This window comes from Spartobacteria bacterium UBA695, from assembly GCA_002298145.1.
Taxonomy (GTDB): Bacteria; Verrucomicrobiota; Verrucomicrobiia; order Chthoniobacterales; family Chthoniobacteraceae; genus UBA695.
Window position 1 is genome coordinate 288,357 of record DBMP01000015.1, and the last position, 82,150, is coordinate 370,506.

Consider the following 82,150-nt stretch of genomic DNA (forward strand, 5'->3'; position numbering starts at 1 on the left):
GTTCATGCGGAGGGACTGGCGTTTACGTTGATCGAGATCATGGTGTCGGTCAGCATCCTGATCCTGATCGTCCTACTAGTGAACCAACTGGTCAACAGCGCCTCCATGACCACCCTCACCGCGAGCAAACGGATCGACTCCGACAACCAGGCGCGCCTGATTTTCGCCAAGATGGCGGAAGACTTTGACGCCATGTATCGACGCGGCGACCTTCATTACTATTTCCTGAGCCAAAGCGGGAACGACGCCTTTTACTTTTACTGCCAGGCCCCCGGCCACATTGCCCCTCAAGACGTTTCCGGCACGAGCGACGCCTCCCTCAACCATTCCTCCCTGGTCGGCTACCGCGTCAGCGACAGGATCAGCGGCGGCAGCCGGGTGGAACTCGAACGGCTCGGACGCGGCTTGCACTGGGCTGATGGCGCGGGCCAGACCGGCACGGACGGCCACGCCACCTCGGTACTTCATCTGCCGTGGCTGATCAAAAACGCCTTCTCCGAAGCCCTGGCCGACGCCCATAACAACTCCTCCAATCCCTACGGCAACACCTCCACCAGCGCGCCGCAGTGGGATGTTATTGGGGACCAAGTCTTCCGGATGAAGTTTTGCTTTTTGCTTACCGACGGAAGCTTCAGCCTCACGCCCATACTGAGCAATACCGCCACCCTCAATAACCTGACGGCCACCGCCGCGCCCGGCACCGGCAACGACTCCGCGGCGGGATACTCCGTGGGCTCCCGTTGGTACGACACCTCCGCCAGCGTCGCCTACACCTGCATCAACGCCGCGCCAAACACCGCACTGTGGGCGCCCTCGGGGCTTCAGGACGTCAAGGCCGTGGTCGTCACCCTTGCGCTCATGGACTCCAAGAGCCGCACCACCACCACGGTCAGCGCCATCCAAAAGGCCATATCCAGTATGCGCGACGCCACCCCGGGCCCCCAGGCAGCCACCTGGATGCCCCAGACCGACGATGCCGCAGCCATCGCCCGGAACTCCGGCTTGAGCCGCGCGGCAGCCTCTTCCATTCGCGTTTACGAACGCTTCTTTTACCTGCAATAGCCCCGCCCATGCTCCCCCCCATCCATAACCGCCCCCAAGGCCGCGCCCCCCAGGGAGCCGCGCTGGTGCTGGTTCTCTGCTTTGCCGTATTGGTCGCGGGGCTTGCGGTGGCCTTTTTTTCCCGGGCCAGCACGGAGCGCCAGGCCTCCAACGCCAGCGCCAATGGGACCAAGGTGGAGCTGCTAGCCGACGCCGCCCTGAACGTCATCGTCGATGACCTCAAAGAAGAGATCATCAATAACTCCACCACCAGCGGCACCGGCTCCAACGTCCTCTACATCCCCAAGGCGGGCGCCAACGCCGTGCCCCAGCGTCAGGCGGCCATCGCATCGGGCCCCCTCGCCAACCTGCTCCGCATCAGCAGTCACACCGATGCGGGCACCCGCGCCGCCGCCCTCCTTTCCACGGGCACCTCCTATAACGGCCGCTCCGTAAGCCTCCCTCGCTGGAACCTGCACTACCTGCTCCCCCTCAAAACCAGCGGCACCTCCAGCAGCACCTTGGGCGACTCCACCCCGGCCTCCGCATTCACCGCCCCGGACTGGGTCATCCTCACTCGTAACGGCCCCACCGCATCAGCCTCTGTCCGGACGCTCTCCAGCGCCACCAACGCCAACTACGCCATCGGGCGCTATGCCTATGCGATCTACGACGAAGGGGGCCTTTTGGACATCAACTCGGCGGGCTACCCCTCTTCCTCCACCGGAACCCAATCCGGCCCCAAAGGCGGCCTCGCCTACGCCGACCTCACACAACTAACCGACGGCTCCGGCACCCCGCTGCTCACCCAAACGCAGATCGACCAGATCGTGGGCTGGCGCAACTACGCCACCGCCCAACCCTCGGGAACCTTCCCGAACTACACCTTCGACACCGCCGGAGCAGCCCGCTACCAGACCCTGGCCATCTCCAGCAGCTCCAACCCGCTCTACGTCTCCGGCTCCAGCTACAACGGCAACACCGACCACACCATCCTGAACCGCCAGCAGCTCATCAAACTACTGCAAAGCATCGGCTCCACCCCGGCGGAGAAAATCAATCTCCAAAACGCCCTGCAATACCTCGGCACCTTCTCGCGCGAAGTCAACGGCCCCACCTTCTCCGGCACCGGAGCCGACACCAGCGACTACAACCCGCCCCACATTTTCGACGTCAAAGTATCCGGAACATTCACGCGCAACGACGGCAGCATCGCCACCAAGGGAGAGCCGCTGGTGAAAAACCGCTTCCCGCTTGAGAAACTGGCCCTTCTGGAAAAAATGCGGGGCATCCCGTTGGGCACCAGCACCCTTAGCGCCAGCGATATCGACGACATCGCCCGGTATTTCGGCCTCGACCCGGTGAGCGACTCCAACGGCTGCTACCGCCACTGGAGCTACCCCACCACCAGCCCCAAATATAAACACCCGGACCCGAACGGCATCATGTCGCTTGCCAGCGTGGCTGCCCAAAATCGCGAACCCGATTTCTTCGAAATGCTCCAGGCCGCCCTTGCCCAGGGCTCGCTGGGGAAAGGAAACGTCCGGGGCGATTTACTCAACGGCTCCTACTCCCTCACCAGCTCCCCGGCCTTTGTGGACCCGGATGCCCGAGTCACTTTGCAAACCCTCCGCATCGGGGCCAACCTCATTGATCAGTGGGACACAGACAATTACCCCACCACCATCACGGCAACCTCCACGGGCGATAGCGTCTACGGCATCGAAGACCTCCCCTACCTCAACGAATTCCTCTTCCGTTTCATCGGCAACGGCAGCACCGCAACCAGCTCCACCTACGCCGCCTGCATCGCCTTCGAGTTGTGGAATCCCCATCAACTCCTCGCCTCCAACACCGGCACCTATCCCGCCGAGCTTCAAATATCGCCCCTCAACATCCCAAGCAGCGCCGCCCTCTCAGACTACTACCGCATCGGCGTCATCGCCACGGATTCCAATAATACCAAGAGCTATTGGTACTACAACGGCACCACCCAGCAATGGGTCACCTCCTACCCGATGAACCGCTTTTCCAATGCCCTGAACCAAGGCATCATCGGCCCCTTCACGACCACGCAGACCGACTTCCGCGAACCGGCCCTCAGCTCCACGCTCGTGCTCAACACCCCCATCAGTCTTCCCGCCGATTCCGTAACCAGTGGAACGTCGATCTGGTCGCAAGCCGTATCCCGAGGCACCGGAAGTTTAACCCTCTACGTTTCCCTCGTTTATCGCCTCCAATATCGAGACGCGAACGGCACCTTCCGGACCTATGGCACCTTCGTCGGGCAAGACAACGCCGCCGCCACCCTTCCCGGCACCGGCTATCAACAGTTCTCCTGGATCGGATTCAATACCGCAGCCCAATCCTCCGGATGGTATTCCTGCCCCAAGGCGGACCCCCGCACCTACCGTTTTGGCACGGGGTATAACGACAACTTCTCCGCTAGCTTCGCGGGCAAAAGCCTGACGCCCAGCGCCTCCGACATCCAGGGCCCCATCCGCGAGATATTGCCCTTCAGCGGCGGCAACTCCCTCCCAAAGCCCTATCGGGTTGACCTCTGGGCCGTCAACGACCCCGCCGATCCCAATGGCGGCCCCCCCGCCACCAACATAGCGAAACCCTACTACCCCGATAAAGATAACCAAACAAGACCCGGCGACGCCCTCTACTCCTACACCGCCATCCCATCCATCAGCCCCCTCTATGATGCCAGCCACGGAGGACCAGCGGCGCGGCCGGTCATCCTCAACCGCCCTTTCCGCTCCATCGGCGAACTCGGCTACGTCTTCCGCGACATGCCGTGGAAAACCCTCGACCTTTTTTCCAAATACAGTGCCGACGCAGCATTACTCGATCTGTTCTCCCTCCACGGCAGCCAGCCCCTCCTGGCCGGTCGCCTGAACCCCAATACCCGCCAGAAAAACGTCCTCGCCGCCCTCCTCACCGGCGCCACCCAGGCCAGCGGCACCGCGAGCAACGTCACCGCCGCAAACGCCACCAGCGTCGCCAACGCCATCATCGCCCTCAGCTCTGACACCGCGTTTGCAAACCGCACGGAACTAGTCACCCGGCTGATGGCCGACTCCGCCATTGGAAACATCTCAACCATCAAAACAGAGCGGGAATCCGTCGTACGCGCCCTGGCCGACTGCGCCAACACCCGCACCTGGAATTTGCTGATCGATCTCGTCACCCAAGTTGGGAAATACCCGCCCACGGCAACCTCCCTGGATCAATTCATCGTTGAGGGAGAGCGCCATTATTGGCTCCACGTAGCCATCGACCGCTACACCGGCCGCGTCGTCGATAAACAACTAGAAGTCGTCCGCGAATGAAAGCGCTCCGTATCCTCACCCCGTTTCTGACGCTCCTTCTGTTTGCAGGGATCCCGCCCATCCGCGCACAAGATCGCGAACTACCAGCGCCAAAGCCCCCCTACATTGCCCCCCTTCCTCACGACGGGCACTGGCTGATCACCCTAAAGCGAGCCGAGCCAGACCCCGCACAAAGCATTTCAGACAAGCGAGCCCGAACCGTCACCCCCGAGCCGATTCCCACAGCGATCGACACCCTCAAAACCGGCGACACCAAACGCATCACCCTCACCTTCAGGGACGGCACAGCACAGCAGATCCATCAAGTCCGGGGATACATCCTGACAACAGCCGCCGAAGGCCCCCAGATCTCAACCGCCACGCCAGGCGCTCCGCCCTATCCGTTTTACACCACGGCCTTCCTTTTCGTCGAAAACATCGGGCCCTCAACCTTCAAAGGCGTAGCATCCATCCAGGGAAAAGAGTGTTTCTATTACCGGACTGGAACCACCGAAGCATGGATCGACATCGACTCCATGCTCCCCATCGCAAGCAAAGCCGAGGGAATCATCGCCCATTTCCAATTCCTCCCGCCGCCCACCACCCCCATTGCCCTGCCGCCAGAGGAAGCATCGATTCTCAACCAGCAGGAAAGAGCCCACACCGCCGCCAGCTTAATGCGATAAATCATCGGCGCTCTCAGGAGCGTTATTGTACCAGTCCAGCCGCCGGGTAAAGAACATCACCGAGGCGACCGCCACAAACAACATCGCTGTACCAAATACCATCGCGTAATCCTGCATTTGCGTCATCACATAAAAGGACGCCTGGAGAATGGCGAGGATCGCCGAAATGATAAGCGTCTTCCGGCCGCTCTTAAGCACCGAGAGCGAATACAGCGAAATCATCGCCCAGGCCGCAAACGAAGACACCGCATACGCCCTGCTGAAAGAGTAGAACTCCGATAGCGCGAGGATGCCGAGATAAAAGACGCAAATCGCCGCGCCAACCAGGATATATTGGAAGGGATGGATTCTGATTTTCGCTATCACCTCGAATAAAAAATAGGCCGTGAACATCAGTAGGATAAAGAGCACCGCATACTTAACCGTCCGCTCGGTCTGACGATAGTTATCGACCGGCGCCTTTAATTTAACGCCAAACGTACTGGCAGAAAGGGACTCGATGGGCTGGTTCTGCGTCCATTGCTGCGGGTAATTGCGGCCGTAATAGGAGAGATTCCATGACGCCGTAAAGCCCCCCGGCCGCACATCCCGCGACGAGGGCAGGAACTTCCCCTCAAAAGAGGGATCGGGCCAAAGCGAAGAGAGTCGCACCCTGGTTTCCGTGCCAAGGGGCGCAAAAGCCAGCGTTTCGCTACCGTTAAGCGAAAGCGGAAACGAAAATGGATAAGGCGCTGAAGACTGGCTCGTAGCGGCCAACCCTTTCACCGGCGCGTGGATACCGCTTGGAGCCCCCGGAATATCGCTACCGGGCAGGAACGTCGAGGTCCCGCTGCCAAATTGCAGAGGGATTTTCTCGCTCGCCCCGCGCAAATCGCTCACCCGCATGCATAATTGCGCCTCCTCCCAACGGACATCTTTCGGGTCGATCTTCAGCTCCGCGAGGCCGGAAAAATCGAACGTCCCGGAGATATCGAAACGCGCCTGATACACGACCGCCTCATAGATTCCGCGGTGCAGCTTCTGGGGTTCCACCTTTCCAACAATCTCAAGATTACGCGGCAGCAGGAATGCATCGTCGATACTCGTCTTTTCCACCTCCACCGTCTGCATTTTGCCGTCGATTTCCTTTTGCTGAGACACCTTTGTCCGCAGCACATACGGCACCTTAAGAATCGGGCCGATCAACTCCTGCGAAGTCCCCCACGTACCGTTGATCTCCCGAATCGCATCATTATGACGGGTCAACCGGTCATTCAACTGAGACTCGACCATCGAGAGCGGAATACACATCAGGAGCAACAAGAACCCGATGACAGCAAGCTTAAATAGAATCGAAAAGCGGCTTAAAAAGCGCTTCAAAACAGGGAGAAAGCCAGGGTCCGGCATGCCCGGCAGTTTCCCCCGGAAGCAAAGCCAAGGCAAGCCGCAAGATAACCCAACCCGAAGCCCCCGGGAACCGGAAGCCTCGCAGCCCACCCCAAAATTTCTGTTGCTTATTTCCCGAAAAGCCTCATGCTAGGGGGAATTGGATTTGATATTTGGATAGTTCGTTGCTCGGTAAATTGTCAGGTGGGTTCGCCCGGTGGTGATTTTGAGACCCGATTCTCGGGAACGGCTTTGCAGCTTGTCGATTGAGACTCCACCACCATTACTATGAAACTTTACGTCGGAAATCTTTCCTTCGATACCACCGAAAACGACCTTCAGGATCTTTTCGCCCAATACGGCACCGTCTCTGAAGCCGCCCTGATGCAAGACCGCATGACCGGCCGCTCGCGCGGATTCGCGTTCGTGACGATGGGCAGCGCCTCGGAAGGCGAAGCCGCCATCAGCGCCCTTCACGGCAAACAAGTCCAAGGCCGCGCCCTTACGGTCAACGAAGCCCGCCCCCGCGAAGAACGTGGTGGGAACGGCGGCCGTTCGTTCTCCGGCGGCGGATCCCGCGGTGGTTCGCGCCGTTAATTCAACGGATTTCAGTCGACCGGCCAGTCCTCGAAAGGGGGCTGGCCGGTCGTTGTTTCAAAGCACTAATCTCATGGCTGTAAACGATACCATACAAACTGAAGGCAAAATCAAAGCTGTACTGGCAGGCACGATGTTCCGGGTCGAACTGGCCAACGAACACCTCGTGCTCGCCCATATTTCCGGCAAAATGCGCAAGCGCTTCATCCGACTGACGCTGGGCGACCGGGTCAAACTCGAAATGTCGCCCTACGACCTCAACAAGGCGCGCATTGTTTATCGGTTACAGGGGTAATCGCCCCCTGTTTTTTCATTGATCGCAAGTAGGTAGCATCTTCCTCCGTCTGTAAACGCGGGAAGAACTCCGGCGGATGGGTGCCGACGGATGGCTTTTTGTGGACAGCGTCCACAAAACAAAAACACCCAAATCAGAAAACCAGGGCCCGCAAGGGCCAACCCGCCAACGCCGAGGCGGGTCACGGCGTATCCTCTCGCAAAAAAAAACCAAGGCAACGGCAAAGACAGCCTGGTTTTTTAGGCCAATAACCGCGCCGCCCATCCTCCGGGCGCCCCCCCGCCGCCGCCGCATTCGCGTCGTGCGTATGCCCGCCGAACACATCGGCCTTTCCAAAGAATGCCCCGGATGCCTCAAGCGTTGGCATCTGCGATCCTCCTTCGGCAACAACTTGGAACCGGCCCAGAGCAAGGACATCAAAAAGCAGAGCCTCTTTTCCGTCATCTGCTGCACCCAAAAAATGGAAAGCCTCGCATATAATGTTCCAGACCATTGAGCACGGATGGAAGCCCGGATTAGGGCCGAACGATATGCCCTACTGGATGTGCTGCAATGGGAGATGGAGTTTAATAGATTGGAGCGGAATGCACCGTTTTGAGCAACAACGTTTCCGCAGTTGACTTTCCACCTTCAACATGAATCACATTAAAACATGCTAACACTTGTTATTAACGCTCCACGCTATCAGATCTCAAGGCGTTCGTTTTCAGAGACGATGGAAATAGGCATCGGAAATAACTACGCTCTTAATAGGAATATACTCGTACAGGCAAAGAAGGCTCACAATGTAATCTTGCTCGACAAAACCGCCAGAAAAAAGGCCACAGGCGTGATTGACAAGATAGTGGCGACAGGAAACATGACTCGAAGCGGGATTCCCAGATTTGATATTTACATGAAAAACCTAACCGCATGCGAGTATGCCTCCGAAAAACTTAACCGGAATGGAGTTAATATTATTGCGGAGGAATGACGCAGAACCCGTAATGCTTGAAAATCATCGTGGGGGCGGTGCCCATTTGGAGGGCGAGAGGAGTCGACGCTATGGCGTAGGGCGTTGGTGGGCCAGTTTTCTAGGAGTTAGCGGGAGGCCCACTTTTCAGAATAGAAAAAATGGTGCGCGATACAGGGTTCGAACCTGTGACCCCTACCGTGTCAAGTTCGTACTCAATCGCATTTTACAGAGGAGTTTTTCGCCTGTGCTAAAAAGTGCTGTGCTAAATAAACGTTCTTTCCCTGCGGTTTCCCCCTCCTCAATTCGCACGGGTCGAAAAAGAAACGGTTGACGGTAACTGCTGCCCTTCTCAGAATTCCCGCCCATGTCAAAAACGAAAGTTGTGGTATGAGTCGCAGACAACGACAATTCTTCGTTGGGTTGCTGTTTTTATTTGTTTCCGCCGCTTTCGGCTTCCATGAGTTGACCAAGCAGAAAGTGAAAGATTCTAGCGGTCTTTCTGTGGTCAGCGGCCAGATGAGTTCATATTCCTTCAAGGCCGGTTCGAGGGGGCATGTTTATTATTATATTCACCTCGTTGGGTATAAGGCCACATTTCAGATTCCCGCTGATTTTTTGGATTCTTTTTCACAAGATCGTTTTCAGTCGGATTTGAAGATTGGCGATTCCATTTCGATCTCAATTCCGAAGGGCAACGAAAACAGTCTGAGCGCAGATAAGCGGTTATTTATCTTTTCCGTTCAAACAAAAGAGGCGACTTACCTCGATGAGCACGATGCCCTCAGGATATACAACAGCAATTTTCCAACGTGGGCGTCTATTGCGTTTTTCCTGTCTGGATCGGGTTTGATATTTTTGAGACCTACGCATACGCCATAAAAATGGTGCTGCAGGCCAGCCGATGATCTGCGCTTAATTCGCTGTGCTAAACTCATCGGCTTCCCAGAGTAAATGGGTGTGCTAAATAGGGAAACGGAGCTTTACGCAATGCGGCCTCCCGCTCACGCAAGGCCCTCGGAATCAACAAGAAATGGTGCGCGATACAGGGTTCGAACCTGTGACCCCTACCGTGTCAAGGTAGTGCTCTACCGCTGAGCTAACCGCGCGTTCCTTTTGCCGCAAAGCGTTGCGGGGCGATAAAGCTCTTTGAAATGCCTCCGCTTTGCAAGCCGAAAAATCGGCTTTTTTCCCGAAATTTTCAAACCCCTGCGCCAACAGGTACGCCCCTCCGCTCTTTCTTCACCCGGGCGATGGCTTCCCCGGCCAGGACGTCGCAGCGCTCGTTGTAGTGGTTGCCCGCGTGGCCTTTGACCCACCGCCAGACGATGCTGTGCCCCTGGACGGCGTCGTCGAGCGCCCGCCAGAGGTCGTCGTTCTTCACCGGCGTCTTCTGCCGGGTCTGCCAGCCGCGCGCTTTCCACCCCTTGATCCACTCTGTGATGCCCTTGCGCAGGTACTCGGAGTCGGTGAAAAACTCGATTTCGCACGGCTCCCGTAGCGCGCCCAGGCCCGCGATGGCCGCCTGGAGTTCCATTCGGTTGTTGGTCGTGGCAGGGTCGCCGCCGTTGAGTTCCTTGGTGCGGCCGTTCCATAACAGCACCGCGGCCCAACCGCCCGGGCCGGGGTTCCCGTGGCATCCGCCGTCGGTGTAGATGGTGACTTTTTTCAATGGGGAAATGGCGGGTTCGCTTTGGAGGTTTAGGGGAGGTGCAAGGATGGGGAGATGAGGGCGAAAGGGTGCCGCGCGGGGGGCGTTTTGTCCAGTTTGGAGCGTTTTTTCAGGGGAACCGGGCGATCTCTCACTTGCGATTTGGCCCACAGCAGCGAAGTTGCCGGGCTTTTTTCCATTATGCCCCCATCCAGACTGCCCACCCTGCCCATGCTATCCCAATCTTCTGCGGACGTTTTTCTCTCGCCCTGCCAAAGACGCGCCTCTCTCGCGCACCGGCTACTCCCGGCCCTTGCGCTTTTGGCGGCGCTTTTTTTCTCAATGATCGCCAGGGGGGCCGACTGGAATGAACGGGTGCTGGCGGGGGTGGCTTCGATGCCCCGGGGCGGTGCCTATGCGGCGAACCGCGGGGCGCTGGATCACCTCTCGCGCGCGGTGGAGGTCCGCGGGGGTGTGCTGACGGTAGAGCCCTCGGGGGCGACCCCGAGTTTCTGCTCGGAGGCGACGTACCTGGTTTTCCTAAAGGCCGTCGCGCCGCTGCGGCTCGACCCGGCGACGCTGGAGGCGCTGCGGGTAAGGGGGCAACTCGACGGCGACGGGATCTGGGGCCGGTGGAATGCCAATGGCCCGGGGACGGCGCGGCTTTTCCAGGAACTGGGCCTGGGGCGGAATTTCGAACGTTTCGAGGAGGCGCGGCCGGGGGATTTTATGAAGATTTTCTGGTCGCAGGAGGTGGGCCGCCATGAGCGCGGGCATTCGGTGATTTTCCTCGGTCTGGAGAAGCGCGAGGGGGTGGAGATGGTGCGCTTCTGGTCAAGCAACGTGCCCGGCGGTTACGGGGAGAAGGCCGTTCCGCGCGCCCGGATCGCCTATGCCATTTTCTCACGCCTGGAGCACCCCGAGGCGCTGGAGAAGGCCTCGGCGCTGGCCCCGGTGTGCCCTTATCTTTCGCGGCTGGGCGGGACGCGCTCCTCCATCCGCGAGGCGCGCTCGATGGCGGGGCTCTAGGTGTTGCGCCGCGGCGACAGGCCCCGGGAAAGCTTCCCTAAGTTAACTGTCAGACAACAAGCGGATGGATTTGGCTCCGCGAGAGTGGGACCTTGTGGGTTGATCAACCCTTCCACCCTCTCCGCTTAAACTCCCTATGCCTCTTATCATCCATGGTGACTCTGTCCCCAACCTCCCCTGGCAGCCCAAACCGGCGGGTTGCCCCGACGTCATTTGGCGCTACGATGCCAACCCGATCATCGACCGCCGCCCCCTGCCGCAGGCCACCGGGATCTACAACAGCGCCGTGGTCGCCTTCGAGGGGAAGTTCGTCGGCGTCTTTCGCACGGAATACAAAGACCGGATGCCGCACCTGCACGTGGGCTGGAGCGAGGACGGCCTGAGCTGGAGCTTCAGCCCCACGGAGATCGAGTTCATCTGCGCCGATGCCGAGATCGCCCAACGGGAATACGGCTACGATCCGCGCCTGACCCGCATCGGGGAGGACTACTACGTCACCTGGTGCAACGGCTACCATGGGCCGACGATCGGCATCGCCCGCACGCGTGATTTCAAGACCTTCGAGCAACTCGAAAACGCCGTCCTGCCCTACAACCGCAACGGCGTCCTTTTTCCCCGCCAGATCAACGGCAAATACGCCATGCTCAGCCGCCCGAGCGACACGGGCCACACGCCCTTTGGCGATATTTTCTACAGCGAAAGCCCGGACCTGACGTACTGGGGCAAGCACCGCCACGTCATGGCCAAGGGGCTCGCCTGGTGGCAGGACAAGAAGATCGGCGCGGGCCCCTCGCCCATCGAGACCAGCGAGGGCTGGCTGCTCTTTTACCACGGAGTGGCCGAAACCTGTAACGGCTTTGTCTACAGCACGGGGGCGGCGCTGCTCGATCTGGACCAGCCCTGGAAGGTGCTCTACCGCACCAACCAGGCGATCCTGATGCCGGAGGCTCCCTACGAGCTGACGGGCTTCGTGCCGAACGTCGTTTTCCCGGTGACGTCGCTTGTCGATGCCGCCACGGGGCGCGTGGCGCTTTATTGCGGCGCGGCTGACACAGTCACTTCGCTGGCGTTCTGCCAAGTGGAGGAACTGGTCGCTTTCATCAAGGCACACTCGCGCGTCTAGGCCGCCGCCGCTGCAAGTTTGGCCGCCGCTGCGGCGTTGGGAGGGGGGCCCATCCATCCCGGAATGCGCCCCCGAAACCTGCGTGTGCGCGCATGGTGGGCATTGTTGGTAGTGACAGGGTTGACGGCGTGCGGGCCGGACGGGCGCAAGTCAGCGCAGTCGGCGCCCCCGCCTCCCGCCCCCGAGACGCTTCATTTTGAAACGCAGTACATCCGGCGCGAAGTGGACCGTTATAAAGACGCCCCCTCGCCCACGGCCCGGCGAAAGATGGACCAAGCCTTTGCCTCGCTCGACGCCCAGCTTTCCGAAATGGAACGCCACGCCGCCACGCTGACGGGAGACGCCCAGGCCAGTCTACAGCGCCAGATCGCCAACCTAAAGCTCCGGAGGGATCTCCACTGGAGCCGCGCCCAGGAGGCCGTGGTACAGCTGGAGCCGGTGGAAAAGGCCCAGCCGGTGGTGGGCGAGCGCACGACGAAGGCCGCAAAGGCGCGGCCCGATCCCACGGCACAGGCCGCGGCGGCACGAGCGCGGGCCCGCCGCGTTTACCGGCAGACGCCCATGGTGCCGCAGGAGAATTTCATCCAGCGCCTGGGGCGGATGTTCCAACGCTAGCGGCGGCCTCCGCTCCCCGGGGCTAGTGCGTGATCTTCACGGCATTGCGCAGAAGAGTCACGCCGGTCTGGCGGTCGTATTCGGAAAGGGCTTTGCGGTAGTCGGCTTGGGCGTTGATGAGAGAGGCTTCCGACTCGGTCATCGACTTCTGGAGTTGCAGCACTTCGTAGGTCGTCGCCTTTCCGGCATCGTGGCGTTTACGTCCGGCATCGAGGCTCTCCTGGGCAAGCCGGAGGGCCTCCTGGGTTGAGTCAATCCGCTTGTGCGCGGTATTGACCTCGCCTGCGGCATACGCCACGTCGACCATGATGCTCTGCTCCAGTTTTTTGAGGTTCACCAGCGCCTGCGCTTTGAGCAGCTTGGCCTCCTTGTAGCTTCCCTTGGCGGCGCGGTTGCCCAGCGGCACGCTAAAGACCGCGCCGATGCTCCAGTCCTCGGGGTTGCGCACGCCATTGCCCCAGTAGCGCATGCTGCCCGCCAGGTCGCGAGCATTGACGCCGAGCAGGTCGAGGCTGGCCACGAGGTCGAGGCGCGGCAGGGTGCTGTTGCGCGCGGTGACGATGTTGATGTTGCGGGTCTTGAGCGCGACGAGCGCCTGCTGATAGTCGGGGCGCTCCTTGAGGGCATCGCACACGCCCGCGTCCACATCCAGGTCGCCCGTGACCGATTCCGGCGGCGGCTCGATATCAACAGGGGTAAAGAGGAGCGTCCGGGTGTCGCAGGTGATGAGCTGTTTGAGGTAGCGCTCGTTATTCTCGATGTCGTTCTTGGCCAGGATGACAGCTTCCTCGCGCGAGGCGGCCTCGGCCTGGGCGGTGATGACGTCCAGGGCTACCTTGACGCCGATCTCAGCCCGCGCCTCCTCCTCCTTGCAAAGCTCCAGGGCCAAGTCGCGCGAACGTTTCTTAGCCTCGTAGTTGCGCTGGGCGGAGTAGAGCTGGTTGTAGAAGTAGACCGTCTCGGTAACGACGTTGATGACCTCTTGCTTAAAGTCCCACTCGCTGATCTCCCGGTTATTGCGGGCGATGTGCAGAGAGGCGAGGTTGACGGCGGTGCCGAAGCCGCGCAGCAGCGGCTGGGAGAGCGAAAGGCCGCTCTGCGACCAGTAGTCGCTGTAGCGGGCGGTCGTTCCGGTAATGCCCACGCTGTACTGCGTGCCCCAGATGGATTTACCGGCGATATTGGCATAGTAGTTCCCGGCCTGGGTCTCATCGATGGAGGAGTTCGTCACGTTATGGCCACCTCCGAGGTTTAAGGTCGGGTCAAAGGTCCCCTCGGCGGCAGTGATGCGGGCATCGGCGATGTCCGGCTCGAACTCGGCCACCTTGATGGCGAGGTTATTTTCGATCGCGAGCGCAATGGCCTTGCGCAAGGTCAGTTTGAGAACCTGCGGCTGGGCTTGCCCCCGGTTTTGCTGCCCGGCGACGGCGGGCGAGGGCGTAGGCGTGGTCCTCGGTTTTGCAGAAACCGGAAGCGCAGACACAATCAGGGCCAGGGAAAGGACCGCGGCGAGGCTTTTGGAAAGCTGGGGAGACATTTGGGGCTATCCCCCTAGTCTAATCCAGCTAAGGAATCAAGCACTGTGCTTCGTTGACATCGGGTTTTTGCCTGCCTACCTTTGCGAGTTCCCCTCCTGTATGATTCCTAAAATGCCCATGCCCAGACGCGCTTTGAGCCGGACTTTCCTGCTTGCGGCCATTCTACTGGGCCTCACCGGCGCCGTGGAAACCGTCACCGTGGCATGGCATTTCCTCACCCAGCCGAAAGCCGCCTCCACCCTCGCCACGGCCACCCCACAGCCGCCCCAGCCAGGCCCAGCGCCCAGCGCCGCTGCGGTAAAGAGCCAGGAGGAACAGCTGGTAGCCGCCGCGAAGGAGAAATCCCTCGTCACCGGCCTGGCCACCCCCACGCCAACTCCGGCTCCGGCGGCCCCCGCCCCGGCGACGCCCCAGATGCAGGTCGCAGGCTTGATCGCCCAGGCGCGCGAACTGCGCGAAGCGGGTGACACCGGCACCGCCATGTCGCGCCTCCGCCAGGCCCAGACAATTTACTCCAACTACGCCCCGATCGTTTCGGAAATGGCCGTGACCTACGAGAAAATGGGCCTCACCGACAAAGCCATCGAGCAATGGCGGCGCATCTACCAGATGGGCACCCGGGCCGGGATCTACTACGAAGCCGCCGAAGCCAAGCTGCGCTCGCTCCAGCTGCCCGACCTCTCACCCGAGGAAGCCGCCGCCTCCGCCGCCGCGAAGGCCCAGCGCGAGGCGCTCGCCGGGAACCCCTCCAACGGCTCCCTCCTGCCGGACCGCAACGGCAACGGCAACGGCAACGGCAACGGCGGCGGCAAGGAGCCCCCGGTAATCCTCTCGCTTGGCAAAGTCGGCACCACCGACGACACCGGCACCAGCCAACCCGCCCGACGCCTGACCCTCGCCGTCCCGATCCAGGCCCAGGGAGGCGGTAAAGTCGACCCGCGCGATGTGGTCATCCAAGTCTTCTTCTACGAAGCGCTCCGCGACGGCTCGATTGTCGAGACCAACGCCAACGTCACCACCTCCTGGAACCGCCGCGTCAACAAAGAGGGCGAAGTGCAGGCCGTGGACTGGTCCACACCCGACCCGGAGACCCTGGAAGTCACCTACGCCCAGCCAGAGTACGACCCCAAGGACCCGCGCACAAAGGAACGGCGGAATTATTTTGGCTACAGCGTGCGCGTCTATTATAAAGGCGTCCTGAACGCAAAGTTTGCCGATCCTCCCAAACTCCTCGGCCAATTTATTCCCCCCGCCGCACTCCCCTCCTCCAACGATCTCCCCCGATGAAAATTCTTTGTGTAGACGACGACCCTTCTTTCCTCCAAGGCCTGGTTGACCTGCTCAAAAGCCAGCCCGGCTACCCCACCGTAGCCTCCGCCAACAGCGCCGGAGCCCTGGCCACGGCCGGAACGCTGCAAGGCGTCGACCTCCTCGTCACCGAGGTAGTGATGGACCCCGTGGACGGGTTCACCCTTCGGGGGCAATTGCAGGAGACCTTCCCGGAAATGAAGACCATCTTCATCTCCGGCTACGACCTGAGCGACTACAGCCCCTACACCGCCGGTTGCCATGTTTTCACCAAGCCTGCGGACCCGAATCTTCTCGGCGAAGCCGTGGCGGGCATCGCCGTCCTGCTGAATTTCCGCGAAGCCCCCTCCCAGCCTCGCCCATCTGCGATCGCCGCGCCCAAAGCCACCCCCGCAGCAACTCCCGTCACCACACCCAAAGCTACCCCTGCGGCAACACCCGTTGCCACGCCAAAGGCCACCCCGGCGGCAACACCCGTTGCCACGCCCAAAGCCACCCCTGCGGCAACACCCGTTGCCACGCCGAAGGCCACCCCCGCAGCAACTCCCGTCGCCGCTCCCAAAGCCACCCCAGTTGCAACACCCGTTGCCACGCCCGCAGCCGCTCCCAAAGCAGCCCCCGTGGCCGTTCCCGTGGCCCAGAACCAGCTTAAAATCGGCCACTACCGCGTCATCAGCAAACTTGGGCAAGACGAGTGGGGCGACCTCTACCTGGCCAACCAGACCTCCATGTCGCGCCCCGTGGCACTTTCCGTCCTCTCTCAGAGCCTGCTCCAGGGCGACGCCAAGGCCAAAGAGCGCTACCAGGCCGTCGTCCGGGCCCGCGCCGCCGTCAAGCACCCCGCCATTATCTCCGTCTTCGAGGCGGGCGAAGCCGACGGCTACGTCTACCACACCAGCGAATACGTCGACGGCAACCACCTCGCCCACTTGAAAAAAGAGGGCGTCAACATCGACGACAAAATCGCCCTGCGGCTCATCAAAACCGTCGCCGAGGGCCTCCTCTACCTCCAGCAGAACAAAATCCCCCGCGCCCCGCTGACCGCCCGGGCCGTTTTCCTCGACAAAAACAGCGACCCGCACCTCGCCAACCTCGCCGTACTCCAAGGCGCGGGATGCGAAGCCACGGGCAGCGAAATCTCCGCCCTGGGCCAGGCCGTCTCCGCCCTGCTGCCGGGGGGCATAGCCGCCAACCAAGGCTTCCAGGCGCTCCTCACCCGCATGGCCATGGCCGAAGCCAACGGCCTTTCCGACTGGAACGAAGTCCTCAAAGCCGTCAACGAACTGGCCCCGAAAGTCATCCCCGCCGACGCCAGCAAAATCACCGCCCGCGACCAAGTGGCCATCCGCGCCGTGGAAAAAATGAAGAAAGAGCGAAAGCGCTCCATCGTCCTCGCCATCGTCCTCGCCATTGTCGCCCTCGGGGCCACGTGCGGGTTCGTTTACTGGAAATTCTTCACCACCAACGCGCGCAACCTAAGCCAGATGGTCTACGTCCCGGCAGGCGAATTCATCTTCCAGGACGGCCAGAAAGCCACAACCGGCGAATTCTGGATCGACAAATACGAAGTCACCATCGCCGACTACGCCAAGTTCCTTAAAGCCGTAAACAACGGCGAAAACCCCACGCGCTTCGACGCCCCCAACCAGCCCAAAGGCAAAACCAACCACATCCCCGACCGCAACTCGGTCTCGTGGAACATCTGGTACTCCCGGGCCCTCGCGGGCAAACCGGCCAAGTCCGTGCCCATCGACCTGAACTGCCCCATCTTCAACGTCGACTACTGGGACGCCTGCGCCTACGCCAACTGGGCTGGCAAGCGCCTCCCGACCGAGCAGGAATGGGAGAAAGCCGCGCGCGGAACCGACGGCCGCCCCTACCCGTGGGGAACGGCCTTCCAGGCAGGCGCGGCCAACCTGGGCAAGGACTTCATCGAGATCCCCAACCCCGAGTCAAAGGGAACCGTGGACGGCTACTTCTGGTGGAACCCGGTCGACCTCAAGCCCAAAGACCTGAGCCCCTATGGCGCCCAGGGAATGCTCGGCAACGTCGCCGAGTGGACCAGCACGCTGGACACGATCGAAAAGACCACCGCCAAGGGGCCCGTCGTGCGCGGCGGCTCCTTCCACCTCGCCGAGGCCACGCTGCTCAAGCGCCGCGCCGTGGAGCCCACCACCGAGCTGGAGTACGTCGGCTTCCGGTGCGTTTCCGACACCGCGCCGAAGAAATAAGCCCGGTTTCGCACGCCAGTTTTTACCCCATGCGGAAAAAAAGGACTGGCGCAGCGCCAATTTGAGCGTATTTACGAGGATTCCCATGCGCCCCCGCCTCCTCCTGTTCGCCCTCCTCCTCGCCGTCGCCTTTGTGCAGTCAGCCCAGGCCCAGTTCCAGGTCTCGCTCGACATCAAGCGCCGCTTCCTCATGGTCTACGAGCCGATCGTCGCCACCGTCACCGTAGCCAACCTCAGCGGCCGCGACATCACGCTCACCGACTCGCCCACGCAAAGCTGGTTCGGCTTCCAGGTCAACTACGGCGAGACCTCCCGCATCATCCCGCCCAACGACCCCTTCTACCGCCAGCCCCCGCTGACCCTCGCCATGGGCCAGACCATCAAGCGCAGCGTCGTGCTCAACAACCTCTTCCCCATGGGCGAACTCGGGCTCTACCGGATACGCGCCACTATCTTCGATTCCGCCCGCGAGAAATATTACCAGTCGCCCGTCATCGGCCTGGAGCTCAGCGAAGGCAAGCTCGTCTGGCAGCAGAACGCAGGCGTTCCCTCCGGCTACAACGGCGCGGGCGGCACGCGCAAAGTCTCGCTACTGACCTTCCGCAGGTCTGAGTCCACCTACCTCTACGTCCGCGTCGAGGACCCCGACAACGCCGTCGTCTACAGCACACTGGGGCTCGGGCGGATCATCTCGGGCATCGACCCCGAAGTCCAGTTTGACGGCCAGAACGTCGTCAACGTCCTCCAGCTCATCGGCCAAAAGGCCTACCTCTTCACCCGCGTCAGCCTGGACGGCGAAATCATTTCCCAGGAGACCTACACCACCACCAAGTACCGCCCCACCCTGCGGCGCAACGCCTCCGGCTCCATCTCCGTCTACGGCGGCACCGCCTCCCGCACCGGAGCCCCGGGCGATCCCGGCGAAAAGGTCCCCAACAAACTTTCCGACCGGCCCGTGCCAGTACCCGCACAGTAGCCCATCCCCTAGGCTCCCCTCCCGCACCTCTTTCAACGCCGCGTGGCTTCAATCGCCCACGCGGCGTTTCCATTTTTTGGCCTATATCAACCTTGTTTAAACATTCGATTAATTACCGCTTGCGCCTCCCGCCGGATTCGATTGATTGCCGGACATGAAACGCATCCTCCTGCTGCTTCTCCCGCTTTTCTCCCTTGCGGCCAGCGGCCACGCCTTCAACACCGTCATCATCGACGCCGGCCACGGTGGCAAAGACCCCGGCGGCATCCCCCTTAACCTGGCCTGCGAAAAAACCCTCGCCCTCGACGTCGCCGGGCGGCTTGGGGAAATCATGCGCGAGGAAGGCATCCGCACGATCATGACCCGCACCAACGACACCTTCGTTCCGCTGCCCGCGCGCGTCGCCATCGCCAATGCCCATCCCGGCGCGCTCTTCGTCAGTATCCATTTCAACTCCGGCATGCGGCGCGGTGCCAACGGCTTCGAGACCTTCTACTACAACCCGAAGTCAGCCCCCATCGCCACGCGCGTCTACAGCGAGCTGGAGCGGATGCACCCGGGCGAGCAGCGCGGCGTCAAGCGGCGCGCCCTCTACGTCCTGCGCAAAACGCGCGGCGCCGCCGTACTGGTGGAATGCGGCTTCCTCACCAACCCGCAGGAAACAGCGCTCTGCCTCACCCCGGCCTACCGGGAGAAGCTCGCCCAGGCCATCGCCAAGGCCATCACCGACGGCCAGGTAGCCTCAACCAAGACCCCGGAGCCCGCGAAGAAAAAGGACGCCAAAGACCATTCCGGCTAAAGCGGATTACATCATATCGAACCAGAGGGCGGCAGCGGATGCCGCCCTTTTTCTTTTCGGCAACCGGTGGAGGAGACACTGGTAATTCCCCACCGGCAATGATCTAATCCGCCCCATGAGCGTGACTTGCCAGGAGATGAAACGCATCGAGGAAGCCGCCTTTGCGGCAGGCGCCTCCGCCGAGGCGCTGATGGAACAGGCGGGCGAAGAGATGGCCCGTGCAATAATGCAATTTTTCCCCATCCCCGGCGAGTGCCGCGTCTTCTTCGGCAAAGGCCACAACGGTGGCGATGCCCTGGTAGCGGCCCGCCACCTGCTCCACCAAGGCTGGATGGTAAAGGTGCAAAAAACCTTCCCCGAGGGCGAGCTGGCCCCGCTCACGCGCAAAAAGCTCGGCGAATTCATCGCCACCAGCCGGGAAACCTGTTTCGCCGCGCCCAGCTCCTCCTACGGCCCCCGGATTCTCCTCGACGGCCTGCTCGGCATCGGCGCCATCCATCGGCGCGGCGAGCCCGAAGGCTCCGGGCTGCGCGAACCGATTTTAAGCGCCGCGCGGGAACTCAACCGCCAACGCCGCGAGGAAGGCGCGCTCGTCTTCGCCCTTGATGTCCCCACCGGCCTCGACGCCGACACGGGCGAAGCCGATCCCGACACCGTGCAGGCGCATTTCACCCTCTGCGTGGCCTTTGCCAAGCGGGGCCTGCTGGCCGACAGCGCCCTCCCCTCGGTGGGCCGCCTGGCCGTCCTGCCGCTGCCCGCGCTCGAAGCGCACGCTCGCTTTGTTTCCCCGCTGGAAACCGTCGCCACTCCCGAGACGCTGCGTTCGCTCTTGCCCGTACGCCCTTACGACGCGCACAAGGGGATGTTCGGCCGCGTCGGCATCGTGGCCGGTTCGCGCGGATTCGCCGGAGCCGCCATCATGGCCGCCAACGCAGCAGTGCGCGGCGGCGCGGGCTTGGTGACACTTTTTGTCACACCAGATATTTACGCCCCCGTAGCCGCCGCGGCGATGCCGGAGGTGATGGTCACGCCGGTAGACTGTTACCTGGCCGTGCTCGAACGCCCCTTTGACGCCCTGGCCATCGGGCCGGGCCTGGGCCGCGAAGACGCGGAGGACGTCTTGGCCGTCTGCGAATATTTCACCGGGCCGATGGTGATCGACGCCGACGCGCTCAACGATCTGGCAGGCCACATGGAAACGCTCCACCGGGCCCGGGGGCCGCGCCTGCTCACGCCGCATCCCGGCGAAATGGCCCGGCTATTCCCGGAAGGGGCCGGGCTCACGCGGCGCGAAACCGCCGAGCGTTTCCTGGAAACCCACGCGGGGGGCGAGGCGGATGTCACACTACTCCTAAAGGGCTCGCGCACGCTGGTCGCCCGGCGCACCCCGGAAGGCCTGCGCACATCCTATAATACCACCGGCAACCCCGGCATGGCCACCGGCGGCATGGGCGACGTCCTCACCGGCCTCTGCGCCGCCCTGCTCGGCCAGCGACTCGCCCCGTTCGACACCGCCCGGCTCGGGGCATGGCTCTGCGGCCGCGCGGCGGAAATGGCCCTCACCGCGGGCGACCACAGCCAGGAGACGCTCGCCGCCACGGATCTCCTGGGCTTCCTGGGCCGCGCCTTCCGCGAGGCGCGCTACCGCGGTTCATACTAATAACTACTCGATATTACTCATACACCGGCTCGATCTGCCGGTCAACCACCTTGCCCGTGAGGCGATCGATGGCGAGATGCAGCCAGTAGCGGCGCTCGCTCTGCACGACGAAGCGGTCGAGCGAACCGGCATTGGGCGGGAAAACGCCCGACTGCGCCACGACGTCGATGAGCAGGTTCCACGTGCGCGCGTTGGTGACGCTGGAGAGGGCCAGGAGCGCCCCATTCCTGTTACTAGACGACGCTAGCATCCCCGGCAGCCCGGAAGGGTCGGCAATGGGCGCGGCGGCAAATTTCGCGGGCAGGGTATAGGCGATGGTCAGCGCCGTGGAACTGGTCGTTCGACTGGAGCCGGTGTCGTTGAGCGCAGCCAAGGAGAGCTGCGCGTAGAGCCCCATGTTGTGCGCCGAGTTCGGGTTGAGCTTCCCGGCGGAGACGGGCGGTTCATCAATGGCGGAAAAGAGATCCAGCAGCGGGGAATAGTCGATATCCGTCGCCCAGAAATCGACGCCATCGACATACCCGAGCCCGCCTACCGACTGGAAGACCTGCTTGTTGCCGAGATACTTGTTGATAATGGCCGAGCCGGTTTTGAGAACCTTCGCATCGGTCACCGTCCCGGTCTTGGCGATCATCCCCGCCTTCAGCAGCTCAAAGAAATTCGGCTCACGCAGGAAGGGGCCCTGCTGGCTCGGATCGGTTGCCGCCGCGACCTCCCCGAGGGTCTTGATATCAGCGGACACGCTCCCCTCCGGGCCGATATAGGTAAAGTCCACCGTCCCCGACGTCACAGAGTTGCACGAAATGCCAAAGCAGGCCCGGAGCGCGGGTTCGTTAGTCCCCGATACGTTAACCAACGCCAGCCGCTTGAGGGAAAAGCGAGAGTGCAGCAGCGGCTCGCCCTCGCCGGATGAAACCAATCTGAGGTTGCCGTCGTCATTGTAGTGCTGGAACTGCCCGGGACGCGATATCCGGATTTCGTGGAAACGCGAGGGGGCCGTGACCGCACGCGTGAACGTACCGAGGTGTTGCAGCGTATCCTCGTCCCACCGAAGTTCGCGCCGCAGCTCCAGCAGCTCCAGCCGGGTGAGGAAAGCCTGGTCGGTGCGCCCGCCGTTGCCGGACGCGCCGCCAACTTTCATAAACCCGTCGCCATTGGCAAGCATCAAGCGGCAGTAGTCCGCCGCGCCGGCGGCGTCTATGGAAAGCGCGCGAATGGTCGATCCGCTGCCACTGGCCGAGGCGTAGTTGCGCCAGCCGACGATATTATTGGTCATGGAGCCCGAGAGGCCCAGGCGGGTCAGGTCAGCAAAGGCCAAGACGCCTTTTCCCGCAATCGTGGCCGGGGCCGAAGCGGTGGGGTACCCGGCCACGTTCATGTCAAGAAGGCCGCTCTGGTCGTAGATGGCGTAGGCGTACCTGCCGATGGCCCGGGTACTCGGCACGGACAGCGTCTCCGGGCCCAGGTCGGTTACGTAAACCCAGCTCGGCGCGGGGAACGCAGTAATCGGCGTGGGGATGGAGGAGCCGCTGGTCGTCAGCCGGGGCACGAGGTAGTGGCGGTTCCAGCGCGTCGGGGAGATCGAGCGCCCGTTGGCCGACGTGGCCGTGGTGGAGGCGGCAGAGGCCGGGAAAAGGTCCACTCCCGGCGAGAGCACCGCCGAGGTGGAGCTGATCCGCAGGAGGCTGGGGATGGTCCCGCTGGTAGTCACATTGCGCTGCGGCACGAGGTTCCCGGGAGACGTGGCAACGTAGAGCGTGCAGCGGCCGCTGGTTTCCAGGCTTGAGCCGTTAACAATCTCCTGTCGCAGTTCGCTGACCAGGATATCCAGCGCGCTGCGGGCCAGCTCACACGCCTGCGCCTGCTGGCAACTGCTAAAGGAGACCCGCCGCATGGCCGTTGTCCGGCTGTAGGTGGCAATGACCACCGTTGTGATCAGCACCGTAAAGGCCAGCACCACGATGAGCGCCATGCCCCGGGTTGACCGAGTTAATTTAAAAGAGAGCAGCTTCATGGCATATCCCCAGGAGCGTGCAGGGGCGAGAGGTAAAACCAGCGCCGGTAAATCCGGATCGACGAAAGGACGGTCGGGGGCAAGCCGCTCGTCTGGAGCGCCTCTTGCCACCGCGCCTCAAGATCGCCCGGATGGGTAGTCGTCGCGGAAAAATTCTCCAGGGACCCGGCCAGGTCCTCCAGCGCCTTCTGCGAAAGCAGCGCTCGCCCCCGGGCGTCGATAATCGCGATGACGACCCCCAGTGCCGCCACATCGCGCAGACCATTCACCGGACCGCCCGAAATCCACGGCAACGTACTCAGCACCGGCGGCTGGTCGCCGTCCGAGCGAAGCACATAGTAATACTCCATCCGAAACACCCCGGCCCCAGCGGGCTCGCTGCCGTCATCGCCCGTGGGTGTAATGGCCCCTGGCCAGTTGTGCAGCAGCGTATTGCTCTCCGATCCGCTCGAGGAGCGCGAGACCCCGGCGAAAATCATCTGCGGGTCCGGTCGGTCCATCCCATTCCAAAGCAGCCCGCAGCTATAGCGCTGGAGCCCCTCCACCGGGTCCACCCAGTAGCCGACCACCGAGATGGGGCTATTCCACGAATCGTCCGGGTAGTACCCCGGCACGGAGCTGAAAAAAGCGATCTTGTCATTGCCCGTGCCGTCCACCCAGCGGTTCACGTCGTCCTTAAGCCAGTAATCGACGTCCGGCCGCCGGATCATCTGGGCGAAGTCCATCGACATCCGGTCGAACACCGAGCGGGCTTCCTCATCGGCGTCCAGGCGGCGGTTGCCGGTGCACTGGATCCAGCGCGCCCCGTTGCACACCTGCGCCGCCAGCACAATGAGCAGCGCCAGGATCGTCATCGTCACGAGCCATTCCACGAGCGTAAATCCGCTCACCGGGGTGGCCGTGAAAATCCTCTTCATCGTCAATTTCGGTCCACCGCGATAAACGTCCGGACCCGCCCGGCCGCCTCCGCCGGGGCAGCCTGCGCAGGCCAGCTCACCAGGACATTGGCCAGCGTGGCCAGCTTCGTATACGCCGCGCTCCGGCTGGGCAGGAACGAAACCGCCACCCGGTAGCGCGAATCCGCAACCGGCGCATCCGAGCTGCGCCCCGCCTCGCTAAAATAGCGCACCACCGTCGCCCCCGAGCCCGGAGGGATGGGAATGCCAAAAAAACTCGAAATTCCACTAGTCCGCGGCGTCTCCCGGAGGTCCACCGCCACCAACGTCAGCAGATTCGCCGCCGCCGTCTCCTCCGAGGCCACCTGGCTATTCTTAAACCCCGCCGGGAGCAGACCATAGACCGCCAATAGGCAAAAAGCACAGATTCCCAAGGCAAACGTCACCTCGACAAGGGAAAAAGCGGCAGATAGGCTACTGTGCGGTGTTTTCATCAGGACTCGCCCGAGAGAGTACTCAGGGCAGGCCCCCGATGGCAACCCGTATCGACACATGCGCCCTACGCATAATGCCGGTTGTTTAACGCCCTGGGAAAGTTTTCCCGGGGGGCTAGGCATAGAATCGGTTGACATCGGCCGGGGACCCGATAGAGTTTCCGCTCTTTTTCCAAACAGTTTTTCAGGCTTATGAAACGCACCTACCAACCTTCCAAGCGCACGCGCAAACAGCAGTTCGGGTTCCGCGCCCGTATGAAAACCAAGAGCGGCCGCGCGATCCTTTCCCGCCGCCGTCAGCGTGGGCGCAAGCGCCTGCTGCCCAAGGGCGTGGAGATCCATTTCGCCCGCCACACCGAGGCGTAATTCCCCAAGTTTGCCAGTCTGCGAACTGGCCCCATTGCGCCCTGATCCGCTGATGTGCCGCTGACGTTCCCAAAGTCGATCCGCCTGCACTATAGCTCGGAGTTTCTCCGCGTGAAAACGGAGGGGCGCGCCTTTGGGGGACGATATTTCACCCTCGGGGTGCTTAAAGACCGCGAGGCCACCCGCACCGGGCTGATCACCTCCAAGCGAGTCGGAATCGCCGTGGAACGCAACCGGGTCCGTCGCCGGTTGCGGGAACTGATGCGGCTCTCCCTGCCCGAGTGGACCCCGGGCGTCTGGGTCGTCGCCATTGCCCGCAGGGCGGCCGTGAAGGCCAGCTTCACCCAGTTGCAAGGCGAGTGGACCCACCTCGCCCGGCGCGCCGGAATCTTGCAGAAAACCGGTGGCGAAACCTCCCAGGACCGTCCATCGTGATTGACCGTCATGCTGAAGTGGGTTGTATTGAAATTAATCCGGTTTTACCAACTGGGTCTGTCGCCTCTATTGAGCGCGATCACCGGGCCCGGAGGAGGGTGCCGGTACGAGCCTTCGTGTTCGCGCTATTTCGCGGAGGCCGTGGAACGCTTTGGAGTCAGGCGCGGCGGTTGGCTGGGGCTGAAGCGAATCGCCCGCTGCCATCCGTGGGGAGGGCAGGGCTATGACCCCGTGCCGCCCGAAGATTCGCACCCAGGGGGCCACCGGCCCTGAAACCGCACGTTAATTTTCAGTTTTTTTATGGATCGTAAAAGCATCGTTGGGATCGGGCTCGCCATTCTGGTCTTCGTCTTCGCCCAGCACCAGCAGTTGAAGCACCAGCGCCTCAACCCCGCCCCGGCCACTCCCTCCACCTCCTCCGAGGCCCAAGCCTCCACCACCCCTTCCGCGGCCCCGACAACGGCCCCCGAGACCGCCGCCGCCATCCCCGCGGCCCCGGCAGCCCCGCTTGAAGCCGCCCCCACGGCCACCGTTCCCGAGGAAACCCAGGTCGTCGGCAACGGCGCGGTGGACTACACCTTCACCAACCTCGGCGGCGGCATCGCCTCCCTCAAGCTCCTCAACCACCAGGGCGCCCAACCCGGAGAGCGGATGGTCCTCAACAACGGCGCTTCGCACCCGATCGGCGCACTCGTCCTCCACCCCGAGAAAGCCCCTAACACCCCCTACACCGTCACGGTAGACGGCGACCGCGTCATCTGCGAGACCACGGTGCCCCCGGGCATCTCCGTCAAAAAGACCTACACCCTCAACCGCGACCCGAAAGCGGCCTACCGCCTCGGCCTGGAAGTCGTCTTCCAGAACAAGAGCGCCGGAGCCGTCGACTACCCCGCCTACTACGTCTTTACCGGCCTGGCCCACCTGCTCCACGGCAGCGACGTCCCGATGTACATCGGCTTCGACTACTTCGCCGGGCACTCCAACTCCTTTATCACCCCGAACTGGTTCGACGCGGGCCGCATCCCGCTCATCGGCATCGAGACCTCCGCCGCCAAGCCCTTCTACGCCCAATCTCCCGGCAACGTCCTCTGGGCAGGCGTGCGCAACCAGTACTTCACCACCATGCTCCTGCCCGAGGGGACCACGGGCCAGGGCGTCTGGGCCCGGCAGGTCCCCGGCAAGCTCGATGAGCACGACGTCAAAGGCATCGAAGGCTTCCTCGAAATGCCCGGCTTCAAGCTCGTCCCGGGCGAGACCGTTCGCAAAAACTTCACCGTCTACTCCGGCCCCGCCGAACTCGAAGCGCTCGCAGCCCTTGGCAGCAACGCCACGGCCATGACCTACCTCGACCGCTGGTGGATCACCCGCACCGTCGGCACCGTCCTCCTGCGCTCCATGAACACCCTGCAAGGCTTCCTCCACAGCTACGCCTGGGCGATCATCGTACTGACCTTCATCGTCCGGGGCCTGCTCTGGCCGATCCAGGGCCGCGCCAACCGCTCCATGAAGCGCATGCAGCTCCTCATGCCCAAGCAGACCGAGCTGCGCGACAAATACAAAGACGACCCGGCCCGGATGAACCAGGAGGTCATGAAGCTCTACAAACAGTACGGCGTCAACCCCCTCTCGGGCTGTCTGCCGATGCTCATCCAAATCCCCATCTTCATCGGCTTCTACTCGATGCTCGGCACCGCGGTGGAACTGCGCAACTCCAGCTTCCTCTGGGTTCACGACCTCTCCCGGCCCGACACCATCTTCTTCCTGGCCGGCTTCCCGGTGAACATCCTGCCCATCGCCATGGCCCTCACAATGGTCTGGCAGATGCAGCTCACCCCGAAGGCGGGCGACCCCTCCCAGCAGAAGATCATGATGCTCATGCCGCTCATCTTCGTGGTCTTCACCTACAACTTCGCCTCGGCCCTGGCCCTCTACTACACCGTCCAGAACCTCCTCTCAATCCTCCAGCTCTACGTCACGCGCAACCAACCGATGCCCGCGCTGGAAAAAACCAAGAAATAAGAGGCCAAGGATTGATCGGAAATCAGAAATAATTTTAATTTCTTTCCCTGAGTTCGTGAGTTCCTAATGTAATAGCCCGAACGAACACATCACCCCTCGTCATGAAACAGACGCCAAAGGAAATCCTCGACACCCTGCTGGGCTGCCTCGGGTTTGCGTTTGAGATCGAGGAAGTCGAGACAGAACACGGCCTGACCCTCCAGGTCTACTCCAACGAAGGCGAAGCGCTCACCGGCCCCTCGGGCCAGCGCATTGAGGACTTGCAGTACCTCGTCAACCGCGTCCTGCAAGCGCAAGACCCGACCAGCCCCAAAGTACAGGTCGACGTCGAGCATTACCGCGACATGCGCAACGACGCCCTCCTGGCCCGGGTGCGCAAAATCGCCGATAACGTCCGGGAGACGGGCCTCCCGTTTCACCTTGAGCCGATGAACTCCTACGATCGCAGGCTCATCCACAACGCGTTCAAAGACGATCCGCAAATCGCCACTTGGAGCCCGAACGATGACGCCCGGTTGAAGCGGATCACGCTAAAAATCCGCTCTCATGATCACCCCTGAACTACTCTGGAGCCACGTCGAAACAGTCCGCGCCAAAGCCCCCCTTGTCCATAGCATCACCAACCTCGTGGTGATGAACCTCAACGCCAACGCGCTCCTGGCCCTAGGCGCCTCGCCCATCATGGCGCACGAACCCGAGGAACTCCCCGACTTAATGGCCATCGCCTCCGCGCTGGTGCTCAACATCGGCACACTCGACAAAGCCTGGATCGGCAGCATGAAAGTCGCCGCCCGCGAAGCCTACAAACGGGCCGTCCCGCTCGTCATCGACCCCGTCGGAGCCGGAGCCTCGCGCCTGCGCACCGAGACAGCCCTGGCCCTCATCGCCGAGGGGCAGCCCGCCGTCATCCGCGCCAACGCCTCCGAGTTACTGGCGCTGGCCGGGGGAGCCGTTAACACCAAGGGCGTGGACAGCACCCACACCGCCACCCAAGCGCGCGACGCCGCCCGCAGCCTCGCCCTGGAGTTCCGCTGCACGGTCGTCGCCAGCGGCGAGACCGACCTCGTCACCAATGGCCGCGAGACCTGGCACCTGGGCGGCGGCTCAGCCCTCATGCCGCGCATCACCGGCATGGGCTGCACGTGCAGCGCCATTGTCGGAGCCTTCGCCGCGGTGGCCGACCCGCTGGATGCCGCAGCCGCTGGCATGGCCATCATGAAAGTCGCCGCCGAGCTAGCCGCCGGAAAAGCCTCGGGCCCCGGCTCCATGCAAGTCCATTTCCTCGATGCCCTTTATTCGCTAAGCCGCGCCGATTTCCTGGGCCACGTCAAACTGACTCGCGCATGAGCCGCGACCTATCGGTTTACCTCGTCATCGGGCGCGATTTCACCGCCGGACGCGACCTGCTGGAGGTCGTCGCCGAGGCGGTGGCGGGCGGCGTAACGCTCGTGCAGCTTCGCGAAAAGGAGGCGAATTTGCGCGAATTCACCGAGCTGGCCCGGGCATTAAAGACCCTCCTGGCCCCGACGCGCACCCCCCTTTTCATCAACGACGACGTCACCGTGGCGCGGAGCGTCGGCGCAGAGGGCATTCACCTGGGCCAGAGCGATCTCCCCGTGGCCGAGGCGCGCCGCCTGCTGGGCCCGGCGATCCGCATCGGCCTTTCCGTGGAGAACCGCCAGCAAGCGCTCGCGGCGGAAGCGCTGGAGGTCGATTACCTCGGCATCAGCCCCGTCTTCCCCTCGGCCAGCAAAACGGACACCGCCCCCCCCTGGGGCCTGGAGGGCCTCGCCTGGGCGCGCGCCCATAGCCGCCACCGGCTGGTCGGCATCGGCGGCATCCACCAGGCCAACGCCGCCGGGGTCATCCGCGCCGGAGCCGACGGCGTGGCAGTCATCTCGGCCATCGCCTCGGCCCCCTCCCCGCGCCAGGCGGCGGAGGAGTTGAGCAAAACCGTGCTGGCAGCAAAGGGCCAATGCCATTAGGATAGACCCTTCCATGCAATCCGAGATTTCCAGGCGGCGCACCTTCGCCATCATTTCCCACCCCGACGCGGGCAAGACCACGCTGACCGAAAAGCTCCTCCTCTACGGCGGCGCAGTCCAGCTCGCCGGGTCCGTCACGGCCCGCAAGAGCCAGCGCGCGGCCACCTCGGACTGGATGGAACTCGAACGCAAACGCGGCATCTCGGTCAGTTCCACTGTTCTGCAATTCGACTACGACGGCTATCGCGTCAACCTCCTGGACACCCCCGGCCACAAAGACTTCTCCGAGGACACCTACCGCGTGCTGACCGCCGTGGACGCCGTCGTCATGGTCATCGACGCGGGCAAAGGCATCGAGAGCCAGACGCGCAAACTCTTCGAAGTCTGCCGCCGCCGGGGCGTGCCGATCTTCACCTTCATGAACAAAGTCGACCGCCCCACGCGCGACCCCATCGAGCTGGTCGACGAGCTGGAGAGCGTGCTCGGCATCGGCGCGTTCCCGGTCAACTGGCCGCTCGGAACCGGCTTCGGCTTCAAGGGCGTCTACGACCGCCAGGCCAAGGAGCTGCACCTCTTCGAACGGACCAAAATGGGGGCCTACCGCGCCCCGGTAACGGTCACAAGCCTGGACGAACCGCTCGTGCGCGAGCAGGTGGACCCGGCGGATTACTCGCGCTTTGTCGAGGAGCTGGAAATGCTCGAACTGGCAGGCCGCGAATACTCGGAGGAGGCAGTGCTCTCCGGCACACTCACCCCCGTCTTTTTCGGCAGCGCCATGAACAACTTCGGCGTACAGCTGCTGCTCGACTCTTTTTTGGCGAAATCCGCCCCCCCCGCCCCACGCCGCTCGGCCGCCGGAATGGTCAACCCGACCGATCCCGCCTTCTCCGGCTTTGTCTTCAAAATTCAGGCCAACATGGACCCGAAGCACCGCGACCGCATCGCCTTTGTGCGCGTTTGCTCCGGCAAGTTCGAGCGCGACATGACGGTGACCCACGCGCAATCGGGCAAAAAAGTGCGCCTCTCCAGCTCGCACAAGCTCTTTGGCCAGGAACGCGAAACCGTGGACGAAGCCTGGCCCGGCGACATCGTGGGCCTGGTGGGCCATAGCGAATTTGGCATCGGCGACACCCTCACCGAAGACGCCGCCATCGCGTTTAACGAAATCCCGCGCTTCGCCCCCGAGTGCTTCGCCTATTTGCAGAACCCCAACCCGGGCAAGTTCAAGCAATTCCGCCAAGGGCTCGACCAGCTCTTGCAGGAAGGCGTCATTCAGGTCTTTTACCTGCGCGATTCCGACCAGCGCATCCCGCTCTTGGCGGCAGTCGGCCCGCTGCAATTCGAGGTCGTGCAGTACCGCCTGGAGAGCGAATACGGCGCGGCCTCGCGGCTCGAATCCGTGCCGTGGGAGATCGTCAAATGGCTCAAAGCCGGGACCGCCCCCTCCGAAATCGCTGAGATGAAGCTCCCGACCGGCTGCCGCATCGCCTACGACGCCGAAGACCAGCCCGTGGTCCTCTTCCCCAGCCAGTGGACGATGGATTATTTCATCAAGCAGAACCCGGAAGCTAAGCTGTTTAACTTGTCGGCGGATTCGAAGGGATAAATAGCCGCAAAAAGGCGCAACAGGTCTATCACTGATATGACTTGTCGCAGGAACAGAACCGGCGCAAATTCGGCCCGTTATGGAATTGTTCCGATCATGGCTAGGTATTTTCGGGTTGGTTTTCCTGTTTTTGGGCCTACCCATCGCAGTCCTCTTGATTCTGCTCGGGACGATTTTCAAAACGTGGTACGTTCGCTGGCTGCTGGCGCTGGTAATTTGGGGCCTCTTTGTCTCTTCTCTTCCGTCTCCTCACTCGATTCCCGAGGGATACCGGCTTCAGTTCGAAGCCAAGACAAACATGGAACATCTCTACCCCGCCCTGGTTGCTTACCAAAAAGACCACGGGGGCCAATGGCCTTTGACATTCGCCGAGCTAGTTCCCCGCTATGTCTCCCAAGACCAAATCGGATGGTTCTATGCCCGAAGCAAACTTGGCCCAATTAGCCGGGAACAAAAGGCAGCGGAGCAGGACCCATCCGAAATCGACCGGAGCGGCCAGTTTGTTTCACTCTCCGGCCAAGGCGGGATGCTGGCGACAGCAAAAACTCCCATCATCAAACGCACTTTGGGCCTTCCGTGGTCTGAGCGCCATTTTTGCGTCATTTTAACCACGGATGGTCAAATCCAAACCGTCACGAACGAGGATTACCGCCAGCGGTTCAGACACGCCAAGGCCCAGGCCCGCTAGCCTTACGCCTCCGGCTTCCGCTTAAAGTGGAGCTGCTCCACGCGGCGGCCATCGCACTTCGAGATGGTCACTTCGTAACCGTCGATGGAGACCTTTTCGCCCTGTGAAGGAAGGCGCCCGATCAGGTTCGTCACATAGCCGCCGATCGTGCTCACATCCGGGCTCTCCAGGTCGAGCCCGGCGACGTCGTTGAGCTCGTAGAGGCCAAAGATGCCTTTGACGTAAAATTCGTTGTCGCTGATGCGACGGAACTCCGCCTCCTCAACGTCGAATTCGTCCTGGATCGAGCCGACCAGCTCCTCCATGACGTTGTCCAGCGTCACGATGCCGACCGTGCCGCCGTACTCGTCCACGACCAGCGCCAGGTGGGCGTGCTTGGTTAGAAAGAGCTTGAGGAGCTTCTCCAGCGGCATCATTTCCGGCACGGGGAGGATCTCCCGCTTGATGGTGGCCAGATCCGGCGCGGCCTTGTGTTGCAGGGTCAGGCCCATCAGGTCTTTGATGTGGACCAGGCCGATGGTGTTATCCAGGTGCCCCTGGCAAAGCGGGAAGCGGGTGTGGCGCGAATCCTGGGCGATTTTGAGGTTCTCCTCGAAGTTGTTTTCCAGGTCGAGCGTCACCACTTCGCCGCGCGGCGTCATAATGTCGCGCACGACGAGCCGCCGCAGGTCCAGGGCGTTGATCAGGATCTCCTTGCCCATGGGCGAGACTTCGTCGGCCTTCTCGCTTTCAGTCAGGATGACGCGCAGCTCCTCCTCGCTATGGCCGATCTCGTGCTCGCTGGCGGGCTGCACCTTGAAGCAGCGCGAGAGGATGAAATTGGCCGCGTTATTGAGCAGCGAAATGGCCGGGCCGAACCCGATGGCGAACCAATGCAGGGGCCGGGAAACCCAGAGCGTGGCCGAAAGCGGCTTGCGGATGGCAAGGCTTTTGGGCACCAGCTCGCCCATGACGATGTGGGCAACGGTGATCAACGAAAAGGCGAGGGCGAAGGAGACCGTATGGACCAGCGCCATATTGGTGATGCCCGCCAGGTGGAAAAACGGCTCCACCATCCGGGCCAGGAACGGTTCGCCCAGCCACCCAAGGCCGAGGCTGGCTAGCGTAATGCCGAGCTGGGTGGCAGAAAGATAGGCGTCGAGGTGCCGGGTGATCTCGCCCGAAAGCTTGGCGCGCGAATCTCCCTCCTCGATCAACGGCTCCAGCTGAGTGGAGCGCACCTTGACGATGGAAAACTCCGACGCGACGAAAAACGCGTTCAGCAGCACCAGCAGGCCGATGACCAGGAGCTTAAGAAAGATGACGTCGGCCGATTCCCACTCCGCCGCGGGCGCGGAGGCCGTGGATAGGGCCAGCAGCATCGAGAAATTCATAAAGGTTACCGCCTAAGGGGAACCGAATCTTTGCAAAAGCAACGGCTCGCCGCGAACTCACGGCGAGCCGAAAAGCAGTTAAAATGGAAACCGGCGGTAGATGCCGCGCGGGACCAAGATCGACCGGGCTGGGCTACCAGCTCGACTTCGTGATCCCGGGGATGAGGCCGTTGGAAGCCAGCTCGCGGAAAGCGATACGGGAAAGTTGGAAGCGGCGGATAAAGCCATGGCGGCGGCCACTGGCGCGGCAACGGTTAACGAGGCGCACAGGGCTGGCGTCGCGCGGAAGCTGCTGCAGGCCGACATAATCGCCCTTCGCTTTGAGTTCAGCGCGCAGGGCGGCGTACTTGGCAACAGTAAGGCGTTTGCGTTTTTCTTTTTCGATCCAGCTCGTTTTAGCCATATAAAATTCTTTAGAAAGGGCGAACAATCTAGAGCCCTCGGAAGGATTTGCAATCTTTTTTTTCCTTTTGCGATGCTTCCATCTGCCGCGCTTTGGTGGCGGGAAGCTTCCGGCAAAGGTCGGCTCCATTCGCCAGTTCCATTCTTTGAGTAGCGAGTTTGAGCGGCGATGCCAGTCTTTCAAAAAACTGGCGGAGGGAGAGGGATTCGAACCCTCGTTACCGGTAAAGGTAAACACGCTTTCCAGGCGTGCGCGTTAGACCACTCTGCCATCCCTCCTTATTTGCCCGGCGCATGAACCCGCGCCGACGTGGAAGGTGCAGCATGAGGGGAAACGCGGCGGAGTTCAACACCGAAATTCGTGCGTTTTCACCCATAGCCCCCCGCGCCAGCCACCCTTTGCCCCCCCGGAAAGGGCCGGTTTTCGGCGCAAAATCCACTCCACTTCGCATGCCGCTGCCCGGGCGGATGCCTCATGTTTTTAGCTTATGTAAGTCCCTTGTGCCAAGCCACCTCGGGAAATCCCCGACCCTGGAAACCGACTTAAAACGGCTTGCTGCAACACGCCAAAAACTCTTTGCTGGTGTCTGCGCGATTTGCCATCGCACAAGTAGAAACAAACCGAAGAAAACCACATCATGATGAAAAAATTCACACTCAGCGCTTTGGCGGCGATCACGGTGGCAGGGACGGCCTTCGCCGGCCCCGAAACCGTGGTTACTTCCAAGGAGTTCAAGCAGCCCTGCGTGACGCCTTGCTTCCGGGATACTGAGTTCCAGTTGGACCTCTTTTATTCCTATAACAATGCGGAACATCAGGGCAGCAATTCTGCAACCGATCGCCATTTCTTTGGACCAGAGACGACGCCGGTTCCCACATTGGTCCCCGGAGGCATTGGCGGTCTCCTCAACGATCCGAACGTCATTCCCGCAGGCAGCACCGTCACTGGTATTCGCCGCACGGAAGTCAAAGACACTCCGTACTTCCGTGATGGAAGTGGGGGAGGCCTCGGCCTGAACTACTTCTTCTACCGTTACTTCGGCGTTGGTGTCGAAGGTAACTGGTGGGACGGGGTCAACAGCGGCTACACTGGGAGCTATATCTCCCGTGAGCTGGTGACGCTTCCAGCCGGGTTTGATGCCAATGCGGTCGCAGCGGCTGTCGTGGCTGCTAACACCAAAACCGGGGTCACCGTTCTCAATCCCAACACGCTGGTCTTGAAGCGGTCCGCCACTTTCAACCGCACCAGCACGTCAGCGGCGCAACAAATCGCCGGTAACGTGTTCCTGCGCTATCCGTTTGAAGGGGCCGTCTGCTGGGCGCCGTATATCTTCGGCGGCGGCGGCGGAATCTTCGACGGTGAGAGCACCGGGTTCGGTCATGTTGGCCTCGGCGTGGAATTCCGTGTAACTCCTTACATGGGCTTCTTCACCGACTGGCGCTGGGAATTCACCGGCGGCAGCTACAACAACAACGACTGGCGCAATGACTCCAATGTGAAGGCTCTCGCCAGGGCATTGGGTGGATACAACAGGCTCAACATCAGCGACAACAACACCAACAAGAACGATGTCAACATCACTCGCGTTGGCGTGCGCTTCGTGTTCTAGCCCGCTCCGTCTAGTCTAAACCATATAACCTATAAAGCCGGGGTTCTTCGGAGCCCCGGCTTTTTTGTGCCCCCGCACCTCAGGTTACTCTTGGCGAAGCGCCTTCACCGGGTCGAGCCGGGCGGCGAAGTAAGCGGGGATGAGGGCGGCGATGGCGCAGATGACAAAGGCGCTGATACAGATGATGGCCACGTCGTGGGGGACCACTTCGGCGGGGATCTTGGAGAACTGGTAGACGTCGGCCGGGAAAACCTGGATGCCGAGCACGTCGGCCAGCCAGTCCTTGAATTCGTTGCGGTACTTAATGAGCGTCATGCCGAGCGCAAGGCCGGTCAAGTTGCCGAAAAAGCCGACGACCATGCCCTGACCCAGGAAGACCCAGACGATCTGCCCCGTGGAGGCTCCGAGCGCTTTCATAATGCCGATTTCGCGGGTTTTCTGGACCGTCACGGTGATCAGCGTGTTCATGATGCCAAAGGCGGCCACGACAACGATGAAGAGGAGCAGAAAGAACATGACGTTGCGCTCCATGGCGACGGCGTCAAAGAAAGTCTTGTTGGTTTCCTCCCAGGTGCGGGCCTGAGCGTCGTCGGGCAGCTGGGGCAGGAGCGCGGCCTTGGTGGCAGAGGCGAGGTTGGGATCGCCGGTGCGGACGGCGATGCCGGTAATGGAGTCGTTATCGCTCATGCCGTAGAGATCCTGGCCGACGTAGAGGGGCACGATGAGGAAATTGGCGTCGTAATCGTAGCGGCCACTCTGGAAGATGCCGGTGACGGTCAGGTCGCGGGGGAGGACGAGTTCTTTAACCTCCTTGAGCGCCTTGGGGTCTTTTTCGGCCTTTTTAATGGCGTCCAGGACCTCGGACATCTTTCGGCCCGGGGAATAAACGGTAATTTTATCCCCCACGCGCACTTCCAGCATCTGCGCCAGGCCGGAGCCGACGACCACGGTGTCGCCGGAAAGGTCGAAGGAGCCCCCTTTTTGGATGAATTTGGCGATGCCGGTGACGTTTTTCTCCAGCTCCGGGTCCACGCCCCGGATGACGGGGGTCGTGCGGTGGTTACCCGCCTCGGCGACGACGGGGCCCATGACGAAGGGAGCGGCAGCGGTCACGCCCGGGGTGGTCTTGATTTTTTTCAGCAGCGGCTGCCAGTCGCCCAGGGTGTCGTTCTGGTTCTGGATAACGATGTGGGGCTCGAAGCCGAGCACTTTATTGCGCAGCTCCCGGTCAAAGCCGGTCATGACGGAGATCACCAGGATCAGGACGGTGATACCGAGGGTCACGCCAAGGATGGAAATAAGCGTGATGACACTGACGAAGGTTCGCTTGGGCTTAAGGTAGCGGAGGGCGAGAAACAGGCTGAACGGGGCTTTCACTTGCGGCAATGTAGGCAGGTTTGCCCCCGTAGCGCAACCCGGGGGATTCTGCCGCTTGCTTTTCTTAGCTTGCACACCGGCCCCGCGCCGGTATGGTCTGCAACTTGGAAGCCCAAGGCTTCGCAAGGACTCACCTTAGGGGGAACAAAAAACAATGCAGCCGTTATTCGCCTTCAACGTCATTCCTAAACTTCCCGTCGAGCTCGAGCCGCTTCGGGAGATGGTCTTTAATCTCTGGTGGACCTGGGAGCCCGATGCCCGCGCTCTCTTCCGGCAACTCGACCCAGTCCTCTGGCACAAGACCAACCATAACCCGGTCCGGATGTTGCAGCTCTGCCGCCAGGCGCGCCTCATCGAGCTGGCCGAGGACGACGACTTTTTCCGGGAAATGAACCGGGTCTATGCCCAGTTTAAGAACTACATGGCCCGCAAGGACACCTACGGGAGCACCCGAAAGAACGAGCTGGCCGCTTATTTCTCCGCCGAATTCGGCTTCCACGAGTCGATCCCGAACTACTCTGGCGGCCTCGGCATCCTCTCGGGCGACCACTGTAAGGCCGCCAGCGACCTGGGCCTCAATTTCGTCGCCGTGACGCTCCTTTACCGCCACGGGTATTTTAAACAACAGATCAACAAAGACGGCTGGCAGGAGTCGATCAGCCTCAACCAGAACTTCCACCACCTCCCGATGAAAGAGGTGCGGGTGGCCGACCGGCCGCTGACCATCGCCGTACGCATCCGCGATCACGACGTCCACGCCAAGGTGTGGGAAATGGTCATCGGGCGCATTTCGCTCTTCCTGCTGGATACCGACATCACCGAGAACCGCCCAGACGACCGGCTCATTACGGCCCAGCTTTACGGCGGCGATCTGGAGATGCGCGTCAAACAGGAGATCGTCCTCGGCATCGGCGGCGTCCATGCGCTCCACGCCATGGGCCTCAAGCCAGCGGTTTACCACATGAACGAGGGCCACTCGGCCTTCCTCTCCCTGGAACTGATGCGCCGCTGCGTGCAGGACAAGGGGATGGACTTCAAGAGCTCCCTGCAACTGGTAGCCGCGGGCAATATCTTCACGACCCACACACCGGTCCCGGCAGGCAACGACGCCTTCCCTCGCGACCTGATGCAGAAGTACTTCGGCGATTATCCGCAGAAGGTCGGCATTTCCTTTGACGACTTCTTCTCCTACGGCCAGACGACCATCAACAAGGTGGACGCCTTCTCGATGACCATCCTGGCCCTGCGCACGAGCCGCCACGCCAACGGCGTCAGCCAGCTCCATGGCGAGGTCAGCCAGGGCCTCTGGCAGGACGTCTGGGCGGGCGTACCCAAGGACGAGGTGCCCATTAGCGCCATCACCAACGGCATCCACACCAAAACGTGGCTCTCCGCCGAGTTCGAGCGCCTCTACCGCCGCTACCTCCCGGATTGGCAGGAAAACCTGACCGATCCCGATTACTGGCGCGGCGTCATCGACATCCCGGACGAGGAACTATGGAACACCCACCAGCACCTCAAGCGCCGCCTCTTTGACATGGTTCGCGACCGCCTGCGGGCCCAGCGCGAGCGCATCGGCGAGGCCCCGGAGCGCGTCCGGAGCGTCAACCGGCTCCTCGACCCGGAAATCCTCACGATCGGCTTCGCCCGGCGCTTCGCCACCTACAAGCGCGGCACGCTGCTCTTCTCCGACATGGACCGCCTTAAGCGCATCCTGACCCACCCCGAGCGCCCCGTGCAGTTCATCTTCGCGGGCAAGGCCCACCCGAAGGACGAGGGCGGCAAGCGCTTGATTCAGGATGTCTACAAGTGGTCCCGCGACGAGGGCCTCGAAGGCCGCCTCCTCTTTGTGGAGGACTACGACACCTACGTCGGCCGCCGCCTCACCCAGGGCGTCGATCTCTGGCTTAACAACCCGCTGCGGCCCCTGGAAGCCTCCGGCACGAGCGGCATGAAGCTGCCCCCCAACGGCGGCCTGAACCTGAGCGTCCTGGACGGCTGGTGGTGCGAAAGCTACAACGGCAAGAACGGCTGGGCCATCGGCGCGGAAATCACCGACGGCTCCGTCGAGTTCCAGAACGAAGTCGACACGGCCAGCCTCTTCCACATCCTGGAAACGCAGGTCGTCCCGCTCTATTACGCCAAACCCGACGGCCGCCTGCCGCTGGCCTGGATCCAGCTCATGCGCGAGTCGATCCGCTCCGTCACGCCGGTCTTCAACACCCAGCGCATGGTGCAGCAATACAGCGAACAGATGTACGAACCGGCCGCCCAGGCCGCCGCGAACCTCGGGGCCAACGGCGCGGCTAAGGCAAAGGAAATCTCCGCCTGGAAGCGCCAGATCCGCCAGCTCTGGGGCCAGGTAAAGATCAACCAGGTCGCCATCGTCAACCCGGACAACATCAACGTCCTGGTGGGCGATTCGCTGGCCGTCGAAGCCCGCGTCCACCTGGGCGAGCTGAGCCCGGAATTCGTGCGCGTGCAGGTGTACGTTGGCGAGACCTCCGATGGCGATATCAACCGCCCGGTGACCGTCGACCTCACGGAATGTAAGAAAGACTCCGACGGCAACCACCTCTACCGGGGCGAAATCAGCGCCCCCGAGAGCGGTGCCTACGGCTTCAACGTCCGCGTGATCCCGACGCACCCCAATCTGACGCAAGCCCACGAGCTGCGCCTCATCACCTGGGCGTCATAATCGTCTGAATTCAAGCGGCTCCGGGCTGGCCAAACCACCCGGAGCCGCTCCCTTTTTCTCGCTCCAATGCTCTCCATTTCCACCTGCTGGAACTCTTCCCGTCACACCGACGGCAAGGCCATGCTGGAGGAATTGTTACAGTTCGGTTTCGACGCCGTGGAGCTGGGGCACGGCATCCGGATTTCGCTCTGGGAAGGCATCCAGGCGGTCTACGACTCGGGCCGCGTCCGTTTCTCCAGCCTGCATAATTTCTGCCCGCTGCCGGTGGAGATCACCAAAGCCTCGCCCGACTGCCTTCTCTACACGACCTACCGCGAAGCCGAGCGCCAGCGGGCGGTGCGCCAGACGCTCAAGACGATTGACTTCGCCGTGCGCATCGGCGCGCCCTACGTGGTGCTCCACTGCGGCCGGGTGGTAATGAAGCCCATTACCCAGCCGCTCATCGAGCTGGCCAAAGCAGGCCGCCACCTCGCCCCGGAGTACGCACGGCTGAAAACACAGGCCGTCATCCGCCGCGAAAAAGCCGCTCCGAAGCACATCGAGCGCCTCAAGGATTGCCTCAAGCAGATCGCGGAATACGCGGGCGAAAAGGGGATCCGCCTCGGGCTGGAAAGCCGCCAAGCCTACGAGGAGATCCCGAGCGAACGGGAGTTCCCCGATCTGCTGGAGACCTTTCCCGCGCCGACGGTCAACTACTGGCACGACTTCGGCCACGTACAGATCCGCCACAACCTCGGCTTCGTGGACCACGCCGAGTGGCTCGCCAAAATGGCCCCGCGCCTCCTGGCCTGCCACCTCCACGACGTGGAGTGGCCCGGGCGCGACCACCGGGCCCCGTTCACGGGCGGTTCGGTGGATTACGACCGCCTCATCCCGCTCGTCCCCAAGGGAACGCTTTTCGTTTGGGAAATGAATCCCAAGCGCACCAGCGAGGAGATCGCCCTATCCCTCGCCCGATGGAAGGAACGCTTCGGATCATGAACAAAAAGACCCTGCTGACGCTGCTGCAAATCGCCATCACCGCGGGCATCCTGGCCTGGCTCTTCCGGGACGGAGAGACAGATCGCAAGATTCTCCAGGCGCTCTCCCATGCCGACCTCGGCTGGCTGGCCGCCGCGTTCGGCTGCTTCGCCGTGGTGGAGGTCGCGGGGATCACCCGCTGGCAGATTCTCCTGCGCGTGCAGGGCATCCACATCGGCTGGTGGCGGCTGGCGGCGCTGTTCTTGATCGGCGTCCTCTTCAACCCCTTCCTGCCCGGTGGCACGGGCGGCGACGTGGCCAAGATTTTCTACCTTCTTAAAGAGACCCCAGAGCGCAAACCGGCGGCGATGCTGGCCGTACTGATGGACCGCTTGATCGGCCTCTTCGGGGTAATCGTGATCGCGGGGATCGTCATCGCCCTGCGCTACGAGTGGCTCACCCAGACGCCCGCGACGGCCACGCTGCTCTACACGCTCCTGGCGATCTTCGCCGGAAGCCTCGGGTTCATCGTGGTGTCCTTCGCGGTGACGGGCTTTGGCCTTGTGCACAAGCTGCCCGCGAAAATGCCGATGCGCAATGTGCTCATCGACCTTTCCGTGGCCTACGCCCAATACGCCCGCGCCTGGAAGGCGTCGCTCGTGGGCCTGCTCTTGTGCGTCCCTGTGCAGCTCAGCGTGTTTACGTTATCCTACTGCGTGGGCCGGGCCTTTACGGAATCCGCCTCGCGCGGCACGCTGATGGATTACTGGGGTATCATGCCCATCGTTGGGACCATCGCGGCAATTCCCGTGAGCATCGGCGGTACGGGTGTACGCGAGGGGCTCTTTGTGCAGTTGCTGGGCGACTTGTGCGGGATCGCCCGTGATTCCGCGCTGACGATTTCGCTGACCACCTACGCGGTGCTGATCGCCTGGAGCCTGGTGGGTGGCGTAGTTTATCTGCTCTATCGCCCCTCCGCCCATGCCCGCGTGGCCGATATGAACCAGGAGGTTTCCGAGGTCGAGCACGAGATTGCCGAGACGGCGGAAGCCCCGGAAAACCCGACGCCGATCCGTGAACGCCCTTGATCCCAAACCATTGCCCGAGCTGGCGGTGAATTTCGCCCTAACGTGGGACGCCCGCGCCACGACGCGCGCCCATATCCGGGCCGATTTTTCTTCGCCGGACGACAAACACCGCCTCCAGGAAATCCGCGCCGGGGGCGACGCGGTCATGGCGGGCCGGGGCACGGTGATCGCGGAGAAGATGCGCATGCGCGTACCCGACCCCGAGCTCCAGGCCGAACGCACGGCCCGCGGCCTGCCACCCGAGCCGCTACGGGTCATCGTGAGCGCCTCGGGAAAGATCGACGCCACATGGCCCATTTTTGCCGACCCCGAGGGGGCTCCAGTGATTGTTTTTTCCACGGAGCAGATGCCCCCGGAGGTTCGCACGGCGCTGGAGGGCAAAGCTACCGTTTACTTGCTTGGGCAGGACCGGCTCAATCTCCAAGCGATGCTGGAAACGCTGAGCAGGGAGCACGCGGTTAAAAGGGTGATCTGCGAGGGCGGACCGGCGTTTCTGCGCTCGCTCCTGGAGGCAAAGCTCGTGGATGAATTGAACGTGACGTTTTGCCCGCTGATCTTCGGCGGCCTCGGCGCGCCAACGCTCTCGGACGAGCGAGGCATTTACCTCCCGGTAACCCTCCATTACGAGCTGGAGTCGCTGGAGATCGTCGAGGGCGAAGCGTTTGCCCGTTACCGGGTGAGGAAATAAGGGGCCTCGTTCCCAATCTCCAGATTGGGAACGCCAGTGTGTGGCGAAACTCCGTTTCGCAGCCGTGGGGGAATCTGGAGATTCCCGGACATCTTGCGTTACGAATCGGGAGATTCGTAACGAGGAAAGTTTTTGCGGCTAAAAATCCTACTTCACCCCGGTCGCAAAGACCGTCTGGAAGTGCGGGCTATCCGGCTCGCGGTCAACAACGGCGATGTCGATATCGCGGAAACCGGCGTCGCGCAGCATCCCGTCGAGTTGCACTTCGCTGAACCCCATCCAGAGATCGGCGTACATCTCCCGCGCGTTCTCGAAATGGTGCGCCAGCAAGTCGAGCAGCGCGATCCGGCCGCCCGGCTTCAGAATCCGGTAAGCGGCGGCGATGGCGCGCGTCGGGTTGTTGGCATGGTGAAGCGCCTGGCTCAGCAGCACCAAATCCACCGATTCATCGGCAATCGGCGGCTCCTCGATATCCCCCAGCCGGTACTCCAAATTGTCGAAGCCGTGCTCGCGGGCCAGGTTCGAGCCGAACTCGACCATTTTCTCCGAGTTATCCACGGCGATGACGGCCTTGGCGTGCTTGGCCAGGAGCTGCGAGAGCGTCCCCTCCCCCGCGCCGAGGTCGGCCACGGTGATGGGGCCCACGAGCGAAAGGAGCATCTGCGCCACGCCCTTCCAGGAGCGGCCCGGGCAGTAGCTGCGGCCAAATTTGCCCGCCAGCTTGTTGAAATATTCGCGCGCCTTGTCGAGCCGCTTGCGCCGGATCAATTTCAGCGCGGCCAAGTCATGCTCGGCCTCGGGAATCTCGTTGGCGCTGGCGGCGATGATCTCCTCAAACGGCGTTTCGGAGCCGAGCGCGCGGCCATAGTAGACGTTCTTGCCCGCGCGGCGGTCGCTCACCAGCTTGGCGGCTTTCAACTGCGCCAGGTGGCTGGAAATCCGGCTCTGGCCCATGCCGAGAATCTCCTGGATTTCGACGACGGAAAGTTCCTCCTCGCCCAAAAGCAGCAGGAGCCGAAGCCGGGTGGGATCGGCGAGCAGTTTGAGCGATTTGACGATGGATGCCATCGGCCACCGAACCTATCAGCCAATCCTGATACGTCAATACGGCGATGGAATTCCTACAACAGCTCCACCGGCAAAACGCCCGGGTCATTCCCGCCCTCGGGCGGCGGCACGGGGCAGGTCTCGCGGCCTCCCTTGGCGTCCCAGTACTGGCGCGCATCGAGGTGGATCCCCGCCTCCGCGAGCAGCTCGGCGGAGGTGTCAGTCAGCAGCATTTCGACGCTGTTCCACGGGAGCAGGAAGTGGGGCGCCTGGCGCTTGACCTTGCAGCTATCCAGGCAAAAGATCGACCGGGCGCTGCGGGCGATGACCACCTTCTGCTGCTCGACGATGGCGGTCTGAGAGTTCCAGATGCCGCTGGTATCCATGCCCTCGGCGGAAAGAAAAGCGACGTCGAAGCGCCAAAACCCGAGGCTCTTCACGGCGGCTTCGCCCAGCAGGGTCGCCTGGCGCGCGAGCAGCTGGCCCGCGACCAAAAAAACGCTCACGCCCGGCAGCGTGGCCAGCATTTCGCCCGCGGGAAGGTTGGGCGTGACGACGGTAATCGGCGTCACCGGCTTGGCCCGGAAGGCTTCGGCAACGGCGTAGAGCGTGGTGCCCGCGTCGAGGAAAACAGTCAGCCCGGGCGAAAGATACGAGACGGCCGCGGAGGCGATTTGCAGCTTGGCGCGGCGGGAATTATCCATGCGCTCGTTGTAGGAGGGAAAGCGGTTTTCGAATTCCGAAACCGCGCCGCCGTAAGTGCGCTTAATTTTCTTTTCCCCCTCCAGGGCGGCGAGGTCGCGCCGGGCCGTGGCCTCGGAGACCTCCAACCGGCGACAAAGCTCGCTCACGGGCATGTACCCGTGTTGGGCCAGCATGGCGGCCAGCCGCTCCCGGCGAGCTTTGACGATATGGAAGGGAACTTTCATAAGAACTTCATACAGTGTGCCATAGTTGCGCACCGGGGGTCAACTAAGGTGCGTTCCCGGTCATCCGGGCGCTTCGCCAAAGGGCGGGGGCCAGGCCGGAGTGCATTTTAAAGGCCGCCGAAAAGTGAAACGCGCTGTTGAACCCCAGCTCGGCGGCAATCTCGGTAACAGAGCGCCCGGTGCGCGAAAGGAGTTCCTCGGCCCGGCGCATCCGGAGCTGGAGCAGATACTGTTTGGGCGGCAGGCCGGTGAGGGCCTTAAAGCAGCGCCGGAAGCGGTCGAACTCCACGCCCATTTCCCGGGCCAGGGCGGCGATTTTGAGGGGCTCGCCCAGGCTCTCGCGCATCCGGGCCTCGGCCTGGCGCACGGCCCGCTCCTCGGGGCTCGGCTCGCGGCCCGTGCGGGAGAAGACGATGCGCGCCAAAAGATGCATCCCCAGCGTGCTCATCTCCTCGCGCGCGCCGACACCGCCTTCCCGCGCAAGCGCCAGCAGGGTTTCGAACGGCTCGACCCACTCCGCGCCAAGGCCCGGGTGAAAGACCGACGACTCAGAACGCAGGACGCCCGCCTCGCGCAGGCGTTCCAGCGCGGGCCCGCGCAGCTCCACGAACCACTCGACCCAGCCGGTGGCCGGATCGGGGGCGTAGCGGTGCCAGACGCCGGGCAACAGAAGGAACGCGCTCCCTGCACCGACCTCGACCGCCCCCGCCGAGGCGGTTTCAAAGACCCCTTTCCCCGCCGAAACGTAGAGGAGCTGATAGCCGTCCAAAATACGGCCGCCGCGCGGGAGCCAGAACAAATGGTCGCCCGGATGCTCACCGGGCCGGGGGGGATACGGCTCGCCAGGGGCCGTCCGGGCATGGCCGCACGCCGTCACGGCCGCGCCCCAGACCGCTGAGGTGCCGCCGTCGGGGAAATAGATCGCGGAATCACTCACGTCGCCAATTTCTATATGCATCCCGCCAATTCGTCTATTCCAAAAACAGGCGGCATCGGTCATATAGAGCGTGTCATTTCCCCGGTACCTGTTTCGGTTAACGATTGGGCAAAGCTGCCGCAACAGGGCCGGGGCGGACCCTTTCTTCCTCACCCCCGCCTAGAGGCCCCTAGACATCCTTAACCGCCCGCCAACCGCTATTTTATCCTATCCCATATGAGCACCTACCTTGCAGCGCAATCCGCTTACGCCGACCTGGGCGTTGACACCGAAGCCGCCTTGAAACGACTCGCCGAAATCCCGATCTCCCTCCATTGCTGGCAGGGCGACGACGTCGGTGGTTCCGAACACCCCGATGCCACGCTGACCGGCGGCGGCATCCAGACCACCGGCAACTACCCCGGCAAGGCTCGCAACCTCGACGAACTGCGCGCCGACATCGACAAGGCCTCCTCGCTCATCCCCGGCTCCAAGCGCCTCAACGTGCACGCCTGCTATGCCGACCTCGGCGGCGAAAAAGTGGACCGCAACGCCTACGAACCGCGCCATTTCCAGAGCTGGATCGACTGGGCCAAGACGCGCAACCTGGGCCTGGACTTCAACCCCAGTTATTTCTCCCACCCGCTGGCCGCCGACGGCTTCACCCTCTCCCACCCGGACGCGGGCGTGCGCCAGTTCTGGATCGAGCACGGCATCGCCAGCCGCAAAATCGCCGCCGACATGGGCAGGCAGCTCGGCACCAAGACGGTGACAAACTTCTGGATCCCCGACGGCTACAAGGACATCCCCGCCGACCGCGTGGCCCCGCGCAAACGCCTCGAAGCCTCGCTCGACGCCATCTTTGCCGTGCCGATCGACCCGGCACAGAACGTCGACGCCGTGGAGAGCAAGCTCTTCGGCATCGGCAGCGAATCCTACGTGGTGGGCTCGCATGAGTTCTACATGGGCTATGCGGTGAAAAACCAGAAGCTGCTCTGCCTCGACGCGGGCCACTTCCACCCGACCGAGACCCTCGCCGACAAGATTTCCTCCGTCCTGCAATTCGTGCCCGAGATCCTGCTCCACGTCAGCCGCGGCGTCCGTTGGGACAGCGACCACGTGGTGATCCTCGACGACGCGACCCGCGCGATGATGGAGGAAGTCGTTCGCGGCGGCTTCATCGAGCGCACCCACATCGGGCTCGATTTCTTTGACGCCAGCATCAACCGCATCGCCGCCTGGGTGATCGGCGCACGCGCCACGCTCAAGGCGCTGCTCTTGGCGCTGCTCGAACCCTCGGCCAGCATCCGCGAAGCCGAGGTCGCGGGCGACTTCGCGACGCGCCTGGCGCTGCTCGAAGAAGCCAAGACGCTGCCATTCGCCGCCGTGTGGAACGAGTTCTGCGCCCGCCAGAATGTGCCCGTCGGGGCCGCCTGGCTCGGCGAGGTGAAGTGCTACGAGCAGAGCGTCCTGGCCAAGCGCCAGTAGGGCAAAATTTCTTCACGCGAAGGCGTGGGATCAGGCGCTGACAGGCCGCCCGGTTTTCCATGCCTTCCGTGAGGCTCCATTCCCAGCAGTAGAGCAAATCGCCCCGTTGCCGAATCGCGTTTTCGGTGACGGGGCTTTCTTTTGTGCCCCACTGGGATGATACCGCTTATACGACTTTCATAGTCAAACGCCACTAACCGGCCTTTCTATAAAAATATCTCACGCAAAGGCGCAAAGGCGCAAAGAAGAAACGCATCTGCCTTCTTTGAGCCTTTGCGTCTTTGCGTGAGACTTAATGCCTTTTATCTGTGTAAATCGTATTACTTTCCGAGGCAGAAGGTGGAGAAAATCTTCCCGAGCAGGTCCTCGGTATCGACCCGACCGACGATGTCGCCCACGGCGTCCAGCGCGGCCCGCAGGTCAACCGCAATGAACTCGGCGGAGAGGCCCTCGGCCAACGCCCGCAGCGCCACCCCCACCGCAGCCTCGGCCTGGCTCAGGCAGGCTTGGTGGCGCGCGTTGATGGCCACGCCCGCCCCGGCGCGGGAAAATCCGCCGCCCAGAGCGCGCTCCGCAATGGCCTCCAGCAGCGGCTCCAGACCAGGGCCGGAGCCGGTTGCCTCCAGGCAAGAAATGCGCACCGCCTTGCGACCCGCCCACGCGGGGTCCTCACCGAGGTCGGCCTTGTTAAGCACCAGCAGGCTGCCGGGATGGGGCTCCCCTTCCGGTGGGCGGCTGGCGTCGGCCAAGTGCAGTACGAGATCGGCCCGCTCCAGGTGGCGCAGCGTCCGGGCGATCCCCTCGCGTTCGATGCGGTCCTCGCTATGGCGCACCCCGGCGGTATCGACGAGGCGCACGGGGATACCGCGCAGGTTGACGACTTCCTCGATCGAGTCGCGCGTGGTGCCGGGGATCTCGCTGACGATAGCCCGTTCGTAGCCAAGCAGGCGGTTGAGCAGGCTCGATTTACCAACGTTCGGCGCGCCATAGATGACGGTGCGCAACCCCTCGCGCAGGACCCGCCCTTGCCCAGCGGTCTCCAGCAGCGCAGCGCACCCCGCGCGCACTTCCTCCAGCCGGGCCGTCAGAGCCGCGCCGGTCTCGGGCGAAATATCCTCTTCGGGAAAATCAATGTACGCCTCGACGTGGGCCAGGACATTGAGGAGCGCCTCACGCAGTTCGCGCACGCGGCTCCCCAGGCGGCCTTCGAGCTGCTCGGTGGCGGCGCGCAGGCCCAGGTCGGTCTGGGCACGGATCAAGTCCATCACGGCCTCGGCCTGGGTGAGATCCATCTTGCCGTTGAGGAACGCCCGCTGGGTGAATTCCCCGGGACCCGCCGCGCGCGCGCCGTTTTGCAGCAAAAGCGCCAGCAGCCGCCGCGTGACCAGGATGCCGCCATGGCAGCCGATCTCAGCCATCTCCTCGCCGGTGTAGCTGGCCGGAGCGCGGAAAATAGTAAGCAGTACTTCATCCAGGACCGTTTCGCCGTCCTTGATTTTACCAAAATGCTGGACCCTCGGCGCAAGCTCCGCCACCGGCCGCCGCCCGTGGAACACCCGCCCCGCAACTTGCGCAGCCTCGGGCCCGCTCAGGCGAATGACGGCGATGCCCCCCTCCCCGAAGGGGGTGGAAATGGCGGCGATGGTATCGGGCATGGAGAACGGGGTTATACGATTTACTCAGACAAAAGGCATTAAGGCTCACGCAGAGACGCAAAGACGCAAAGAGGAGACGCACCTGCCTTGTTTGCGCCTTTGCGCCTTTGCGTCAAATATTTTTACCGGAGAGGCCATTTATTGGCGTTTGAGTATGTAATTCGTATTACTCCTCGGCGGCCGCTTCCACATGAGCGCCGCCCACGCGGGAGGAGATGAGGTCGCACACCCCGCGTTTTTGCGATCCGGCGATAAATTCGAAAAACTCCGTGGCGTCCGGCCCCCAGGCGCGCTCCTTGGCGGCTTCGAGCGCCTGGCGAACGTTGAGCCCGCTCTTGTAAACAAGCTTAAAGGCCTCCTTCACCTCCTTGCGCTGCGCGGCATCGATCCCGGCCCGGCGCATTCCAACGATGTTCATCCCGGCCACACCGTTGATCTGCGCGGCCACGAGAAATGGCGGCACATTTTTGCTCAAGGCCGCATTGCCCTGGATCATCGCCCGACGCCCGACGTGCACCCACTGGTGAAAGACCGCGCCGCCGCCGATAAAAACGCCTGGCCCCACGTGCACATGCCCTCCGAGCAGCACGTTGTTGGCGATAATAACGCCGTCGGCCACCTGGGAATTGTGCCCCACGTGCGCGCCTGCCATGAAGAAGCAGTTACTGCCCACACGCGTCTCGGTCCCCTCGCCGGTGCCGCGATGGAGCGTACCGTATTCGCGAATGGTATTGCCCTCGCCGAGGATCACCCAGCTGTTCATCGAGGGGTCAAACCCGAGATCCTGCGGATCGCCGCCGACAATGGCCCCGTAGCCGATCACGTTCCGCGCCCCCATGCGCACCCACCCGGTGACCACCGCGTGGGCCTTGATCTCGCAGCCGTCGCCGATCTGCGCCGGGCCCTCGATCACCGCAAACGGGCCGACACGAACACCAGCTCCAAGCTGGGCATCGGGATGGATGAAAGCGGTGGGGTGAATTAGCGGGGCGTCGTTCATATCGAGGGGAAATAGTGCCGCCCGCCGCGCCGGTGGCAAGTTTTCTCATCGGAAAATACCCGAGACAGTATCTCCACGTCATTAGCCCAGCTTATTTTGCATAAAATAAATCGCGATTGAGTCTCATATTCATCTTGTCGCAGCGATCGGATTCCCTATAAAGGACCGCACCTGCCCTAAATATTATCAAGCCCATGAACTTGGAGCCTATTACCCATCTTGACCGACTCGATGGACTTCTTTGGCTCCGCGTGGCGAAAAGCGTGGGCAGGTTTCACTCCGCGGCATGTTCCTCCCCAAGGCGCCCGACTGTCTCTCCCCAGGACATCAAGCATTCACCTAAGGAAGAACATGAAAAAACCGTCCGCGTTATCTAAAATCCGTGCCTTCTACGCCTTGGCTTCGTTGCTTGCTTTGTCGCAATACTCCAACGCGATCACAATGAGTTTGACCACCTCCGGGACCTGGAATATCGCCGGAAACTGGAGCACCGGCGTGCCGACCGCCAGTGACACCGCAAACGTGGACGGCAATCGCACCGTCACCGTGGTGGCCGGAGTTTCAGGATCGGCAGCCACCCTCAACGTGGGCAATAGCGGCACGGGAACATTAAATATCACTGGCGGCAGCCTATCTGCCGCCACCAGCTACCTGGGAAACAGCGCCAACTCTTCCGGCACGGCAACCATGAGCGGCGGCACCTGGACGGCCACGAATCTTTATGTCGGCCGCAACGGCAAAGGAACACTGACTCTTACCGGCGGCACCGTAAGCGGCGCCACTACCTATATCGGCGCCTCTGCAGGTTCTGTCGGCACGGCAAACATCAGTGGCGGCACACTTTCCGCGCCCGCCGCTTTATATATTGGCAATAGCGGCACTGGAATACTGAATCTTACCGGAGGCAACATAGCTGCCGCCACCACTACGCTTGGCAATGGGGCGGGCGCAGTCGGCACAGCCACCGTTAGCAGCGGCACATGGGTTTCCAACTCCCTTTACGTGGGCGGCAACGGCACCGGCACGATCAATCTAAATGGAGGCATCATCACTGGCACCACCACCACCATTGGCTACAATACAGGGAGTGTCGGCACGGCAACCGTCAGCAGCGGCACACTGATCGCCAACACCCTCTACGTAGGCTACTCCGGCGCCCAGGGAACATTGAATATCTCCGGCGGCAATGTCACCGGTACCAACACCACCCTTGGCTACACCGCAGGCGCCAGCGGGTTCGTCTCGGTGACTGGTGGTACGTTCACCACCGCAACGCTTGCGGTGGGCGCTGCTGCCAGTGGCACCTTAACCCTGAGCGGCAATGGTGTCGTTAATGTTACCAACGGAACGCTGACACTAGCCACGACCACCGGCACCGGCACCCTGAACTTCGGCACCGGAGGCGCATCGGTTGGGACGCTGAACGCAACCACGGTCACCGGCGGCACGAACCGCTCCACGGTCAACTTCAATTCCAGCGGAACCCACAGCTACAGCCAAAACTTTACGGGTGGCCTGGCGATCAATCAAATTGGCAGCGGCACCACCACGCTCACGGGCGCCAACACCCACACCGGGCTTACCACCGTCTCCTCGGGCGAACTCAAGGTGGACGGTTCGCTCTCCACCACCGGCACCGTTCAGGTCGCCATCGGGGCCCAACTGGCCGGTTCCGGTACCGCGGGCAACGTGTTCATCAACGGCTCCATCGCGGGCGGCGACTCCGGCGGCGCGCTCCACGTTCGGTCGCTAACCATGCTGGATGGAGCCTCCTTTAACGTGGCCATCTCCGGCACCACGGCGGGAACTGACTTTGGACAGGTTATTGTGAGCAATGCCGTGAGTTTATCTGGAACACTCAATATTACTTCACTCACCGGCCTTAGCCTCAACGACACCATCGCGCTGCTTCTCAACTCCAGCAATTCGCTCACCAGCGGAAGCTTTAGCTCGGTGCTCGTCGGCGGAAACGCCGTTACACTGGTCAACAACAGCTTCACCTACAATGGAGGAACCTACCGCATCTCCTACTTGGGCAATGCCGATGGGGGCACCGTGGCGAACGACGTGACCCTCAACCTCGCCGAGGCCGTCCCCGAACCGGCCACTTGGGCGTTGATCCTGGGCGGCGCAGGCCTCTTCGCTTGGGCCAAACGCCGCCGGGGCTAAACCGGGAAACGTTTCTCTGATTCAAACCGCCGGGGGGGAAAACGGTTTCCTTCCGACGGTTTCGTTTTACCGCCGCCATTGCGCCAACGTGCGCACGACTTCCTCGTCCTCGACCGCCCGGAAGTCGTCGTAAAACTGCCCGACGGCCATGAACACCGGCTCGGCGCTCAGGATCAGCGTAGTGTCGGCCGCTTTGCGCAGCGTGGGCAGGAGCTCGCGCGGGGCCACGGGCAGGGCCAGGATGCACCTCTTCGCCCCGCCCCGCCGGAGCGCGGCCAAGGCGGCCAGGGCGGTCGAGCCGGTGGCCGCGCCATCATCGACCAGGATAACCGGGCGGTCCTCCACTTGAACGGGCTCGGAACTGCCGCGAAAGGCCATCATGCGCCGCTCCAGCTCCATCCGCTCGCGACGGATGGCTTCTTTAAGGTATTCCTCGCCCACGCCCAACGCGGCGATGGTCTCGGCATCGAGCACAGTTTCGCCATGGGAGGAGACCGACCCAATGCCAAACTCCGGGTTGCCGGGCGCGCCGATCTTGCGCGAAAGCCAGACATCCAGCGGGGCATGGAGACCCCGGGCCACCTCGGCCCCGACAACGATGCCGCCCCGGGGAATGGCCAGAATGAGCAGCCCCTCCTCCTCACCGCCGGGGGAGACGACGCCCTCATCCACCAAGGCACGCGCCAATTCGCGCCCCGCCTCGACCCGGTCCCGAAAGATTTTCACGGCACGGAATCGACCGGGCCAGGGGCTTTGGACGGCCCGCGATTACCAGTCGATCTCGACCTCGCGCTTTTGCTGGAAACGGTCGAGGAAATAGAGCCGCTTATGGTCGCGGCCATACTCGTGGACCATTTTCGTCACCTTCACGTCGAAACAGCAGTATTCGGCGATATCCAGGATCTTGCCTTCGCGCCACCAACGGATGGCGTCCAGGCCGTCGGCGGTCTTGCCCACGCCGAGGGAGGCCGTGGCCACGGCGTCGAGGCTCAGGCGGTGGCCCAGCTTTTTCTCCAGCTCGACCATGAGATCAAGGGTGCGGGCCAGGGCCGGGATGTCGTAGACGGAGTAGCCCATGAGGACTTCGTAGTCGAAGTTGATGCAGTTGAAGCCGACGACCAGGTCGGCCCGGAGCAGTTCATCGACCAGTTCGTGGACCCGTTTCTCGGGGTAGATCTGGTACTGCCCCGTGGCGGAGGAAAAGGTGACGCCCACGGACATGCCCATGTCGCGCTTGTGGTCCCAGCCGCCCGCGTCATTGGCGGTGCGCTGGGTTTCCAGGTCGAAGTAGACGATGTTGGGTGTGCTCATGATGAGTGGGTCGGGAAGGAAAAATATTCCGGCCTGGGGCATTTTGACCAGCGCGAAGTCGGCCTTTCCATGAGGGCCCGCCGGGGCTACGGTAGGGGGCTATGTTGATGCTGCCCAGCCCGTTGATGCCCGAATCGCTCCCCACCGCGCCATGATTGCCGAACTTCTAGCGCCTGCGGGCGAGTGGGATTGCGTTCGTGCCGCCGTCGCCAATGGGGCCGACGCGGTTTACTTCGGCCTGGACCGTTTCAATGCCCGGATGCGGGCGGAAAATTTCACAGAGGAGGACCTCCCCCGGGTGGTGGCCTACTGCCGCAGCCACGGGGTGAAGACCTACGTAGCCTTTAATACGCTGGTCTTCACGGGCGAGCTGGAGGAGGCGGCGGATTACCTGCGGCTCCTCTCGCGCTCGGGCGTGGACGGGGTGATCGTGCAGGACATCGGCCTGGCCCGGCTGGCCCGCGCACTGGTGCCGGAGCTGCCGCTGCATGCCTCAACGCAAATGACGATTACGTCGCCGGAGGGGGCGGCGCTGATTCAACGCGAGCTGGGGGTACGGCGGATCGTGCTGGCCCGGGAGCTTTCGCTGCGCGAGCTGGAGAAATTTCCGAAATCGGACGGCCTGGAGCTGGAGGTTTTCGTCCACGGGGCGCTTTGCGTGGCCTATTCGGGCCAGTGCCTCACGAGCGAATCGCTGGGCCACCGGAGCGCGAACCGGGGCGAGTGCGCCCAGGCGTGCCGTCTCCCCTACGAGCTGATCGTGGACGGGGCCGTGCGCGACCTTGGCCCGAAGCGTTACCTGCTTTCGCCGCAGGACCTGGCGGCGGCGGATGACTTCCCCGAGCTGCTGAAGCGGGGCGTGGTTTCCTTCAAGATCGAGGGGCGGCTCAAGAGCCCCGAGTACGTGGCGGCGGTCTGCCAGGTTTACCGCAAGGCGCTCGACGCCGCGCTGGCGGGACGGGGCGGTAAGATCGACGCACCGGACCGTTACCAGCTGGAAATGGCCTTTTCGCGCGGATTTTTCACGGGCTGGCTCCATGGTGTGGATCACCAGCGCCTCGTGGCGGCGCGGTTCGGCAAAAAGCGCGGGGCGCTCATCGGGGCGATCGGCCGCGTGGGGCGGGATTACGTGGAACTCGCGGCGCTCGAAACGCCGGTGAAGCCAGGCGACGGCGTGGCGTTCGAAACGGGCGGCGACCCGGACAAGGAGCAGGGCGGACGCGTCTACCAGGTGCGCGGAGGGCGGCTCTTTTTCCAGCACGACCATATTGATTTCTCAGCGCTCACACCTGGCAACCGGGTCTGGAAGACGAATGACCCGGCGCTCGACTCGGCGCTAAAGAAGAGTTTCGCGGGCCGGATCGAGCCGCGCCACCGCGAGCCGGTGGAGCTGCGCGTGAGCGGCAAGACCGGGGAGCCGCTCGTTCTGGAAGCCCGGCGCGCCGGGGCCGAACCGATTCGCGTGGCCTCGGAGATTTTACTGCAAACGGCCCGGACGGCTCCGCTCACCCCGGAGAAGCTCGGCGAACACCTGGGCCGCTTCGGCGACGCCCCGTTCGCGCCCGCCTCGCTGCACAACGGTCTAGAGGGGGCGGTGATTCTCCCCATCGGCGAAATGAACCGGCTCCGCCGGGAGCTGGTGGCGCGCCTGGAGGCGGCTGCCGTGCCCACGCAACGCGCAGAAAGCACCGGGACCATCCGGTACTTTCTTTCCCGGCTGCCCCAGGCCCCGGCCCCGGCGGCCAAGCCCGCGCTTTCGGTCCTCTGCCGCAGCGATGAGCAGCTCGACGCGCTGCTTGATGAGGGGGTGGAAACCGTTTACCTCGATTTCGAGGACGTGCGCCGCTACGGCCCTGCTGTGGAGCGGGTGCGCGCCCGCAGCAGCGCAACGGCCGTCTTCCTGGCCACGCCGCGCATCCAGAAGGCCGGGGAGCAGGGATTTTTCAAGCTGATCGAGGCCGCCAAGCCCGACGGCGTGCTGCTGCGCAACCTGGGCGGGGTCGATTATTTCCGCCAAAGCCCGCTGCGCAAACGGGGCGACTTCTCGCTCAACGTGGCCAACCCGTTTACGGCGGCATTTTTCATGGAGAAGGGGCTGGAGCACGTCACGGTCTCCTACGACCTGAACCTCGGCGAGGCCCTCGCGCTGTTGCGGGCTGCGCCGCCGGAGTGGTTCGAGCTGACGCTCCATCAGCACATGCCGATGTTTCATATGGAGCACTGCGTCTTCGCGGCGTTCCTCTCGCAAGGCCACTCGCACCTCGACTGCGGGCGCCCCTGCGAAGCCCACCGCGCCCACCTGCGCGACCGCACCGGCACCGCCCACCCGCTGCGGCCCGACGCGGGCTGCCGCAACACACTCTTTAACGCCACGGCGCAGACCGGCGCGCCGTTCTACGACGACCTGTCCGCAACGGGCCTCCGGCATTACCGGGTAGAACTGCTGGAGGAGTCGGCGGCGGAGACGCGGGCGATCGTCGCGGCTTACCGGGCGCTCCTGGGCGGCAGCCAGACGGGCCGCGACCTTTGGCGTGAGCTGCGAGCCCAGTCGCGCCTCGGCGTGACGGCGGGGACCTACCAGGGCTAGGGTGCATATCGAGCGCCCCGCCGCTGCCAGAAAAAGTTTGCGGAGATGATTTGATATCATCTAGGCTGCCGCGTCATGAATGGAATCGCCGCCATATCGGATCTGAACCAAGGCCTCTGGGCGCTCCCAAGCTCGACCAACCTCGTCGGGTGGCTGATTGGCCTAGTCATCGGGTTGGTCATCGGCCTTTCCCTCTCCGCGTTGATCATCAAGCTGTTTGTGCGGGTGCTCTTCGGCTACTGGCCTTCCTTCAATAATGCGTTTTGGGCCTCCTTTTGCGCCCTGCTGGCCACGGTGATCGTCAACGTCATCCTCCGGTTTTTTTTCGGCATTACGCCGACGGGAGTTACGGCGATCGTTTTTGCCGTCCTTCAGTTTTTCTTTCAGGCGGCGATCCTCGGTACGGTGTTGGAACATCCCGAGGCGGAGAGCGGCAAACTCGGAATTCCCAAGGGGATTCTGCTGTACGGGACCCAGCTGGTAGTGGGTTTTTGCCTGGGCCTGGCCTTTTTCTTTGTCCTTCCCGCAGGGGCAAAAGCCGCCTTTCTGCAAGCGCGCGCAAAGCGCCAAGCCACCCTGGTCTCGGCTCCCGCCGCGCCGCTCATCGGCACTTCGCCGGTGGCGAACCCCAGGACCATCGAGGAGGCGCAACGGGAGGCGGTGCGCCGGTATCCCGAGCTGGCCGTCGCCGGATCGGCCTTCAACCGGGAATTCCGCGCCCGGTATGACCGCTACCGGAAAAGCGACCCAAAATATTTTCTCGAAACCAACTGGCCTATTTCGTTGGCCGAAGAAACCAATGGCGCGCTAAAGTCGCGCTAATGCTCACCACCCCAGACTCTTCCCGCAGAACGGCCCTCCTTACCTGGGCCCTTGCCGCCGCCGGGTTCATCATCGCCGCGCTCTGCCTGGCCAGCCTGACCAACGACGGAGCCTATTACCTCGTGCGGCTGCTCCAGGAGGGGGCCGCGTGCGTGCCGCACCACCGCTGGCTCGACCATGTGATCCAGGCCCCGATCCTCTGGGCGCTGCCGTGGGCACCCTCCCCCGCCGCGCTCGCCCGGGTGCAGGGGCTGGTCTGCTCAGCGGTACCGCTCTTAAGCCTCGCGGCCTGCCTGGCAATGCTGCGCGGACCCCAGGCCCCGCTGCGGATGTGGGCGGTCTTCGGCATTCTGCTGGCCCCGCTGCCGGGGCAGATCGTGATGGTGGGCGAGGTGACTCAGGCGCTCCAGGCGGGGTGGGTGGTGCTGGCGTTTGTCTGGTGCGGCTGCCCCTGGCACTGGGCTCCGGTGGCGCTGCTGGCCGGTATAGCGCTGGACGGCCTGCACCCCGTCTCGATGGCGCTTTACGGTTTCGCGGCGGCCACGGCCCTCGGGCTGGCGCTCGCAGCTCCGGGACCTGGCCGGAGGCGGCTGGCGGGCTGGGGCGCGCTTTTTGCCCTCGCGACGCTCGCCAAGGGGCTGGAGGTGGCGCTGCTGGCGACGGATTATGAGCGGGCCAATCTTGCGGCGAACGCCTGGCTGGGGGAAGCGTTCTCGGGGCTGTTATTGAGCCCGTTTGCGGCGCTGTTGCCCGCCTACGCCGCCGCGGCGCTGGAGTTCCGCTCGGCCTGGACGGGGAAGCCCGCCCCGGCGGCCCTCGCCCGGTGGCGCAAGGGGCTCTGGCTGGTGGCCCTCGCCCTCGGGCTCCTCTACGGGCTGGTCCCGGGGGGCTGGGCGGGGTCGCTCTGCTACCGGAAGTTTGGCATCCTGGCCACGGCTCCGCTGGCGCTCCTGGCCGGGCTGGAGGCTTGGCGGCTGTGCAAGGGCGCGGCGCTCCCCGCGCGAACGGCTGCCCCGGTGTGGCCCGCGCTGCTTTTTGCGGTGACGATGAGCGCCATGTCGCTTTCCTGGGCGGGCCTTTGCGGGGTGTTTGAGAAATCCCTGGCCGCTTCGCCCGCCCCGGTGCACACCCAAGAGGCGCTCCCCCGGATCGCCCGCGAAAGCGCGCTCAACCACTGGGGGACCACGGCGCTCTCCCTGCTTCTCCAGGGCTGGAGCCCGGAGAAGGTGCATGTGTGGGATGGCGACGTGCAGCGCCAGGAGGGCCGGTTCTGCATCTGCCCTAAGGACGCCTTTGAATGGACCGACCGGGGCCTGAAGCTGGCATGGATCGGCCACCTGCCGCTGGCCGCCGCACCGGAACCCGCGCAACGGCCCTAACAGGTGCCCCCCTCGCGGGCTTACATTTCGATCAGCTTGACGTCGTCGATGTAGAAGACGGCATCTTCGCCGACGAGCGAGGCCCGCAGGTCAAAGAGGGAGTTGTACTGGATTTTGCTGCCCGGCTTGTTCCACTTGTCGAAGTTGTTGAGGTCGGGCTGGGTGATGAACTTGAAGCTGATCGGGCGTGAAATGGTGGTCCAGGCGGTGCCGACGTTAAAGTCGAAGTCATACATCAGCGCCTCGGAGGCCCGGACGTCAGCCGGAGGAGCGGGCTGCTTGGCGGCCACCATGTCGCGCACGAGCCAGCCGCCGAAGAGGAAATAGAGGTGCGCTTTCTTGACGTTGCGCCCCTTGACCTTGAAGGACAGCATGTATTTGACGTTGGGCCGGACGTTATTCCAGCCCGGCTCCTGGCGGAGGGTGACGCTGTTGGTTTCGGCAAAGTAGCTGCTGCGCCAGTAGGCGTCGCCCCAATAGCTCGGCGAAATAAAGTCGGCCTGGAACCCGGCGGATGGCCCTCCCTGGGCGGGCACCTCGAACGGCGTAAGGAGGAGCGGGGCGCGCCGGATGATCCGGTTTTGCGAGGGGCTGTAGGCAAATTTCAGGACGTTTTTGCCAGTGGCCTGCGCCGCCTCGGGGTCCTCCTGGGGCGATACGACGGAGAAGTAGTTCAGGAAATTCCCCTGGAAGTAGCCGAAATTGATCTTCCAGTCGCCCGGGGCGCGGATGGACCCTCTCGGGAAGACTTTTTCGCCCTTGAGGTCGACGAGCGGCCCGAATTTCGGCTCGGTGGCCGTGCCGATGTTGTAGGAAACGGCGATGTGGCCGTCGGGCTTGCCAACGATGATGTCGAATTTGCCGTCGCCGTTGAGGTCGGCCACGGCGGGGGCTACGCAACGCAGCCCAGCGGGGCCGCTTCCAATGTTGACGGTGCCGCCGAAGCTGATCGGCTGGGGCTGGCGCTTGAGTTCGACCCCCTTTTTCCACGTGCCCTCGCTCAGGTAGACGTTGATCTGACCCGTGCGGTCGCCCACGAGCAGGTCGGGCTGGCCGTCGCCGTTGTAATCGACCACGGCGGGAGCCAGCTGCTCGCGGCCGTCGCCGAAGGCCAGGTAATCATGAAAATCCTCGTTGTAGGTGGGCAGGGCCGTCTTTGAGGAAGAGGAAAATGCCGCCGTGCCGACGAACCCGCCCGAGCCCCCGCTCCCGCCGCTCATGCCGGTGGCGTTAAGGAGCAGGTGGATGGCGTTGGCGGAGTAGCTCCCCTCGCCGACGAGGATGTCGAGCTTGCCGTCGCGGTTCCAGTCAAAGGCGGCCGGGGCCATCAGGTTGGCCCAGAGCCCGCCGTCCTTGGTGGTCGGGAGCTTGATCGAGTCCACGGTGGCGGGCTGCTTCCATTCGGGCACTTGCAGCGTGCCGGTGTTTTTGATGACGAGCAGGTCGCCGTAGTAGTTGCCCAGGAGGAGGTCCTGGAGGCCGTTTTTGTCGAAATCCGCCAGGGCGAGCTTGAGGCCGTCCCCGTAGCTACGCCGCCAGTAGTCGCCGACTTTAGTGACGGCGGGCCAGGGGAAGCGCCCCAGGAAGAGAGGCAGCAGTTCGCAATGGGTGAACTTCGGCTCGGTGGGCGTGCCGCTGTTAAAGTAAACGCGGAAGTAACCGGCGGAGTCCACGGTGATCAAATCAAGCAGGCCGTCGCGGTTGAAATCGGCCACCTGCACGGAGACCGGCATGGGCAGGCGGCCTGTGTTGCCGCCGTCGAGAATGGCGTCGATGCTATAGGAACGGGCCCCGCGCTGGGCGTAGAAGACGCCATTGGGGGGCGGAGACTTGATTTTGGCCCCGGCATCGTCGGCGATAACGTCGCCGGAAAGGAGCCCGTCGCGGTCCACCCCATCCCACAGGTTATCCTCCTCGGTGAACTTTTCGAAGTTCCCGTTTTTGAGGATGTTCTGGCCTTTGGGGATCGGCGTCGGCGTTGGCGTCGGTTGTTGGGCCAGGGCTATAACCGGCAGCACAAGGAGGGCAATAATACAGACCTTCATGGGGAGAAATATCTGGGGAAGAGAAACGGGGGAGACGTGTTCCTTTATTTAAGCTGTTTTGAGCCCTATCTGCAACCGAAGAAACGCACTTCAACTTTTTGCTTCATCCCGGCCCGGCAAGCTGTTTGACTAGGAGGCTCACAAAAACATTTATGAAGATTTTTGTTACCGGCGGAGCCGGCTACATCGGCAGCATTTGTGTGGAGCAGATGCTCAACCAGGGTCACGAGGTGACGGTCTTCGACAATCTTACGGAAGGTCACCGCAAGGCTGTCGATCCCCGCACCAAGTTCGTCTTTGGTGACTTGCAGAAACCGGAGCAGATCGCCGCCGCATTGCGCGAGGCTGCTCCCGAGGCCGTCATGCACTTCGCCGCCAACGCACTGGTGGGCGAGTCGATGACGAACCCCTCCAAGTACTTCCGCAACAACGTCTACGGCGGCATCAACCTGCTCGACGGCATGGTCGCGGCGGGCGTCAAGAAGTTCGTCTTTTCCTCCACCTGCGCCACGTTCGGCCCGCCCGAGCGCAACCCGATCGACGAGACGCTCCCGCAGCGGCCGATCAACCCTTACGGCGAATCGAAGCTCCTTTTCGAGAAAATCCTCCGCTGGTACGACCAGATCCACGGCCTGAAATTCGTGGCCCTGCGCTACTTTAACGCCGCTGGCGCCTCCGAGAACTACGGTGAAGACCACCGCACGGAGACCCACATCATCCCGAACGTCCTCAAAGTCGCCCTCGGCCAGAAGGACCACGTGGACATCTTCGGCAACGATTACGAGACTCCGGACGGCACCTGTATCCGGGATTACATCCACATCATCGACCTCGCCCAGGCCCACATCCTGGCCCTGGGCCGCACCGAGAGCGCCCTCTACAACCTGGGCACCGGCGGCGGTACGAGCGTGCGCGAGATCATCGCCGCGTGCGAAAAGGTGACCGGCATCAAGATCCCCGTCAAGGAGACCCCTCGCCGCCCTGGCGACCCGCCCCTCCTGATCGCCGCCTCCGAGAAGGTCAAGCGCGAGCTGGGCTGGAATCCCCAGTACCAGTCGATCGACAAGATCATCGAAAGCGCCTGGGCCTGGCACAAGAAGCACCCGACCGGCTACGGCGACTAGTCTACTTTGCGGTTTTCCCGAGGCGCAGCCGGGAATCCGGCTGCGTCTTCGTTTTTTTACTGGTTCCTCCCCTTATCGATAAATATAAAATCGACATCTCTTCTTATGACTCCTCGTATCCTGGAAGGTAAAACCGGCGTCGTCTTCGGCGTCGCCAACAAGCGCAGCATCGCCTGGGCCATCGCACAGGCATGGGCCGCGGCGGGCGCCAAGCTCATTTTCAACTACCAGGGCGAACGCCTGAAGGATAACGTGGAGGAGCTCGTCGCCGAATTCGGGGCCGACACCCCGCTCTATCCGTGCGACGTCACCAAGGACGAGGAGATCAAAGAATTTTTCCAGAAGACCAAAGAGCACTTCGGCACCATCGACCTGATGCTCCACTCCGTGGCCTTCGCCCCGCGCGAGGCGCTCGAAGGGCGCTTCCTCAACACCAGCCGCGAGGCTTACTTGCTGGCGCACAACATCTCGGCCTACTCGCTCCTGGGCCTGGCCCGCGAGGCGGCCCCGCTCATGCCGCGCGGCGGCTCCATCATGGCGATGAGCTACTACGGCGCGGAGAAAGTCGTGCCCCACTACAACGTCATGGCCGTGGCCAAGGCGAGCCTGGAGGCGACCGGCCGCTACCTAGCCTACGACCTGGGCAAACAGAACATCCGGGTCAACTGCATCAGCGCCGGGCCCGTACAGACGCTCGCCGCCCGGGGCATCGCCGGGTTCAGCCAGATCAACAAAGTCTACCAGGAGCGCGCCCCGCTCGGGCGGAGCTGCACGGTCGAGGAGATCGGCGCGACGGGCCTGTTCCTCGCCAGCGACGGCGCCGCCAGCATCACCGGCCAGACGATCTACGTCGACGGCGGCTACCAGATCATGGGCATGTAGGCTCGTGGCCTTTCGGCGGAGAAAGAGCAGGGAAGTCTAGAACTTCACCTGCACGCCGCCGGTGGCGCTCTGCGAGCTGGAGTTGGAACGGCCCAGCCCGGCAATGTAGAAGGCATACACGCCGATTCGAGGGGAAAGCTGGAGGCTCGCGCCGACGTCGAGTTGCAAGCTGTCGCGGCCCAGCTCCGGGCCGAATACGGTGAAGTCGCCCCCCGGCAGGAAGCTCGCGCCGATCCCGCGCGCGCTCTCCAGGTATTCGTGGAGCCATTGCACTTTTAACTGCGGGCTGACGAGCGCCGTTTTCCCCACCGGGAAAAAGGTGGACACCTGCATGCCGAGAGCGCTTTTTAGCGAATCGGCGTTCTGGCTGCCGATCTTGAGCGGGGCCAGCGAACCGTGCTCGTCAAAGGCGTCGATGCCCACCCAGCTGTAGCGCAGCGATGCGAGCGGCCCGGCATTAAGGCAGCCCCGGGTGTAGTTCCAGCCGCCGCCGAGCATCGCGTTGAAATCGGTGCCGTCCGAGTCGCCCCAGGCCGTTCCGCCGAGGCTATCGCGCCGGGTGGCGTAGTCGTTGAAGCCGCCGCCAAGCGCCCCGTTCAGGTACGCGCCCCGGCCAAAAAGCGTGCCGTAGGCCCCGAGCTTGCCGCTGTCGATCCGCACCGGGCCTTTGGAGTAACCCGCCCCGAGCGTATTGGCGTAACCGGCCGTGAGCCCGAAGGCGGCGTGGTCGCCCCAGCGGTAGTCGGCCCCCGTGGTGATGCCGGAGGTGGCGAACTCCGCGCCCCGGGCGATGGCGGAGCTCTCCTCATCTACCCATTCACCGGAACCGTTGACAAAGAAGCCCCAGCGGCTGTCAATGGGCGCGGGAGCCAGCGCCTTGCCATCCTTGCCGATGGCCTGTTTGGCCGAGGGATCGCCTGCCGTGGCGCGGGTGCCGTGCGGATCAACGAGGCTCAGGCCGCTGGCGCTAAAGCCCGCCGGAGCGCCGTTGCGGATCTCCTGCATCCGCTGTTCGAGGTTGGAGGTCTGCACTTGGTCGAAAGAGATAATGGCATCGAACATCGGGACGAGGCTGGTGGGAACAATGCGCTCCAGCTTGGAGGGAATGGCGCGGTTGGAGGTACTGTCGAGGAGATCGACCAGGCCCGAGACTTTCGAGGAAGCGACCACGCGGTCGAGCGCCTCGGCCACGGCTCGTTGATTAGGCGTGAAGCCGCCAACGTCGGCGAAGCGCCCCTGGACCGCTTCGAGCGTGACGTCGGTTCCAGTGTAGGCCAGGAGGATTTTCACCGGGGTGCCCGTATCGAGGGAAGAAAGGTTCGAGGCGGCGAAAGTGCCACTGAGGGCCCCGGCGGTAAGGAAGCTGAAGCGGTCGCCCCGCCGCAGTGTATAGCCGTCGAGTAGTTCGAACACCAAACCGCCGCCGAGGAAAGCCGTGCCCGTGACGACCAGGTGGTCAAAAACGCTGGCGGAGGCGATCTGGATGAGCAGCGCGCCTGAGGAACCTTGGTCGTAGTTACCGTTGATGGTCAACGTGCCGGGCGAGTTGCCGGGGCTGACCAGCGATTGGTTGGAAACGTTGCCATGGATGACGCCGCTGCCACCGAGGATGCCCCCCAGCACGGTGACGTCGCCAGCAATGGAGCCGTTGACGGCCAGAGTGCCGCCAACCACGGTGGTGGGGCCGCTGTAGGTGTTGCTACCCGTGAGCACCAGCTCGCCCGTGCCGCCTTGGATCAGCCCGCCGGTGCCCGAAATGCCGCCGGAGTAGATCATCAGATCCGAGCGGTTGAAGACGAGAACGCCGTTATCCACCACGGTATCCGAAATCCACCCCGACGCGCCGCCGTCGCCCACCTGCAACGTGCCCGAAAGAATGGCGGTGACTCCCGTGTAAACGTTGTTGCCGGTGAGGATCAGCGTTCCCGGGCCGCTCTGGATAAGGCGGCCCGTCCCGGAGATAACGCCAGAGGCGGTGACGATATCGGAGCGGTTAAACACCAGCACGCTCTGGTTCTCCGCATTGCCCGGCAGCTCCCCGGAAGTGCCGCCATCGCCGATCTGCAAGGTACCGGAGCGAATGAGCGTGGGGCCGGTGTACCAGTTCTCGCCGGTAAAAATGGTCAGGCCCGAGCCAATGACGTTAACGCTCAGGTTACCGGCAAAAATCTGCCCAAAGGTATTGCGCCCGCTGGAGTTGATATTGACGGTGGCTACGCCTGAACTGCCATACACCTCCGTGGCGTAGAGCGTTCCCACGGAGGTCCCGCCCGTACCGAAGTTCAGCGTTCCCACGGAGCCCGTCCCCGAGGCAAGCACCAGCCCGCCTTGTTCTAAGCCTATCCCCACCACGCCGTCGGCGTCGAGGTTCAGCGTACCCGTGCCATTCTCTCCCACCACGATCCCGTTGAGCGCCTCCACGGATCCCCCGGTGACACTCATCGTGCCGATCCCCCCGCTGGCGACGCCCATAGAAAGGCTCCAAGAGCTCCAAGTGCCCCCGGTCATCACCACATTGCCTATACCGGAATAGCCAATCATAGAGGCCACTTGGTCAACAAGGCCACCATTAATGGTCACCGTTCCGGTGCCGTAGGTACCAACATTCATCGCCCATCCGGACCAGGTGCCGCTATTCAACACGACGGAGCCGGGCCCCCCATAGGTTCCCACATAGGTCTCATGGGCGGGGACGACGCCGCTATTGATGGTCAGCGATCCTGAACCGGAATAGCCAACGTGAAGATCATTCATCGTCTTCCACGTGCCGCTGTTGACAACTACCGCGCCATAACCCGTGGAATCGACCGAGATGTAGCCGTAGTTGTCGACCACGCAGCCGCCGTTGATGGCCAGTTTCCCCTTGCCGTCGACGCCGACTTCAAGGACACCGGTATTTGTCCAGGTTCCGCTGGTTATTTCCACGGAACCATAAGAACCGGCCGCTTGGCCAATGAAGCCGTCCGAATTGGTGAGAAGGTTCCCAGAAAGTATCAGCACTCCGGAGCCGGATTTGCCAATCCATAAGCTATTGGTATTGGTCCAAGTGCCGGAAACCATACTCACCGAACCGTAGGACCCGGCATACTCTCCGATGGAGGTATTGGTGACGCTGACAGTAACGCCCCGCGCTGTTAACGCCGCTGAACCAGAATAACCGACAGCCACGTAACCGTACGAGCCAGAGCTAATCGCCCCCGAGGAGGTGGAGTCGATCACAAGGGAGGCCCCATCCCCCCACGCCAACGCGTTCATCCCCGCCAAAATTCCGATGAATACGAGCCGGCAGCCAGTACGAATTCTCTGGAAACCGGGGAACCGATGCCATGGTGAAAAAAATGTCGAAGCGCGGGAAAAGCAGTCCATTGAATGGACACCCTAAAACAGGGCCACATACGCGTCAATCTTATCAAATCACCTTACTTATGCGTGCACATATTTTACCGATCCCGGAGAGTGAAAATCGCTTACCTGATCCCGGTAAGAGGCCCGTGGCGCAGGCGGTCGATGCCCACTGCCGCGATGAGCAGGCCGCCCATGGCAATCTCCTGCAACGGCACCGGCCAGCTCGCCTGCTGGACGGCGTTCATGAGCGCCGTGATGCCCAGCGCGCCAATAAACGCTCCGCAGACACCGCCGGAGCCGCCGCCTAGCCGCACGCCGCCCCAGAGCGCCGCGGTCACGTAGGCGATTTCGAGCCCGAGGGCGGCTCGCGTACTCCCATGCCCCGCCACGGCCATGCCCGCGAGCCCCGCCAGCGCGAATAGGCATCCGGCGGCCGTGTAGACGAGGCCCTTGGTGAGCCGCACGCGCACGCCACAGAGCCGCGCCGCTTCTTCATTGGAGCCGATGGCCCGCAAGTGCCGACCAAAAACGGTGATGCGCAGGAGAACCGCCAACCCTACGGTGAGCAGCGCCACCAGCAGCAGGCCCGGCGCGAGGTTGAGCCCGCGAAGGGTGTTGGAAGCGGCCAGCGGAACGTCCGTCGTGTCCTCCCCGGCGATCCAATGCGCCGCGCCCCGGGCGATGCCGAACGTGCCCAGGGTGATCAGCCACGAGGCCCCCGCCGTCCGGGCAAACCCGACCAGCGCGCCGTTCAGTGCCCCCAGCGCGCCGCCCGCCAGCAGCGCGCAGCCGAGCGCGGGAAGCACCGGCGTCCCTCGCCCGAGCAACGCCGCCGCCACCACGCCCGCCAGGACGGCACAGCCCCCGGCGCTCAGGTCGATGCCGCCCACGAGCAGCACGAGCGCCATTCCGAGCGCTCCGAGGCTGACCGAGAGCGCCTCAATCGCCACGAAGCGCGCGTTATCGGCGGTCCAGAAAAACGAGCCCGCGCTCCCGCCATCGGGCGCGGGAGCCAGCAGCACGGCAAAAAGCGCCACCAGGACCGCCGCCACGAGGGCGGCTTCAAACGCGACGCGCCGCCAATGCTGTTGGATCAATGGGTGCATAGGGAAATCAGGGAGGACCGAGAGCTGCCGCGATCATTTCGGGCTCGGTCCACTCGCCGGACGGGCGGGAATCCACGAGCTCGCCGTGGCGCAAAAGCGCGATAGTGTCGCAGACCCTCAGCAGTTCCCCGGGGTCGGACCCGGCCCACAGGATGCCCTTGCCCTCGGCGGCGACGGCGTCCACGAGGCGGTAAATCTCCAGCCGCGAGCGGAAGTCGAGGCCGCGCGCCGGTTCGTCGAGCAGGAGGACGGAGGCGGGCTGAATCAAGAGCCGCCCGAGGCGCAGTTTTTGCCGGGCCCCGCCGGAGAGCGTGGAGGCACGCTGGCGGGGCGAACGGGCGCGCAAATGCAGCTTGGCGCTCCAATCCTGCGCGGCGGAGGCCTGGTCCTCCAGCGAAAGGATGCCGAGCGTGCTGTACTTGGAAAGGGCGGGCATCGTCAGGTTATCGGCCACGTCCATGCTCCCGAAAATAGCGTGGTCAGCCGGGGCGGCCATGGCAACCGTGCCGCCGCGCCAGATTTTCCCCCGGTGCAACGGCTCGGAGCGCATGACCAGCCGGAGCAGCTCGCGGCGTCCGGCTCCGTCGAGCCCGGTGAGCCCGAGGATCTCCCCCTCGTGCAGGGTAAGGGTGACGCCGCGCACAGCCTCGCGCCCGCCCGCCCCCTCCAGCCAGAGGACGCCGCGCCCCCGGTGCCGCTCAGCGATGCGGGGCCGAGGCGTTTCGTCCACCGGCTCTCCGGCCATGGCCTCCAGCAGGGCGGCGCGGGTGGTTTCCGCCATCAGGCCCGAGGTAACGGTGCGCCCTTCGCGCAGAACGGTAAAGCGGTCGCACAGGGCAAAAGCTTCCTCCAGGAAATGGCTTACGAAAAGAATGGCCACGCCGCCGCCCGCGAGACGGCGGAGGGTCGAGAAAAGCGGGCCGGTCTCCCAGTGCGAAAGGGAGCGCGTCGGCTCGTCGAGGATCAGCACGCGCGAACCAGCCATCAGCGCCCGGGCGATTTCCACGCGCTGGCGGTCGGCGGGGCCGAGCGTGGCGACGCGCGCGGTGGCCGGGAGGTCGAGGCTCTGGAGTTCGCCCAGCGCCCAGTTGGCCTGCTCGCGCAGCCGGGCGGGGTCGATCCAGCCGTTGCGCTCCGGCTCCTGGCCGAGGACGATGTTTTGCTCCACGGTCAGGTCCGGCGCGAGGCGCGAGACGGGGCCGACGAAGGCCACGCCTTGGCGGATGGCCTCCAGCGGCTCGCGCGGGGCGTAAGGGCGTTCGTCGAGAAGGAGCGTTCCGGCGTCGGGCGGCTCGGAGCCGCTCAGGATACGCGCCAGCGTGCTTTTGCCCGCGCCGTTCTCCCCCAGCAGGGCATGGATTTCCCCCTGCCGGAGCGCGATTCCAGCTCCGCTAAGCGCGGTGGCCGGACCATAGTGTTTGTAGATTCCGCTGGCTTCGAGTCGCATTCTAAGTCGCCCAATAGCGGGGAGGCGTGCTCCCCCCGGCGACTCCTCCCCCAGCCTAGAATCGGAATTCGGGCAGCAGGCGCTGGTAAGCGGCCACCGCATCGGGGCGGGGCGCGATGGTCCGGCAGGCCGGGCAGTAGGCGGCGGCGAGGCGCTCGTAGGGGTGGCCGCCCGCGACGTTGGCCGCGATGAAGGCCGCGCCAAGGGCCGCGGAATCGGTGGTGGAGATGGTCTCGACCGGCGTGCCAAAGACGTCGGAGAGGGTCTGCAAAATCCCCTCGCTCTGCGAAGCGCCCCCGGTGACGCGCAGCCGCTGGAACTCGCCCATCCAGAGCGAATAGCGCCGCATGGAGAGGACTTGGCCCTCGACGACGGCCCGGATGCGCACCTCGGGCGGCGCGGCGTCGTAGGCAAAGTTGGCTTTCAGCCCCGGGGTGGTGACGAGCGGGGTGATCTCCGGCTCGAACCACGGCAGCGCCCAGCGGCCTTCGTTGCCGGGAGGGGTCAGATCAAAGGCGGTGCGGTCAAAGAAGGTCCAGTCGACGCCCAGCTCCGTTTTGACGCGTTCGCGGGCGAGCGAGCCGTTTTTAAAGCAGGTAAGGCTCATGAAGCCGCCCGCCGGGTGGCCAAAGATGTGGCCGTAGCCCTCGGGGTCGAGCTTGTAGGAGTCGAGCGCGGCGAAAAAGGTGTCGCTGGTGCCCAGGCTGACGACGGCGGTGCCCTGGGTGATCGCGCCGGAGCCGACGAGACTCGCGGGGTTGTCGCCGGTCCAGACCGCGACGGGGATGCCGGGCGCAAGGCCGTACTTGGCGAAGTAGGGGGCCAGCCGTCCGGCGCGCTTGGAGCCCATCACCAGCCGGGGCAGGCGCTGGCGAAGGCCGGGCGCGGTGGCCCGGGCGATGTGCGGGTCCCACTCCATCCGGGCGAGGTTGGCCAAGTTCATTCCCGCTCCGTCGCCCAAGTCGATGGGGGCGTCGGCCCCGCAAAGCGCCGAGCAGAGAAACGACGAAACCAGGTGGATGCGCCGGGTGGCGGCGTAGGCCTCCGGTTCAGTTTTGGAAAATTTGCGAATCTGCGGCCCGGTGAAACGCTCGATGGCGGGCGAGCCGGTGAAGGTTTGCAGCGAGGAGCCGATCTCCGCCGTAATCTCGGCGCACTCGGGCCCGGTGGAGCTGTCCATCCAGATGGGCGAGGTTTTGCGGGCCAGCGCCGGGGCGAACTGCGCGGCGAGGAACTCCCCGGGGCGCAGTTGATCGACCACTTCAAAGAAGGTTTCGTTGAGATAGACCGAGCCGTGCTGCTGGCCAGAGCCGCCGATGCCCGCGACCTCCGCGAGCGGCGCGCCCGCCTGCCTGAGCCGCTCCAGAACGAGGTCCAGGGCGGCAAGCCACATGAGCGGGTCGGCGTGTTTGACCAGCGGATCGTCATTGGGCAGGACGCCGCCGGGGGAAGCGTACTCGGGCAGGTCGTTGCCGTAGTTCACCGACGCGCGCGTGACGATTTCTCCCCGGGCGGGGTCGATCAGGATCGCTTTGAGACCTTGGGTGCTGCTGTCGAGGCCGAGGTAGAGGGGCATGGGATTATCTTGTGCTTTTGGAATCGGGAGATTCCAAGACAATCGCGTTACGAATTTGGAGATTCGTAACGCGGAAGGGTTGGGCCTGCCTTGGATTAGGCCAGGAGGTATTCGTTGCGGATGATCTCCAGCAGCTCCTGGCGGCCGCTCTTGACGGTCGGTTCGGCCTGGGTGCGCACGTAGGCGTCCAGTTCGTCAGAGGAGGCTTTTCCGGCGAGGATCTTTTCGCCGAGCGGGGATTTCCACGAGCTGTAGCGTTCGGCGACGAAGCCGGAGAGGGCCTTCTCCTGGATGAGCCGATCCGCCACGACGAGGCCGCGTGCAAAGGCGTCCATGCCGCCGATGTGGGCGTAGAAGAGGTCGAGCGCGTCGTTGGAGCCACGGCGGCACTTGGCGTCAAAGTTAAAGCCGCCGCAGCCGATGCCGCCCGCCTGCTGGAGCACGACGAGCATGGCGGCGGTAGTGGAGTAGAGGTCGCTCGGGAACTGGTCGGTGTCCCAGCCGAGCAGGTAATCGCCCTGGTTGGCGTCGATGCTACCGAGTTTGCCCTCGGCGGAAGCGACGGTCAGCTCGTGCTCGAAGGTGTGGCCCGCGAGCGTGGCGTGGTTGGCCTCGATGTTGATCTTGAAGTCCTCGTAGAGCCCGTGGGCGCGCAGGAAGCCGAGGACGGTAGCGGTGTCGAAGTCGTACTGGTGCTTGGTCGGTTCCTTCGGCTTGGGCTCGATCAAGAACTGGCCCTTGAAGCCGATCTTCTTTTTGTGCTCAACGGCGAGCTGGAGGAAGCGGGCGAACTGCTCCTGTTCCTGCGGGTAATCGGTGTTGAGCAGGGTCTCGTAGCCTTCGCGGCCACCCCAGAAGACGTAGTTTTCGCCGCCCAGCTCGTAGGTGGCTTCCATGGCGTGCTTCACTTGGGCGACGGCGTAGGCGAAGACGTTAAGGTCGGGGTTGGTGCCCGCGCCGTGGGTGTAGCGGGGGTTGGAGAAGCAGTTGGCGGTGCCCCAGAGGAGCTTAATTCCGGTCTCCTTTTGCAGTTCCTTGGCCTGGGCGACGATGGCCTCCAGGTTTTTGCACGACTCGGCAAACGTGGCGCCCTCGGGCGCGATGTCGCGGTCGTGGAAGCAGTAGAAGGGGGCGCCGAGCTTTTGGGTGAATTCGAAATTGGCGCGCAAGGCGTGTCCGGCGGCTTCGAGCGGGGAGCCGCAGTTCCAGTCGCGCACCCAGGCGGCGGGGCCGAACATATCCGCGCCGGTGCCCTTGAAGGTGTGCCAGAAGGCGACGGCGAAGCGGAAGTGCTCGGCCATGGTCTTGCCCGCGATGACACGGCTGGCATCATACCATTTGAAGGCCAGCGGGGACTTGCTCTTGGGGCCTTCGTAGGCGATGGGCTGGGTGACTTGAGGGAAGTAGGTACTCATAGAGGTAGAGAGAATTCGAGTGGTTCGGGAAAACGGATTGGGGAACGGCCAAAATAACTTCTGGCTTCGAGGGCACCCTACGCGTTAAGAAAAGGTCAGTCGCTGTCCTTTTTTCGTAAAACCCGCCTTTATTTAGCAATCGGGGATTTCCCGGTATTCACCCATGAAAAAGCCCATCCATGTCGGCGTGATGGTGGACGCCTCGCGCGCCTACGGGCGGGGCATCTGCCGGGGCATCGCCAACTACGCCGATACGCGCGACGACTGGCTGCTGCTGGCCCACGAGCGGCCGGAGGTGGAGAAATTCCCGGCATGGCTCGCCAAGCAGCGGCTCCACGGCCTCATCGCCTACATCCCCAACCAGACGCTCTTCCGGCGCATCACGGCCCTCGGCATCCCGGTGGTGGATGTGCATGGGCGCTGCCGCAGCCCGCAAATGCCAGTCATCGAATCGGACGACGCGGCGATTGTCCGCCTGGCGTTCGAGTTTTTCCGGCGCGCGGGGTTTCACCACTTGGCGTATTGCGGCTACCCGAGCGTTTTTTTCTCGGACCAACGGCAGGAGGCGGCGCGGCTGGAGGAGGGGGAAAATCGCGTGCATCTCTACGCCCCCTCGCGGGCGACGCGCGCCGGGCAGGATCTCTACAAGTTCGAAAAAAGCGGCGCGGAAGCCGGCCTGGCGGCCTGGCTGCGCGCGCTGCCCAAGCCGGTGGCCATCCTGGCGTGCAACGACATCCGGGGCCAGCAGGTGATCAACGCCTGCTGCGAAACGGGCATCCGCATTCCGGAGGACGTGGCGGTGCTGGGCGTGGACAATGACGAGATTATCTGCCGCCTCTGCCGCCCCACTCTATCAAGCGTGGAGCCGGACGGGGAGCGGATCGGTTATGCGGCGGGGGAGACGATCGCGCGTCTGCTGGCGGGGAAACCGACGGAGATGCGCCTCAAGGTACCGCCACGCGGGATCGTGGAACGAAGCTCAACGGAGACGGTGGCGGCGGGGGACCCGACGGTGATTCGCGCTGCCCGGCTGATCCGCGCCGAGGCGGGAACGGCGGCGACGGTGGGGCAGATTTGCGAAGCCGCTGGCGTTTCGCGCTCCACGCTGGACCATCTTTTCCGGCTTCACCTCGGGCGTTCGGTGGCGGGGGAGATCAGCCGCATCCGGCTTCAGCGCAGCCAGAATCTGCTCCGGTACTCGGACCTGGCGCTGGGGGAGATTGCAAAGCGTTGCGGATTTTCGTCGGCGACCTATTTCGGGCGTTTTTTCAAACGCGAAACGGGGATGACTCCGGCGGCATTCCGGCGGGCGTAGCGGCTAAAATAGGAAAATAGTTATCTAGCGCGCGGAAAATGAAGCGGGCTGTCGAACGATGGGTGGATTCCCGCTTGCGGCTCAAAGAAGCCACTGCGGAACTCCCGTTCGAGAGCCCGTTTCATTTTTTCCGAGCGCTCTTGTCGCTCAGCAATATTCTACCGCTTTGGATATTACTATTTCAGCGGAAGCGTGAAGGGGGTGCACGGGGTCGGCATCGGCGGGTAGTCGGGCCGCTCCAGATTCGGGACGAGGTCCTCGATCTTGACCCAGCCGCCCTCGGCAATGGAACGGTTGGCCGCAATGCCGCACAGGATCGACGCCGCGCCCGCGCGCTGGTCTGCCGCCCTCAAATATTTGTCCTGGCCGTCGGGCGCGAACAGGTCTTTGAGTAGTACCGCGTCCCCGCCGCCGTGGCCGCCCTCGCCCGTCCACAGCGGGACTTCGTAGGCGGGTTCGCGGGTCGGGTAGATGCGCGTGAAGGTGCCTTCTTTTTTCAACGCGCCGGGAACGGTGCCGTCGCCGTTGATGTAGACGGTTTCCTCGCATTTGTGCTCAAGGCGGCCCTTGGTTCCGTTGAACTGGATGGTAAACCCTTCCCATGCGCAGAAAGCGTTGAGGCTGTACTTCAACGTCACGCCGTTGTCGTAGTTCACGATGGCTTGCATGGAGTCCTCGATGTCCATGTCGGGGCTGAAGATGCATTGGTCGCGGTGATATCCGTCGTAGGATTCCTGATCGAGATAGACCGACTTCAATTCTTCGTTGGACGCGAGATCGAGGAAAAACGGGCAGTGGGCCTGTTCCGCGCATTGCAAGCAGCGGGGCGCGGGGTGCGCGAGGCCGAGGCGCTGGGCTGTTTGCGGTGTCGCAAAGCGGCGGTGCCCGGCGGCGACGAGTTCTTTGGGGAGGGCGGAAAGCCACCAGTTAACGAGATCGAAATGGTGCGTGGATTTGTGTACCAGCAGCCCGCCGGAGTTGCTTTTATGCCGATGCCAGCGGCGGAAGTAATCCGCACCATGCGCGGTGTCCAGCATCCACTGGAAATCGACTGAGAGAATGTCGCCGATGACGCCGGACATCAGGAGTTCTTTAATCTGCGTGCGCGGGGGCGAGTAGCGGTAGTTGAAGGTGACGCGGAGGTTGCGCCCGGTGCGCTGCTTGGTCTCCAGGATGCGCCGCGCCTTTTCGGCGGTGGTGGTCATCGGCTTTTCGGTGATGACATCGCAGCCCAGCTCCATGGCGCGGCAGATGTAGAGATCATGGAAGGAGTCCTGGCAGGTGACGATGACGATCTCCGGACGGGTCTCGGCGATCATCTGGTCGAACTGCTCGGCGGCGAATTTCTTGGGGGCGAACGGCGCGACGTAGGGGAGCTCAGCCGCGAGGTTTAGGCGGCCTTCATTGCGATCGCAGAGAGCGACGAGGCGGGAAGTGGCGGTAAAGGTTTTGCCGATGGCTTCCAGGTACATCCGCGCTCTGCCGCCCAACCCGACGATGGCGTAGGTGGTGATTTTTTCCATGGGCTTGATCGTGCCTGTTTTCCCCGAAAACCGGAATACCCCCCGGACTCATCCACTTGACATTTGCGCTCATTTTTCCGGATGATACGCGCCATGCTGATTTACCTCGGGCGCGGCAAACGCCGCTATGGCGAAGCGCCGATCCAGCCAGCGCGGCGGCGGGCATGGGAGTTCCAGGCGGTGCTCCGGGGCCGGCTTGCGCCGCTTTTTCCCGAGGGGCCTGGGCCGATAGAGGCCAGCCACCTGTGGATCTTTCCGCCGGGGCATGCTCACGGCTGGACCTCGGAGCAGGCAACAACGGCCGAAGTGGCGGTGTTTCATTTTCTTTCCGCCCCGGAATTGCTGAGCCGGATGCTCGATGCGAAGGGCTACCTGGAGCTGGCCCTGACGCCCGCCAATGTGCGGCAAATCCGCGAGCTGACGCGCAAGGTGGGGAGCTACTGGGAGCACCCCGCGCCGGGCATGATTCTCTGTTACGAATACGCGCTGGCCGCTCTGAGCTTGATGGCCTGCGAGGCCCTGGCGCGGCAGCCCCAGTCCAAGCGCTTTCCCGAGGGCCGCGTCAATGCCGCGATGGTCTGGTACGCGGAGCGGATGGAGCAGAGCCCTTCATTTCCCGACCTCGCGCGGGCGGTGGGCGTTTCGCCCGCGCACCTGCGGCGGCTTTTTCACGAAGTCTTGCAGGCGTCGCCCGCGCAAGTCTTTGATCAGCTGCGCTTTCAGCGGGCCATCCAGCTGATGTCGGAGCCCTCGGTAAAGCTGGAGGAAGTGGGCGAGCGCTGCGGCTTTGGGAGCGCAAGTTCGTTTTCCCGCGCTTTCAAAAACAAATTCGGATGCTCGCCCCAGGCGTGGCAGCCGTAGCGGGGGGATCTTTGGAGAATTCCCCGGGTTGGGAACGCGGGTTGCCAAATCGGCGCGGCGCTGATAAAAAAGGCGTGCCGCTACCGCATTCTGACGCGCTGCGGTTTTGTCATGAAGCGTTTTGTTCTGTTACTTTTCTGCGTTGCCTGCGCCGTTCCGCTCCAGGCCGCTCCCGGCGACCCCGAGGGGTTGCGCGAGTGGATGAAGAAATGGTTTGGCGCCCAAGCGGAGGTCTATCGGTACGATCCGCACATGATCCGCGCGGCAGAGCTTGCCGCCCAGCGCGCGGGCACGGCCACCAAACCGCGCTGGCATTGCTGGCGCTCCGTGAAGGACGCGCTGCTCGCAGCGGGCGTCGTCGATACGCGGCCCGTCACGCAGTGGGCCAAGCAGGCGGGCGACGAACTTTGCGCCCGCTACGGCTTCACCCGCATCCCCGTCTCTGATCCGCTCCGAGCGCCGGTGGGGGCGGTGATTGTTTACGACGGGGCCGACGGCGGGCACGTGGAGCTGCGGACCGTCTCGGGTTTTGTGAGCGATTTTGTCTCGCCCACGCCCTACCCGCGCCCGTTGATCGGCGTCTATATCAAGCCGTCGTAAATTGCTCTAAAGACAGGATGAACAGGAGCTTTTTTTGGGGGGTCTGTAGGTTTTTGAGCCGAAAATAGGTGTCCCAGAAAAAAGGCAGAGGGCTCACGCAAAGACGCAAAGGCGCAAAGAAAGGCAGGACTCTTTGCGCCTTTGCGTGAGAATAGAATTCCCCCTTTTTTTTCATACCGCGTGAATCCCCGTCTGCGGGGCATGGGGATCTGTCTAAATTGCCGAGCCTGTCTTCTCTAAAAGCTCATGGATCACTACTGGGCCGTGCGGCGGGCCAGCATCAGGTTGGCCGTCTTCGGGTCCCAGTGGTAGCCGACGCCGAAGGGGAGCCGCGCTGAGGGGTGGGCCTCATAAAACGCCGCGAGATCCGGCTGGGTGTATTTTTTGAAAATGTCCAGCGGGTTCGCGTAGACGCCGAAGGCCGCCAGGTTCCAGCGGGCGGGATCGAAAGCGCGCATCGGGATGCCCGAATCGTCCTGGAGAACAGCCGGGCAGTTGGCCAGGATCGTGTCGCGGATCAGCGAGAACTCGCCCTCGTGGAGCAGGTAGGAGGCCGATTTCAGGTACCCCGTGTCGGGCTGCAGGTGGGCCACGAAATCCAGGAACGTCTTGTTTTTGCGCAGCGCGTCGTTGGCGAGGTTGACCGAAAAGTAGTGGAGCGTGCGCACGCGGCTCTCGCCCAGGGCGGAGAAGCGGATCTCGGCATGGGTCGCGTCGGTCTTTACAGAAATAATCCGGTCCCCGCTGCGGGCCATCATCAGGCAGATAACCGGGACGGTCCCCTGGAGCGGGCTTTGCTTAAACTGCACGCGCATTTCCTTGGTGATGAAGTACCCGGCTTCCAGGAACGTCTTGGTCGAGAGGCGCATCCACCCGAGCGTGAGGGCCAGGGGCTGGACGGTTTGCAGCGAAGGGGCCACGCCCGCCGGTTCCAGGCCGCAGAGGACGTAGGTCGTGGCGTCAGGGAAATAGGTCCGGGCGTAGATGTAGTCCGGCCCGCTGAAGGGGTAAAAAACCGTCTCGGGGCGGAAGCCAGGGAGCGTCTGGGGCATCCAGTTGCGGATTGGCAGCAGGCGGGACGTGTCGAAGTTTTGCCAGGCTGAGTCAAGCTCCCGGGCATAGGACTTCCACTCCGGGGCATCGGCCAGCTCAGCCAGGGGGCCGGAGGCGGGTCGGAGCCCGGCGATGAACTGCGAGGCGGTATCGACATCCGAGGAATCCTCCTGGATGGCAAAGCCGTTGACGGGCGTGGCGCGGCGAACCGGGGTGGCGGAAAGGTCGCCATCGAGGCTTTGGGCAAAGAGAGGGGCGGCAGCGCAGAGCGCGGCGGCGAGAAGAGGAAAAACTGTTTTCATGAATCAGGAAAGACCCGGCTTGTGGCTTGATGCGTCCCCGGGGCCGGGATAAGCTGGAAACGCCTTGCACTCTAAACAAGAAACCCCGGCGGCTCAATCCTCCATTTCCCTCGTCACCGCGACGGCGCTCGTCGTGGCTAACATGATCGGCACCGGCGTCTTCACGAGCCTTGGCTTCCAGGTCGGCGGGCTCCCCTCGGGCTTTGCGCTGCTCTTCCTATGGGCGCTCGGGGGGGTGTGCGCCTTCTGCGGCGCGCAGGCTTACGGCGAGCTGGCGGCCGCGATGCCCCGGGCGGGGGGCGAGTACCATTTTCTTTCCGAAATATTCCACCCCGCCGCCGGGTTCGTGGCTGGGTGGGCCTCGGCGACCGCCGGGTTCGCCGCTCCCGTGGCGCTTTCCGCCATGGCTTTTGGGCAGTACTTCCAGGGGGTCGTTCCCGGCGTCCCCGCGCTGGCCCTTTCGCTGGGGCTCGTCGTGGCGGTAAGCAGCGTTCACCTGTGCAGCGTGCGCGCGGGGAGCGTCTTTCAGAATGCGTTTACCTGGGGCAAAGTTGTCTTAATTGTAGCGTTCATCGCTGCCGGGTGGTTCTTCGGCCCGGTGCAGCCGCTCGCGTTTCTGCCCCAGGCGGGCGACCTGGGCCGCATCGCCAGCGCCCCTTTTGCCGTGAGCTTGATCTACGTCATGTACGCCTACTCCGGCTGGAACGCCGCGGCCTATATCTCCAGCGAAGTGCGCGACCCCGCCCGCAACCTTCCCCGGGCGCTCCTCACCGGCACGCTGCTCGTCGCCGTCCTCTACGTCGGGCTCAACTACATCTTCCTGCGCACCACGCCCCTGGATGCCCTGGCCGGGCAGTTGCAAATCGGCAGCATCGCCGGGGCCCGCATTTTCGGCTCCGGTGGCGAACGCTGGGTAAGCGGGCTCATCTCGCTGGCGCTCATTTCCTCCATCAGCTCCATGACCTGGGCCGGTCCGCGCGTCACGATGGTCATGGGCGAAGACTTATGGGCGCTGCGCCTGCTGGGGCGGAAAACCCGGCGGGGCATTCCGGCCCTGGCCATTCTCTTTCAGCTCGCGCTGGTCATTCTGTTGCTTTGCACGGCGACCTTTCAGATGGCGCTTATTTACGTTCAGTTCACGCTGCTGCTCTGTTCGTTTCTGACGGTCCTGGGCATGGTGATCCTGCGCTTCCGGCGGCCTGAGCTTCCCCGGCCTTACCGCGCGTGGGGGTATCCCGTCACACCGCTGATTTTCCTGAGCGTCACCGGCTGGATGATGGGCTACGTCGTCTGCACCCAGCCGAAAGAATCGCTCGCCGGGCTGGGGACCCTCGCGCTCGGCCTGCTGCTCTATTACTTCTCGCCGCGCGAAACAAAAAAAACCGGCCCCGTTTCCGGAGCCGGTTTTCTTGGCTAAGAAAAAAGCTTTTTACAAAAAAGCGGCTTACTTCAGCGCCGCATTCCACTGGGCGATGCGGTCGGCCTCGGCGGCGAAGAGATCGTCCACCGGGTCGAGAATCTCGATGCTGGTAATCTTGTCGCCCTGCGCCACGGCGTCCACCACGTCCTGGCCCTTGGTCACCGCGCCGAAGATCGTGTGGTGATTATTGAGCCACGGGGTCGGCACGTGCGTGATAAAGAACTGTGAGCCGTTGGTGCCGGGGCCCGCGTTGGCCATGGCCAGCAGACCCGGGCGGTCAAAGCGCAGCTCGGGCACGAACTCGTCCTCGAACTTGTAGCCGCGGTCGCCGCGTCCCGTTCCCGTGGGGTCGCCACCCTGGATCATGAAATCCTTGATGACCCGGTGGAACACGATCCCGTCATACTTGCCCTGCTTGGCCAGGTTCAGGAAGCTGGCGACCGTCACCGGCGCCTTCGACGGGAACAGCGTCAGATCAATGTTCCCCTTGTTGGTTTTCATCACAATACGGATGTCTTTCATTTTCGTGGTGTCTGGTTTTGGGGCTGCTTGTTGTTGAGCCATACCCGTGAGCGGGATGGCCAGGCCGAGCAGCGCGGCGGCAATCCGAAAGAATTTTGAGGAAATCATAGGCAGCCGAACGATAAATGCGGGGCTGCCCCGTTGTCCAGCGCAGAGCAGGATGCAAGAAAAAACCACGCCTCCGGGGCTTTTATGATGAATTTTTTGCCCCGAAAAAAGTTCTCCTATGCGATGGGTTTACGCTATTTTTCCTCTCGATGACCCAAGAACGTCACCACGAACCCCAACAAGTCCACCTCGCGCTGATCCAGACGAGCTGCTCCGCCGACCCCGCGGAGAACCTCGCCCGCACCCTCACGCGCATCGAGGAAGCCGCCCGCGGAGGCGCCCAGATCATCTGCCTCCAGGAGCTTTTCCGCTCGGTCTATTTCTGCCAGGTCGAGGACTACCGCTACTTTGATTTGGCGGAGCCCATCCCCGGCCCCACCAGCAACGCCCTTTGCGAAGCCGCGCGCCAGCACGGCGTGGTCATCGTCGCCTCGCTCTTTGAAAAGCGCGCTCCCGGCGTCCACCACAACACCGCCGCCATCATCGACGCCGACGGCACGCTCCTGGGCACCTACCGGAAAATGCACATCCCCGATGACCCGCTTTTCCTGGAGAAATTTTACTTCGCCCCGGGCGACCTCGGCTTCCGCGCATGGGAGACCCGCTTTGGCAAAATCGGCGTCTGCATTTGCTGGGACCAGTGGTACCCCGAGGCCGCGCGCCTCACCGCCCTGCACGGCGCCCAGATCCTCTTTTACCCCACCGCCATCGGCTGGCACCCGGCCGAGAAAGCCGAATACGGCGAGCGCCAGCACGATTCTTGGGAAACCATCCAGCGCTCCCATGCCATCGCCAACGGCTGCTACGTCGCCGCCGTCAACCGCATCGGGCACGAAGCCCCGGATGGCGGCGCGGGCATCGAATTCTGGGGCCAGAGCTTTGTCGCCGACCCCTCGGGCCAGATCATGGCCAAGGCCGCCGTGGACCACGAGGAGATCCTCCACGTCACGGTGGACCTTTCCGCAATCGACCGCCAGCGCGTGCATTGGCCCTTTCTGCGCGATCGCCGCATTGATGCCTACCAGGGCCTTGACCAACGTTTCCTTTGAGGTAGCCTCCCCCAGGCTTTTTATTTCCCATTAGTTCCATGACTTCGTTTGACTCCCCCAACTCCCCAGGCAACCCCGCGCCCACCCCGGCTCAACTGGGCTACCGCATGCCCGCCGAGTGGGAACCCCATGAGGCAACCTGGCTTTCGTGGCCCAACCGGGATGGCGTAAGCTTCCCCGGCGCCTACGATTCCGTGCTGCCCGTCTTCGCAAAAATCGTCCACGCCTTGGCTGATTCCGAGCGCGTCCACATCAACGTCTCCGGCCCCGAGCAGGAGGCCGAGGTGCGCCAGGTGCTCGCCCGCAACAAAGCCCGCGCCGACCACGTTCGCTTTTTCCACATCCCGACCAACGAACCGTGGTGCCGCGACCACGGCCCCATGTTCCTGACCCGCAAGGGCGACCCGAAACCGGCCATCATCGACTGGGACTACAACGCCTGGGGCTGGAAGTACCCGCCCTTTGACCTGGACGACGTCGTGCCCACCGAAGTCGGCAAGGCCCTCGGGATGGAAGTCTTCTACCCCGGCATCGTCATGGAAGGCGGCTCGCTCGACGTCAACGGCTCGGGCTCGCTGCTGACCACCCGCTCCTGCCTCCTCAACCCGAACCGCAACCCCGACCTCACCAAAGCCGAGATCGAGCGGAAACTGCGCGACTACCTGGGCGTAAAGAACATCCTTTGGCTCGGCGACGGCATCGAAGGCGACGACACCGACGGCCACATCGACGACCTCACCCGCTTTGTCGGCCCCCACTCGGTCGTCACCTGCGTCGAGGACGAAGAGGACGACGCGAACCACGACCCGCTCAAGGAAAACCTCGCCAAGCTCAAGGAAATGGACGCCGAAGACGGCTCGCCGCTGGAAGTCCACGTGCTACCCATGCCCGGCAAGATCATCCGCGACGGCCAGCGCCTCCCGGCCAGCTACGCCAACTTCTACATTGCCAACAAAGTCGTGCTCCTGCCGACCTACGGCGACAGCGCCGACGCCTGGGCCTCCTCGGTCCTCCAGACCGTCTTCCCGACGCGGAAAGTCGTCGGCATCGACTGCCGCGAGCTGATCTGGGGCCTGGGGGCCTTCCACTGCCTCACCCAGCAGCAGCCGGTCGCGGGCTGAGCATAACCCCTTTGGCGCTCGTGGGCCTCGTTGGGCCTCGTTCCCAATCTCCAGATTGGGAACGTCTTCTGTCTGCGAATCTCTGATTCGTTCCGTAGGGCTGAGATTCCCGGACAGCTTGCGTTACGAATCTGGAGATTCGTAACGAGAACTTTTTAGCTTCTTGGCCTTGGACTAAATCACTGTACAACCAGTATTACTCATATGAGAAAGCTGCTCCTGCTCCTTTTTCTGGTTTGGCCGATCCTGGCGAGCGAGGCCCAGGAGGCCAAAAAAGCTCCGAAGCCCACCCCCACTCCGCCGCCGCCCGTGGCGCTGGACGCGGCGTTCCTGGCACCGGACCTCTGGCAGACGCCCGCCTCGCAATTCGTCGAAGCCCACAAGGACGCGGATAAAGACGCCGCGTTTGGCTGGCTCTCCCAAGCCCACGACGCCGCCCAGAGCACCCGCAAGTGTGTCACCTTCCTTGGGCTGCCCGTCGTCCAAAGCGTCGTTCGCTTCCAGGGAGAGAAAATCACCAGCGTCGATCTCCAGCTCTACAACCGAGGCGATGCGGGCGAGCTCGACCGCCCCAGTTACGAGGACCTGGTCAAAAAAGCCGTCGCCGCCCTTTCCGCCGCCACGCACCTTCCCTTCGCCCCCCGGGGCCGCGACGCCTCGGGAGCCGTCCGGGCCGACGGCGTCATCTGGGCTGGCCCGCAGACTGATTACCTCCTGGAATACTCCGCTACCAAGGCCCCCTTCCGCGCCGAATTCGTCCGGCTCCAGATCACCCCCTCGTTGCGGGCCAAGGGGATGCTCGCGGCCTCCTTTGAAGCCTCGCGCAAAGAGCAAGCAGGCTTCCGGGGCCCCAGCCACGTCACGCGCGACCCCGCCGGGGGCGACGTCGTCATCAAAGACGTCCCCATGGTCGACCAGGGCGAAAAAGGCTACTGCGTCGTCGCCGCCTGCGAACGCCTCTTTCGCTACTACGGCATCAAGACCGACGCCAACGAACTCGCCCAGCTCGCCAACAGCTCCGCCATGTACGGCACCAGCCTCCAGGCCATGATGGAGTCGCTCAAAAAGCTCACCGCCCGCCTCAAAATCCACGTGCGCACCGTCTACGAGATCCAGTTCCAGGACCTCATCAGCGATTACGCCAAGGAGGCGAAAAAAACCAAGGACATCCCGCTCAGCAGCGACGTCTACATGCTGGGCGAGCTCTACGCCCAGGCCAAACCCGACGTCCTGCGCGCCGCCCGCGCCCGGCGCAAGGGCGAGCTGGACAGCTTCCAGCGCAACGTGAAAACCCGCGTCGGCGAAGGCGTCCCGCTCCTCTGGGGCGTAATGCTGGGTGTGCTCCCCGACGGCTCGAAAGCCAAAATTCCCGGCGGCCACATGCGCCTCATCATCGGCTACAACGACAAAACCGGCGAAATCCTCTACTCCGACACCTGGGGCCCCGGCCATGAACTCAAGCGGATGCCCCTCCTGGACGCCTGGGCCATCACCACGCACCTCGACTCGGTGGAGCCGTTTTAGCTCACCTACGAATCAAAATCGCTCCAAAGGAATGGGTTCCGTGGTTTCGAGGCAGTAAAGATGGAGCTATAGGGCTGAAATTCCGTTTCATTTTCGCGAACGACGCGGGTATTTAGGGAAATAACCCCTGCCAAGAAAAGGGCATCGAGGGTTTCGGCGTTTACGGGGCCAACCAGGTTGTTTTGGGCATCCACGTAATGCCAGCGGTATGGAGTATCCGAGTAAAAAAACGGCGTCATGATCGTCCTTGGGCTGTTTAGGTTGATAACTCAGCCTCCTCCGGTTTATCCGAAAGGAGGCCGGGAGTTAACAAGCTGCTATAAAACAGCCGCGACGGCCTTGTATGTTGTCCGGCATGTCTTTCTTTAAGTTCCCCCCGAACGCCTGCCGCGGCGAGCGGTGCGGGGAGTTTGAGGGGCGGCAGAAGCCCCTCATCAACCCGGTTCGTTTTCCTCTCTTTTCTCTTAGCCATGAGTTATGGCTTGTGGCGGCTGGATTTGCCGGAGCGGTCGGCCGACCGCTCCGGCACGGTTGGGGGCAGATCGACGACGGTCCAGGACTGCTTAATGCAAGGAGCGCTATAGCAAGTCCGTGCTAAAGCATGATCGCCTCAACCGCACAGTCCAA

The 82,150-nt window shown here is 63.1% G+C and carries 68 protein-coding genes and 2 tRNA genes (1 of these 70 running past the window's edge); 43 read left to right on the forward strand and 27 right to left on the reverse strand.

Annotated features, from left to right (window positions below):
• The 3 genes in view from B2828_RS10180 to B2828_RS10190 are tightly spaced (at most 8 nt apart) and all read left to right on the forward strand, a layout consistent with a single transcriptional unit that may run on beyond the window.
• A protein-coding gene (locus B2828_RS10180) for a PulJ/GspJ family protein (RefSeq protein WP_479633622.1) crosses the window boundary here: on the forward strand, positions 1-1,062 show its 3' portion. 54 nt of this gene lie to the left of the window's left edge; only the last 1,062 of its 1,116 coding nucleotides appear in the window; its start codon lies off the left edge, out of view; its stop codon occupies positions 1,060-1,062.
• 8 nt (positions 1,063-1,070) lie between these two features.
• Positions 1,071-4,379, forward strand: coding sequence for a hypothetical protein (locus B2828_RS10185; protein ID WP_479633623.1), 3,309 nt, complete (start codon positions 1,071-1,073; stop codon positions 4,377-4,379).
• Positions 4,376-5,044, forward strand: coding sequence for a hypothetical protein (locus tag B2828_RS10190; protein WP_479633624.1), 669 nt, complete (start codon positions 4,376-4,378; stop codon positions 5,042-5,044). Before B2828_RS10185 ends, B2828_RS10190 begins: the two co-directional genes overlap by 4 nt.
• Here the strand turns inward: B2828_RS10190 and creD are convergent.
• On the reverse strand, positions 5,033-6,430 hold the full coding sequence (gene creD / locus B2828_RS10195) for a cell envelope integrity protein CreD (protein ID WP_479633625.1): 1,398 nt from the start codon (positions 6,428-6,430) through the stop codon (positions 5,033-5,035). The genes B2828_RS10190 and creD overlap by 12 nt on opposite strands.
• Before the next feature lie 267 nt (positions 6,431-6,697).
• Here creD and B2828_RS10200 point away from each other — a divergent pair, with 267 nt between their 5' ends.
• The 4 genes from B2828_RS10200 (at position 6,698) to B2828_RS10215 (ending at position 9,135) form a co-directional block, all read left to right on the forward strand.
• On the forward strand, positions 6,698-7,006 hold the full coding sequence (locus B2828_RS10200; protein WP_479633626.1) for an RNA recognition motif domain-containing protein: 309 nt from the start codon (positions 6,698-6,700) through the stop codon (positions 7,004-7,006).
• Positions 7,007-7,079: 73 nt separating this feature from the next.
• Entirely contained in the window at positions 7,080-7,301 is a 222-nt protein-coding gene (infA, locus tag B2828_RS10205; RefSeq protein WP_479633627.1) for a translation initiation factor IF-1, read from the forward strand.
• Between the two features lie 715 nt (positions 7,302-8,016).
• Positions 8,017-8,274, forward strand: a complete 258-nt coding sequence (locus B2828_RS10210) for a YceB family lipoprotein (protein WP_479633628.1) — start codon at positions 8,017-8,019, stop codon at positions 8,272-8,274.
• A 369-nt stretch (positions 8,275-8,643) separates the two neighbouring features.
• On the forward strand, positions 8,644-9,135 hold the full coding sequence (locus B2828_RS10215) for a hypothetical protein (protein WP_479633629.1): 492 nt from the start codon (positions 8,644-8,646) through the stop codon (positions 9,133-9,135).
• Between the two features lie 152 nt (positions 9,136-9,287).
• Here B2828_RS10215 and B2828_RS10220 read toward each other — a convergent pair.
• A tRNA-Val gene (locus B2828_RS10220) sits at positions 9,288-9,362 on the reverse strand.
• A gap of 92 nt (positions 9,363-9,454) precedes the next feature.
• Positions 9,455-9,925, reverse strand: coding sequence for a ribonuclease HI (gene rnhA / locus B2828_RS10225; protein WP_479633630.1), 471 nt, complete (start codon positions 9,923-9,925; stop codon positions 9,455-9,457).
• A gap of 321 nt (positions 9,926-10,246) precedes the next feature.
• Here rnhA and B2828_RS10230 point away from each other — a divergent pair, with 321 nt between their 5' ends.
• The 3 genes from B2828_RS10230 to B2828_RS10240 all read left to right on the forward strand — a co-directional run bounded on the left by B2828_RS10230 (position 10,247) and on the right by B2828_RS10240 (position 12,671).
• Positions 10,247-10,933 carry a hypothetical protein gene (locus B2828_RS10230; RefSeq protein WP_479633631.1) on the forward strand — a complete coding sequence of 229 codons (687 nt, stop codon included), beginning with the start codon at positions 10,247-10,249 and terminating at the stop codon, positions 10,931-10,933.
• 136 nt (positions 10,934-11,069) lie between these two features.
• Entirely contained in the window at positions 11,070-12,056 is a 987-nt protein-coding gene (locus B2828_RS10235) for a glycoside hydrolase family 130 protein (RefSeq protein WP_479633632.1), read from the forward strand.
• A 63-nt stretch (positions 12,057-12,119) separates the two neighbouring features.
• Positions 12,120-12,671, forward strand: coding sequence for a hypothetical protein (locus B2828_RS10240; protein WP_479633633.1), 552 nt, complete (start codon positions 12,120-12,122; stop codon positions 12,669-12,671).
• A 22-nt stretch (positions 12,672-12,693) separates the two neighbouring features.
• Here B2828_RS10240 and B2828_RS10245 read toward each other — a convergent pair whose 3' ends face one another.
• Positions 12,694-14,208 carry a TolC family protein gene (locus B2828_RS10245; RefSeq protein WP_479633634.1) on the reverse strand — a complete coding sequence of 505 codons (1,515 nt, stop codon included), beginning with the start codon at positions 14,206-14,208 and terminating at the stop codon, positions 12,694-12,696.
• A 133-nt stretch (positions 14,209-14,341) separates the two neighbouring features.
• On the opposite strand from B2828_RS10245, the gene B2828_RS10250 reads away from it, so the two are divergent.
• The 5 genes from B2828_RS10250 (at position 14,342) to B2828_RS10270 (ending at position 21,183) form a co-directional block, all read left to right on the forward strand.
• The gene (locus B2828_RS10250) at positions 14,342-15,496 is read left to right on the forward strand and encodes a tetratricopeptide repeat protein (protein WP_479633635.1); all 1,155 of its coding nucleotides are present in this window, start codon (positions 14,342-14,344) and stop codon (positions 15,494-15,496) included.
• Positions 15,493-17,748, forward strand: a complete 2,256-nt coding sequence (locus B2828_RS10255; protein WP_479633636.1) for an SUMF1/EgtB/PvdO family nonheme iron enzyme — start codon at positions 15,493-15,495, stop codon at positions 17,746-17,748. The genes B2828_RS10250 and B2828_RS10255 overlap by 4 nt, the downstream gene beginning before the upstream one ends.
• An 85-nt stretch (positions 17,749-17,833) precedes the next feature.
• On the forward strand, positions 17,834-18,724 hold the full coding sequence (locus B2828_RS10260; RefSeq protein ID WP_479633637.1) for a hypothetical protein: 891 nt from the start codon (positions 17,834-17,836) through the stop codon (positions 18,722-18,724).
• Between the two features lie 154 nt (positions 18,725-18,878).
• Positions 18,879-19,523 carry an N-acetylmuramoyl-L-alanine amidase family protein gene (locus tag B2828_RS10265; RefSeq protein ID WP_479633638.1) on the forward strand — a complete coding sequence of 215 codons (645 nt, stop codon included), beginning with the start codon at positions 18,879-18,881 and terminating at the stop codon, positions 19,521-19,523.
• 115 nt (positions 19,524-19,638) lie between these two features.
• The gene (locus tag B2828_RS10270; protein WP_479633639.1) at positions 19,639-21,183 is read left to right on the forward strand and encodes an NAD(P)H-hydrate dehydratase; all 1,545 of its coding nucleotides are present in this window, start codon (positions 19,639-19,641) and stop codon (positions 21,181-21,183) included.
• A gap of 13 nt (positions 21,184-21,196) precedes the next feature.
• Here the strand turns inward: B2828_RS10270 and B2828_RS10275 are convergent, their stop codons facing one another.
• From B2828_RS10275 to B2828_RS10285, 3 genes are read right to left on the reverse strand one after another with little or no spacing between them, the layout of a single operon-like run.
• Positions 21,197-23,197 (reverse strand): hypothetical protein, encoded by a 2,001-nt coding sequence (locus B2828_RS10275; RefSeq protein ID WP_479633640.1) that lies wholly within the window; start codon positions 23,195-23,197, stop codon positions 21,197-21,199.
• Positions 23,194-24,114, reverse strand: a complete 921-nt coding sequence (locus B2828_RS10280) for a prepilin-type N-terminal cleavage/methylation domain-containing protein (RefSeq protein ID WP_479633641.1) — start codon at positions 24,112-24,114, stop codon at positions 23,194-23,196. Before B2828_RS10280 ends, B2828_RS10275 begins: the two co-directional genes overlap by 4 nt.
• Positions 24,115-24,116: 2 nt before the next feature.
• Entirely contained in the window at positions 24,117-24,587 is a 471-nt protein-coding gene (locus B2828_RS10285; protein WP_479633643.1) for a hypothetical protein, read from the reverse strand.
• Between the two features lie 192 nt (positions 24,588-24,779).
• Between B2828_RS10285 and rpmH the strand changes: the two genes are divergently transcribed.
• From rpmH to B2828_RS10330, 9 genes are all read left to right on the forward strand, one after another.
• Entirely contained in the window at positions 24,780-24,953 is a 174-nt protein-coding gene (gene rpmH, locus B2828_RS10290; protein WP_479633644.1) for a 50S ribosomal protein L34, read from the forward strand.
• Between the two features lie 54 nt (positions 24,954-25,007).
• Positions 25,008-25,388 carry a ribonuclease P protein component gene (gene rnpA / locus B2828_RS10295; protein WP_479633645.1) on the forward strand — a complete coding sequence of 127 codons (381 nt, stop codon included), beginning with the start codon at positions 25,008-25,010 and terminating at the stop codon, positions 25,386-25,388.
• Positions 25,389-25,397: 9 nt separating this feature from the next.
• Positions 25,398-25,661: a membrane protein insertion efficiency factor YidD gene (yidD, locus tag B2828_RS10300; RefSeq protein ID WP_479633646.1), complete on the forward strand. Its 264-nt coding sequence runs from the start codon at positions 25,398-25,400 to the stop codon at positions 25,659-25,661.
• 27 nt (positions 25,662-25,688) lie between these two features.
• Positions 25,689-27,407, forward strand: a complete 1,719-nt coding sequence (gene yidC / locus B2828_RS10305; RefSeq protein ID WP_479633647.1) for a membrane protein insertase YidC — start codon at positions 25,689-25,691, stop codon at positions 27,405-27,407.
• Between the two features lie 101 nt (positions 27,408-27,508).
• Positions 27,509-27,967, forward strand: coding sequence for a Jag family protein (locus tag B2828_RS10310; RefSeq protein WP_479633648.1), 459 nt, complete (start codon positions 27,509-27,511; stop codon positions 27,965-27,967).
• Complete coding sequence (thiM, locus tag B2828_RS10315; RefSeq protein ID WP_479633649.1) at positions 27,954-28,754, forward strand: hydroxyethylthiazole kinase; 801 nt, start codon at positions 27,954-27,956, stop codon at positions 28,752-28,754. The genes B2828_RS10310 and thiM overlap by 14 nt, the downstream gene beginning before the upstream one ends.
• Positions 28,751-29,392, forward strand: coding sequence for a thiamine phosphate synthase (thiE, locus tag B2828_RS10320; RefSeq protein WP_479633650.1), 642 nt, complete (start codon positions 28,751-28,753; stop codon positions 29,390-29,392). Before thiM ends, thiE begins: the two co-directional genes overlap by 4 nt.
• Positions 29,393-29,405: 13 nt before the next feature.
• Entirely contained in the window at positions 29,406-30,998 is a 1,593-nt protein-coding gene (locus B2828_RS10325) for a peptide chain release factor 3 (RefSeq protein ID WP_479633652.1), read from the forward strand.
• A 79-nt stretch (positions 30,999-31,077) separates the two neighbouring features.
• Positions 31,078-31,686 carry a hypothetical protein gene (locus B2828_RS10330; RefSeq protein WP_479633653.1) on the forward strand — a complete coding sequence of 203 codons (609 nt, stop codon included), beginning with the start codon at positions 31,078-31,080 and terminating at the stop codon, positions 31,684-31,686.
• Positions 31,687-31,688: 2 nt separating this feature from the next.
• Here the strand turns inward: B2828_RS10330 and B2828_RS10335 are convergent, their stop codons facing one another.
• The 3 genes from B2828_RS10335 to B2828_RS10345 form a co-directional block, all read right to left on the reverse strand.
• Positions 31,689-33,059, reverse strand: coding sequence for a hemolysin family protein (locus B2828_RS10335; protein WP_479633654.1), 1,371 nt, complete (start codon positions 33,057-33,059; stop codon positions 31,689-31,691).
• 133 nt (positions 33,060-33,192) lie between these two features.
• Complete coding sequence (gene rpsN / locus B2828_RS10340; protein ID WP_479633655.1) at positions 33,193-33,462, reverse strand: 30S ribosomal protein S14; 270 nt, start codon at positions 33,460-33,462, stop codon at positions 33,193-33,195.
• 188 nt (positions 33,463-33,650) lie between these two features.
• Positions 33,651-33,740: transfer RNA gene (locus B2828_RS10345), tRNA-Ser, on the reverse strand.
• Between the two features lie 359 nt (positions 33,741-34,099).
• On the opposite strand from B2828_RS10345, the gene B2828_RS10350 reads away from it, so the two are divergent.
• Entirely contained in the window at positions 34,100-35,071 is a 972-nt protein-coding gene (locus tag B2828_RS10350) for a hypothetical protein (RefSeq protein WP_479633656.1), read from the forward strand.
• An 84-nt stretch (positions 35,072-35,155) separates the two neighbouring features.
• On the opposite strand, the gene B2828_RS10355 is transcribed toward B2828_RS10350, so the two are convergent.
• Positions 35,156-36,448 carry an ABC transporter permease gene (locus tag B2828_RS10355; RefSeq protein ID WP_479633657.1) on the reverse strand — a complete coding sequence of 431 codons (1,293 nt, stop codon included), beginning with the start codon at positions 36,446-36,448 and terminating at the stop codon, positions 35,156-35,158.
• 154 nt (positions 36,449-36,602) lie between these two features.
• On the opposite strand from B2828_RS10355, the gene glgP reads away from it, so the two are divergent.
• From glgP to B2828_RS10375, 4 genes are all read left to right on the forward strand, one after another.
• Positions 36,603-39,146, forward strand: a complete 2,544-nt coding sequence (glgP, locus tag B2828_RS10360) for an alpha-glucan family phosphorylase (RefSeq protein WP_479633658.1) — start codon at positions 36,603-36,605, stop codon at positions 39,144-39,146.
• A gap of 66 nt (positions 39,147-39,212) precedes the next feature.
• Positions 39,213-40,127 (forward strand): sugar phosphate isomerase/epimerase family protein, encoded by a 915-nt coding sequence (locus B2828_RS10365; protein WP_479633659.1) that lies wholly within the window; start codon positions 39,213-39,215, stop codon positions 40,125-40,127.
• Complete coding sequence (locus B2828_RS10370) at positions 40,124-41,194, forward strand: lysylphosphatidylglycerol synthase transmembrane domain-containing protein (protein ID WP_479633660.1); 1,071 nt, start codon at positions 40,124-40,126, stop codon at positions 41,192-41,194. The genes B2828_RS10365 and B2828_RS10370 overlap by 4 nt, the downstream gene beginning before the upstream one ends.
• Positions 41,181-41,882 (forward strand): RibD family protein, encoded by a 702-nt coding sequence (locus B2828_RS10375; protein WP_479633661.1) that lies wholly within the window; start codon positions 41,181-41,183, stop codon positions 41,880-41,882. The genes B2828_RS10370 and B2828_RS10375 overlap by 14 nt, the downstream gene beginning before the upstream one ends.
• 147 nt (positions 41,883-42,029) lie before the next feature.
• Here B2828_RS10375 and B2828_RS10380 read toward each other — a convergent pair whose 3' ends face one another.
• The 3 genes from B2828_RS10380 to B2828_RS10390 are packed head-to-tail and all read right to left on the reverse strand — an operon-like array spanning position 42,030 to position 44,816.
• Positions 42,030-42,950: an ArsR/SmtB family transcription factor gene (locus B2828_RS10380; protein WP_479633662.1), complete on the reverse strand. Its 921-nt coding sequence runs from the start codon at positions 42,948-42,950 to the stop codon at positions 42,030-42,032.
• A gap of 53 nt (positions 42,951-43,003) precedes the next feature.
• The gene (locus B2828_RS10385) at positions 43,004-43,858 is read right to left on the reverse strand and encodes a DeoR/GlpR family DNA-binding transcription regulator (protein WP_479633663.1); all 855 of its coding nucleotides are present in this window, start codon (positions 43,856-43,858) and stop codon (positions 43,004-43,006) included.
• Positions 43,859-43,901: 43 nt separating this feature from the next.
• A complete protein-coding gene (locus B2828_RS10390) occupies positions 43,902-44,816 on the reverse strand; it encodes a helix-turn-helix transcriptional regulator (protein ID WP_479633664.1) in 915 nt (304 codons plus the stop codon).
• A gap of 195 nt (positions 44,817-45,011) precedes the next feature.
• On the opposite strand from B2828_RS10390, the gene B2828_RS10395 reads away from it, so the two are divergent.
• The gene (locus tag B2828_RS10395) at positions 45,012-46,262 is read left to right on the forward strand and encodes an L-rhamnose isomerase (RefSeq protein WP_479633665.1); all 1,251 of its coding nucleotides are present in this window, start codon (positions 45,012-45,014) and stop codon (positions 46,260-46,262) included.
• Between the two features lie 320 nt (positions 46,263-46,582).
• Here the strand turns inward: B2828_RS10395 and mnmE are convergent, their stop codons facing one another.
• A complete protein-coding gene (mnmE, locus tag B2828_RS10400) occupies positions 46,583-47,917 on the reverse strand; it encodes a tRNA uridine-5-carboxymethylaminomethyl(34) synthesis GTPase MnmE (RefSeq protein ID WP_479633666.1) in 1,335 nt (444 codons plus the stop codon).
• Positions 47,918-48,083: 166 nt separating this feature from the next.
• Positions 48,084-48,917 (reverse strand): acyl-ACP--UDP-N-acetylglucosamine O-acyltransferase, encoded by an 834-nt coding sequence (gene lpxA / locus B2828_RS10405; RefSeq protein ID WP_479633667.1) that lies wholly within the window; start codon positions 48,915-48,917, stop codon positions 48,084-48,086.
• Positions 48,918-49,268: 351 nt separating this feature from the next.
• On the opposite strand from lpxA, the gene B2828_RS10410 reads away from it, so the two are divergent.
• Complete coding sequence (locus tag B2828_RS10410; RefSeq protein ID WP_479633668.1) at positions 49,269-51,086, forward strand: autotransporter-associated beta strand repeat-containing protein; 1,818 nt, start codon at positions 49,269-49,271, stop codon at positions 51,084-51,086.
• Between the two features lie 66 nt (positions 51,087-51,152).
• Here B2828_RS10410 and B2828_RS10415 read toward each other — a convergent pair whose 3' ends face one another.
• Positions 51,153-51,812 (reverse strand): phosphoribosyltransferase, encoded by a 660-nt coding sequence (locus B2828_RS10415; protein ID WP_479633669.1) that lies wholly within the window; start codon positions 51,810-51,812, stop codon positions 51,153-51,155.
• 42 nt (positions 51,813-51,854) lie between these two features.
• Positions 51,855-52,397 (reverse strand): ribonuclease H-like domain-containing protein, encoded by a 543-nt coding sequence (locus tag B2828_RS10420; protein WP_479633670.1) that lies wholly within the window; start codon positions 52,395-52,397, stop codon positions 51,855-51,857.
• 151 nt (positions 52,398-52,548) lie between these two features.
• On the opposite strand from B2828_RS10420, the gene B2828_RS10425 reads away from it, so the two are divergent.
• The 3 genes from B2828_RS10425 to B2828_RS10435 all read left to right on the forward strand — a co-directional run bounded on the left by B2828_RS10425 (position 52,549) and on the right by B2828_RS10435 (position 57,185).
• On the forward strand, positions 52,549-54,984 hold the full coding sequence (locus B2828_RS10425; RefSeq protein WP_479633671.1) for a U32 family peptidase: 2,436 nt from the start codon (positions 52,549-52,551) through the stop codon (positions 54,982-54,984).
• A gap of 75 nt (positions 54,985-55,059) precedes the next feature.
• Positions 55,060-55,806, forward strand: coding sequence for an alpha/beta hydrolase family protein (locus B2828_RS10430; protein WP_479633672.1), 747 nt, complete (start codon positions 55,060-55,062; stop codon positions 55,804-55,806).
• Positions 55,806-57,185 (forward strand): hypothetical protein, encoded by a 1,380-nt coding sequence (locus B2828_RS10435; protein ID WP_479633673.1) that lies wholly within the window; start codon positions 55,806-55,808, stop codon positions 57,183-57,185. Before B2828_RS10430 ends, B2828_RS10435 begins: the two co-directional genes overlap by 1 nt.
• Positions 57,186-57,205: 20 nt before the next feature.
• Here B2828_RS10435 and B2828_RS10440 read toward each other — a convergent pair whose 3' ends face one another.
• Positions 57,206-59,230, reverse strand: a complete 2,025-nt coding sequence (locus B2828_RS10440) for an FG-GAP repeat domain-containing protein (protein ID WP_479633674.1) — start codon at positions 59,228-59,230, stop codon at positions 57,206-57,208.
• 152 nt (positions 59,231-59,382) lie between these two features.
• Here B2828_RS10440 and galE point away from each other — a divergent pair, with 152 nt between their 5' ends.
• On the forward strand, positions 59,383-60,354 hold the full coding sequence (gene galE / locus B2828_RS10445) for a UDP-glucose 4-epimerase GalE (protein WP_479633675.1): 972 nt from the start codon (positions 59,383-59,385) through the stop codon (positions 60,352-60,354).
• A gap of 105 nt (positions 60,355-60,459) precedes the next feature.
• Complete coding sequence (locus tag B2828_RS10450) at positions 60,460-61,236, forward strand: enoyl-ACP reductase FabI (protein WP_479633676.1); 777 nt, start codon at positions 60,460-60,462, stop codon at positions 61,234-61,236.
• Positions 61,237-61,272: 36 nt separating this feature from the next.
• Here B2828_RS10450 and B2828_RS10455 read toward each other — a convergent pair whose 3' ends face one another.
• From B2828_RS10455 to xylA, 5 genes are all read right to left on the reverse strand, one after another.
• Positions 61,273-64,455 carry an autotransporter domain-containing protein gene (locus tag B2828_RS10455; protein WP_479633677.1) on the reverse strand — a complete coding sequence of 1,061 codons (3,183 nt, stop codon included), beginning with the start codon at positions 64,453-64,455 and terminating at the stop codon, positions 61,273-61,275.
• 248 nt (positions 64,456-64,703) lie between these two features.
• Positions 64,704-65,687, reverse strand: coding sequence for an ABC transporter permease (locus tag B2828_RS10460; RefSeq protein WP_479633678.1), 984 nt, complete (start codon positions 65,685-65,687; stop codon positions 64,704-64,706).
• A 7-nt stretch (positions 65,688-65,694) separates the two neighbouring features.
• Positions 65,695-67,134 (reverse strand): sugar ABC transporter ATP-binding protein, encoded by a 1,440-nt coding sequence (locus B2828_RS10465; RefSeq protein ID WP_479633679.1) that lies wholly within the window; start codon positions 67,132-67,134, stop codon positions 65,695-65,697.
• A gap of 55 nt (positions 67,135-67,189) precedes the next feature.
• Positions 67,190-68,710: a xylulokinase gene (locus B2828_RS10470; RefSeq protein ID WP_479633680.1), complete on the reverse strand. Its 1,521-nt coding sequence runs from the start codon at positions 68,708-68,710 to the stop codon at positions 67,190-67,192.
• Between the two features lie 95 nt (positions 68,711-68,805).
• Positions 68,806-70,125 carry a xylose isomerase gene (gene xylA / locus B2828_RS10475; protein ID WP_479633681.1) on the reverse strand — a complete coding sequence of 440 codons (1,320 nt, stop codon included), beginning with the start codon at positions 70,123-70,125 and terminating at the stop codon, positions 68,806-68,808.
• 163 nt (positions 70,126-70,288) lie between these two features.
• Here xylA and B2828_RS10480 point away from each other — a divergent pair, with 163 nt between their 5' ends.
• Positions 70,289-71,440, forward strand: a complete 1,152-nt coding sequence (locus B2828_RS10480) for a XylR family transcriptional regulator (RefSeq protein WP_479633682.1) — start codon at positions 70,289-70,291, stop codon at positions 71,438-71,440.
• A gap of 176 nt (positions 71,441-71,616) precedes the next feature.
• Here B2828_RS10480 and B2828_RS10485 read toward each other — a convergent pair whose 3' ends face one another.
• The gene (locus B2828_RS10485) at positions 71,617-72,963 is read right to left on the reverse strand and encodes a Gfo/Idh/MocA family protein (protein ID WP_479633683.1); all 1,347 of its coding nucleotides are present in this window, start codon (positions 72,961-72,963) and stop codon (positions 71,617-71,619) included.
• Between the two features lie 93 nt (positions 72,964-73,056).
• Here B2828_RS10485 and B2828_RS10490 point away from each other — a divergent pair, with 93 nt between their 5' ends.
• Together B2828_RS10490 and B2828_RS10495 are read left to right on the forward strand one after the other, a co-directional pair.
• Positions 73,057-73,824, forward strand: coding sequence for a helix-turn-helix transcriptional regulator (locus B2828_RS10490; RefSeq protein WP_479633684.1), 768 nt, complete (start codon positions 73,057-73,059; stop codon positions 73,822-73,824).
• A 111-nt stretch (positions 73,825-73,935) separates the two neighbouring features.
• Positions 73,936-74,424: a hypothetical protein gene (locus tag B2828_RS10495; RefSeq protein ID WP_479633685.1), complete on the forward strand. Its 489-nt coding sequence runs from the start codon at positions 73,936-73,938 to the stop codon at positions 74,422-74,424.
• 254 nt (positions 74,425-74,678) lie between these two features.
• Here the strand turns inward: B2828_RS10495 and B2828_RS10500 are convergent, their stop codons facing one another.
• Positions 74,679-75,779: a hypothetical protein gene (locus B2828_RS10500; RefSeq protein WP_479633686.1), complete on the reverse strand. Its 1,101-nt coding sequence runs from the start codon at positions 75,777-75,779 to the stop codon at positions 74,679-74,681.
• Positions 75,780-75,843: 64 nt separating this feature from the next.
• Between B2828_RS10500 and B2828_RS10505 the strand changes: the two genes are divergently transcribed.
• Positions 75,844-77,196 (forward strand): APC family permease, encoded by a 1,353-nt coding sequence (locus tag B2828_RS10505; RefSeq protein WP_479633687.1) that lies wholly within the window; start codon positions 75,844-75,846, stop codon positions 77,194-77,196.
• 27 nt (positions 77,197-77,223) lie between these two features.
• Here the strand turns inward: B2828_RS10505 and B2828_RS10510 are convergent, their stop codons facing one another.
• Positions 77,224-77,721, reverse strand: a complete 498-nt coding sequence (locus B2828_RS10510; protein WP_479633695.1) for a peptidylprolyl isomerase — start codon at positions 77,719-77,721, stop codon at positions 77,224-77,226.
• A 257-nt stretch (positions 77,722-77,978) separates the two neighbouring features.
• Here B2828_RS10510 and B2828_RS10515 point away from each other — a divergent pair, with 257 nt between their 5' ends.
• The 3 genes from B2828_RS10515 (at position 77,979) to B2828_RS10525 (ending at position 81,523) form a co-directional block, all read left to right on the forward strand.
• On the forward strand, positions 77,979-78,878 hold the full coding sequence (locus tag B2828_RS10515; RefSeq protein ID WP_479633688.1) for a carbon-nitrogen hydrolase: 900 nt from the start codon (positions 77,979-77,981) through the stop codon (positions 78,876-78,878).
• Positions 78,879-78,916: 38 nt separating this feature from the next.
• Positions 78,917-79,999, forward strand: a complete 1,083-nt coding sequence (locus B2828_RS10520) for an agmatine deiminase family protein (protein ID WP_479633689.1) — start codon at positions 78,917-78,919, stop codon at positions 79,997-79,999.
• Positions 80,000-80,203: 204 nt separating this feature from the next.
• Positions 80,204-81,523: a hypothetical protein gene (locus B2828_RS10525; protein ID WP_479633690.1), complete on the forward strand. Its 1,320-nt coding sequence runs from the start codon at positions 80,204-80,206 to the stop codon at positions 81,521-81,523.
• Positions 81,524-82,150 lie beyond the last annotated feature (627 nt).

Excerpts from the sequence above, each read along its gene's own strand:
- B2828_RS10430 (WP_479633672.1), top strand. The coding sequence starts at position 55,060 with ATGAATGGAATCGCCGCCATATCGGATCTGAACCAAGGCCTCTGGGCG.
- thiM (WP_479633649.1), top strand. The coding sequence starts at position 27,954 with ATGATCACCCCTGAACTACTCTGGAGCCACGTCGAAACAGTCCGCGCC.
- B2828_RS10510 (WP_479633695.1), bottom strand. The coding sequence starts at position 77,721 with ATGAAAGACATCCGTATTGTGATGAAAACCAACAAGGGGAACATTGAT.
- B2828_RS10260 (WP_479633637.1), top strand. The coding sequence starts at position 17,834 with ATGCGCCCCCGCCTCCTCCTGTTCGCCCTCCTCCTCGCCGTCGCCTTT.
- yidD (WP_479633646.1), top strand. The coding sequence starts at position 25,398 with ATGCTGAAGTGGGTTGTATTGAAATTAATCCGGTTTTACCAACTGGGT.
- B2828_RS10410 (WP_479633668.1), top strand. The coding sequence starts at position 49,269 with ATGAAAAAACCGTCCGCGTTATCTAAAATCCGTGCCTTCTACGCCTTG.
- mnmE (WP_479633666.1), bottom strand. The coding sequence starts at position 47,917 with ATGCCCGATACCATCGCCGCCATTTCCACCCCCTTCGGGGAGGGGGGC.
- B2828_RS10350 (WP_479633656.1), top strand. The coding sequence starts at position 34,100 with ATGATGAAAAAATTCACACTCAGCGCTTTGGCGGCGATCACGGTGGCA.
- B2828_RS10330 (WP_479633653.1), top strand. The coding sequence starts at position 31,078 with ATGGAATTGTTCCGATCATGGCTAGGTATTTTCGGGTTGGTTTTCCTG.
- B2828_RS10270 (WP_479633639.1), top strand. The coding sequence starts at position 19,639 with ATGAGCGTGACTTGCCAGGAGATGAAACGCATCGAGGAAGCCGCCTTT.
- B2828_RS10480 (WP_479633682.1), top strand. The coding sequence starts at position 70,289 with ATGAAAAAGCCCATCCATGTCGGCGTGATGGTGGACGCCTCGCGCGCC.
- B2828_RS10245 (WP_479633634.1), bottom strand. The coding sequence starts at position 14,208 with ATGTCTCCCCAGCTTTCCAAAAGCCTCGCCGCGGTCCTTTCCCTGGCC.
- B2828_RS10460 (WP_479633678.1), bottom strand. The coding sequence starts at position 65,687 with ATGCACCCATTGATCCAACAGCATTGGCGGCGCGTCGCGTTTGAAGCC.
- B2828_RS10255 (WP_479633636.1), top strand. The coding sequence starts at position 15,493 with ATGAAAATTCTTTGTGTAGACGACGACCCTTCTTTCCTCCAAGGCCTG.
- thiE (WP_479633650.1), top strand. The coding sequence starts at position 28,751 with ATGAGCCGCGACCTATCGGTTTACCTCGTCATCGGGCGCGATTTCACC.
- B2828_RS10435 (WP_479633673.1), top strand. The coding sequence starts at position 55,806 with ATGCTCACCACCCCAGACTCTTCCCGCAGAACGGCCCTCCTTACCTGG.
- B2828_RS10235 (WP_479633632.1), top strand. The coding sequence starts at position 11,070 with ATGCCTCTTATCATCCATGGTGACTCTGTCCCCAACCTCCCCTGGCAG.
- B2828_RS10450 (WP_479633676.1), top strand. The coding sequence starts at position 60,460 with ATGACTCCTCGTATCCTGGAAGGTAAAACCGGCGTCGTCTTCGGCGTC.
- B2828_RS10470 (WP_479633680.1), bottom strand. The coding sequence starts at position 68,710 with ATGCCCCTCTACCTCGGCCTCGACAGCAGCACCCAAGGTCTCAAAGCG.
- B2828_RS10280 (WP_479633641.1), bottom strand. The coding sequence starts at position 24,114 with ATGAAGAGGATTTTCACGGCCACCCCGGTGAGCGGATTTACGCTCGTG.
- B2828_RS10420 (WP_479633670.1), bottom strand. The coding sequence starts at position 52,397 with ATGAGCACACCCAACATCGTCTACTTCGACCTGGAAACCCAGCGCACC.
- B2828_RS10485 (WP_479633683.1), bottom strand. The coding sequence starts at position 72,963 with ATGGAAAAAATCACCACCTACGCCATCGTCGGGTTGGGCGGCAGAGCG.
- B2828_RS10490 (WP_479633684.1), top strand. The coding sequence starts at position 73,057 with ATGCTGATTTACCTCGGGCGCGGCAAACGCCGCTATGGCGAAGCGCCG.
- xylA (WP_479633681.1), bottom strand. The coding sequence starts at position 70,125 with ATGAGTACCTACTTCCCTCAAGTCACCCAGCCCATCGCCTACGAAGGC.
- B2828_RS10390 (WP_479633664.1), bottom strand. The coding sequence starts at position 44,816 with ATGCATATAGAAATTGGCGACGTGAGTGATTCCGCGATCTATTTCCCC.
- glgP (WP_479633658.1), top strand. The coding sequence starts at position 36,603 with ATGCAGCCGTTATTCGCCTTCAACGTCATTCCTAAACTTCCCGTCGAG.
- B2828_RS10210 (WP_479633628.1), top strand. The coding sequence starts at position 8,017 with ATGGAAATAGGCATCGGAAATAACTACGCTCTTAATAGGAATATACTC.
- rpmH (WP_479633644.1), top strand. The coding sequence starts at position 24,780 with ATGAAACGCACCTACCAACCTTCCAAGCGCACGCGCAAACAGCAGTTC.
- B2828_RS10365 (WP_479633659.1), top strand. The coding sequence starts at position 39,213 with ATGCTCTCCATTTCCACCTGCTGGAACTCTTCCCGTCACACCGACGGC.
- B2828_RS10185 (WP_479633623.1), top strand. The coding sequence starts at position 1,071 with ATGCTCCCCCCCATCCATAACCGCCCCCAAGGCCGCGCCCCCCAGGGA.
- B2828_RS10385 (WP_479633663.1), bottom strand. The coding sequence starts at position 43,858 with ATGAAAGTTCCCTTCCATATCGTCAAAGCTCGCCGGGAGCGGCTGGCC.
- B2828_RS10380 (WP_479633662.1), bottom strand. The coding sequence starts at position 42,950 with ATGGCATCCATCGTCAAATCGCTCAAACTGCTCGCCGATCCCACCCGG.
- B2828_RS10525 (WP_479633690.1), top strand. The coding sequence starts at position 80,204 with ATGAGAAAGCTGCTCCTGCTCCTTTTTCTGGTTTGGCCGATCCTGGCG.
- infA (WP_479633627.1), top strand. The coding sequence starts at position 7,080 with ATGGCTGTAAACGATACCATACAAACTGAAGGCAAAATCAAAGCTGTA.
- B2828_RS10325 (WP_479633652.1), top strand. The coding sequence starts at position 29,406 with ATGCAATCCGAGATTTCCAGGCGGCGCACCTTCGCCATCATTTCCCAC.
- B2828_RS10310 (WP_479633648.1), top strand. The coding sequence starts at position 27,509 with ATGAAACAGACGCCAAAGGAAATCCTCGACACCCTGCTGGGCTGCCTC.
- B2828_RS10230 (WP_479633631.1), top strand. The coding sequence starts at position 10,247 with ATGATCGCCAGGGGGGCCGACTGGAATGAACGGGTGCTGGCGGGGGTG.
- B2828_RS10200 (WP_479633626.1), top strand. The coding sequence starts at position 6,698 with ATGAAACTTTACGTCGGAAATCTTTCCTTCGATACCACCGAAAACGAC.
- B2828_RS10190 (WP_479633624.1), top strand. The coding sequence starts at position 4,376 with ATGAAAGCGCTCCGTATCCTCACCCCGTTTCTGACGCTCCTTCTGTTT.
- creD (WP_479633625.1), bottom strand. The coding sequence starts at position 6,430 with ATGCCGGACCCTGGCTTTCTCCCTGTTTTGAAGCGCTTTTTAAGCCGC.
- rpsN (WP_479633655.1), bottom strand. The coding sequence starts at position 33,462 with ATGGCTAAAACGAGCTGGATCGAAAAAGAAAAACGCAAACGCCTTACT.
- B2828_RS10515 (WP_479633688.1), top strand. The coding sequence starts at position 77,979 with ATGACCCAAGAACGTCACCACGAACCCCAACAAGTCCACCTCGCGCTG.
- B2828_RS10395 (WP_479633665.1), top strand. The coding sequence starts at position 45,012 with ATGAGCACCTACCTTGCAGCGCAATCCGCTTACGCCGACCTGGGCGTT.
- B2828_RS10265 (WP_479633638.1), top strand. The coding sequence starts at position 18,879 with ATGAAACGCATCCTCCTGCTGCTTCTCCCGCTTTTCTCCCTTGCGGCC.
- B2828_RS10215 (WP_479633629.1), top strand. The coding sequence starts at position 8,644 with ATGAGTCGCAGACAACGACAATTCTTCGTTGGGTTGCTGTTTTTATTT.
- B2828_RS10440 (WP_479633674.1), bottom strand. The coding sequence starts at position 59,230 with ATGAAGGTCTGTATTATTGCCCTCCTTGTGCTGCCGGTTATAGCCCTG.
- lpxA (WP_479633667.1), bottom strand. The coding sequence starts at position 48,917 with ATGAACGACGCCCCGCTAATTCACCCCACCGCTTTCATCCATCCCGAT.
- B2828_RS10370 (WP_479633660.1), top strand. The coding sequence starts at position 40,124 with ATGAACAAAAAGACCCTGCTGACGCTGCTGCAAATCGCCATCACCGCG.
- B2828_RS10425 (WP_479633671.1), top strand. The coding sequence starts at position 52,549 with ATGATTGCCGAACTTCTAGCGCCTGCGGGCGAGTGGGATTGCGTTCGT.
- B2828_RS10275 (WP_479633640.1), bottom strand. The coding sequence starts at position 23,197 with ATGAAGCTGCTCTCTTTTAAATTAACTCGGTCAACCCGGGGCATGGCG.
- B2828_RS10285 (WP_479633643.1), bottom strand. The coding sequence starts at position 24,587 with ATGAAAACACCGCACAGTAGCCTATCTGCCGCTTTTTCCCTTGTCGAG.
- B2828_RS10465 (WP_479633679.1), bottom strand. The coding sequence starts at position 67,134 with ATGCGACTCGAAGCCAGCGGAATCTACAAACACTATGGTCCGGCCACC.
- B2828_RS10500 (WP_479633686.1), bottom strand. The coding sequence starts at position 75,779 with ATGAAAACAGTTTTTCCTCTTCTCGCCGCCGCGCTCTGCGCTGCCGCC.
- B2828_RS10240 (WP_479633633.1), top strand. The coding sequence starts at position 12,120 with ATGCGCCCCCGAAACCTGCGTGTGCGCGCATGGTGGGCATTGTTGGTA.
- galE (WP_479633675.1), top strand. The coding sequence starts at position 59,383 with ATGAAGATTTTTGTTACCGGCGGAGCCGGCTACATCGGCAGCATTTGT.
- B2828_RS10495 (WP_479633685.1), top strand. The coding sequence starts at position 73,936 with ATGAAGCGTTTTGTTCTGTTACTTTTCTGCGTTGCCTGCGCCGTTCCG.
- B2828_RS10335 (WP_479633654.1), bottom strand. The coding sequence starts at position 33,059 with ATGAATTTCTCGATGCTGCTGGCCCTATCCACGGCCTCCGCGCCCGCG.
- B2828_RS10520 (WP_479633689.1), top strand. The coding sequence starts at position 78,917 with ATGACTTCGTTTGACTCCCCCAACTCCCCAGGCAACCCCGCGCCCACC.
- yidC (WP_479633647.1), top strand. The coding sequence starts at position 25,689 with ATGGATCGTAAAAGCATCGTTGGGATCGGGCTCGCCATTCTGGTCTTC.